General features: G+C 74.7%; 106 protein-coding genes and 5 pseudogenes (1 of these 111 cut by a window edge). 52 read left to right on the forward strand and 59 right to left on the reverse strand.

Annotation, left to right across the window (positions count from 1 at the left end; all coding sequences use genetic code 11):
* Nucleotides 1-450: 450 nt before the first annotated feature.
* Nucleotides 451-714 (reverse strand): CDGSH iron-sulfur domain-containing protein, encoded by a 264-nt coding sequence (locus tag QC029_RS03105; RefSeq protein WP_279553761.1) that lies wholly within the window; start codon nt 712-714, stop codon nt 451-453.
* Nucleotides 698-1,363, reverse strand: a complete 666-nt coding sequence (locus QC029_RS03110) for a HemK2/MTQ2 family protein methyltransferase (protein ID WP_279553762.1) — start codon at nt 1,361-1,363, stop codon at nt 698-700. The genes QC029_RS03105 and QC029_RS03110 overlap by 17 nt, the downstream gene beginning before the upstream one ends.
* 115 nt (nt 1,364-1,478) lie before the next feature.
* On the opposite strand from QC029_RS03110, the gene QC029_RS03115 reads away from it, so the two are divergent.
* On the forward strand, nt 1,479-2,660 hold the full coding sequence (locus tag QC029_RS03115) for a zinc-dependent alcohol dehydrogenase (RefSeq protein WP_279553763.1): 1,182 nt from the start codon (nt 1,479-1,481) through the stop codon (nt 2,658-2,660).
* A 51-nt stretch (nt 2,661-2,711) separates the two neighbouring features.
* On the opposite strand, the gene QC029_RS03120 is transcribed toward QC029_RS03115, so the two are convergent.
* Entirely contained in the window at nt 2,712-3,008 is a 297-nt protein-coding gene (locus QC029_RS03120; protein ID WP_279553765.1) for a DUF6343 family protein, read from the reverse strand.
* 308 nt (nt 3,009-3,316) lie between these two features.
* Here QC029_RS03120 and ggt point away from each other — a divergent pair, with 308 nt between their 5' ends.
* Nucleotides 3,317-5,110, forward strand: coding sequence for a gamma-glutamyltransferase (gene ggt, locus QC029_RS03125; protein WP_279553956.1), 1,794 nt, complete (start codon nt 3,317-3,319; stop codon nt 5,108-5,110).
* A gap of 115 nt (nt 5,111-5,225) precedes the next feature.
* Here the strand turns inward: ggt and mnhG are convergent, their stop codons facing one another.
* From mnhG to QC029_RS03165, 8 genes are read right to left on the reverse strand one after another with little or no spacing between them, the layout of a single operon-like run.
* On the reverse strand, nt 5,226-5,687 hold the full coding sequence (mnhG, locus tag QC029_RS03130; protein WP_279553766.1) for a monovalent cation/H(+) antiporter subunit G: 462 nt from the start codon (nt 5,685-5,687) through the stop codon (nt 5,226-5,228).
* Nucleotides 5,684-5,950, reverse strand: coding sequence for a monovalent cation/H+ antiporter complex subunit F (locus QC029_RS03135; protein ID WP_279553768.1), 267 nt, complete (start codon nt 5,948-5,950; stop codon nt 5,684-5,686). Before QC029_RS03135 ends, mnhG begins: the two co-directional genes overlap by 4 nt.
* Nucleotides 5,947-6,543, reverse strand: a complete 597-nt coding sequence (locus tag QC029_RS03140) for a Na+/H+ antiporter subunit E (RefSeq protein WP_279553769.1) — start codon at nt 6,541-6,543, stop codon at nt 5,947-5,949. Before QC029_RS03140 ends, QC029_RS03135 begins: the two co-directional genes overlap by 4 nt.
* Nucleotides 6,540-8,144, reverse strand: a complete 1,605-nt coding sequence (locus QC029_RS03145; protein ID WP_279553770.1) for a Na+/H+ antiporter subunit D — start codon at nt 8,142-8,144, stop codon at nt 6,540-6,542. Before QC029_RS03145 ends, QC029_RS03140 begins: the two co-directional genes overlap by 4 nt.
* Nucleotides 8,141-8,587, reverse strand: a complete 447-nt coding sequence (locus QC029_RS03150) for a Na(+)/H(+) antiporter subunit C (RefSeq protein ID WP_279553771.1) — start codon at nt 8,585-8,587, stop codon at nt 8,141-8,143. The genes QC029_RS03145 and QC029_RS03150 overlap by 4 nt, the downstream gene beginning before the upstream one ends.
* A complete protein-coding gene (locus QC029_RS03155; protein ID WP_279553772.1) occupies nt 8,584-11,505 on the reverse strand; it encodes a Na+/H+ antiporter subunit A in 2,922 nt (973 codons plus the stop codon). The genes QC029_RS03150 and QC029_RS03155 overlap by 4 nt, the downstream gene beginning before the upstream one ends.
* A 28-nt stretch (nt 11,506-11,533) precedes the next feature.
* Nucleotides 11,534-11,914, reverse strand: coding sequence for a DUF2180 family protein (locus QC029_RS03160; protein ID WP_279553774.1), 381 nt, complete (start codon nt 11,912-11,914; stop codon nt 11,534-11,536).
* The gene (locus QC029_RS03165) at nt 11,911-12,303 is read right to left on the reverse strand and encodes a hypothetical protein (RefSeq protein WP_279553776.1); all 393 of its coding nucleotides are present in this window, start codon (nt 12,301-12,303) and stop codon (nt 11,911-11,913) included. Before QC029_RS03165 ends, QC029_RS03160 begins: the two co-directional genes overlap by 4 nt.
* A gap of 197 nt (nt 12,304-12,500) precedes the next feature.
* On the opposite strand from QC029_RS03165, the gene QC029_RS03170 reads away from it, so the two are divergent.
* Nucleotides 12,501-13,085: a hemerythrin domain-containing protein gene (locus QC029_RS03170; protein ID WP_279553778.1), complete on the forward strand. Its 585-nt coding sequence runs from the start codon at nt 12,501-12,503 to the stop codon at nt 13,083-13,085.
* Nucleotides 13,082-14,242 (forward strand): NAD-dependent epimerase/dehydratase family protein, encoded by a 1,161-nt coding sequence (locus QC029_RS03175; RefSeq protein WP_279553779.1) that lies wholly within the window; start codon nt 13,082-13,084, stop codon nt 14,240-14,242. Before QC029_RS03170 ends, QC029_RS03175 begins: the two co-directional genes overlap by 4 nt.
* Nucleotides 14,243-14,306: 64 nt before the next feature.
* On the opposite strand, the gene QC029_RS03180 is transcribed toward QC029_RS03175, so the two are convergent.
* Together QC029_RS03180 and QC029_RS03185 are read right to left on the reverse strand one after the other, a co-directional pair.
* Nucleotides 14,307-15,248: a polysaccharide pyruvyl transferase family protein gene (locus QC029_RS03180; RefSeq protein WP_279553780.1), complete on the reverse strand. Its 942-nt coding sequence runs from the start codon at nt 15,246-15,248 to the stop codon at nt 14,307-14,309.
* A gap of 14 nt (nt 15,249-15,262) precedes the next feature.
* Nucleotides 15,263-15,490, reverse strand: coding sequence for a DUF6480 family protein (locus QC029_RS03185; RefSeq protein WP_279553782.1), 228 nt, complete (start codon nt 15,488-15,490; stop codon nt 15,263-15,265).
* Between the two features lie 70 nt (nt 15,491-15,560).
* On the opposite strand from QC029_RS03185, the gene QC029_RS03190 reads away from it, so the two are divergent.
* The 12 genes from QC029_RS03190 (at nt 15,561) to QC029_RS03245 (ending at nt 28,499) form a co-directional block, all read left to right on the forward strand.
* Entirely contained in the window at nt 15,561-16,529 is a 969-nt protein-coding gene (locus tag QC029_RS03190) for an NAD-dependent epimerase/dehydratase family protein (RefSeq protein ID WP_279553784.1), read from the forward strand.
* Nucleotides 16,530-16,814: 285 nt separating this feature from the next.
* Entirely contained in the window at nt 16,815-18,452 is a 1,638-nt protein-coding gene (locus QC029_RS03195; protein WP_279553785.1) for a carbamoyltransferase C-terminal domain-containing protein, read from the forward strand.
* Nucleotides 18,449-19,495, forward strand: a complete 1,047-nt coding sequence (locus tag QC029_RS03200; RefSeq protein ID WP_279553786.1) for a glycosyltransferase family 2 protein — start codon at nt 18,449-18,451, stop codon at nt 19,493-19,495. Before QC029_RS03195 ends, QC029_RS03200 begins: the two co-directional genes overlap by 4 nt.
* Nucleotides 19,492-20,139: an HAD family hydrolase gene (locus QC029_RS03205; RefSeq protein ID WP_279553787.1), complete on the forward strand. Its 648-nt coding sequence runs from the start codon at nt 19,492-19,494 to the stop codon at nt 20,137-20,139. Before QC029_RS03200 ends, QC029_RS03205 begins: the two co-directional genes overlap by 4 nt.
* Nucleotides 20,136-21,185 (forward strand): glycosyltransferase family 9 protein, encoded by a 1,050-nt coding sequence (locus QC029_RS03210; RefSeq protein WP_279553788.1) that lies wholly within the window; start codon nt 20,136-20,138, stop codon nt 21,183-21,185. Before QC029_RS03205 ends, QC029_RS03210 begins: the two co-directional genes overlap by 4 nt.
* Nucleotides 21,182-22,147, forward strand: coding sequence for a glycosyltransferase (locus QC029_RS03215; RefSeq protein WP_279553789.1), 966 nt, complete (start codon nt 21,182-21,184; stop codon nt 22,145-22,147). The genes QC029_RS03210 and QC029_RS03215 overlap by 4 nt, the downstream gene beginning before the upstream one ends.
* Nucleotides 22,144-23,361, forward strand: coding sequence for a glycosyltransferase (locus QC029_RS03220; RefSeq protein WP_279553790.1), 1,218 nt, complete (start codon nt 22,144-22,146; stop codon nt 23,359-23,361). The genes QC029_RS03215 and QC029_RS03220 overlap by 4 nt, the downstream gene beginning before the upstream one ends.
* Nucleotides 23,358-24,107, forward strand: coding sequence for an SIS domain-containing protein (locus tag QC029_RS03225; RefSeq protein ID WP_279553791.1), 750 nt, complete (start codon nt 23,358-23,360; stop codon nt 24,105-24,107). The genes QC029_RS03220 and QC029_RS03225 overlap by 4 nt, the downstream gene beginning before the upstream one ends.
* Entirely contained in the window at nt 24,100-25,686 is a 1,587-nt protein-coding gene (gene rfaE2, locus QC029_RS03230; protein ID WP_279553793.1) for a D-glycero-beta-D-manno-heptose 1-phosphate adenylyltransferase, read from the forward strand. Before QC029_RS03225 ends, rfaE2 begins: the two co-directional genes overlap by 8 nt.
* A 20-nt stretch (nt 25,687-25,706) precedes the next feature.
* Nucleotides 25,707-26,690, forward strand: coding sequence for a glycosyltransferase family 9 protein (locus QC029_RS03235; protein ID WP_279553794.1), 984 nt, complete (start codon nt 25,707-25,709; stop codon nt 26,688-26,690).
* The gene (locus QC029_RS03240) at nt 26,687-27,559 is read left to right on the forward strand and encodes a glycosyltransferase family 2 protein (protein WP_279553795.1); all 873 of its coding nucleotides are present in this window, start codon (nt 26,687-26,689) and stop codon (nt 27,557-27,559) included. The genes QC029_RS03235 and QC029_RS03240 overlap by 4 nt, the downstream gene beginning before the upstream one ends.
* Nucleotides 27,549-28,499 carry a glycosyltransferase family 2 protein gene (locus tag QC029_RS03245; protein WP_279553796.1) on the forward strand — a complete coding sequence of 317 codons (951 nt, stop codon included), beginning with the start codon at nt 27,549-27,551 and terminating at the stop codon, nt 28,497-28,499. The genes QC029_RS03240 and QC029_RS03245 overlap by 11 nt, the downstream gene beginning before the upstream one ends.
* 84 nt (nt 28,500-28,583) lie before the next feature.
* On the opposite strand, the gene QC029_RS03250 is transcribed toward QC029_RS03245, so the two are convergent.
* Nucleotides 28,584-28,985 carry a ChaB family protein gene (locus QC029_RS03250; RefSeq protein WP_279553797.1) on the reverse strand — a complete coding sequence of 134 codons (402 nt, stop codon included), beginning with the start codon at nt 28,983-28,985 and terminating at the stop codon, nt 28,584-28,586.
* Between the two features lie 242 nt (nt 28,986-29,227).
* Here QC029_RS03250 and QC029_RS03255 point away from each other — a divergent pair, with 242 nt between their 5' ends.
* Complete coding sequence (locus tag QC029_RS03255) at nt 29,228-29,662, forward strand: DUF2267 domain-containing protein (protein WP_279553798.1); 435 nt, start codon at nt 29,228-29,230, stop codon at nt 29,660-29,662.
* Between the two features lie 110 nt (nt 29,663-29,772).
* Here the strand turns inward: QC029_RS03255 and QC029_RS03260 are convergent, their stop codons facing one another.
* Nucleotides 29,773-30,123, reverse strand: a complete 351-nt coding sequence (locus tag QC029_RS03260) for a hypothetical protein (protein WP_279553799.1) — start codon at nt 30,121-30,123, stop codon at nt 29,773-29,775.
* 193 nt (nt 30,124-30,316) lie between these two features.
* On the opposite strand from QC029_RS03260, the gene QC029_RS03265 reads away from it, so the two are divergent.
* Together QC029_RS03265 and QC029_RS03270 are read left to right on the forward strand one after the other, a co-directional pair.
* Nucleotides 30,317-31,132, forward strand: coding sequence for an SAM-dependent methyltransferase (locus tag QC029_RS03265; protein ID WP_279553800.1), 816 nt, complete (start codon nt 30,317-30,319; stop codon nt 31,130-31,132).
* A gap of 89 nt (nt 31,133-31,221) precedes the next feature.
* Nucleotides 31,222-33,321, forward strand: a complete 2,100-nt coding sequence (locus QC029_RS03270) for a bifunctional diguanylate cyclase/phosphodiesterase (RefSeq protein WP_279553957.1) — start codon at nt 31,222-31,224, stop codon at nt 33,319-33,321.
* A 56-nt stretch (nt 33,322-33,377) separates the two neighbouring features.
* On the opposite strand, the gene QC029_RS03275 is transcribed toward QC029_RS03270, so the two are convergent.
* A complete protein-coding gene (locus QC029_RS03275) occupies nt 33,378-33,722 on the reverse strand; it encodes a DUF3140 domain-containing protein (RefSeq protein WP_279553801.1) in 345 nt (114 codons plus the stop codon).
* 74 nt (nt 33,723-33,796) lie between these two features.
* A complete protein-coding gene (soxR, locus tag QC029_RS03280) occupies nt 33,797-34,321 on the reverse strand; it encodes a redox-sensitive transcriptional activator SoxR (RefSeq protein WP_279553802.1) in 525 nt (174 codons plus the stop codon).
* Between the two features lie 55 nt (nt 34,322-34,376).
* Here soxR and QC029_RS03285 point away from each other — a divergent pair, with 55 nt between their 5' ends.
* The 3 genes from QC029_RS03285 (at nt 34,377) to QC029_RS03295 (ending at nt 37,872) form a co-directional block, all read left to right on the forward strand.
* Nucleotides 34,377-35,105 carry a transketolase gene (locus QC029_RS03285; protein WP_279553804.1) on the forward strand — a complete coding sequence of 243 codons (729 nt, stop codon included), beginning with the start codon at nt 34,377-34,379 and terminating at the stop codon, nt 35,103-35,105.
* 68 nt (nt 35,106-35,173) lie between these two features.
* The gene (locus tag QC029_RS03290) at nt 35,174-36,136 is read left to right on the forward strand and encodes a transketolase family protein (RefSeq protein ID WP_279553805.1); all 963 of its coding nucleotides are present in this window, start codon (nt 35,174-35,176) and stop codon (nt 36,134-36,136) included.
* 446 nt (nt 36,137-36,582) lie between these two features.
* Nucleotides 36,583-37,872 carry an acyl-CoA dehydrogenase family protein gene (locus tag QC029_RS03295; protein ID WP_279553806.1) on the forward strand — a complete coding sequence of 430 codons (1,290 nt, stop codon included), beginning with the start codon at nt 36,583-36,585 and terminating at the stop codon, nt 37,870-37,872.
* Between the two features lie 80 nt (nt 37,873-37,952).
* Here QC029_RS03295 and QC029_RS03300 read toward each other — a convergent pair whose 3' ends face one another.
* Genes QC029_RS03300 through QC029_RS03320 form a run of 5 tightly spaced genes read right to left on the reverse strand, consistent with a single transcriptional unit; the run spans nt 37,953 to nt 41,732 of the window.
* Nucleotides 37,953-38,525, reverse strand: a complete 573-nt coding sequence (locus tag QC029_RS03300; protein WP_279553807.1) for a GAF domain-containing protein — start codon at nt 38,523-38,525, stop codon at nt 37,953-37,955.
* Nucleotides 38,506-39,096: an ATP/GTP-binding protein gene (locus QC029_RS03305; RefSeq protein WP_279553808.1), complete on the reverse strand. Its 591-nt coding sequence runs from the start codon at nt 39,094-39,096 to the stop codon at nt 38,506-38,508. The genes QC029_RS03300 and QC029_RS03305 overlap by 20 nt, the downstream gene beginning before the upstream one ends.
* Nucleotides 39,074-39,448, reverse strand: coding sequence for a DUF742 domain-containing protein (locus QC029_RS03310; protein ID WP_279553809.1), 375 nt, complete (start codon nt 39,446-39,448; stop codon nt 39,074-39,076). The genes QC029_RS03305 and QC029_RS03310 overlap by 23 nt, the downstream gene beginning before the upstream one ends.
* 3 nt (nt 39,449-39,451) lie before the next feature.
* On the reverse strand, nt 39,452-39,868 hold the full coding sequence (locus QC029_RS03315; protein WP_279553810.1) for a roadblock/LC7 domain-containing protein: 417 nt from the start codon (nt 39,866-39,868) through the stop codon (nt 39,452-39,454).
* 43 nt (nt 39,869-39,911) lie between these two features.
* Complete coding sequence (locus tag QC029_RS03320; RefSeq protein WP_279553811.1) at nt 39,912-41,732, reverse strand: sensor histidine kinase KdpD; 1,821 nt, start codon at nt 41,730-41,732, stop codon at nt 39,912-39,914.
* Nucleotides 41,733-42,832: 1,100 nt separating this feature from the next.
* On the opposite strand from QC029_RS03320, the gene QC029_RS03325 reads away from it, so the two are divergent.
* Complete coding sequence (locus tag QC029_RS03325; RefSeq protein ID WP_279553812.1) at nt 42,833-43,627, forward strand: tyrosine-protein phosphatase; 795 nt, start codon at nt 42,833-42,835, stop codon at nt 43,625-43,627.
* 23 nt (nt 43,628-43,650) lie between these two features.
* Here the strand turns inward: QC029_RS03325 and QC029_RS03330 are convergent, their stop codons facing one another.
* From QC029_RS03330 to QC029_RS03350, 5 genes are all read right to left on the reverse strand, one after another.
* Nucleotides 43,651-44,706 (reverse strand): polyprenyl synthetase family protein, encoded by a 1,056-nt coding sequence (locus QC029_RS03330; protein WP_279553958.1) that lies wholly within the window; start codon nt 44,704-44,706, stop codon nt 43,651-43,653.
* Nucleotides 44,707-44,761: 55 nt separating this feature from the next.
* A complete protein-coding gene (gene hpnE / locus QC029_RS03335) occupies nt 44,762-46,264 on the reverse strand; it encodes a hydroxysqualene dehydroxylase HpnE (RefSeq protein ID WP_279553813.1) in 1,503 nt (500 codons plus the stop codon).
* On the reverse strand, nt 46,261-47,226 hold the full coding sequence (hpnD, locus tag QC029_RS03340; RefSeq protein ID WP_279553959.1) for a presqualene diphosphate synthase HpnD: 966 nt from the start codon (nt 47,224-47,226) through the stop codon (nt 46,261-46,263). The genes hpnE and hpnD overlap by 4 nt, the downstream gene beginning before the upstream one ends.
* Before the next feature lie 8 nt (nt 47,227-47,234).
* The gene (hpnC, locus tag QC029_RS03345) at nt 47,235-48,158 is read right to left on the reverse strand and encodes a squalene synthase HpnC (RefSeq protein ID WP_279553814.1); all 924 of its coding nucleotides are present in this window, start codon (nt 48,156-48,158) and stop codon (nt 47,235-47,237) included.
* A gap of 374 nt (nt 48,159-48,532) precedes the next feature.
* Complete coding sequence (locus tag QC029_RS03350; RefSeq protein ID WP_279553815.1) at nt 48,533-49,198, reverse strand: TetR/AcrR family transcriptional regulator; 666 nt, start codon at nt 49,196-49,198, stop codon at nt 48,533-48,535.
* Nucleotides 49,199-49,298: 100 nt separating this feature from the next.
* Between QC029_RS03350 and QC029_RS03355 the strand changes: the two genes are divergently transcribed.
* Complete coding sequence (locus QC029_RS03355) at nt 49,299-51,557, forward strand: MMPL family transporter (protein ID WP_279553816.1); 2,259 nt, start codon at nt 49,299-49,301, stop codon at nt 51,555-51,557.
* Here QC029_RS03355 and QC029_RS03360 read toward each other — a convergent pair.
* The 7 genes from QC029_RS03360 to QC029_RS03390 form a co-directional block, all read right to left on the reverse strand.
* Nucleotides 51,544-52,380, reverse strand: a complete 837-nt coding sequence (locus tag QC029_RS03360) for an ABC transporter ATP-binding protein (protein ID WP_279553817.1) — start codon at nt 52,378-52,380, stop codon at nt 51,544-51,546. The genes QC029_RS03355 and QC029_RS03360 overlap by 14 nt on opposite strands.
* The gene (locus QC029_RS03365) at nt 52,367-53,314 is read right to left on the reverse strand and encodes an ABC transporter permease (RefSeq protein WP_279553818.1); all 948 of its coding nucleotides are present in this window, start codon (nt 53,312-53,314) and stop codon (nt 52,367-52,369) included. The genes QC029_RS03360 and QC029_RS03365 overlap by 14 nt, the downstream gene beginning before the upstream one ends.
* A 99-nt stretch (nt 53,315-53,413) precedes the next feature.
* Nucleotides 53,414-54,259 carry a glycosyltransferase family 2 protein gene (locus QC029_RS03370; protein ID WP_279553960.1) on the reverse strand — a complete coding sequence of 282 codons (846 nt, stop codon included), beginning with the start codon at nt 54,257-54,259 and terminating at the stop codon, nt 53,414-53,416.
* 93 nt (nt 54,260-54,352) lie between these two features.
* Nucleotides 54,353-55,138, reverse strand: a complete 786-nt coding sequence (locus QC029_RS03375; protein WP_279553819.1) for a CDP-alcohol phosphatidyltransferase family protein — start codon at nt 55,136-55,138, stop codon at nt 54,353-54,355.
* Entirely contained in the window at nt 55,116-56,177 is a 1,062-nt protein-coding gene (locus tag QC029_RS03380; RefSeq protein WP_279553820.1) for an iron-containing alcohol dehydrogenase family protein, read from the reverse strand. Before QC029_RS03380 ends, QC029_RS03375 begins: the two co-directional genes overlap by 23 nt.
* On the reverse strand, nt 56,165-56,914 hold the full coding sequence (locus QC029_RS03385) for a phosphocholine cytidylyltransferase family protein (protein ID WP_279553821.1): 750 nt from the start codon (nt 56,912-56,914) through the stop codon (nt 56,165-56,167). Before QC029_RS03385 ends, QC029_RS03380 begins: the two co-directional genes overlap by 13 nt.
* Nucleotides 56,911-58,827, reverse strand: coding sequence for a DUF5941 domain-containing protein (locus QC029_RS03390; protein ID WP_279553822.1), 1,917 nt, complete (start codon nt 58,825-58,827; stop codon nt 56,911-56,913). Before QC029_RS03390 ends, QC029_RS03385 begins: the two co-directional genes overlap by 4 nt.
* A gap of 659 nt (nt 58,828-59,486) precedes the next feature.
* Here QC029_RS03390 and QC029_RS03395 point away from each other — a divergent pair.
* Complete coding sequence (locus QC029_RS03395) at nt 59,487-60,425, forward strand: cation diffusion facilitator family transporter (protein ID WP_279553823.1); 939 nt, start codon at nt 59,487-59,489, stop codon at nt 60,423-60,425.
* 142 nt (nt 60,426-60,567) lie between these two features.
* The gene (gene idi, locus QC029_RS03400; protein WP_279553824.1) at nt 60,568-61,128 is read left to right on the forward strand and encodes an isopentenyl-diphosphate Delta-isomerase; all 561 of its coding nucleotides are present in this window, start codon (nt 60,568-60,570) and stop codon (nt 61,126-61,128) included.
* A 26-nt stretch (nt 61,129-61,154) separates the two neighbouring features.
* Here idi and QC029_RS03405 read toward each other — a convergent pair.
* Nucleotides 61,155-61,664: pseudogene (locus QC029_RS03405) on the reverse strand (ATP-binding protein); the annotation flags it as partial.
* Between the two features lie 371 nt (nt 61,665-62,035).
* On the opposite strand from QC029_RS03405, the gene QC029_RS03410 reads away from it, so the two are divergent.
* The 4 genes from QC029_RS03410 to QC029_RS03425 all read left to right on the forward strand — a co-directional run bounded on the left by QC029_RS03410 (nt 62,036) and on the right by QC029_RS03425 (nt 66,455).
* Entirely contained in the window at nt 62,036-62,827 is a 792-nt protein-coding gene (locus QC029_RS03410) for an enoyl-CoA hydratase/isomerase family protein (protein ID WP_279553825.1), read from the forward strand.
* Between the two features lie 9 nt (nt 62,828-62,836).
* Nucleotides 62,837-63,700 (forward strand): hypothetical protein, encoded by an 864-nt coding sequence (locus QC029_RS03415; RefSeq protein WP_279553826.1) that lies wholly within the window; start codon nt 62,837-62,839, stop codon nt 63,698-63,700.
* 91 nt (nt 63,701-63,791) lie between these two features.
* A complete protein-coding gene (locus tag QC029_RS03420) occupies nt 63,792-63,917 on the forward strand; it encodes an LPFR motif small protein (protein ID WP_269846161.1) in 126 nt (41 codons plus the stop codon).
* 90 nt (nt 63,918-64,007) lie between these two features.
* Entirely contained in the window at nt 64,008-66,455 is a 2,448-nt protein-coding gene (locus QC029_RS03425; protein WP_279553961.1) for a Tex family protein, read from the forward strand.
* Between the two features lie 46 nt (nt 66,456-66,501).
* Here the strand turns inward: QC029_RS03425 and QC029_RS03430 are convergent, their stop codons facing one another.
* The gene (locus QC029_RS03430; protein WP_279553827.1) at nt 66,502-66,972 is read right to left on the reverse strand and encodes a hypothetical protein; all 471 of its coding nucleotides are present in this window, start codon (nt 66,970-66,972) and stop codon (nt 66,502-66,504) included.
* A 194-nt stretch (nt 66,973-67,166) separates the two neighbouring features.
* On the opposite strand from QC029_RS03430, the gene QC029_RS03435 reads away from it, so the two are divergent.
* Together QC029_RS03435 and QC029_RS03440 are read left to right on the forward strand one after the other, a co-directional pair.
* On the forward strand, nt 67,167-68,147 hold the full coding sequence (locus QC029_RS03435) for an acyl-ACP desaturase (protein ID WP_279553828.1): 981 nt from the start codon (nt 67,167-67,169) through the stop codon (nt 68,145-68,147).
* A gap of 369 nt (nt 68,148-68,516) precedes the next feature.
* A complete protein-coding gene (locus QC029_RS03440) occupies nt 68,517-69,374 on the forward strand; it encodes a glycoside hydrolase family 16 protein (RefSeq protein ID WP_279553829.1) in 858 nt (285 codons plus the stop codon).
* Between the two features lie 80 nt (nt 69,375-69,454).
* Here the strand turns inward: QC029_RS03440 and QC029_RS03445 are convergent, their stop codons facing one another.
* The 3 genes from QC029_RS03445 to QC029_RS03455 form a co-directional block, all read right to left on the reverse strand.
* Nucleotides 69,455-70,150 (reverse strand): ester cyclase, encoded by a 696-nt coding sequence (locus QC029_RS03445; RefSeq protein ID WP_279553830.1) that lies wholly within the window; start codon nt 70,148-70,150, stop codon nt 69,455-69,457.
* A gap of 89 nt (nt 70,151-70,239) precedes the next feature.
* Complete coding sequence (locus tag QC029_RS03450; RefSeq protein WP_279553831.1) at nt 70,240-70,731, reverse strand: ATP-binding protein; 492 nt, start codon at nt 70,729-70,731, stop codon at nt 70,240-70,242.
* 100 nt (nt 70,732-70,831) lie between these two features.
* The gene (locus tag QC029_RS03455) at nt 70,832-71,302 is read right to left on the reverse strand and encodes a DUF2199 domain-containing protein (RefSeq protein WP_279553962.1); all 471 of its coding nucleotides are present in this window, start codon (nt 71,300-71,302) and stop codon (nt 70,832-70,834) included.
* A gap of 225 nt (nt 71,303-71,527) precedes the next feature.
* On the opposite strand from QC029_RS03455, the gene QC029_RS31045 reads away from it, so the two are divergent.
* The 3 genes and pseudogenes from QC029_RS31045 to QC029_RS03465 all read left to right on the forward strand — a co-directional run bounded on the left by QC029_RS31045 (nt 71,528) and on the right by QC029_RS03465 (nt 72,565).
* Nucleotides 71,528-71,656, forward strand: a complete 129-nt coding sequence (locus QC029_RS31045) for a hypothetical protein (protein WP_336621555.1) — start codon at nt 71,528-71,530, stop codon at nt 71,654-71,656.
* A 233-nt stretch (nt 71,657-71,889) separates the two neighbouring features.
* A pseudogene (locus QC029_RS31050) lies at nt 71,890-72,386 on the forward strand (DUF5753 domain-containing protein).
* Nucleotides 72,383-72,565, forward strand: a complete 183-nt coding sequence (locus QC029_RS03465; RefSeq protein WP_279553832.1) for a DUF397 domain-containing protein — start codon at nt 72,383-72,385, stop codon at nt 72,563-72,565. The pseudogene QC029_RS31050 and the gene QC029_RS03465 overlap by 4 nt, the downstream one beginning before the upstream one ends.
* 46 nt (nt 72,566-72,611) lie before the next feature.
* On the opposite strand, the gene QC029_RS03470 is transcribed toward QC029_RS03465, so the two are convergent.
* From QC029_RS03470 to QC029_RS03480, 3 genes are all read right to left on the reverse strand, one after another.
* Nucleotides 72,612-73,385: an ABC-2 family transporter protein gene (locus QC029_RS03470; protein WP_279553964.1), complete on the reverse strand. Its 774-nt coding sequence runs from the start codon at nt 73,383-73,385 to the stop codon at nt 72,612-72,614.
* Between the two features lie 92 nt (nt 73,386-73,477).
* Nucleotides 73,478-74,299 carry an ABC-2 family transporter protein gene (locus QC029_RS03475; protein ID WP_279553833.1) on the reverse strand — a complete coding sequence of 274 codons (822 nt, stop codon included), beginning with the start codon at nt 74,297-74,299 and terminating at the stop codon, nt 73,478-73,480.
* Nucleotides 74,299-75,432 carry an ATP-binding cassette domain-containing protein gene (locus tag QC029_RS03480; RefSeq protein ID WP_279553834.1) on the reverse strand — a complete coding sequence of 378 codons (1,134 nt, stop codon included), beginning with the start codon at nt 75,430-75,432 and terminating at the stop codon, nt 74,299-74,301. Before QC029_RS03480 ends, QC029_RS03475 begins: the two co-directional genes overlap by 1 nt.
* Nucleotides 75,433-75,607: 175 nt before the next feature.
* Here QC029_RS03480 and QC029_RS03485 point away from each other — a divergent pair, with 175 nt between their 5' ends.
* The 4 genes from QC029_RS03485 to QC029_RS03500 all read left to right on the forward strand — a co-directional run bounded on the left by QC029_RS03485 (nt 75,608) and on the right by QC029_RS03500 (nt 80,543).
* Nucleotides 75,608-76,987 carry an alpha/beta hydrolase domain-containing protein gene (locus QC029_RS03485; protein WP_279553835.1) on the forward strand — a complete coding sequence of 460 codons (1,380 nt, stop codon included), beginning with the start codon at nt 75,608-75,610 and terminating at the stop codon, nt 76,985-76,987.
* 166 nt (nt 76,988-77,153) lie between these two features.
* Nucleotides 77,154-77,915, forward strand: a complete 762-nt coding sequence (locus QC029_RS03490; RefSeq protein WP_279553836.1) for a DUF1206 domain-containing protein — start codon at nt 77,154-77,156, stop codon at nt 77,913-77,915.
* 455 nt (nt 77,916-78,370) lie between these two features.
* Nucleotides 78,371-79,189 carry a poly-gamma-glutamate hydrolase family protein gene (locus QC029_RS03495; protein WP_279553837.1) on the forward strand — a complete coding sequence of 273 codons (819 nt, stop codon included), beginning with the start codon at nt 78,371-78,373 and terminating at the stop codon, nt 79,187-79,189.
* A gap of 229 nt (nt 79,190-79,418) precedes the next feature.
* Nucleotides 79,419-80,543 carry a glycoside hydrolase family 43 protein gene (locus QC029_RS03500; RefSeq protein WP_279553838.1) on the forward strand — a complete coding sequence of 375 codons (1,125 nt, stop codon included), beginning with the start codon at nt 79,419-79,421 and terminating at the stop codon, nt 80,541-80,543.
* 41 nt (nt 80,544-80,584) lie between these two features.
* On the opposite strand, the gene QC029_RS03505 is transcribed toward QC029_RS03500, so the two are convergent.
* Nucleotides 80,585-81,235, reverse strand: a complete 651-nt coding sequence (locus QC029_RS03505) for a uridine kinase (RefSeq protein ID WP_279553839.1) — start codon at nt 81,233-81,235, stop codon at nt 80,585-80,587.
* On the reverse strand, nt 81,232-81,918 hold the full coding sequence (locus QC029_RS03510; RefSeq protein ID WP_279553840.1) for a nitroreductase family protein: 687 nt from the start codon (nt 81,916-81,918) through the stop codon (nt 81,232-81,234). Before QC029_RS03510 ends, QC029_RS03505 begins: the two co-directional genes overlap by 4 nt.
* A gap of 375 nt (nt 81,919-82,293) precedes the next feature.
* Between QC029_RS03510 and QC029_RS03515 the strand changes: the two genes are divergently transcribed.
* Together QC029_RS03515 and QC029_RS03520 are read left to right on the forward strand one after the other, a co-directional pair.
* Nucleotides 82,294-83,931, forward strand: coding sequence for an ABC-F family ATP-binding cassette domain-containing protein (locus tag QC029_RS03515; RefSeq protein WP_279553841.1), 1,638 nt, complete (start codon nt 82,294-82,296; stop codon nt 83,929-83,931).
* Nucleotides 83,932-84,144: 213 nt separating this feature from the next.
* Nucleotides 84,145-85,017, forward strand: a complete 873-nt coding sequence (locus QC029_RS03520) for a hypothetical protein (protein ID WP_279553842.1) — start codon at nt 84,145-84,147, stop codon at nt 85,015-85,017.
* Here the strand turns inward: QC029_RS03520 and QC029_RS03525 are convergent.
* On the reverse strand, nt 84,980-85,636 hold the full coding sequence (locus QC029_RS03525) for a TetR/AcrR family transcriptional regulator (protein WP_279553843.1): 657 nt from the start codon (nt 85,634-85,636) through the stop codon (nt 84,980-84,982). The genes QC029_RS03520 and QC029_RS03525 overlap by 38 nt on opposite strands.
* A gap of 123 nt (nt 85,637-85,759) precedes the next feature.
* On the opposite strand from QC029_RS03525, the gene QC029_RS03530 reads away from it, so the two are divergent.
* Both QC029_RS03530 and QC029_RS03535 read left to right on the forward strand, forming a co-directional pair.
* The gene (locus QC029_RS03530) at nt 85,760-86,401 is read left to right on the forward strand and encodes a class I SAM-dependent methyltransferase (RefSeq protein ID WP_279553844.1); all 642 of its coding nucleotides are present in this window, start codon (nt 85,760-85,762) and stop codon (nt 86,399-86,401) included.
* Nucleotides 86,402-86,420: 19 nt separating this feature from the next.
* Nucleotides 86,421-87,143, forward strand: a complete 723-nt coding sequence (locus QC029_RS03535) for a MerR family transcriptional regulator (RefSeq protein WP_279553845.1) — start codon at nt 86,421-86,423, stop codon at nt 87,141-87,143.
* Nucleotides 87,144-87,239: 96 nt separating this feature from the next.
* Here QC029_RS03535 and QC029_RS03540 read toward each other — a convergent pair whose 3' ends face one another.
* The 4 genes from QC029_RS03540 to QC029_RS03555 form a co-directional block, all read right to left on the reverse strand.
* Nucleotides 87,240-89,417, reverse strand: a complete 2,178-nt coding sequence (locus tag QC029_RS03540) for a 3-hydroxyacyl-CoA dehydrogenase NAD-binding domain-containing protein (protein ID WP_279553846.1) — start codon at nt 89,415-89,417, stop codon at nt 87,240-87,242.
* An 80-nt stretch (nt 89,418-89,497) separates the two neighbouring features.
* Nucleotides 89,498-90,712 (reverse strand): acetyl-CoA C-acetyltransferase, encoded by a 1,215-nt coding sequence (locus tag QC029_RS03545; protein WP_279553847.1) that lies wholly within the window; start codon nt 90,710-90,712, stop codon nt 89,498-89,500.
* 55 nt (nt 90,713-90,767) lie between these two features.
* Complete coding sequence (locus tag QC029_RS03550; RefSeq protein WP_279553848.1) at nt 90,768-91,910, reverse strand: acyl-CoA dehydrogenase family protein; 1,143 nt, start codon at nt 91,908-91,910, stop codon at nt 90,768-90,770.
* Nucleotides 91,907-93,058, reverse strand: coding sequence for a CaiB/BaiF CoA-transferase family protein (locus QC029_RS03555; protein ID WP_279553849.1), 1,152 nt, complete (start codon nt 93,056-93,058; stop codon nt 91,907-91,909). The genes QC029_RS03550 and QC029_RS03555 overlap by 4 nt, the downstream gene beginning before the upstream one ends.
* Before the next feature lie 504 nt (nt 93,059-93,562).
* On the opposite strand from QC029_RS03555, the gene QC029_RS03560 reads away from it, so the two are divergent.
* Together QC029_RS03560 and QC029_RS03565 are read left to right on the forward strand one after the other, a co-directional pair.
* A complete protein-coding gene (locus QC029_RS03560; protein WP_279553850.1) occupies nt 93,563-98,266 on the forward strand; it encodes a glycosyl hydrolase family 18 protein in 4,704 nt (1,567 codons plus the stop codon).
* Nucleotides 98,267-98,413: 147 nt separating this feature from the next.
* Nucleotides 98,414-98,644 (forward strand): annotated as a pseudogene (locus QC029_RS03565) (IS1380 family transposase); the annotation flags it as partial.
* A 332-nt stretch (nt 98,645-98,976) separates the two neighbouring features.
* On the opposite strand, the pseudogene QC029_RS03570 reads toward QC029_RS03565, so the two are convergent.
* Nucleotides 98,977-99,186: pseudogene (locus QC029_RS03570) on the reverse strand (RHS repeat-associated core domain-containing protein); the annotation flags it as partial.
* A 77-nt stretch (nt 99,187-99,263) separates the two neighbouring features.
* Between QC029_RS03570 and QC029_RS03575 the strand changes: the two are divergent.
* Nucleotides 99,264-99,599: pseudogene (locus QC029_RS03575) on the forward strand (Scr1 family TA system antitoxin-like transcriptional regulator); the annotation flags it as partial.
* Nucleotides 99,596-99,781 carry a DUF397 domain-containing protein gene (locus QC029_RS03580; RefSeq protein WP_279553851.1) on the forward strand — a complete coding sequence of 62 codons (186 nt, stop codon included), beginning with the start codon at nt 99,596-99,598 and terminating at the stop codon, nt 99,779-99,781. The pseudogene QC029_RS03575 and the gene QC029_RS03580, both read left to right, overlap by 4 nt.
* A gap of 82 nt (nt 99,782-99,863) precedes the next feature.
* Here QC029_RS03580 and QC029_RS03585 read toward each other — a convergent pair whose 3' ends face one another.
* Nucleotides 99,864-100,265 (reverse strand): MmcQ/YjbR family DNA-binding protein, encoded by a 402-nt coding sequence (locus QC029_RS03585; RefSeq protein ID WP_279553852.1) that lies wholly within the window; start codon nt 100,263-100,265, stop codon nt 99,864-99,866.
* A 71-nt stretch (nt 100,266-100,336) separates the two neighbouring features.
* Between QC029_RS03585 and QC029_RS03590 the strand changes: the two genes are divergently transcribed.
* Entirely contained in the window at nt 100,337-101,545 is a 1,209-nt protein-coding gene (locus QC029_RS03590; RefSeq protein WP_279553853.1) for a saccharopine dehydrogenase NADP-binding domain-containing protein, read from the forward strand.
* 30 nt (nt 101,546-101,575) lie between these two features.
* Here the strand turns inward: QC029_RS03590 and mmpA are convergent, their stop codons facing one another.
* A complete protein-coding gene (gene mmpA, locus QC029_RS03595; RefSeq protein ID WP_279553854.1) occupies nt 101,576-101,731 on the reverse strand; it encodes a morphogenic membrane protein MmpA in 156 nt (51 codons plus the stop codon).
* Nucleotides 101,732-101,878: 147 nt separating this feature from the next.
* Here mmpA and QC029_RS03600 point away from each other — a divergent pair, with 147 nt between their 5' ends.
* On the forward strand, nt 101,879-103,267 hold the full coding sequence (locus QC029_RS03600; protein WP_279553855.1) for a CoA transferase: 1,389 nt from the start codon (nt 101,879-101,881) through the stop codon (nt 103,265-103,267).
* A gap of 12 nt (nt 103,268-103,279) precedes the next feature.
* Here QC029_RS03600 and QC029_RS03605 read toward each other — a convergent pair whose 3' ends face one another.
* The 5 genes from QC029_RS03605 to QC029_RS03625 form a co-directional block, all read right to left on the reverse strand.
* The gene (locus QC029_RS03605) at nt 103,280-103,945 is read right to left on the reverse strand and encodes a DUF1707 domain-containing protein (RefSeq protein WP_279553856.1); all 666 of its coding nucleotides are present in this window, start codon (nt 103,943-103,945) and stop codon (nt 103,280-103,282) included.
* 267 nt (nt 103,946-104,212) lie between these two features.
* Entirely contained in the window at nt 104,213-104,746 is a 534-nt protein-coding gene (locus QC029_RS03610; RefSeq protein ID WP_279553857.1) for a hypothetical protein, read from the reverse strand.
* 33 nt (nt 104,747-104,779) lie between these two features.
* Nucleotides 104,780-104,905: a hypothetical protein gene (locus tag QC029_RS03615; protein ID WP_279553858.1), complete on the reverse strand. Its 126-nt coding sequence runs from the start codon at nt 104,903-104,905 to the stop codon at nt 104,780-104,782.
* Nucleotides 104,892-105,326, reverse strand: coding sequence for a transposase (locus tag QC029_RS03620; protein WP_279553859.1), 435 nt, complete (start codon nt 105,324-105,326; stop codon nt 104,892-104,894). Before QC029_RS03620 ends, QC029_RS03615 begins: the two co-directional genes overlap by 14 nt.
* 322 nt (nt 105,327-105,648) lie before the next feature.
* Entirely contained in the window at nt 105,649-107,163 is a 1,515-nt protein-coding gene (locus QC029_RS03625; RefSeq protein WP_279553860.1) for a glycine hydroxymethyltransferase, read from the reverse strand.
* 222 nt (nt 107,164-107,385) lie between these two features.
* On the opposite strand from QC029_RS03625, the gene QC029_RS03630 reads away from it, so the two are divergent.
* A complete protein-coding gene (locus tag QC029_RS03630) occupies nt 107,386-107,601 on the forward strand; it encodes a dodecin (RefSeq protein WP_279553861.1) in 216 nt (71 codons plus the stop codon).
* Nucleotides 107,602-107,763: 162 nt separating this feature from the next.
* On the forward strand, nt 107,764-108,147 hold the full coding sequence (locus QC029_RS03635; RefSeq protein WP_279553862.1) for a GNAT family N-acetyltransferase: 384 nt from the start codon (nt 107,764-107,766) through the stop codon (nt 108,145-108,147).
* An 82-nt stretch (nt 108,148-108,229) separates the two neighbouring features.
* Here the strand turns inward: QC029_RS03635 and QC029_RS03640 are convergent, their stop codons facing one another.
* Together QC029_RS03640 and QC029_RS03645 are read right to left on the reverse strand one after the other, a co-directional pair.
* The gene (locus QC029_RS03640) at nt 108,230-108,490 is read right to left on the reverse strand and encodes a hypothetical protein (protein WP_279553863.1); all 261 of its coding nucleotides are present in this window, start codon (nt 108,488-108,490) and stop codon (nt 108,230-108,232) included.
* Between the two features lie 173 nt (nt 108,491-108,663).
* The gene (locus QC029_RS03645) at nt 108,664-109,992 is read right to left on the reverse strand and encodes a glycoside hydrolase family 16 protein (RefSeq protein ID WP_279553864.1); all 1,329 of its coding nucleotides are present in this window, start codon (nt 109,990-109,992) and stop codon (nt 108,664-108,666) included.
* Nucleotides 109,993-110,531: 539 nt separating this feature from the next.
* On the opposite strand from QC029_RS03645, the gene QC029_RS03650 reads away from it, so the two are divergent.
* A protein-coding gene (locus tag QC029_RS03650) for a LacI family DNA-binding transcriptional regulator (RefSeq protein ID WP_279553865.1) crosses the window boundary here: on the forward strand, nt 110,532-111,079 show its 5' portion. It continues 460 nt past the right edge of the window; the window shows 548 of its 1,008 coding nt (coding positions 1-548); its start codon is at nt 110,532-110,534; its stop codon lies off the right edge, out of view.

A 111,079-nucleotide genomic window follows, 5' to 3' on the forward strand; every position in this document is an offset into this window, starting at 1 on the left:
CCCCTGCGGCGGTGCCGCAGGGGCCTCCAGGCGTCCGCGGCCCCTTGGGTACGGGCGCGGCTCGGGCACGGACGCGGCGGTCTGCGTACGGCGGTCTGCGTACGGCGGGCGGGAGGCGCCGGGCTGACCGGCGCCGACGGCCGGTGCGCGCCCGTGAGCCCGTGACCGGCCGCTGCCGCGCGAGGCGTCCCGCCGGGATCGCCGGATGGCCCTCCACCCCGGCGCGGGTACGGCCGCCCGGGCCGCCGCGCGACCGCCGGGCCCGAGGAGGCCCTCAGAGAGCCCTGAGGAAGCTCTGAGGAGGCCCTGAGGAGGCCCTGAGAAAGTCCCGGAAGACGGAGGGCCCGCGGGACCGGTCCCCGGCGGAGCGGCGTCCCCGCGCGTTCCCGCCCCTCCGGGCCGTCCGCCGGTTCCGCCCCGCCGCCGGGCGGGCGGCGTCCGGGCGCTCCGTCAGTCCCGCTCCGTCCCGCCGTCCGCGTCCGCCTCCGTCCCGGGCCGGGGACGGCGCTCCTTGCGGCGGTGGCTGGTGTCGCACCACGGGAAGCGGTGGCTGCGGCGGCAGGTGCACAGGGCCACCGTGAAGCGGTCCGAGCGGGCGGTACGGCCGTCGGGGAGGTCGACCTCCACCGGGCCCTCCACCAGCACCGGCCCCTCGGGGTCGATCACCACCCGCCGGGCGCTCCGCCCCTCGGCGGGTTCAGGGCCGGTCGGCACGGATCACCACCAGTTCCTCGGTGCGCTGCCCCGGGGCGATCAGGCCGCGCTCCTCCAGCCAGGCGGCGCGCTCGCGCAGCACCGGGCCGAACGGGATGATGGTGCGGGCCACCACGGAGGACTTCAGCCCCTCCTCGCGCAGCAGGCCCAGCGTCGTCTCGGTGCCGCACAGCGCGGAGTGGACCATCAGCAGGGTGCCGCCCGGCGCCAGCAGCGAGGGCGCGCAGGCGCACAGCCGGTCCAGCACCGCGCGGCCGTCCGGCCCGCCGTCCCAGCACATCGCCGCGCCCTTCCGGGGCAGTTCGCGCCGTGGGGAGGGCACGTACGGCGGATTGGTGAGGACCACGTCGAAGGGGCGGCCGTGCTCCGCCTCGGCCGCCGCGTCGGCGAGGTCGCCGCGCCGCACCGTCAGCGGCAGCCGGTGCAGCCACGCGTTGCAGCGGGCGGCGAGCACGGCCCGTGGCGAGGCGTCCAGCGCCACCGCCTCGGCCGCTCCCATCCGCAGGGCGGTCATGGCGAGCACTCCGGTGCCCGTGCAGAGGTCCAGGACGCGGGCGCCGGGGGCGAGCGCGGTGTCGTGCAGCGCCTGCCTCAGCAGCCAGGTGTCGTCCTGCGGCGCGTACACCCCGGGGGGCCTGAGCAGCAACATGAACACCGAATACCTCGTTTGCCGCTCCCCTAACGTCCTTCCCGCCGCCGCGGGGCGCCGACTAGCCGGCCCGTCCGGGGGTACCCGGGCGGTTCCCTACAGGAGGTGGACATCCATGAAGGCAGTGGTCTGGCACGGTCGGCGCGACGTACGGGTGGACGAGGTCCCCGACCCGGTGGTGCGCGAGCCGACGGACGCGGTGGTGCGGATCACGTCGTCCGGACTGTGCGGCTCGGACCTGCACCTGTACGACGTGCTCACCCCGTTCATGACGGAGGGCGACATCCTCGGGCACGAGCCGATGGGCATCGTGGAGGAGGTCGGTCCCGAGGTGCCGAACCTCTCCCCCGGCGACCGGGTGGTGATGCCGTTCCAGATCGCCTGCGGCACCTGCTTCATGTGCTCGCAGGACCTCCAGACCCAGTGCGAGACCACCCAGAACCGCCACTCCGGCACCGGCGGCTCGCTCTTCGGCTACACCAAGCTCTACGGCCGGGTGCCCGGCGGCCAGGCCCAGTACCTGCGGGTGCCGCAGGCGCACTACGGGCCGATCAAGGTGCCCGAGGGGCTGCCGGACGACCGCTTCCTCTACCTGTCGGACGTGCTGCCGACGGCCTGGCAGGCCGTGGCGTACGCGGACGCCCCCAAGGGCGGCACGCTGGCCGTGCTGGGGCTGGGCCCCATCGGCGACATGTGCTGCCGGGTCGCCCTGCACCTGGGCGTGGGGAAGGTCATCGGGGTCGACCTGGTGCCCGAGCGGCTGGAGCGGGCCCGGGCGCGCGGCGTGGACGTGCTGGACCTCACCGAGCACGACGACGTCGCCGACGTCATCCGCGACCGCACCGGCGGGCGCGGCGCCGACGCGGTGATCGACGCGGTGGGCATGGAGGCCCACGGCAGCGCGGTCGCCGGGATCGCGCAGAAGTCGACCGGGCTGCTGCCGAAGAAGATCGCCGAGAAGCTGATGACCACGGCGGGCGTGGACCGGCTGGCCGCCCTCCAGCTCGCCATCGACGCGGTGCGGCGCGGCGGCACCGTCTCGATCATCGGCGTCTACGGCGGGATGACCGACCCGCTGCCGATGATGACCCTGTTCGACAAGCAGATCCAGCTCCGCATGGGCCAGGCCAACGTCCGGCGCTGGATCCCGGAGATCATGCCGCTGCTGACGGACGAGGACGTGCTGGGCGTGGACGACTTCGCCACCCACCACGTGCCGCTGGAGAAGGCCCCGGAGGCGTACGAGATGTTCCAGAAGAAGGCCGACGGAGCGGTGAAGGTCGTCCTGCGGCCGTAGGGGCCCCGGCCCCTCCCCCGACGGGGCGGCGCGGGCCGGAAGACCGGACCCTCACGGCCCGCGCCGCCCTCCCCCGGCCCCCTCGCGCTCGCGCCTGCGGCGCATCAGGACGACGAACAGGTCGATCAGCCCCACCGCGGTCAGCACGGCGCAGATCCAGGCGACGGTGCGCAGCGAGTCCGCGCTGGGGCTGTCGCCCGGTCCCGAGTCCGCCGCCCAGAGGGCGAAGAACACCGTCCCGGCCAGGAAGACCGGGGTGTAGAGGACGGACAACAGCAACCGCAGGCCGAGCGGGCTGCGGGCCGTCACGGGTTCGGTACCGGTGCGCGACCGGCCGGGGATCCGCATGCGGGTGCACCTCCTTGTCGGGGATCGGGGTCGGAGTCGGGAATGAGATCGGGGATCGGAGTCGGGTCGGGCCCGGGTACCCTCCGGTGCTCGCCGCCATGCCGCCGCCGCACCTCAGCCGCACCCGGTCGGCGCGCCCCTGTTGCCGTGGACTCCCGCCTGCTGACAGGGTTTCCGGGGTCTGAGCGTCCCCGGGAGACCACGGAGGCTCCATGCCCGTCCGACACCCCCGTCCCACCCGCTCCCCCCGCCGCCGCACCGGCGCCCCCGCCGCGGCGCTGCTCCCGTCGCTGGTGCTGGCGCTGCTGATGCCCCTGCTGTCGCCGCCCGCCGCCGCGGCGCCCGCCGCCGACACCGGCCGCGAGCCGCCCGCGAAGCGGCCCGTGGCGACCGGTCACGGGGGCGCGGTGGCGAGCGTCGACCCGTACGCGTCCCGCGCCGGTCTGGAGGTGCTGCGCGCGGGGGGCAACGCGGTGGACGCCGCCGTGGCCACCGCGGCGGCGCTCGGTGTCGTCGAGCCCTACTCCGCGGGCGTCGGCGGCGGCGGCTACCTCGTCCACTACGACGCGCGCACCGGCCGCGTCCACACCGTCGACGGCCGGGAGACCGCGCCGGCCGCCATGCGGCCGGACTCCTTCCTCGACCCGGCCACCGGCGAGCCGATCCCCTTCGACGAGGCGGTCAACTCCGGCCTGTCGGTGGGCGTTCCCGGCACACCCGCGACCTGGGAGGAGGCCCTGGACCGCTGGGGCACCGTCTCCCTGGCGAAGGCGCTGCGGCCCGCCGTCCGCCTCGCCGAGCGCGGCTTCACCGTCGACGAGGAGTTCCGCGCGCAGACGGCGCAGAACGAGGACCGCTTCCGCGACTTCACCTCCACCGCCGAGCTGTTCCTGCCCGGCGGCGAGCTGCCGGAGATGGGCTCGCGGTTCCGCAACCCCGGACTCGCCGCCACCTACCGGCTGCTGGCCCGCGAGGGCACGGACGCCCTCTACGGGGGGCGGCTCGGGCGCGAGATCGCCGACACCGTCCGCAGGCCGCCCGTGGCGCCGGACGCCGACCGCAGGGTGCGGCCGGGCCTGATGACCCCCGGCGACCTCGCGCGGTACCGCGTGCTGCACCAGCGGCCGACGAAGGTGGACTACCGGGGCGTGGAGGTGTACTCCATGGCCCCGTCCTCCTCCGGGGGCACCACCGCCGGTGAGGCGCTGAACATCCTGGAGGGCTTCGACCTGGCCGGGATGGACCGCGCCCAGGCGCTCCACCACTACCTGGAGGCGAGCCGCATCGCCTACGCCGACCGCAACCGCTGGGTGGGCGACCCGGCGTTCTCCGACGTGCCCACCGAGGAGCTGCTGTCGGAGCGCTTCGCCAAGGAACGCGCCTGCCTGATCGACCCGGGCAGGGCCCTGACCAGCCCGCTGGCGCCCGCCGATCCGCGTGACCCGGACTCGTGGGACTGCGCCGCGGGCCGGGGCGGCGACGAGGGGCACGAGGGCCCGTCCACCACGCACCTGGTCACCGCGGACCGCTGGGGCAACGTGGTGTCGTACACGCTCACCATCGAGCAGACCGGCGGCTCGGCGATCACCGTGCCCGGCCGGGGCTTCCTGCTCAACAACGAGCTGACGGACTTCGACTTCACCCCCCTGTCGGAGGAGGTGGCCGGTCCCAACCTGCCCGGTCCGGGCAAGCGGCCGCGCAGCAGCATGTCGCCGACGATCGTGCTGGAGGACGGCCGTCCGCTGCTCGCGCTGGGCTCGCCGGGCGGCTCCACCATCATCACCACCGTGCTCCAGACCCTGGTGAACCGGCTCGACCTGGGCATGACGCTGCCCGAGGCGGTCGCCGCGCCGCGGCTGTCGCAGCGCAACACCGCGGCGACGCTGGCGGAGCCGGCGTTCCTGGAGTCCGCTCCGGAGCGGGCGCCGCTGGAGCGGCTGGGCCACCGGTTCACGCCTCCGCCGCCGGCGTTCACCCCGTCGCCGGAGATCGGCGCGGTCGCCGCGCTGGAGGTCCTCGGCGACGGGCGGGTACGGGCCGTCGCCGAGCCGGAGCGGCGCGGCGGGGGCTCGGCGATGGTGCTGCGCCCCTCCCGCCGGTAGGGAGGGGCGCGGGGGCCGGGGCCGGGGCCGGGGCCGTGTCGGACAGGTGTCAGACCCCTGTCAGACGGGTGTCAGATCCCTGCCAGACCCGCGTCAGACGCGTGTCGGACCCGCGTCAGGGCTCGCGGCCCCGGCCGTCCCCGGCCCCGCCCTCCGGCCCCTCCGCGCCCCCGCCCCGGACGTCCTCCGTCCTCCCGATGTCGTTCGGCTCCGCGGCGACCTCCGGGTCCGGGGGCGCGATCCGTCCGGCCAGCTCGTCCACCACCAGGGTGTTCCGGTCCACCGCGCCGGTGCGGTAGGCGACCCGGCCGACGACCTGCCCGGTGACGGGCGCGGTGAACAGCTGGAAGAGGGCGATGAGCAGCAGCAGCCCGGCATAGGGCAGCGGCACCCGCAGGGCCGCGCCCAGCAGGGACAGCAGCACGCCCAGGGTCTGGGCCTTGGAGGAGGCGTGGAGCCGGGTGGCGGTGTCCGGGAAGCGCAGCAGCCCCAGCGCCCCCAGCAGGCAGAAGAGGGCGCCGGTCAGCAGCAGCACGGCCGAGGCGCCGGACAGCGCCGCCTCCGGTACCCCGCTCACCGCAGTTCCTCCCGCTCCTCGATGAGCCGCGCCGCCGTCATCGCGCCGATGAAGCCCAGCAGCGCCAGCACGATCAGCACGGGCACGAACGTGGTGTACTCCCACACGGCGATGGCCACGCACACCCCGGCGACCAGCAGCGTCACCAGGACCTCCACCGCCACGATCCGGTCCAGGGAGCGCGGACCGCGCACCAGCCTGACCACCACCATCACCGCCGCGGCCGAGAGCAGGGCCAGCGCGACGACCGCGACCGCGTTCACCGCCGTCCCCCCTCCGCCCGCCCGTCCCTCCGCGACAGGCGCTCGCGCGCCTCGGCGGTGCCCAGGGCCCGCACCACGCGGCGTTCGTCCCCGGCGGTCTCCGCGCGCCGCGCCAGGACCTGCGACGGGTCGTGCACGGGCAGCGCGTGGACGTACAGCCTGCGCCGCTCCCGGTCGATCTCGAGCACCATCGTGCCCGGCGTCAGCGTGACCAGGTGGGAGGTGGCGGTGATCAGCAGGTCGGTGTCCGCCTCCAGTTGCACCTCCAGCACCGCCGCCCTCGCCCGCGGCCCGCGCAGCACCGCCTCCCGGGCCACCACGACGGCCGAGCGGACCAGGTCCACCAGGACGTGCGCGGCCATGGCGGCCAGTGCCGCGGGGTGGATCGACGCCCGGTGGCTGATCGGCGGCAGCGGGAAGAGGAGGACCACCAGCACCGCCACGGCCGCGCCGCAGACCAGCACGACGGGGCTCACCGAGCCCCACAGCCCGATCCACAGCAGCCACAGCCAGGCCGCCACCGGCCAGCGTCCCCGCCACCGGTTCCCGGGCGGGGCCGGGGCACCGGTGGCGGTGTCGTCCGTCGGGGTCATCGGTGCTCCCGTTCCTCGGTGTCCTGGGGGTCCCGGGTGTCCTCGGTGTCCCGGGTGTCCCGGGCGTCCTCCGCCTCGTGGACACCCCCGGGGAGTTCGGCGTGCCGTCCGAGCACGGCCTCCAGATACGCGTCGCGCTCCAGCAGGTCCGCCGCGGCGCGTTCGCTGACCCGGGCCACCGGCCCGGCGCCCAGCGCCACCGCCACGCCGATCAGCACGGTGCCGACGGTGGCGCCGAGCATCAGCCGCGCCCCGCCGCCGCGGAGCCGCGCCGGGGACGGGCTCCCGGAGCCGGTGGCGAACGCCGCGCGCCACACCTTGGCCATCACGTACAGGGTCAGCAGGCTGGTGAGCAGCGCCGCGGCCAGCAGGGCGAGGACGGCCGCGCCGCCCCGTTCCACCCCGGCCTGGAGCAGGACGAGCTTGCCGACGAAGCCGGACAGCGGCGGGATCCCGGCCAGGCTCAGTCCCGACACCAGGAACAGCGCCGCCAGGACGCCCGGCGGCGGGGTCGCGCGGGCCAGTCTGTTCAGGGACGCGGTGCCGCTCCAGCCGGCCACCAGGCCGGCGATCAGGAACAGCGCGGCCTGGACGGCGATGTGGTGCATGGCGTACAGAACGGTTCCGGTCAGTCCCGTGACGGAGTACAGGGACAGGCCGAAGAGCATGTAGCCGATGTGGCTGACCAGCACGAAGGACAGCAGCCGGTTGAGGTCCTGCTGGGCGATGGCGCCCAGGGCGCCCACCAGCAGGGTGACCCCCGCCGCGACCAGCAGCGGCGTCCACGGCTCGGTGCGCGGGAAGAGCAGGGTCTGGGTGCGGACCATCGCGTACAGGCCGACCTTGGTCAGCAGCGCGGCCAGTACGGCGGTGATGGGGGCCGGGGCGGTGGGATAGCTGTCCGGCAGCCAGAAGTGCAGCGGCACCACGGCCGCCTTGATGCCGAACACGATCAGCAGCAGCAGGCTGAAGACGGTCCGCAGCCCCTCGGGGAGGCCGGGGATCCTCTCGCCGAGGTCGGCCAGGTTGACCGTGCCGGTGGCCGCGTAGACCACTCCGATGGCGGTGAGGAAGAGCAGCGACGACAGCAGGCTGGTGATGGTGTACGTCATCCCGGCCCGGATGCGGCCCTCGTCGGCGTTCAGGTTGATCAGCACGTAGGAGGCGGCGAGCATCAGCTCGAAGGCGACGAACAGGTTGAACAGGTCTCCGGCCAGGAAGGCCAGGGAGACCCCGGCCGCCAGCAGGAGGTAGGCGGGGTGGAAGGGCGCGTGGACCGGGTCGCCGCCCTCGGCCGTGCCCTGCCCGATGGCGAAGACCAGCACCGCCAGCGCCACCGCCAGCGCGACCGTCAGCAGCAGTGCCGAGAGCCGGTCGGCCACCAGGGCGACGCCCGCCGGGGCCGGCCAGCCCCCGACGTCGAGCACCAGCGGACCGCGCCGGTCGCTGAGCACCAGCAGGACCACGGCGTCCACCAGTGCCACCAGCAGCCCGCCGGTGCCCAGCAGCCGCTGCGCGCCGGGGCTGCGCCACACGGCCAGGGAGAGACCCGCCACCAGTACGGGCAGCAGGACGGGCGCGATCAGCAGCCAGTCGGTCACCGTTCCTCCCCCTTCTCCGGTCCGGGTCCCGGCGTGTCCACCGCGCTCCCGGCCGCCTCCGCGTCACCGGGGCGCCTGGGGTGCTCGCTCTCGCCCAGCCTGCGGTCCTCCACGTCGTCGCGGACCTCGTCGTGGCCGAGCAGCAGCCAGCTCCGGTAGACCAGGGCGAGCAGCAGGACGCTGATGCCGAAGGTGATGACGATCGCGGTCAGGGCCATGGCCTGCGGCAGGGGGTCGGCGAACGAGGCGGTGTCCCGTCCGTGCCCGGTGACCGGTGGTTCGCCCGGCGGCCCCGCGGCCAGCAGGATCAGCAGGTTGGTGCTGTGCCCGAGCACGAGGAAGCCGAACAGCAGGCGCATCAGGGAGCGTTGCAGCAGCAGGTGGAAGCCGACGGCGAACAGCCCGCCCACCACCACGGCCGACGTCAGGTCGAGTGTCGTCATCGGTCGCGGCTCCCGGGGGCGTCGGACGGTGCGGGCCGTTCGGGCTGCCCGGGTTCGTTGTCGGGCTGCCACGGGGCCTCCTCGACGGGCACCTGGGCGGGCCCCACGGCCGCCAGCAGCTTCAGGCACACCCCGACGACCAGCAGGTAGACCCCCGTGTCGAAGAACACGCTGGTGGTCAGCTCCACGTGGCCGAACACCGGCAGCGTCCCGCTCGGCAGCGCGGTGGCCAGCGGCTCGCCGCCGAAGGCGACGGGCGCCAGCCCCGCGGTCGCCGCCAGGGCCAGCCCCGCGCCCGCGACGACGCGGGGGTCCACCCGTCCGGCGAACGCGATGTCGATCCGGCCGCCCACCAGGTAGCGCAGTGTGAAGGCCTGCCCGGCCACCAGTCCCCCGGCGAAGCCGCCGCCGGGCCGCAGGTGGCCGGAGTAGAGCAGGTAGACCGAGAGCACCAGGATCGACGGGAACAGCAGCCGGGTGACGACCTCCAGCAGGATCGAGCGGTCGTGGGCGGGCATCGCCGACGCCTCCGGCAGCCACCGGTCCTGCGGTACGCCCCAGCGGGCGGTGACCGGGTGCCGGTCCGCGGACGGGGGCCGGGACCGGATGGTGCCCGCGGCCCCGCGCCGGCCCGCCGGGAGCAGGATCAGGGCGCCCACGCCGACGGCCGTCACCAGCAGCACGGCGATCTCGCCGAGGGTGTCCATGGCGCGGAAGTCCACGATGATCGCGTTGACGACGTTGTGGGAGCCGGCCTCCTCGACGTGGTCGGTGTAGTAGGCGGACACCGCCGGGTCCCGGCGGGCCGCGGAGGCGGCCATGGCCAGCAGCCCGACGAGCACGCCGCCGGCCGCGGACAGCGCCAGGCGCAGCCGGCGCGTGCGGGGCCGCGCGCGCTGGGGGCCGAAGTGGGCCGGGAGCCCGCGCAGCACCAGCACGATGATGACCAGCGTCAGCGTCTCGACCAGGATCTGGGCCAGCGCCAGGTCCGGCGCCCCCTGCACCAGGAAGAACCCCGCGACCCCGTAGCCGACCGCCCCGGCCAGCAGGGCCGCCGACAGCCGGCGCCGTACGCGCGCCAGGACGGCCGCCGCGGTCAGCACCACCACGCCCAGCGGCACCTGGAGGGCCGAGGCCCACAGCGGCGGGGCCGGCAGCGGGGCGTCCCGCAGCAGCAGGGCCGTGCCGGGCACCACCAGCACGGTGGCCAGCAGCACGGTGAGGTAGACCGGGAGGGAGCCGACCTGGGTGTGCCGGGTGAACCCCAGCGCGGCCCGGTCCAGGCCCCGGTTGAGCCGCCGGTAGCCCTCCTGCGCGTCGGGGGCGCGGGGCGACCGGTCGCGGACGGCGGCCAGGACGGGGCGCAGGCGGTGCAGCAGGAGACCGACGGCCAGCGCGGCGGCGGAGAGCGCGAGGGCCGGGGTGAGCCCGTGCCAGAGCGCGAGGTGGTACGGCTCCTCCCCCCGCGGCGGCAACAGGTCGGCGTAGGGCTCGGTGAGGGCCTCGGTGCCCGGGTACCCCACGCCCAGCGCCAGGGTGGCGGCCACCAGGACGGTGACGGGCCCCGCCATGCCGAGCGCCTGGTCGCCGGGGTCCTTCTGCGCGGTCGGCTCGGCGCCGGGCCTGTCGCCGAAGGCGCCCCACACGAACCGGGCGGAGTAGGTGACCGTCAGCGCCGAGCCGGCCACGAGGGCGGTCAGGATCCACTCCTCGCCCGTTCCCGTGCCGTGCCGGGCCGCGGCCCAGAAGGCGTCGAGGTACGCCTCGTGGCCCAGGTAGCCCGCCAGCGGGGGCAGCCCGGCCATGGAGGCGGCGGCGAGCACGGCCAGCACCAGCAGGACCTTTCTGCGGCGGCCCAGACCGGACAGCCGGCCGATGTCGCGGGTGCCGGTGTGGTGCTCCACCAGGCCGGTGATCAGGAACAGCGACGCCTTGAAGGTGGCGTGGGCCAGCAGCATCGCCTCGCCGGCGAGCGCGGCGTTGCGGGTGCCGTAGCCGAACAGCGCGATGAGCAGGCCCAGTTCGCTGATGGTGCCGTACGCCAGGACCCGCTTGAGGTCGCTCTCCCACAGCGCCCGCCAGGCGCCGACGACCAGCGAGACCAGGCCGACGGTCAGGACGAGGGGCCGCCAGGGGGCGGCGTCCGCGAAGCCGGGGGCCAGCCGGGCCGTGAGGTAGACGCCGGCCTTGACCATGGCGGCGGCGTGCAGGTAGGCGCTCACCGTGGTCGGGGCGATCATCGCGGCGGGCAGCCAGCCGTGCAGGGGCACCTGCGCCGACTTGGTGAAGACGCCGACCAGGACGAGCACCAGCGCGGCGGGTGCGTACCCCCCGCTCGGCGGGTCGGCGACCAGCTCCGAGACCCGGTAGGTGCCGGCCGCCTCGCCCAGCATCACGAAGCCGAGCAGCATCGCCAGGCCGCCGCCGGTGGTGACGACCAGCGCCTGCTGGGCCGCCTCGCGGTGCTCCCGGCTCTTCCCGCGGCCCGCGATGAGCAGGAACGACACGACGGTGGTCAGTTCCCAGAAGACGTACAGGACCAGCAGGTTGTCGGCGGTGACCAGGCCGAGCATGACCCCGGCGAAGACGAGCAGCAGCGCGGACTCGCGGCCGTGCCCCTCGGAGGTGTAGCGGGCGCCGTAGACGAGGACGGCCGCTCCGACGCCGCTGACGACGCACACCATCAGCAGCGAGAGCGCGTCCAGCCGCAGGACGACCTCCAGGCCCAGCGAGGGGGCCCATGCGAAGCGCTCGACGGGCGTGTCGCCGTCCAGGACGGCGGGGGCGAGCGCCGCGGCCCAGGCCAGTACGGCCAGCGGCACCAGCGCGGCGATCCACCACACGGCCCGGCCGGCGCGCGGCGCGAGGGCGGGGAGGACGGCGGCCACGGCGGCGTGGGCGGCGATCAGAACCAGCACGGGCACTCCTGGATGGACCACGCATAAGCTAACAGAGCGTAGGTAAATGAACGCATATCAGGCGTTCGTACGCCCGGCTGCGGCGCGGTCGCGCCGGAGGCCGCGGTGATCGCGGCGGCTGTGGTGGCTGCGGTGGTCGTGGTGGCTGTAGCGGCCGTGGCGGTCCCGGCGGCCGTCGGAGGGCGGCCGGTTCCTCCCGGGGCGCCGGGACGCCCGCGGCCCGCGCGCACACCTCGCACAGCCCGCGGCGGGCCTCCGGCCCCTGGGTGACCTGGCCCATCCCCCGCGGCTCGGTGACCAGCCGCGACTCGATCCGCAGGTGTTCGGGGCACAGGCCCACGTGGCAGCGCGAGCACACCGCGACGGCGGTGGTGGCGCGGTCCCGGGACAGGCACTCGTAGCAGTTCATGGCCTCGGTCCGTTCTCGTCCAGTGCACGGCCGCGCAGCCCCAGCGAATCCTCCAGCTCACGGATGCGCGCGTCGAGCCGCTCGGCACGGGCGGCGCGTTCGCACGGGGCGAGCGGGGGCCTCTCCATGATCACCAGGGCGGCGCAGCGGTAGAAGAAGTACGCCGGCACGACGACCGGCCAGGCCATGCCGTACAGGAACGCCGTCAGCGCGGTGGCCGACCGGCCCTGCTGCCGGAAGCGTTCGACCGGGTCCTCGTCGGCGTGCCAGTCGTGCTCCAGTTCGATGACGCGGGTCCGCTCGATGCCGTACGCCACGCGGGCGGTCACCAGAGCGGCCGTCGGATAGCCCAGCAGACAGAGTGATAACGCCAGGAGGCTGACCAGCATGCCGAATTCCTCCCTCCTTCCGCACGTCGCGCAGTACCCGCCGGATGCCGGTGGAAACACCCCTTGTGCGGTGGTTTCGGGCTTCCGGGACGTGCGGAGAACCGTTTCCCCACCGGCCGCGCGGGTACCCCGCGCTGCGCCCGCCCACCGCGCGGGACCGGGGGGCGCGACGCCGCAGCACGTGTGAGGAGAGCGAGATGGGTGAACGGGACGCATCGCCCGGCGCCGTGGCCGAGGAGGACGTGGTGGCCCTCCTGATGCGGCAGCACGACGAGATCCGGGACCTGCTCGACGCCGTGGAGACCACCGCGGGCGACGACCGCCGCGAGGCGTTCCGGCGGCTGGTACGGCTGCTGGCCGTGCACGAGACCGCCGAGGAGGAGGTCGTCCACCCCTACGCGCGCGGAGCCGTCGAGGACGGCGAGGAGATCGTCGGCCTGCGCCTGGAGGAGGAGCGGCGGGCCAAGGAGGCGCTGCTGCGGCTGGAGCGGATGGACTGCGCGGGCCCCGGCCAGGCGGACTTCCTGCGGGAGTTCGCGGCGCTGCGCGAGGAGGTCGAGCAGCACGCCCGCGCCGAGGAGCGGCACGAGTTCCCGCGGCTGGAGGCCGAGAGCGACCCCGAGCGGCGCAGGGCGATGGCCCGGGCCGTCCGGGCCGCGGAGGCGGTGGCGCCCACGCGGCCGCACCCGGGGGTGGAGTCGGGGGCGGAGAACACGGCGGTGGGCCCGTTCGCCGCCGTGGTGGACCGCGCCCGGGACGCCATCCGCCGGGAGGGGCGGTGAGCGGCGCGCCCGCCGGGGGCACGGGGGGTGGACTGCGCGTGGTCGTCCTGGGCGCGACCGGCAACGTGGGCACCTCGGTGGTACGGGCGCTGGGCGGCGACCCGCACGTCGCCTCGGTGCTCGGCATGGCCCGCCGCGTCCCGCCGTGGACACCGCCGAAGACCGAGTGGGCGAGCGTGGACGTCGGGGCCGGCGGCACGGGCGGTCCGGCCGGCTCGGACGGGGAGGGGAGCGGCGGCGAGGACCCGGCCGGGCGGGCCGCCGAGGAGCGGCTGACCGACCTGTTCCGGGGCGTCGACGCCGTGGTCCACCTCGCCTGGCTGATGCAGCCCACGCACGCCCCGCTGGTCACCTGGCGCACCAATGTGCTGGGCACCGCCCGGGTGCTGCGCGCGGTGGCGGCGGCCGAGGTTCCGGCGCTGGTGTACGCGTCCTCGGTGGGCGCCTACTCCCCCGGTCCCGCGCACCGCGCGGTGGACGAGTCGTGGCCGACCCACGGCGGCCGGCCGGACGCCGCGTACTGCCGGGAGAAGGCGTACGTGGAGCGGCTGCTGGACGGCTTCGAGCACGACCACCCCGAGGTGAGGGTGGTGCGGATGCGGCCCGGCTTCCTCTTCAAGCGGGAGTCCGCGAGCGAGCAGCGGAGGCTGTTCGCGGGCCCGTTCCTGCCGCAGCGGCTGGTCCGGCCCGGTGTGGTGCCCGTCGTACCGGACCTGCCGGGGCTGCGGTTCCAGGCGCTGCACACCGACGACGCCGCCGAGGCGTACCGGCTCGCGGTCGTCGAACCGGTGCACGGCGCCTTCAACCTGACCGCCGATCCGGTGGTGGACGCCTCCGTGCTGGCCGATCTGCTCGGCGCCCGCGTGGTGCGGCTGCCGCTGGGACCGGTGCGGGCGGCGGTGGGCGCCGCGTGGCGGCTGCGGCTGGTGCCCTCCCCGCCGGAACTGCTGGACGCGTTCCTGCGGCTGCCGGTGATGGACCGCGGCCGGGCCGAGCGGGAGCTGGGCTGGGAGCCGCGGCGGTCGTCGCGGGAGGCGCTGCGGGAGCTGATGCGCGGGATGCGCGAGGTCGCGGGCGCGCCCACCGCGCCCCTGTCGCCCGTCTCGGACGGCGGGCGCCTGCACGAGATCGCCACCGGGGTGGGCGGGCGGCCCTGACCGGGCCGGCCCGTCCGCCTCGGGCGCCCTCGGTCGCGCGCCGCACGGGACCCACCGCACGGGCTCAGGATGGCCCTACGCCCCGCCGCGCGGGCTCCGGGGCCGGCCGCAGGATCTCCACCAGGTCCTCCGCCGGCGCGCCGCCGGAACCGGACCGGAAGGCGCGCTGCCGGCGCCGGGCCGCCGCCCGGCCCGCGAGCAGGCACCAGCGCCACCAGCGGTCCAGCTCCCCCTCCGTGAGCCGCTCGGCCGGCACCAGGGCGGGCCACCGGTGCACGCGCGCCTGGGCGGTGACCTTCGCGCCGCCCTCCACCGGGTCGACGGCCAGGGCCGGGACCCCGGCGCGCAGGGCGAGCACCAGGCCGTGCAGCCGGTCGGTGACCACGACGTCGAGCCGGGCGAGGACGGACTGGAGCTGGGCCGGGGTCCGGCACAGCCGCCAGTCGCCCGGGGCCAGCCGGGTGTCCAGCTCCACCCGCGCGCAGTCGGTCCGCGCCAGCCACCCGGTCACCCGTTCGGCGACCTCCTCGTGGCGGCGGCGCCCTCCGTACTCCCCCTGCCCGTGGGTGAGGACCACGCCGGCCACCGGGGTGACGGGCCGGCCGGGCGCGGCGGCGGCCAGGTCGGCGGTGGGCCGCACCCCGTCGGCGTCGCGCGGCAGCACGTGGTGGAAGCCGCGCACGGCGGGGTCGCCCGGGTCGATGACCGACACGCCCACGGCGACGCGCACGCAGTCCGCGTAGCGCTCGTGGAGCCGCGCGACCTGGGGCCCGTGCAGCGGTCCGCAGACGAAGACCACATGGGTGTACCGGGCCGGGTCCGCGTCCTCCAGGCGCAGTGCGTCCGGCCGGAAGCCGGGACTCCAGGCGGTGTCGTGGGGGATGCCCGAGCGGCCCAGGACCTCCCGGACGCGTTCCAGCGCCAGGACGTCGCCGGCCGTGACCTCGCCGTGCAGGAAGGTGAACCAGCCCGTGAGCAGCGTTCTGGGTGTTTTCCGCGCTGCCATCCGGGGACTCGGCGTCACAGCGCCACTGCGTAGGCGATGAAGAACCCGGCGACCAGGACCGCCAGGACCAGCAGCAGGGTCAGCGGCACCGGTCCCCAGCCGCTCGGGGTGTTGGCGTTCTGGTCCGGGGCGCCCGCGGGGGTGCTGCTCTCGCCGGGCGGCGTCTCTCCCGGCGGCACCTCACCGCCGGGCTCGAGGCCGGGTGACCGCCTGGGGTCCGGATCCGGATGCGTTTCGCTCATGGTCTCCGAGTGCGCAGCCGACCGCCCCCTTACACCAGCATCAGCGAACAAAAGAGAGAAGAGGTTGTCGATGACGGGTGAACGTGACCGGCGGCGGGCCGTGGTGACCGGCGGCGCCGGGTTCGTGGGCTCGCACCTGTGCGAGCGGCTGCTGGACGACGGCCTCGCGGTGACGGCCGTGGACAACCTGCTCTCGGGCGCCGAGGGCAACCTCGCCCATCTGCTCGACCGGGACGGCTTCGCCTTCGTCCGGCGCGACGCGTGCGCCCCGGACGCCCTGGCGGACCTGCCCGGCGGCCCCTTCGACCTGGTGTTCCACCTGGCCTGCCCCGCCTCGCCCGCGGACTACCTGCGGCTGCCGCTGGAGACCCTGGAGACGGGCAGCAGCGGCACCCGCAACGCCCTGGAACTGGCCGCGCGCGACGGCGCGCGGATGGTGCTGGCCTCCACCTCCGAGGTCTACGGCGACCCGAAGGAGCACCCGCAGCGCGAGGACTACTGGGGGCACGTCAACCCCGTCGGCCCGCGCAGCGTCTACGACGAGGCCAAGCGGTACGCCGAGGCGCTGGTCACCGCCCACCGGCAGGCGCGCGGCACGGACACCGCGATCGTGCGGATCTTCAACTCCTACGGGCCCCGGATGCGCGCCGGGGACGGCCGCGCGGTGCCGACCTTCATCCGGCAGGCCCTGGCGGGCGAGCCGCTGACGGTGGCCGGGGACGGCAGCCAGACCCGTTCGCTGTGCTACGTCGACGACACCGTGGCGGGCATCGTGGCACTCGCGGGGAGCGACCTGCCGGGGCCGGTCAACATCGGCGGCGAGGAGGAGACCACCGTCCTCGACATCGCCCGGCGGATCGTCAAGCTCACCGGCTCGGCCTCGCCGATCACCTTCGTCGAGCGCCCCGGCGACGACCCCGCCCGGCGCTGCCCGGACACCGCCCTGGCCAGGGAGAGGCTGGGCTGGGCGCCGCGCGTGGAGTGGCAGGAGGGGCTGGAGCGGACCATCGAGTGGTTCGCCCGCGGGAACGCCGCCTGATCACCGCCTGATCACCGCCCGGCTCCCTGCCCGACCTCTACCCGGCCCCTGCCCGGCCCCTGTCCGGCCTCCGCCCCCGAGCACCGCCCGGCCCCTGCCCGGCCCCGCCGCGTACGCCCGGGGGCCGGGCGCCGCGGCCCCCGTTCCGTCACCCGATGGAGTCACTTCCCCCGTACAGAGTCGACCTCGGGCGTTTGACTCCACTGCCGACGGTAACCACGGACGCCACGGCATCACCAGGGGCACCTGGATGCCACCGGGACCCACACCACGGAGGCACCCTTCATGCGCATCCTCGGCATCAACGCCGTCTTCCACGACCCGGCGGCGGCACTCGTGATCGACGGCCGCACGGTCGCGGCGGCGGAGGAGGAGCGGTTCAGCCGCCGCAAGCACGGCAAGCGGCCGGTGCCCTTCTCCGCGTGGGAGATGCCCGAGCGTTCCGCGGCCTGGTGCCTGGAGCAGGCCGGCCTCACCCCCGCCGACCTGGACGCGGTCGCCTACTCCTTCGACCCCGCCCTGGCGGCCCCCGCCGAGTCGCTGGGCCTGAACGACCCCTGGGACCACCTGCGCCAGGAGTACGCCCGCCGCGCCCCGTCCTTCCTGGCCGAGGCACTGCCGGGCCTGGACCCGTCCATCGTCCGCTTCGTGCCCCACCACATGGCGCACGCCGCGTCCGCCGGGATCGCCGGGCCGCACCGCGACACCGCGGTGCTGGTCCTCGACGGGCGCGGCGAGTCCGCCTCCCACCTGTCCGGCCGCTACCACGGCGACCGGCTGGAGGTGCTGGCCGCGCAGCAGCTGCCCCACTCCCTCGGCCTGGTCTACGAGGAGCTGACCGAGCACCTGGGCTTCCTGCGCTCCAGCGACGAGTACAAGGTCATGGCGCTGGCCTCGTACGGCAAGCCGCGCTTCCTGCCCCAGCTGCGGCAGTGGGTGCACAGCGACGGCAGGGGCGGCTTCGCCGCCCACGGCGTGGAGTGGGCCGCGCTCGCCCCACCGCGCGCACCGGGCGCCGAGTGGAACCAGGACCACGCCGACCTGGCCGCCAGCGCCCAGGCCGTGCTGGAGGAGACGCTGCTGGACCTGGCGAGCTGGCTGCACGCCGAGGGCGGCGGCCGGGAGCTGACCCTGGCCGGCGGCGTCGCCCTCAACTGCGTGGCCAACTCCCGCCTCGCCGCCCAGGGCCCCTTCGAGCGGGTGTGGGTGCAGCCCGCGGCCGGCGACGCGGGCACCGCGCTGGGCGCGGCCCTGCACCTGGCCGCCGCGCACGACGAGTCCCCGCTGCCGATGCCCGGCGCGGACCTCGGCCGCGGCTGGTCGGACGGGGAGATCGAGGACTTCCTGAAGGAGGCGGCCGTCCCCTACGAGCGGCCCGCCGACATCGCCGAGGAGGTCGCCGAGGCCCTCGCCGCCGACGGCATCGTGGCCTGGTTCCAGGGCCGCAGCGAGTACGGCCCGCGCGCCCTGGGCCACCGCTCGCTGCTGGCCCACCCGGGCCGGGCGGAGAACCTGGACCGGCTCAACCGGGTCAAGGGGCGCGAGGAGTTCCGCCCGGTGGCGCCCATGGTCGCCGAGCGGCGCGCCGCGGAGATCTTCGACGGGCCCGTGCCCAGCCCGTACATGCTGTTCGTGCACGACGTGGCCCGCGAGTGGCGCAGCCGCATCCCCGCGGTAGTGCACGTCGACGGCACCGCCCGCATCCAGACGGTGAACCCCGAGGGCGAGCCGCTGGTGGCGCGGATGCTGGACGCCTTCGAGCGCCGCACCGGGCTGCCGGTGGTGGTCAACACCAGCCTCAACACCGCCGGGCGGCCGATGGTGGACTCCCCGCGCGACGCGCTGGAGTGCTTCGGCTCCTCCCCGGTGGACCTGCTGGCCATCGGCCCGTTCGCGGTGCGCCGCGGAAGGTTCTTCGCATGAGCGCCCCCCACCGGGCGGCCGCCGACTACTCCGTGGTGATACCCACGGTCGGGCGCCCCTGCCTGGCCGACTGCCTGGCGGCGCTGGGCGAGTCGGTGGGCCCCGAGCCGCGCGAGATCGTGGTCGTGGACGACCGGCCGCAGCCCGAACCGCTCCGCGAGGACCTCCCGCTGGACGCGCTGGGTCCGCTGCGCGAACGCGCCACCGTGGTGCAGACCGGCGGCCGGGGCCCGGCCGGCGCCCGCAACATCGGCTGGCAGATGGTCACCGCCCCCTGGGTGGCCTTCCTCGACGACGACGTACGGGTCGGCGCCCGCTGGCGCGAGGCCCTGGCCCGCGACCTGGCCGGGGCCGACCCCACCGTCGCCGGGGTGCAGGGCGTCCTGGACGTGCCGCTGCCCACCGGGCGGCGGGCGACCGACTGGGAGCGCAACACCGCCGGGCTGGCCCGCGCCCAGTGGGCGACCGCCGACATGGCCTACCGCACCGAGGCGCTCAAGGCCGTCGGCGGCTTCGACGAGCGGTTCCCGCGCGCCTTCCGCGAGGACGCCGATCTGGCGCTGCGGGTGCTGGACGACGGCTGGCGCATCCGGCGCGGCGGCCGTCTGACGTCCCACCCGGTGCGCCCGGCGGACCGCTGGGTGTCGGTGCGCGCGCAGCGCGGCAACGCCGACGACGCGCTGATGCTGCGGCTGCACGGCCCCGCCTGGTGGCGGCGGGCCGCCGCCCCCCGGGGCCGCATCCGCCGCCACGCGGCGGTCACCGCCGCGGGCCTGGGGGCGCTCGTCCTGGCCGCGGCCGGCCGCCGGCGGGCCGCCGCCGTGGCCGGGGCGGGATGGCTGCTGGGCACGGCCGAGTTCGCCTGGGCCCGGATCGCGCCGGGGCCCCGCACCCGCGAGGAGGTCACGACCATGCTGGCGACCAGCGCGCTCATACCGCCGCTGGCGGTGTACCACCGGCTGGCCGGGACGCTGCGCCACCGCGCCGCCACCCCCTGGGACACGGGGCTCGCCCCCCACTCCGGCCGGGGCGGTGACGCATGACGGCGGTGCGCGCGGTACTCCTCGACCGGGACGGGACCCTCGTGGAGGACGTCCCCTACAACGGCGACCCGGCGCTGGTGCGCCCGGTGCCGGGCGCCGCCGAGGCGATGGCGCTGCTGCGCTCCCGCGGCGTGCCGGCGGCGGTGGTGACCAACCAGTCCGGCATCGCGCGCGGGCTGATCGGCTGGGACGACATGGGCCGGGTGCACGCCCGGATCGACGAGCTCCTGGGCCCCTTCCACGCCTGGGCCGTCTGCCCGCACGGCCCCGGCGACGGCTGCGCCTGCCGCAAGCCCGCCCCCGGACTGGTGCTGGACGCCGCCCGGCGGCTGGGCGCGGCCCCCGCCGAGTGCGTGGTGATCGGGGACATCGGCTCCGACATGGGCGCGGCGCGCGCCGCCGGAGCCCGCGGCATCCTCGTCCCCACCCCCGTGACCCTGCCGGAGGAGGTCCGGAGCGCGCCCGCGGTCGCCCCCGACCTGCTCACGGCGGTGCGCGTCGCGCTGGACGGGCCGTGGCCCCCCGCCCCCGCGGCGGAGGACCGCGGCCCCGCGCCGGTGTCCGTGCCGGGCGCCGGCCCGGCGACCGCGCGCGCCGCCGTCCGTACCGCCGCCCGTACCACCACCGCCCGGAGGCCGTCATGAGAGCGCTCGTCGCACGTCTGGACAGCTTCGGGGACGTACTGCTGGCGGGACCGGCGGTACGGGCCGTGGCCGCGCGCGCCGACCGCGTGACGCTGCTGTGCGGCCCGCGCGGCGCGCCCGCCGGGCGGATGCTGCCCGGTGTGGACGAGGTCCTGGTCTGGGACGCCCCCTGGGTGGGCTTCGACCCGCCCCCCACCGGGCGGGACGACGTCGAGAGGGCCGTCGCCCTGATCGCCGGGCGGCGCTGCGACACCGCCCTGGTGCTGGCCTCGGCCCACCAGAGCCCGCTGCCGACCGCGCTGGTGCTGCGGATGGCGGGCGTCTCCCGGATCGCCGCCGACAGCGTGCACTACCCCGGCTCGCTGCTGGACGTGCGCCACCGGCGCGACGAGCACGCGCACGAGGCGGAGGCCGCCCTGGCGCTGGCGGAGGCGGCCGGCTTCCCCCTGCCCGCCGGCGACGACGGGCGGCTGCGGGTGCTGCCGCCGCCCGCCGTGGGGGAGCTGACCGGCCCGCCGGGCTACGTCGTCCTGCACCCCGGGGCGAGCGTGCCCGCGCGGCGCTGGAGCCCGGAGCTGTCGGCCGAGGCCGTCACCGCCCTGGCCGGGGCCGGGCACCGGGTGGTGGTCACCGGCGTGCCCGAGGAGCGCGAGCTGACCGCGTACGTGGCCGGCCGCGACGGGCTCGACCTGGGCGGGCGCACCTCGCCCGCGGAGCTGGCCGGGGTGCTGGCGGGCGCGGCGGCCGTGGTCACCGGGAACACCGGTCCGGCCCACCTGGCCGCCGCCGTGGGCACCCCGGTGGTCTCGCTCTTCTCGCCGGTGGTGCCCGCCGAGCGCTGGGCGCCCTTCCGCGTGCCGCTGGTGCTGCTGGGCGACCAGCAGGCCCCGTGCGCGGGGACCAGGGCCCGCGTCTGCCCGGTCCCCGGGCACCCCTGTCTGGACCGCGTGACCCCGGAGGACGTGGTCACGGCCGTGGAGAAGGCCGCCGCCGAGGGCGGCGGGCGAGGAACAGCCGCCGAGGGCGGCCGGGAGGGAGCCGCATGAGGATCCTGCTGTGGCACGTGCACGGCTCCTGGACCACCGCGTTCGTCCAGGGCCCGCACACCTATCTGGTGCCCGTCACCCCCGGCCGGGGACCCGACGGGCTCGGCCGCGCCGCCACCTTCGACTGGCCGGACAGCGTGGTGGAGCTGACGCCGGAGGAGCTGCGGGACGCGGACGTCGACCTGGTGGTGCTCCAGCGCCCCCACGAGCCGGAGCTGGCCGAGGAGTGGCTGGGCGGCAGGCGGCCGGGCCGCGACGTGCCCGCCGTCTACCTGGAGCACAACGCGCCGGACGGGAACGTGCCCGACACCCGGCACCCGATGGCCGGACGGCCGGGCCTGACGATCGTCCACGTCACCCACTTCAACCGGCTGTTCTGGGACTGCGGGCCCTCCCCCACCGCCGTCATCGAGCACGGCATCGTCGATCCCGGACCGCTGTACGCCGGCGATCTGGAGCGGGCGGCCGTGGTGGTCAACGAGCCGCTGCGCCGCGGCCGCACCACCGGCACCGACCTGCTGCCGCGCTTCGCCGGGGCCGCGCCGCTGGACGTCTTCGGCATGAGGACGGAGGGGCTGGCCAGGCGGCTCGGCCTGCCGGAGGACCGCTGCCGTTCCCACGACCTGCCCCAGCGCGAGCTGCACCGGGCCATGGCCCGGCGGCGGGTGTACGTGCACCCGGTCCGCTGGACCTCGCTCGGCCTGTCCCTGCTGGAGGCCATGCACCTGGGCATGCCCGTGGTCGCCCTCGACACCACCGAGGCGTCCGCGGCCGTGCCCGAGGGGGCCGGAGTGCTCTCCAACCGGCTCGACGTCCTGACCGACGCCGTCCGCGGCTTCCTCGCCGACCCGGCGTACGCGCGCCACGTCGGCGAGCAGGCGCGTACGGCCGCACTGGCCCGCTACGGGCTGCCGCGCTTCCTGGACGACTGGGAGCGGCTGATCAAGGAGGTGGCCCGATGAGGATCGCCATGGTGTCCGAGCACGCGAGTCCGCTCGCCGCGCTCGGCGGCCCCGACGCCGGGGGCCAGAACGTGTACGTGGCGCAACTGTCGAGGGAGCTGGCGCGGCGCGGTCACCACGTCACCGTCTACACCCGCCGGGACGCGCCCGAGCCGCCCGACCGGGTGCCGTTCGGGCCGGGCGTCACCGTCGAGCACGTGCCCGCCGGGCCGCCGCGCGCGGTGCCCAAGGACGAGCTGCCGCCGCACATGCCCGCCTTCGGCGCCCATCTGGCGCGCCGCTGGTCGGGGCGGCGGCCGGACGTGGTGCACGCGCACTTCTGGATGTCGGGCACGGCCGCGCTGATCGGCGCGCGGGAGGGAGGCGTCCCGGTCGTGCAGACCTTCCACGCGCTGGGCACCGTCAAGCGGCGCCACCAGGGCGCGGACGACACCAGCCCGCCGGAGCGGATCGACGTGGAGCGGCGGATCGGCCGCGAGTGCGACCGCGTCCTGGCGACCTGCGCGGACGAGGTGTTCGAACTGGCCGCCATGGGCGTGCCGCCCGAGCGGACGTCAGTGGTGCCGTGCGGCGTGGACACCGAGGAGTTCAGCCCCGCCGCCTCCGCCGGGCGCGCGGACCGCCGCGGCCCGCACCGGCTGCTGGCGATCGGCCGTCTGGTGCCGCGCAAGGGCTTCGACCAGGCGATCGCGGCGCTCGCGGAGATCCCCGGCGCCGAACTGGTCGTCGCCGGCGGCCCGGAGCCCGCGCTGCTGGCGGACGACCCGGAGGCCGCGCGGCTGCGCCGGCTGGCCGGGGAGCACGGGGTGGCGGACCGGGTGCGGCTGCTGGGCGCCGTGCCGCACGAGCGGATGCCCGAGCTGATCCGCGGCGCCGACCTGGTGCTGTCCACGCCGCGCTACGAGCCGTTCGGCATCGTCCCGCTGGAGGCCATGGCCTGCGGGGTGCCGGTCGTCGCCACCGGCGTCGGCGGCCATCTGGACTCGGTGGCCGACCGGGTCACCGGGCGGCTGGTGCCGCCCGGCGACCCCGGCGCGCTCGCGCGCGCCGTCAACGAGCTGACCGGCTCCCCGGAGCTGCTGCGCCGCTACGGCGAGGCCGGTCGTGAGCGCGTCCTGGCCCGCTTCTCCTGGGAGCGGGTCGCCGACGGCGCCGAGCAGGTGTACGCCCAGGTGGTCGCGCGCCACCGCGTTCCCACGGGGGCCATCCGATGACGACGCCCAAGACCGCCAAGAGCACCCTCAAGAGCACCGCCGAGAGCACCGCCAGGAGCACGACCGGGACCGCCGGGAACGGCACGCGGGTGCGCCGGACCCGGCCGGCCCCGGAGCCGGGGCCGGTCGCCGGCCACTGCGACGAACTGCTGCACGCGCTGGTGGCCTTCCGCGACCAGGCGGGCACCGCCCAGCGCTGGGGCGAGCGCCTGGCGGGGGTGCTGGCCGGCGGCGGACGGCTGCTGGTGGCCGGGAACGGCGGCAGCGCCGCCCAGGCCCAGCACCTGACCGCCGAGCTGGTGGGCCGCTACCGCGACGACCGCCCGCCCTTCTCCGCCATCGCCCTGCACGCCGACACCTCCTCCACCACCGCGATCGCCAACGACTACGGCGTGGACGAGGTGTTCGCCCGGCAGGTGCGGGCGCACGGGCGCGAGGGCGACGTGCTGATGCTGCTGTCGACCAGCGGCGCCAGCGCCAACCTGCTGTCGGCCGCCGAGGCCGGACGCGGGGCGGGCATGGCGGTGTGGGCGCTGACCGGTCCCGCGCCCAACCCGCTGGCCGCCGGCAGCGACGAGTCGCTGTGCGTGCGCGCCGGTTCCACCGCGACCGTCCAGGAACTCCACCTGGTGGCGGTGCACATGGTCTGCGCCGCCTTCGACGCCGCGCTGGAGGACGTGCTGGAGGACGTGTTGGAGGACCGCCTGCCGGGAGGGGGGAGCGCGAACGATGACTCCGATGCCTGACGCGATGCCGGATCCGATGCCCGACATGACGCCCGATCCGCCGTACGGCCCGGCCCGCGGTCCGGCCTCCGGGCCGGCGCCCGCCGCCACCGCGCTGGTGGTGGTCGGCGACGCCCTGCTCGACCGGGACCTGGTCGGCCGCGCGGACCGCCTGGCCCCGGACGCCCCGGTGCCGGTGCTGGAGGACTGCGAGGAGCGGCTGCGCCCGGGCGGCGCCGCCCTGGCCGCCTATGTGGCGGCGCTCGGCGGCCGCGCGGTCACCCTGGTGACCGCGCTGGGCGACGACCCGGCCAGCGAGCGGCTGCGCGAACTGCTCTCCCCCTGGGTCTCCGTGGCCGCGCTGCCGCTGGACGGAGCCCTGTCGGAGAAGACGAGGGTGCTGGCCGGGGGCCGCCCGGTGGTCCGGATGGACCGCGGCGACGGCCGCGCCCCGTCCGGCTCCCGCGGGGCCGTGCCCGAGGAGGTCCGCGAGGCGATCGCCTCGGCCCCGGCCCTGCTGGTCTCCGACTACGGCCGGGGCACCGCGGACGCCGTACGCGGGCTGCTGGCGGAGCGGGCCGCCCGGGTGCCCCTGGTGTGGGACCCGCATCCGCGCGGCCGCGAACCGGTGCCGGGCACCCGTCTGGTGACCCCGACGGCGGCGGAGGCCCGGCTGTTCGCCGGACGGCTGGACGACGGCGGCTCCGGAAAGCCGGACGGCCGGACGGCGGGGGGCGCGAGGCCGGCGAGGCCCGCGAAGTCCGCGAGGCCGGCGAAGCCGTCCGGCGAGCCGGACAGCCTGCACACGGCCGCCCGCCACGCCCGGGCGCTGGCGGACGCCTGGGGCGCGGCCTCGGTGGCCATCACCCTCGGCGACCGCGGAGCGCTGCTGTCCTACGGCGACCACCCGCTGCTGGTGCCCGCTCCCGCGCGGCACAGCGGCGACTCCTGCGGGGCGGGCGACCAGTTCGCGGCCAGCGCGGCCGGCCTGCTGGCCGACGGCGCGCTGCCGGAGACCGCCGTGCGGGGCGCGGTGGCCGCCGCCACCGGCTACGTGGCGGCCGGGGGCGCGGGCGCGCTGGCCTTCCCCGACCGGGCCGCGCCCCGGCCCTCCTCGGCCGCCTCCGACGAGGACGCCGAGCGGCTCGTGGCCCGGGTGCGGGCGGCGGGTGGCACGGTGGTGGCCACCGGCGGCTGCTTCGACCTGCTGCACGCGGGCCACGTCGGGCTGCTCCAGGCGGCTCGCCGCACCGGCGACTGCCTGGTGGTCTGCCTGAACTCCGACGCCTCGGTGCGCCGCCGCAAGGGTCCGGGCCGTCCCATCAACCCGCTCTCCGACCGCGTCCGGGTGCTGCGCGCCCTGGAGTGCGTGGACGCGGTGGCGGTCTTCGACGAGGACACCCCCGAGGAGCTGCTGAAGCGGCTCCGCCCGGACGTGTGGGTCAAGGGAGGCGACTACGCGCTCGCCGACCTGCCCGAGGCGGAGCTGGTGGAGGGCTGGGGCGGGCAGGCGGTGCTGCTGCCGTACCTCGACGGCCGCTCCAGCAGCCGCATCGCCGAGCGCGCCGCGGTGTCCGTGGCCCGGAACGGGGCGCGGTGAACAGCCCGGAACGGGGCACGGTGAACAGCCGGTCGACCACCCCCGTGAACGGCTCCGCGGGCGCCCCGCACCTGCCCCGGCTGCTGGTGCTGCGCGCGCTGGGCCTGGGCGACCTGCTGGCCGGGGTGCCCGCCCTGCGGGCGCTGCGCCGGGCGTTCCCGGGCCACGAGACCGTGCTCGCCGCTCCCCCGGAGCTGGCCGTGCCCGCCGAGCTGAGCGGCGCGGTGGACACCCTGCTGCCCGCCTCGGCGCCCGGCCGCGCCGTCCCCGGGATCACCGGCTGGCAGGGACCTCCACCGGAGATCGCCATCGACCTGCACGGCAAGGGGCCGGAGAGCATGCGGGCCCTCGCGGCCCTGAACCCGCGCCGCCTGCTGGCGTTCGCCGCCGAGGACGGCCCCGAGTGGTACGCCGAGGAGCACGAGCGGGACCGCTGGTGCCGCTTCCTGGCCTGGTACGGCATCCCCGCCGACCCCGCCGACCTGCGCCTGCCGCCGCCCGCCGTGGCCTCCCCCGCCCCGGGTGCGGTGCTGCTCCACCCCGGCGCGGGCTCGCCGGCGCGGTGCTGGCCCGTCGAGCGGTACGCGGCCGTGGCCGGGGAGCTGCGGCGCGCCGGGTGCCGTGTGGTGGTCACGGGCGGGGCCCGGGAGTACGACCTGCTGGCGCGGCTGGCCAAGCTGGCCGGACTGCCCGACGCCGACGTCCACGGCGCGCCGCCGCTGGAGCGGCTGGCCGCCCTGGTCGCCGGCGCCTCGGCCGTGGTGAGCGGCGACACCGGCGTGGCCCATCTGGCGGTGGCCTACGGCACCCCGTCGGTCACCCTCTTCGGGCCGGTGTCGCCCGCGCTGTGGGGCCCGCCGCCGCTGGAGCGCCACCGGGTGCTGTGGCACCCGGGCCCGCCCGGCGACCCCCACGGCCGCCGCCCCGACCCCCTGCTGCTGCGCATCCGGCCGGAGGAGGTACTGGCCGCGCTGTCCCGGCTGCCGGAGGTGCGTGCCGCGTGAACGACTCGCCGATCGGCGTGGTCATCGCCACCCGCGACCGCGCCGACAGCCTCGCGCGCACGCTGCGCGTGCTGACCGAACTGCCCGAGCGACCGCCGGTGCTGGTGGTCGACAACGCCTCGACCGACCACACCCGCACCATGGTCTCGGTGCTCTTCCCGCAGGTGGCGCTGATGCCGCTGCCCGAGAACCGCGGCGCGATCGCCCGCAACCTGGGGCTGGCGGCGATGGAGACGCCGTACGTGGCCTTCAGCGACGACGACTCCTGGTGGGAGCCGGGCTCGCTGCGGAGGGCCGCCGACCTGCTGGAGGCCCACCCGCGTCTCGGGCTGATCGCCGCCCGCACCCTGGTGGGGCCCGAGGAGGAGCCCGACCCGCTCAACGTCCTGCTGGAGGAGTCCCCGCTGGGTCCCGCCCGGGACCTGCCCGGCCCGCAGGTGCTGGGCTTCCTGGGGTGCGCCTCGGTGGTGCGGCGGTCGGCGTTCCTGGACGCCGGGGGATTCCACCCGCTGCTGTTCTTCGGCGCCGAGGAGACCCTGCTGGCCTACGACCTGGCCGCCCGGGGCTGGGGGGTCGCCCACTGCCCCGAGGTCGTCGCCCGCCACCATCCGGATCCCTCGCCGCGGTCCGGGCGCGGCGCCCGGGTGCTCCGCAACGAACTGCTCACCGCCTGGCTGCGCCGCCCGCTGTCGCTGGCGCTGGGCCGCACCGGGGTGCTGGCCGCGCGGGCCCGCCGCGACCCGGACGCCCGCCGCGCCCTGCTCGGCGCGCTGGCCCGGCTGCCGTCGGCGGTGCGCGCCCGCAGGCCCCTGCCGCCGTACGTCGAGGAAGCCGCACGCCGTGTGGAAGGACAGCACCGTGGCCCCTGAGCCCGCCGAGACCGCCGAGCACGTCCGCACCGAAGGGACCCGGGACGCCGACACCCGGGTCTCGGTCGTGGTGATCACCCACAACCGCCGGGAGGAGTTGCTGCGCACCCTGGGCCGGCTGGCCGAACTGCCCGAGCGGCCCCCGGTCCTCGTCGTCGACAACGCCTCGGCGGACGGCACCGCCGAGACCGTCGCGCGCGTCCATCCGTGGGTGCGGCTGCTGCGGGCGGAGCGGAACCTGGGCGCGGTGGGGCGCAATGTGGCGGTGGAGCGCGTGACCACGCCGTACGTGGCCTTCTGCGACGACGACTCCTGGTGGGAGCCGGGCTCGCTGGGGAGGGCCGCCGACCTGCTCGACGCGCACCCGCGGCTGGCGGCGGTCACCGCGCGCATCGTGGTGGAGCCCGGCGGCGCCGAGGACCCGATCGTCGCCGAGCTGCGCGACTCGCCCGTCCCCGGCCCCGAATGGCTGCCCGGCCCGGCCCTGGGCTCGTTCCTGGCCGCGGCGACGGTGCTGCGCGCCGGCGCCTTCCGGGAGGCGGGCGGCTTCTCGCCCCGGCTGTGGCTGGGCGGCGAGGAGGAGCTGCTGGCCACCGATCTGATGGTGCGCGGCTGGTGGCTGGCCTACGCCGAGGAGCTGACGGTCCACCACGCGCCCTCGGCCGTGCGGGACGCCACCGCGCGCCGGGAGGACGGGCTGCGCAACACGCTGTGGTTCGGCTGGCTCCGCCGTCCGCTGCCCGCGGCGCTGCGCCGCACCTGGCGCCTGGCGCGCACCGTACCGCGCGACGCGGCGTCGGCGCGGGCGTTCGGGCGGGCGCTGGCGGGGCTGCCGTGGGTGCTGCGCGAGCGCCGGGTGGTGCCGGGGGAGGTCGAGGAGCGGCTGCGGCTGCTGGAGGAGGAACAGCGCCGCTCCGCCGCCCGCCGGTACGTCGACTGAGGCTGCGGAGCGGCGGGCGGGGTACCGGCGGGGTACCGGCGGACGCCGCAGGAGCCGGTACCCCGCCGGGGCGCGGGGCGCGTTCTAGGAGCGCGCCTCGCGGGTCGCGGAGCGGTTGGCCTTGCGGATGGCCCGCAGCAGCTCGTCCTTGCTCATCCGGGAGCGTCCGTTGATGTCCAGCCGCCGGGCGATGGAGTACAGGTGCTCCTTGCTGGCGTTCTCGTCGACGCCCTCACCGCTGCGCCCGCCCTTGCCGCGCGGGCGGGCCGCCCGCTCGTCGGAGGGTCCCTTGCGGCCGCCCTCCTTGCGCTCCCAGTGGTCGCCCACCTTCTCGAACGTGTGCTTGAGGGCGCCGTAGGCCGTCATGTGGGCGCGCCGGCCCTCTCCGTACTCCTCCACTGCGGAGTCGTGGGCCTTGATCCAGGTGCGCTGCGCCTCCTCGGGGGAGCGCTCCAGGGTCGACGGAAGCTCCTTCCGTGCTGGCACGTTTCTCACCTCCGATTGATCCGGTTTGTAACGGGTTCCCCTCCGTCCGTCACGGAAACGGCAGGTGTCGATGCGCACCGGAGGGTCACCCGCCCCGTGGGGACCGCGGCCCCGCCGGCCCGTGCGGAAGGGCGCGGGAGGACCCGGGAGGCCCCGGCGGTCGCCGGCTGCCACCGACGGTCACCGGGAAGCCCCCGACAGAACCTGACAGACCCCGACAGACACCGAGAGGGGTGCCGAGCATGCGGTACGAGGAGCTCACCGGCCAGGTCCAGGCGCACGCGGACCTGCCCGACCGGCAGGCGGCGGAACGGGCCCTGCGGGCCACGCTGGAGACGCTGGCGGAGCGGATCCCGGACGGTGTGGCCGACCATCTGGCCGCCCAACTGCCCGGGGAGGCGGCCGAGTCGCTGCGCCGGGTGGTGGCCGGGCACGAGACCTCGCCGCAGCGCCGGGCCGACGCCCGCACCCACGGCGAGCCGTTCGACCTGACCACCTTCGCCGGGCGGGTGGCCTGGCGGTCCCGCGCGTCGGAGGACACCGCCGTGCGGGAGGCGACGGCGGTGCTGGAGGTGCTGGACGCGGCGGTCTCCCCCGAGCTGATGCTCAAGGTCGGCCACGTCCTGCCGCCGGACATCCGCGAGCTGCTGCCCTCCAGCCGCGCCCGGGAGTCCTGAGCCCCGGCCGGGTCCGGGACGGGCCCGGGCAGGGACGGGACAGGATCCGGACAGGCCGGAACCCCCGGGGGCGGGGACAGGCCCCCGGGGGCGCGCCCGCGGGGCGGCCGCTACCGGAAGCGGTCGCCCACCGGCTTGGCGGGCTGGTCGGGGGTGCCGTGCGGGGGCGGGTTGTACGGCTCCGGCGAGGTCGCCGGGCTGACCGGGGATCCGCCGGGCCGGCCCTCCGGTCCGGTGGGCGGCACGGAGCTGCCGGGGGACCGCGGACTGCCCTCCTCCAGCTGGTGCAGGCGGGACGTCAGCAGCGCGATCACATGGGTGCGGTGGGCGTGTTCGCGCTCGTAACGGAGCAGCTGCTCCAGGTCCTCGTGCGACAGGGACCGGATCCGGTGCCCCAGCTCGCCCGCGGAGAGGTGGTCGTAGTCGGGGAACGGGAGTTCGTCGTGGTCGGTGGTACTCATCCGCCCCGGGTGTCCGGTGGGCGGACCGCGAAAACCCGGCGGCTCCCACGATTATCCCGACGGAGGAACCGGGGCAAGCTATACGTAGCGGGTTGCTGCCGGAACGTCGGCGTCTCGTATCCGTGTACCTGTTCGCCTGGGATCAGTAGCCTCAGGAGTCCCTGTCATATTCACCGACCGGTTGGAGACTTTGATGGAGCGTCCCGCCTGGGCTCCACAGGACATAGATCTGTCCGTTCCGAGCGTTTCCCGTATCTACGACTACTACCTGGGCGGGTCGCACAACTTCGAGGCCGACCGGGAGGCCGCCCGGCGGGCCATCGAGGTTTTCCCGGGGCTGCCGAAGATCATGCAGGCCAACCGCGCGTTCATGCGCCGGGCCGTCCGCTTCGCCGCGGACCGGGGCATCACCCAGTTCCTCGACATCGGCTCCGGCATCCCCACCTTCGGCAACGTCCACGAGGTCGCGCAGGCCGCCGCCCCCGGGGCCAGGGTGGTCTACGTCGACAACGACCCCGTCGCCGTCGCCCACAGCAGGGCGGTCCTGAAGGGCCAGGAGGAGCGCACCGGCGTCGTCGCCGCCGACTTCCGCAGGCCCGGGGACATCATCGGGAGCGAGGAGGTCGGCCGCCTGCTCGACCTGGACCGGCCGGTGGCCCTGCTGCTGGTGGCGCTGCTGCACTTCCTGGAGGACGCCGACGACCCGTGGGCGAGGGTGGCCGAGCTGCGCGACGCGCTCGCCCCCGGCAGCCTGCTGGTCCTCACCCACGCCTCGGTCGAGGGCGGCCCGCGCAGACCCGAGCAGGGGGACGAGGTCGAGGGCGTCTACCGCAACATCGGCTCGCCGCTGATCATGCGCTCGCGCCGTGAGGTGGAACGGTTCTTCGACGGCTTCGAGATGGTCGAGCCCGGCCTGGTCTCCATGCCGAACTGGCGCCCGGAGGGGCCGGTGGACCAGGAGGACCCCGTGGTCTTCACCGGCTTCGGCGGAGTGGGACGCAAGGCGTGAGTCAGACGTCCCAGGGGCCCGCCTCCGGCCGCCCCCTCGCACCGGAGGCCCCCGGCGACCCGCACGACGGGCACCGCCGCTTCGCCAGGATCTGGAGCCGCGCGGTCTACCCCGCCACGGCCACCTCGATGACCCGCGCCGAGTTCGAGGACTACCTCCTCCCCCTGGCGCGCGTGCTCGGCGAGGCGCTGCACGCCCGCCCCTTCGACCCCTCGCCGGGACGCGGCGTGGGGGCGGCCCTCGTCGAGGCGCACTGCACGGCCCCCGAGGCGCTGCCGCAGGTGCTCGGCGTGGTGGACGCCTACCTGCTGCTGTACTGCAGCGATCCGGCGGTGCTGCCCACCGAGGAGGGACGGGCCCGCTGCGCCCGGCTCCAGCACGCCGTCTCGGCCGGATTCGCCCGCGCCCTGCAGGAGCGCACCCGCTCCGAGCAGGAGGCGCTGGCCCGGTCCGCGCTCGCGGCGCGCGAGACCGCCGAGAAGGCCCTCCACGAGAGCGAGACCCGTTTCCGGGCGGTCTTCGAGGGGGCCACGGTCGGCATCGGGATCGCCGACATGGACGGGAACATCCTCGACGTCAACAGCGCGCTCGCCCGGATGTTCGGCGGTTCGGAGCACCACGTGCGCAGCCGCAGGGTCTCGGACTGGGTCCACCCCGACGACGCACCGGGCGTCTGGCGGGTCCACGAGGAGCTGGTGCGCGGCGAGCGCGACCACTACCGGGTGGAGAAGCCGTACACGCGCAGCGACGGCACCGTGCTGTGGACCAACCTGACCGTCTCGCTGCTGCGCGACCCCGCGGGCGAGCCGCGCTACATGCTGGCGCTGATGGAGGACATCACCGAGCGCCGCCTGCTGCACCTGCGGCTGCGCTACGAGGCCACCCACGACGCGCTGACCGACCTGCCCAACCGCACCCTGTTCTTCGAGCGGCTGGAGCACGCCCTCTCCCCCGACTCCGGCACCGCCCGGATCGGGCTGTGCTACCTGGACCTGGACGGCTTCAAGACAGTCAACGACAGCCTGGGCCACGCCGTCGGCGACCAGTTGCTGGTGAACGTGGCCGAGCGGCTGGAGAGCTGCGTGGCCTCGCAGCGCCACATGGTGGCGCGGATCGGCGGCGACGAGTTCGTGGCGCTGGTCAGCGACCCCGTGTCGCGCTCGGAGGTGACCGACCTGGCCCAGCGGGCGCTGGACGCGCTCTCCTGCCCGATCCAGCTGGCCGGCCGGGAGCTGCCGGTGCGCGCCAGCATCGGCGTCGTCGAGGGCCCGGTCGGGGAGCTGACCCCGGCGGAGGTGCTGCGCAGCGCGGACATCACCATGTACCGGGCCAAGGCCAGGGGCGGCAACCGCTACGAGCTGGCCGACCCCGACTCCGACGCCCGCACCATCAGCCGCCACATGCTGACCACCCATCTGCCCGCCGCGCTGGAGGGCGAGGAGTTCTTCATCGAGTACCAGCCGCTGGTGCGGATGGAGGACGGCAGCGTGGAGGGCGCCGAGGCCCTGGTGCGCTGGGCCCATCCGCGCCACGGCGTGCTGGGGCCGGACCGCTTCATCCCGCTGGCCGAGCACACCGGGCTGATCGTGCCGCTCGGCCGCTGGGTGCTGGAGCAGGCGGTGCGGCAGGCCTGCGAGTGGCAGGTGCGCGGCATCGGCGGCGCCCGGCCGCTGCGGGTGAACGTCAACCTCTCGCCGCGGCAGCTGCACCACCCGGAGCTGGTCGCCGAGACCGTGGCCGTGCTGGAGAGCGCCGGGCTCGACCCGTCCTCGCTCTGCCTGGAGGTCACCGAGAGCGCCCTGATCCGCGCCGACGACGCGGAGCTGAAGCCCTTACGCCGGCTCGCCGACCTGGGGGTGCGGATCGCCCTGGACGACTTCGGCACCGGCTACTCGAACCTGGCGAGCCTGCGCAGGCTGCCCGCGACCACCCTGAAACTGGACCGCTCCTTCACCCGGGGTCTCCAGCAGGAGCCGGCCGACCCGGTCGACCTCAAGGTCGTCGAGGGCATCGTCTCGCTGGCGCACGCCCTGGACCTGGCCGTGACGGTCGAGGGCGTGGAGACGGCGGCCCAGGCCGACCAGTTGCGGAAGCTGGGCTGCGACTCCGCGCAGGGCTGGTACTACGCCCGGCCCGGGCCGCCGGAGCGCCTGTCGTCGCAGGCGCTGCCGGTCGCGGCGGGGCAGTGACGGCGCCCGCGCCGGCCGGGGCGGAGGGCGCGGGGGGCGCGGGGGGCGCGGGGGCGTCAGGACGCCCTGACGGGGTCGTGCCCCATCGACATCATCCGGTGGCGCCACTCGGGGTCCTGCACCGCCTCCGCGACGCGTACGCGCTCGCGTTCGGCGTCGACGGTGTCGACGACCTCGCGCATCACCGCGATGTCGTCGTCGGTGAGGTCCATGCGGCGCTTCTGCAGGATCGCCAGCACGTGCCGCCCCTGCTCGGCCCCGGCCTGCTCCGGCAGCGCCTCGGTCCGCTCGCCGGCGTCGCTCGTCCTGAGCCAGGCCGCCAGTTCGTTCGACGTCATGTTCACCGCGGTGTGGAACTCGTCCCACAGGGCGTCCAGCTCCAGTTCGGAGATGTCGGCCATCTCTCAACCTCCCGGGGTCTCTCGCGCTGCGCGAGTGCCCGCGCGCGGCCGGGGGAAACCCCGGCCGCGCCGCGTCAGGGGCGGCGCTGCCGTCCCGGCTCCCGTCCGCCTTCCCGTGCGGCCTCCCCGGAGACCTCCGCCGGATCCGGCGGGACCTCCTCCATCAGATAGCGGGCGCCCGGACCGTACGAGCCCGCGGTGTCGCCCGGGTTGTACAGGCCGCACTTGCGCAGGCTGAGGCAGCCGCAGCCGATGCACCCGGTCAGCCGTTCCCTCAGCCGCTCCAGCCCGGCGATCCGCTCGTCGATCCGCCGCTGCCAGGTGCGGGCCACGGCGTTCCACTCGGTGGCGCTGGGCGCCCGCTCCACGGGCAGCCGGTCCAGCGCGGCCCGGGCCTCCTCCAGGGACAGGCCCACCCGCTGGGCGGCCCGCACGAAGGCGACCCGGCGCAGTGCGGTGCGCGGGTAGCGGCGCTGGTTGCCCGCGGTCCGCTCGGAGTGGATCAGGCCCAGCTCCTCGTAGTAGCGCAGGGCGGAGGGGGCGAGCCCGGAGCGGGCGGCCAACTCCCCGATGGCGAGGCGTCCGTCTCGGTCGGTCATGGCGCCGAGCATAGCCGCTTGACCTCAAGTCGGCTTGAGATTGCAGCCTCTTCCCATGACGACCGCGACACCGCCGCACACCCCCGCTCCCGCGCCGCGCGAGGGCCGCGCGTACGCCGATCTGCCCGGGCTGATGTCCCTGATGACCGGCGACGAGAAGCACGACGCCGCCGCCACCTCCACCCTGGACGCCCTCTGGGTGCTCTACGACCGGGTGCTGCGGATCTCCCCCGCCCGCCCGGAGGACCCCGGACGGGACCGCTTCCTGCTCTCCAAGGGGCACGGCCCCATGGCCTACTACGCCGTGCTCGCCGCCCGCGGCTTCTTCCCCGTCGCGTGGCTGCCCGGCTTCGGCTCCTACGGCTCCCCGCTGGGCCACCACCCGGACCGGACACTGGTCCCCGGGGTGGAGATCGGCAGCGGCTCGCTCGGGCACGGGCTGCCGCTGGCCGTGGGGACCGCGCTCGGACTGCGCGCCCGGGGGGCGATCGATCCGCGGGTGTGGGTGCTGGTGGGGGACGCCGAACTGGACGAGGGCAGCAACCACGAGGCGATCGCCTTCGCGGGCGCCACCGGGCTCGACCGGCTGCACACCCTGGTGATCGACAACTCCTCCGCCTCCCACGCCCTGCCCGGCGGCATCGCCGCCCGCTTCACGGCCGCGGGCTGGTCGACGGCGACCGCGGACGGCCGCGACCACGAGGCGCTGTACGCCGCGTACACCCGGCCGCACCCCGGACGCCCGCACGCCGTGATCGCGCGGGTCGAGCCCAAGCGGGCCTGACCGGGTCCCGGCCGCCCACCGAAGAGAACCGAGAAGAACCGAAGAGAACCGAAGAGAAGAGACCTCACATGGACGAGACGCCGGACGAGACGCCGGACACGGCACCGGACACGATGCGCGAGCGCTTCGCCTCCGTCACCTCCCGCCTGCTGGACGAGGACCCGCGGCTCGCGGTCGTCCTCGCCGAGATCGGCGCGGACGGCTTCCGCCGGGCCGCCGAGCGCCACCCGGACCGGGTGGTCAACGTCGGCATCCGCGAGCAACTGCTGGTCGGCGTGGGCGGCGGGCTGGCCCTCACCGGGATGCGCCCGGTGCTGCACACCTTCGCCTCCTTCCTGGTCGAGCGCCCCTTCGAGCAGCTGAAGCTGGACTTCGGCCACCAGGGGGTGGGCGGGGTGCTGGTGAGCGCCGGGGGCTCCTACGACTGGCCCGCCGGCGGCTTCACCCACATGGCGCCGGGCGACGTGGCGCTGCTGGACACCCTGGACGGCTGGACCGTCCACGTCCCCGGCCACCCCGACGAGGCCGAGACCCTGCTGCGCCACGCGTACGCGGGAGGCCCCGGCGGGGACGACAGGGTGTACGTCCGGCTGTCGGCGCAGACCAACGCCCGCCCCCGGCCGGTCACCGGCGAGGGCTTCCTGACGGTGCGGCGCGGCGGGCCCGGGGCGCCCGCGGTGGTCGCGGTCGGCCCGATGCTGGACGACGTCCTCGCCGCCGTCGAGGGGCTGGACGCGACGGTCCTGTACGCCGCCACCATCCGCCCCTTCGACGGAGCCGCGCTGCGGGCGGCCGTCGCGGACTCGCCCGCGCCCGAGGTCGTCCTGGTCGAGCCGTACCTGGCGGGCACCTCCGCGGCGGCCGCCGCGGCGGCCCTCTCCGACGTCCCGCACCGGGTGCTCGGCCTGGGCACCGCGCGGGCCGAGCTGCGCCGCTACGGCACGCTCCCCGAACACCTGGCGGCCCACGGCCTGGACCCGCGCTCGCTGCGGGACCGGATCACCGGCTTCACCGCCCGCGCCGCGGCCTGACGGCGCCCGCGCCGCCGGTACGGACGCCCCCGCGGGCCCGGCGTGCGAACCGGCGGCGGCGCGGGGCCCGTTCGGCCCCGCCGGGCGGAGCCGCCGCAGGGGCGGCGTCCATAACATGACGGGACGCCGGCTCGCACGCGGACGGTGAAACCAGCGGTGTGATGTCGGCGACACGGAACCGGCGTGTGGTTGGGCTATGCCTCTGGGTAGTGCTCCCGGGTAATTCGTTCATCCTTCATCATGTTCAACTCAACCTGCCACCCCCCGCGAAGGGCACCCTGCATGGTTCATTGGCATATTTTCGGCCAATGTCCCGGGGTGATCTTGAAATGACCTACACGCCGGAGACGATGTTGGTGGTGTCGGCCGAACGGGGCGGGACCACTGCAGATGCTCCATCCCCGCCTGGCAGGCAAGCGGGGGCGTACAGCAGAAGAGGGCTCGTCATGGATGGTTACTTCGCCGACCAGCGGCACAGGGACCTGCGTCTGCAGGTGAGGGAGTTCGCGGAACGGGAGGTCGAACCGCGGATACCCGAGATGGAGGAGTCGCGTTCGGTCTCCCACGAGCTGTCCCGGCTGATCGCCCGCCAGGGGTGGATCGGCGTGACCGTCCCCGAGACGTACGGCGGCATGGGCGCCGGCCACCTCGCCAAGACCATCGTCATCGAGGAACTCGCCCGGGTGAGCGGTGCGATGGGCGCCATGGTCCAGGCGTCGCAGCTCGGCGTCGCCAAGATCATCCACTTCGGCAACGAGGAGCAGAAGGAGCAGTGGCTGCCCGCCGTCGCCTCCGGTGACTGCCTGCCGACCATCGCCGTCACCGAGCCGGAGTCCGGCGGCCACGTCCTCGGCATGACCAGCACCGCCGTCCGCGACGGCGACGACTACGTCCTCAACGGCCGCAAGGTCTTCGTCGGCAACAGCCACGTCGGCGACCTGCACGGCGTCGTGGTGCGCACCGGGCCGGGCTCCAAGGGGCTGTCCGCCTTCCTGGTGGAGTCCGACCGGCCCGGCTTCTCGCTGGGTCCGCAGAAGCCCGCGATGGGACTGCACGGTTTCAGCTTCGGGGAGCTGATCTTCGACGACTGCCGCGTCCCGGCGGCCAACCGGCTGGGCGAGGAGGGCGACGGGCTGTCCGTGGCGTACTCCTCCAGCGTCCTGTACGGGCGCGCCAACCTCACCGCCGTCTCCCTCGGCATCCACCAGGCCATCCTGGAGAAGACGACGGAGTTCTGCGCCGAGCGGCAGCGCTACGGCGCGCCCCTGGCCGAACTGGGCTCCATCAAGCTGAAGCTGGGGCAGATGCAGTCGCGGCTGATGACCGCGCGGCTGGCCGCCTACCACGCGGTGCACCTGCTGGACCGCGGCATGGCGTGCGACGCGGAGCTGATGAACGCCAAGCTGGTGAACGTGGAGTACGCCCTGGACTCCGCGCGCGACGCCATGGAGATCCACGCCGCCGCGGGCCTGTTCACCGACCGGCCCGTCGAGCGCTACCTGCGCGACGCCCACCACATCTTCGCCCCCGCCGGCACCTCCGACGTCCAGCGCCTGCGGCTGGGCGAGGTGGCGCTGGGCACGGCGAAGGGGCAGTGGTCCGAGCGACTGTCGGACGTGGTGCGGACGGAGCCCGCGCCGCTCCCCGAGCCGGTGCCCGGGCTGTACCCCGAGACCGTCCCCGAGGAGCCCGCCCGCCGCACGAGGCTGCTGGAGACGCTGCTCAACAGACGCTGAGCGGAGGGGCGCCGGGCGGCGACGCGCATCGGACGCGTCCGTTCCGTGGGTGCCGGCGGCACTCACGGAACAGACTCCGCTCAGGCGCCCTGCTCGCGCCGGTGGATCTGGTCCACCATCTCGGCGGCCATCGACTTGATGGTCTCCAGCCCCTGCCGGCCCCACGGACGCGGCTCCTGGGCCACCACGCAGACCGTGCCCAGCGTCACCCCGGTGCGGTCGATGAGGGGCGCGCCCAGGTAGGAGCGGATGCCTATCTCGTCCACGACCGGGTTCCCGGCGAAGCGCGGGTAGTCGCAGACGTCCTCCAGCACCAGGGCCTTGCGCCGCACGATGACGTGCGGGCAGTAGCCGTGGTCGCGGTCCATCACCCGGCCGACCTGCGGGGAGGACTGCGCGGGGCCCAGCTCCACGGTCTGGTCGGAGCCCGGGGCGTAGAGGCCCGCGAAGTACTGGCGGTGCTCGTCGATGAAGTTGACCATCGCGTAGGGGGCGCCCGTCATCTGCGCCAGTCTGCGCGCGAAGTCGTCGAACTCCGGGATCGGCGCGTCCCCCAGGTTCAGTTCGCGCAGCCGCGCCACCCGCGCCGGGGCGTCGTTGTCCTCGGGGGTGAGGAGCAGGTGGCTGGTGGGGTCATACGACGTGGGGGACATGGCCGCTCCTTGAGTCGATCAGATGCTGGACAAGGGATACGAGGACCTGCGTGCCGGAGCTGGCGTGCCGGGCGTCGCACATCACCACCGGCACCTCGGGCTTGAGGTCGAGAGCCGCCCGGACCTCGTCGGGGTGGTAGCGGTAGGCCCCGTCGAACTCGTTGACCGCGACGATGAACCCCATGCCGCGCCGCTCGAAGTAGTCCACGGCGGCGAAGCACTGGTCCAGGCGCCGGGTGTCGGCGAGCACCACGGCGCCGAGCGCGCCGTTGGACAGCTCGTCCCACATGAACCAGAAGCGCTCCTGGCCCGGGGTGCCGAACAGGTAGAGCACGTGCCGGGCGCTGAGGGTGATCCGCCCGAAGTCCATGGCGACGGTGGTGGTCCGCTTGTCCTCCACCCCCTCCAGGCTGTCCGTGGCGGCGCTGACCTGGGTGAGCAGCTCCTCCGTGCTCAGCGGCTCGATCTCACTGACGGCGCCCACGAAGGTCGTCTTGCCGACCCCGAACCCGCCCGCGACCAGGATCTTCAGGGCGGTCGGAAACGGATCAGAGTCGTTTACGGAGTCCATGCAGCACCGCCTCCAGCAGTTCTCGGTCGGTCGGGTCCGCCCCCATCTGCATGGGGGCCCGTGTGGTCACCGCGCCGCAGTCCACCAGGTCGGAGAGCAGCACTTTGGTGACCACGGCGGGCAGCCGCACATGGGCGGCGATCTCGGCGACGGTCATCGGTCCGTCGCACAGGCTCAGTACCTGGGCGTGGTCGGGCCCCAGATAGCTCTGCGGCTTGGCCCCGGTGGACCTCACCATCGTCAGCAGGTTGAAGTCGGCCGTCGGGCGCGTGCGTCCGTTGCTGACGGTGTACGGCCGGACCAGTCGTCCGGCCGCGTCGTCCAGCCACAACCCCTCCTCGGGATCCGACATCCGTCAGTGCCCCGCGGCCTGCCGTGCCGGTGTGGCCAGATACGGTCGGACGCTCTTGACGAGCATCGCCATCTCGTAGCCGAGGACTGCGGCGTCCGCCTCGCTCTCGGCGAGGACGGCCAGGCACGCGCCGGACCCCGCCGTCGAGACGAACAGCAGCGCGGTGTCGAGCTCGACCACCACCTGCCGCACCTCGCCGCCGCTGCCGAAGCGGATGCCGGCGCTGCGGGCCAGCGAGTACAGACCCGAGGCCAGCGCCGCCAGGTGGTCGGCGGTATCGGTGTCCAGGCCGTGGGCGGCCTTCACCAGACCGTCGGAGGACAGCAGCAGGGCGCTGCGGGTGTGCGGCACGCGCTGGACGAGACCGGTCAGCAGCCAGGACAGGTCGGTCGTCTGGCCGATGGGGGCATCGCTCACCATGATCGCGTTCTTCTCCTTGGGGTGAGAGCCGGGCGCGGGGGGACTAGCGGGGGGTGTTGTCGTCGGTTTCCTCGGCGAGGCTGGCCCCCCTGCGGAAGGCGGCCATCAGGCCCGGGTTGTGCTCGGCCTCGGGACCGTCCGACGCCCCCGGGGCCCGCGTGGACTGGCGCAGTTCGGGAACGAGGTGTTCCTGGCGGCGGCGGCGCGGGAGCTGCGGCCGGTCGCCGGCCGTCGGGGCGCCTTCCGGTTCGCCGAAGCCGCCCGGGTGCGGCAGCGCGGCGGCGTGCGGCATCCCCGCCGTGCCGGCCGGCGGCACGGCCCCGGGGACGTACGCCGACTGCGGAGCGGGCGCGGTGGGCTGCGGGGTCCGGGCCTGGGCCCGGGCCGGGTGGGGCATCGCGGGGGCGGCCGGGGGCGCGGGCCGCACCGCCTCGTGGTGGTAGGCGTCCTGACGGGGCGTCTCGTGCCGGACGGCCTCGGGCGGCAGCGGCAGGTGTCCGCCGGCGCCCGCCTCCGCGGCGGCGGGCACCTGCCGCTGCCGGGACTCCTCGCGCTCCTCGCCCAGGACCGCGTCGGGCACGACGAGCACCGCCTGGGTGCCGCCGTAGATGTTGGTCTGGAGCTGGACGGTGATGCCGTGCCGCCGCGCGAGCGCGGCGACCACGAAGAGTCCGATGCGGCCGTCCTGCAGCAGCTCGGCGACGTCGACGCCGTCGGGGTCCGCCAGCAGCCCGTTCATGCGGTGCTGCTCGGCGGCCGTCATGCCGAGGCCGCGGTCCTCGACCTCGACGGCGAGACCGGCGGTGACGCGCTGGGCGCGCAGCAGGACCTGGGTCTGGGGGGCGGAGAACACCGTGGCGTTCTCGACCAGTTCGGCGAGCAGGTGGATGACGTCCGCGACGGCGTGGCCGCGCAGGGTGCCCTCGATGGGCGGCACCAGCTTGACCCTGGAGTACTGCTCGACCTCGGCGATGGCCGAGCGGAGCACCTCGGTCATGGTGACCGGGCGGCTCCACTGGCGGCGGGAGACCGCGCCGCCGAGGACGGCGAGGTTCTCGGCGTGCCGCCGGATGCGGGTGGCCAGGTGGTCGACGTGGAAGAGGCCCTTGAGCAGGTCCGGGTCCTCGACCTCGTTCTCCAGTTCGTCCAGCAGCTCGATCTCGCGGTGCACCAGGGACTGGAGCCTGCGGGCGAGGTTGACGAAGACCTCGACCTTCTCCTCGCTGCCGCTGGCGTTGCTGCGCACCAGCGCGACCGCCTGGACCAGCGCCAGTTCGGCGGCGCGCTGGGCCTGGGTGACGTCGTGGACGACGAGGCCGAGCGAGTCGTCCTCCGGCTCGGGCAGCGGGCCGTGGACGGGCGGCCGGAGCCACTCGCCCTGTTCGAGCCGGTGCAGCATGGTCTGGAGTTCGGCCTGGTTGTGGGCCGCTGCGTGCCGCAGCCGGGAGTAGCGCTCGGCGGTGGAGCGGGCCTCGGAGGAGGCGAAGAGCGCGGCGCCGACGACCACGGCGCAGCCGAGCAGCAGCGCGCCGCCGAGCACGCCCCAGACGGTGGCGCTGTCGGGTCCGGTGGCGGTCCCGGCCGGGACTCCGCCCAGGGCCCGCAGCACGTAGGCGACGACCGCCGCGGCGGCGACCGCGACCAGGGCGGCGGGCAGGACCGCGAGGCGGATCATGCGGTGCCGCAGCGCGGTGTCGAGAGCGTTCTCATGGGCGGGGCGCCTGCGCCGTCCTCCGTCGTGCGCGGTGCCACCGCCCCGCTTCCTCCTGCGCTTTCCCTGTCCGGGCGGGACGCCGGGGGCGCCGTCGTACGCGGGGGGACCGGAGCGGCCGGGCGATCCGACCGGAGGGGGGGCGACGGACATGGGAGCGGAACTTCCCCTTCCTTGTTGCACCGCGTAGCTCGGGGGCTCAGGCATCGCAGTCCTCGGGAACGTTGAGGTCGTCTCGGCGGGCCGGTGCGCTCACCGGCTCTCGTGGCACCGCCGCAACGTTAGTGGTCACCCGGCGGAGGCGCAGGCCGGGTTGGCATATTCGCCACCCTTCGCCAGCCCCCAACGAGTGAAAGCATCGTGACCCCCTGTGGACGGGCGGCACGATCATAACCCTGGTTTGCCAGGGGCAAGTTACCGTGCCCGGACCGTGACGTTAAGTCGTGCGCGCAACCCGCCAGCCCCGGCGGCGCCGTGCCCGGGAGGACGCGCGGGGCGCCGTGGCGGGCCGGTCCCGGGGAACCCCCGAACACGGAGGCGTCGCCGCTGCGCGGTTCGACGTCGGTCCGGGGCCGGCCGCGGCCCTCGGGATCGCCGAGCCGGAAGACGCGGGTGTCGCCGGCGCCGGACGGGACCACGGGAGCGCGGGATGGCTCGTCCCCGTCGCGGCGCACCCCCGTGCGGACCTTCCCCCGGTGGAGGTTGCCGCGCGCGGTCCCGTACCGGACGGTGCACGACCCGTCCCCGTACGCCTCCTCCACCGCACGCCGCGCCCACTCCCCCGACCGGGCGGGGAACGGCTCGACCGGGCGGGGAACGGCTCGACCGGCGCGTCGTCGCCGTCCAGCGCGGTGCGGGCGTGGCCCTACGGACACCGGCGCAGGTCCGGGCAGACCTGCGCACCGGCATCCGGCCGCCCCGGGGCACGCGCGCGGCGCGAACCGCCGGACGGCCGGGCGGGTGCGCCGCGCCCGGCGCCACCTCGGTCGCCGACCGCCTGGGACCGGACACCGGAACAGTCCGTCGTCCACGTCCACCACCCCACCCCCGGGAGCGGCGCCGGTACCGCTCCCGGCACCACCGTTCCACCGGATCTCCACATCTCCGCCCGCCCGCCGCACGCACCGGCCGGCCCCCGTCCGCATGCCGTAGGGTCGCACTGGCCGGCGCGGGGCGGCCGGCCGCGGCGGGCGGCCCGCCGCCCCGCGCGGAGCCCCGGAAGCACCGGAGAGAACCCAGGACAAGGAGTACCCGTGACGTCCGAGACCGTGGAGCCCGTACTGGCAGGAGTGCGCAACTTCCGCGACGTCGGCGGCCTGCCGACCGTCGACGGACGGCGGGTGCGGCAGGGCGTGCTCTACCGCAGCGGGCACCTGGCGCACGCGACCGAGGAGGACGCCGCCTTCCTCTCCCGGCTCGGCCTGCACACGGTCTTCGACTTCCGCAACTCCGCCGACCAGGCCCTGGAGGGCCCGGACGTGGAACTGCCGGGCGTGCGGAACGTGAACATCCCGCTGTCGGACCCGGCGGAGGGCGCCGAGTTCTGGACGATGGTGCGCGAGGGCGACCTGGCGCAGCTCCGGGCGGCGCTCGGCGACGGCCGGGCCGAGGCCCGGATGGTCGCCTCGTACCGGGTGCTCGTCAGGGGCAGAACCGCCGAGCACGGCCGGCTGCTGCGCGCGCTGGCCGAGGACAGCGTCCCCGCCCTGATGCACTGCGCGGCGGGCAAGGACCGGGCCGGGCTGTCGATCGCGGTGACGCTGCTGGCCCTGGGCGTGGAGCGGGACGCGATCGAGGCGGACTACCTGGAGTCCAACGCCCCGCACCACCGCTACCGCGTGTACCGCTCCCCGAAGTCGGCCGACGGGATGTCGCCGGAGGTGATGGAGCTGATCGCGCCCCTGTTCGAGGTCCGTCCCGCCTACCTGCACGCGGCGTTCGACACCATCGACCGCACCTGGGGCGGGGTGGACGCCTACCTCTCCGAAGGGCTCGGTCTCACCCCGGCCCTGCGCGAGCGGCTGCGCGGCCGCCTGCTGGAGTCCTGACCCCGGCGGGCCGGCCGCGCCCGTCAGCCCTCGCGGACGACGACGAAGTCCGCGAGGGCCGCGAACTGCTCGCGCACCCGGCCCGGCATGTCGACGCCGTCCAGGGCGGCGAGGGCGGTGGCGTGCTGGCGGCGGGCCTCCTGGGAGGTCCACTCGCGGCCGCCGGCCTCCTCGATCAGCTCGGCGCGGGCCGCGAACTCCTCCTCGCTGAAGTCCTCGAACTCCCGCTGGCTCTTGGCGGCGTCCGCGGCCAGCAGCCCGCCGAGCCGCAGCGCGGCCGGACCGCCCGCGGCCAGGGCGGCGACCACCGGCAGGGACTTCTTGCGCTGCCGCAGGTCGCTCCAGGTCAGCTTGCCGGTCGCCCCCGGGTCGCCCCAGATGCCCAGCAGGTCGTCGACGGCCTGGAAGGCCAGGCCCAGGTGGTAGCCGTACGCCTCCAGGGCGTCGGCGGTGGCGTCGTCCGCGCCGCCGAGGACGGCGCCGATGGAGGTGGCGCAGGCCAGCAGCGCGCCGGTCTTGTTGCCCTCCATCTCCAGGCACTCGGCGACGGTGACCTTCTCCCGGTGCTCGTAGGAGATGTCCTGCGCCTGCCCGTCGATGAGCTTGCGGGTGGCCAGGGTCAGACGGCGGGTGGCCCGCGCGGCCTCGGCGGTGCCCAGCTCCAGCAGCACCTCGCCCGCCAGCGCGAACAGCGCGTCGCCGACCAGGATGGCCTGCGCCGGGCCGTGCACCTTCCACACGGTGTCGCGGTGGCGGCGCTGCTCGTCGCCGTCCATCAGGTCGTCGTGGAGCAGGGAGAAGTTGTGGACCAGTTCCACGGCCACCGCGCCGGGGATCCCGGTCTCGGGCTCGGCGCCCGCCGCCTCGGCCGACAGCAAGGCCAGCGCCGGGCGCACCGCCTTGCCGCCGTCGCCGTGCGCCGGGTTGCCCTGGGCGTCGGTCCAGCCGAAGTGGTAGGCGGCGACGGCGTCCATGGGCGGGGCGAGCCGTGCCACGGCGGCGCGCAGCATCGGCGTGGCGAGGGTGCGGCCGCGCTCCAGCAGCGAGACGACACTCGCGGTGTCGACGGCTGTGTCCATCAGGGTCCTCGGGATCGCCGGGGTCACGGGGTCTCCTCTGCGTTCGGTGTCGTGCTCACGCCGCCTCCTGGAAGACGTCGTCGTGCGGGCGGCCGAGGGCGGCCAGCGCTTCCCGGGCGGCGGTCAGCCCGCTGCGCACGGCGCCCTCCATCGTCGCGGGCCAGCCGGTGGCGGTCCACGCCCCGGCCAGCCACAGACCGGGCGCACCGGTGCGGGCGACGGGGCGGAGGCGTCCGACACCGGGTGCGGGGGCGAAGGTGGCGGTGCGCTCCCGCGTGACGAAGAAGTCGCGCACTTTCGCGCCGCGGGCGGCGGGCATCAAGCGGGCCAGTTCGGGAAGGTAGCGGTCGCGCAGGACGGCGACCGGCAGGTCGATCTCGTCCTGCGCGGCGGACTGGGACACCGCGAGGTACTGGCTCCCGCCGCCCTCCGGCGCGTCGCGCAGCCCGGAGGCCGCCGTGCGGTCGAAGACCCACTGCACGGGGGTGCCGAGCGCGGCGAGGAAGGGGCGGTGGAGCACCTTGCGGTCGTAGACCACGTGGACGTTGAGGATCGGCGCGTCGCCGATGCGCAGCAGCCGCTCCGGTTCGTCCAGCGCGCCCTCGGGGAGCAGCCGGTGGGCCTCGCGCTGGTGGACGGCGAGGACGACCGTGCCGGCCTCCAGCGTCGTCCGGCCCCTCGGGTCCGTCGGGTCCGCCGGGTCCGTCGAGTCACTGCCCGCCGGCCGGCGCGCCCCGGTGTCCACGGCGACCCGCCAGGTGCCGTCCGGCTCCCGGGTCAGCTCCCGGACGCGGCTCTGCCGCAGCACGCGTACGCCGGCCTTCTCCAGCGCGGCTCCGGCGAGCGTGTCGTGCAGGTGTCCCAGCGGGACGCGGGACCAGCCGATGTCGGCCGCGCCGGCGTCGCTGAGCAGGCCGGTGGTGAGGACCATCGCGGCCAGCCCGAGCGAGACGTCCGGGGCGCGGGCGTTGAGGGTGGCGACGCCGACGAGGTCCCACAGGGCCCGTACCGCGCGGGGGGACTGGCCGTGGCGGCGCAGCCAGCTCGCGAAGTCCTGGGCGTCCAGGGCGGGATCGGAGGGGTCGACCGTGCCCAGGCGCCTGAGCGCCAGCGCGGCCCGCCCCACGCGCAGCCGCTCGGCCGGGGAGAGGTGCGGGTAGCGGGCGAGGGAGGCCCCCAGGTGGAGGGGGGCGGGCAGGGCCGCGCGGCGGAGCCTGCCCAGCCTGCCGCGCCCGGCGTCGTGGACGGGGATGTCCAGGCGGGGCTGGAGGGGCGCGAGCGCGCTCGCGCCGACGCGCTCCAGGAACCAGCGGTAGGCGGTGCAGCAGCGCAGGTGGACGTGGTGGCCGTTGTCGACGGTCAGCTCCCCCGCGGCGCCGGCGCGGCGGAAGGAGAAGGCGAGCCCGCCGAGCCTGGGCGTGGCCTCCACCAGGGTGGTGGCGACCCCGGCCTCGGCCAGGCGCAGCGCGGCGGTGGTGCCCGCCAGTCCCCCGCCGACGACGACGGCGCGCTGGTCCGCCCCGTGCCGCGGGGCCCGTGGGTCGTGCGCGCCGGTCACCGGGCGCTCTCCCGGGGGGTCAGGCGGGCGGCCCGGCGGGCGTCGAGTCCGGACAGGCCGCGCAGGGCGACGTACGCCTTCTCGCGCGCCGGCAGGGAGACCCGGCCGCGCAGTACGGCGTGGGGGTCGCGGGCGATGCGGGTCAGCAGGCGGTGGTAGATCCCGGCCATGGCGGAGACGCAGGCGGCCGAGCGGCGGTCGAGCAGCGGCAGCAGCCTCAGCCCCTCGGCGAACAGCGCGCGGGCGCGGCGCACCTCGAAGCGGACCAGCCCGGCGAAGTCGCCGTCCGCGGGCGGCGCGTGGCGGTTCAGGCCGGTGGCGCAGCCGAACGCCGCGAGCTCCTCGCGGGGCAGGTAGGTGCGGCCCTCGGCGGCGTCCTCGCGCACGTCGCGCAGGATGTTGGTCAGCTGGAGGGCGAGGCCGAGGGTGTCGGCGTAGTGGGGGGCGCGCTCGGCGCCGGGGGCGCCGGGCACGGTGCCGAAGACCCCGAGCGAGAGCCGTCCGATGGCCCCGGCGACGCAGCGGCAGTACTCCCTGAGCTCGTCCCAGGTCTCGTACGCGCGGCCGCGGACGTCCATCAGGACGCCGTCGATCAGCTCGTCGAGACCGCCCAGCGGGATCGGGAAGCGGGCGGCGGCGTCGGCCAGGGCGACGGCGACCGGGTCGGTGGCGTCGTCGGGGACCTTTCCGGTGCGCACGAGGTCGAGCAGGGCGCGGGTCTCCTCCAGCCGGGCGTGCTTGACCGCCGGGTCCAGCGGGCCGTCGCCGATGTCGTCGACGCGCCGGGAGAAGGCGTACAGGGCCGACATCGCCTGGCGCCGGCCGGCGGGCAGCAGCCGGATGCCGTAGGCGAAGTTGCGGGCCTGGCCGGCGGTGACGGCCTCGCAGTAGCGGTAGGCGGCGAGGACCTGCGGGGAGGGGGGAGGCGTCCGCTCCGCGCCGCGGCCGGCGGTCCGCTTCACCGCGCGGTTCACCGCGCCCGTCCCAGGACGGCCGCGGTCTCGCGCAGCACCCCGGTCCGGCCGGGGCGCGGGGCGCCGGCCAGGACGTCGTACCGGGCGGACCGGATGGCGCGCAGGGCGGCCCGTCCGCCGCCGACGAATCCGGCGATGAGGATCTTCGGTATGCCGGGCACGCTGGCCACCAGCGGGACTCCTTCGTTCAGCAGTTCACGGGCGCGCTGCGCCTCCCAGGCGATCAGGGCGCGCACCGACGCGTTCGCGGTGGGGGCCGCGAGGTCGGCCTCGGTGACCCGGAAGCGCTCCAGGTCCTCGGCGGGCAGGTAGATCCGGTCGCGCAGCGCGAGGTCCTCGGCGACGTCCTGGAGGTGTTCGGCGATCTGCAGCGCGGTGCAGACGGCGTCGGAGCGGCGGACGCGGTCGGGGGTGGTGGTGCCGGTGACGGCCAGGACGAGCCGGCCGACGGGGTCGGCGGACAGCTCGCAGTAGCCCAGCAGCTCCTCCCAGGTGCCGTACCGGCGGACCTTCTGGTCCAGCCGGTTGGCCTCGACCAGCGCGAGGAACGGCTCGGGGGTCAGCGCGTGGCGGCGCACGGTCGGCACCAGGGCGTACAGCAGGGGGTGGCGGGGCCCGTCCCGGCCCTCCGAGCCGGGGTCGCGGGCGGTGCGGAAGACCCGACGCAGCTCGGCCTCGAAGGCGTCGAGCAGGGCCTGGCGGTCGCCTGCGCGGTCGGGGTCCAGGCCCAGCAGGGCGGCGTCGGCGCCGCCGGGCGGAAGGTCGCCGTCCCCGATGTCGTCCAGGAGGCGGACGCAGCCGTACACGGCCATCAGGTCGTCCCGCCAGGCCCGGGGGAGGAAGCGGGGGGCCACGGGGAAGTTCTCGCGCGCGGCCTTGTCGAGGACGGCGCGCGCCCGCGCGTCCGGCACGGGGGTCACCGGGGACCGCCCACAGCCATCGCCGTCACCTCTGTGTCTCTCCAACCGACAGTCCCGTCCCTTTCGAACGGCGGCGTTCCACGACACCCGCGTCCCTCATGCCTCATGCCACCGATGGCGTCCGCGACACCACGGAACCCGGGGAGGCCTGCGGCGTCGGGGGTGTCGGCGGCGTCGGCGACGCCTCTCCCGCGGGCGCCGCCCGCGGTGTCCGCGTACGGAACATCCTATTTCGGGCACGCCCCGCGCATGATCCGCTGCTCGTCCGACCGGGGGCCGGACCGTCCGGCACACCGTTCACCGGCACCGGCTCAGCTTACGTCGTACGCGGGGGCGGCCCGCCGCGCGGGTGGGCGGGCGGCGGGCCGGGACCGTCACTCCGGAGCCGTGAGTCCCCCGATGACCGTGGAGAGGGCTCCCTCGACGAGGGCCTCGCGCTGCTCCGGGGCGACCCGGGAGAGCGGCCCGTCCAGCAGGAGCACCGCCAGCCCGTGCACCGCGCTCCAGGCGGTGATCTCCGCGCCGGGACGCCGTTCGGCGGGCATCCGTCCGGTGTCGACGAGGGCGTCCAGGGCGCCGACGAGGAGCCGGAAGGAGCGGAAGGCCCAGCCGTCCGGGTCCCCCGCGGCCGGTGCGGCCCCGGAGGGGGCGCCGGCCGCGGCGGGGTCGTGGCGGAACGCCGTGCGGAACAGGCCGGGCTCGGCGAGGGCGAAGGCGACGTAGCCGCGCCCGAGGGCCTTGACGCGCTCCTCGGCGGCCCGCCCGGCGTCCTCTCCTCCCCCGGTCTCCCCGGCCGTCCGCTCCATCGTCTCCGCCAGCCACCGCTGGCCGCGCTCCTTGACCGCGTTCAGCAGATCGGCCTGCCCGGCGAAGTGGCGGTAGGCGGCGGTGGGCGAGACGCCGACCCGGCGGGCGGCGGCGCGCAGCACGACGGCCTCGGGCCCGCCGTCGCGGGCGAGGTCGGTGGCGGCCTCGACGAGCGCGTTGCGCAGATCGCCGTGGTGGTAGCCGCTCCTGCCGCCGTTCTCGGTCCGCGTCATGGGGCACCACCTGATGTTGACAGCATTAACATTCCTCTGCGACAGTCGATGTTGACGCCGTAAACATCCTACGGCGCGCATCCGGACAAGGGGGAAGACCATGTTGTCGTGTCTGTCGTGGCTCTCCGAACTCGTACTGCGCCGCACCCGCGCGGTACTGCTGGCCTCGCTCGTCGCCGTCCTCGTCATGGGCGCCGCCGGCTTCGGGGCGTTCGGCGCGCTCCAGAGCGGGGGCTTCGAGGACCCCGACGCGCCCTCCACCCGCGCCGCCGCCCTCATCGACGAGAAGTTCGGCGGCGAGGCCAACCTCGTGCTGCTGGTGCGGGCGGACGACGGCGAGCGCCTGGACTCCCCCGCCGTCGAGCGCGCCGGCCGGGAGCTGGCGGCGGGGCTGGCGGACGAGCCGGGCGTGACGAACGTCGTCTCCCGCTGGGACGCCGGCGGCTCCGCCCTCACCTCGCGCGACGGCACCCAGGCGCTGATCCTCGCCCACGTCGGCGGCGACAGCACCGAGCGCACCGACCGCGCCGAGGAGATCACCGCGAAGTGGACCGGCGACCGGGGCCCGGTCACCGTCCTCGCGGGCGGCCGGGCGGCCGTCGGCAACGACATCACCCAGCAGGTCTCGAAGGACCTCGCGGTCGCCGAGGCGATCGCCGTGCCCGTCACCCTCGTCCTGCTGGTGATCGCCTTCGGCAGCGTCACCGCCGCGCTGCTGCCGCTGGCCATCGGACTGCTCGCGGTCCTGGGCACCTTCGCCGAGCTCTTCGTGCTCGGCAACCTCACCGACGTCTCCGTCTTCTCCGTCAACCTCACCACCGCGCTCGGCCTGGGCCTGGGCATCGACTACGGCCTGCTGCTGGTCGGCCGGTTCCGCGAGCGGCTGGCCCAGGGCGACGCGGTCCCCGACGCACTGCGCACCACCGTGGCCACCGCGGGCCGCACCATCGCCTTCTCCGCCGCCACCGTCATCGCGGCCCTCGCCGCCCTCCTCCTCTTCCCGCCCTTCTTCCTGCGCTCCTTCGCCTACGCCGGGATCGGCGTGGTGGCGATCGCCGCGGTCGGCGCGCTGGTGGTCGTCCCCGCCCTGCTGGCCCTCCTGGGCCACCGGGTCAACAGCGGCCGGCTGCCGTGGGCCGAAGCCGTGCGCCGCCCCGACGCCCCGGTGTGGGGCCGCCTCGCCACCACCGTGATGCGCCGCCCCGCGCTCACCGCGCTGCCGGTGCTCGCGGTGCTGCTGCTCGCCGCGAGCCCGCTGCTGGGCGCGACCTTCGGCAACCCCGACGAGCGGGTGCTGCCGGGGACCGCGCAGAGCCGCCAGGTGGCCGAGGCCGTCGAGGAGGACTTCGCCGGCGACGCCTCCTCCGCGGTCCAGATCGTCACCACCGGCCCGGTGGGCCCCGGCGACCTCGGCGCGTACGCCACCGCCCTCTCCCGGCTGGACGGCGTCGTCCGCGTCCAGGCCTCCTCCGGCGTCTACAGCGGGGGCGAGGCCGCACCGCCCGGCCCGGCGGAGGCCGCGCTCGGCCGCGAGGACGCCCAGCGCCTGACCGTCACCACCGAACCGGCGCCCGCCTCCGGCGCGGCCCAGGACCTGGTGCGCCAGATCCGCGAGGTGCCCGCCCCGGACGGCGTGACCGCCCTGGTGGGCGGGGAGGACGCGCAGCTGGTGGACACCAAGGCCGCCATCGGCGACCGGCTGCCCGCCGCGATCGCCTGGGTGGCCGTGACCACCTTCGTCCTGCTGTTCCTGTTCACCGGCAGCGTCGTCCAGCCGCTGCGCGCGCTGGTGCTCAACACCATCAGCCTGACGGCGGCGATCGGCGCGATGGTCTGGATCTTCCAGGACGGCCACCTGTCCTCGGTGCTCGGCTTCACCCCGATGCCCATGGACACCTCGATGACCGTGCTGCTGTTCTGCATCGTCTTCGGCCTGTCGATGGACTACGAGGTCTTCGTCACCAGCCGGATCAAGGAGCTGCACGACGCGGGCGAGGGGACGGAGGCGGCCGTCTCCCGCGGGCTGTCGCGGACCGGGCGGATCGTCACCATGGCGGCCGGCCTGCTGGCGGTGAGCCTGTTCGCCTTCGGCACCAGCGAGATCTCCTTCATCCAGATGTTCGGCCTCGGCAGCGGCCTGGCCATCCTGATCGACGCGGTCGCGGTGCGCGGCGTGCTCGTCCCGGCCGCGATGCGGCTGCTGGGGTCCGCCGCCTGGTACGCGCCCGAGGTGCTGCGCCGGGTGCACCGCAGGGTGGGCCTGGACGAGGGCGGCGCTCCCCCGCCGCCCCAGGCCCCGGCCCCGCGCGAGACCGCCGGGGCCGGGGCGGCGCGCGGTCCCGCGGCTACTTGCGGGTGAACTCCTCGTACGCCTTCATCACGTCCTCGGTCGGGCCGTCCATGCGCAGCACGCCGCTCTCCAGCCACAGCACCCGGTCGCAGGTGTCCCGGATGGACTTGTTGTTGTGGCTGACCAGGAAGACCGTCCCGGCCTCCTTGCGCAGCTCGCGGATGCGGGCCTCCGAGCGCTTCTGGAACCTCTTGTCGCCCGTCGCCAGGGCCTCGTCGATCATCAGCACGTCGTGGTCCTTGGCCGCGGCGATGGAGAACCGCAGCCGGGCCGCCATGCCGGACGAGTACGTCCGCATCGGCAGGCTGATGAAGTCGCCCTTCTCGTTGATGCCGGAGAAGTCGACGATGTCCTGGTAGCGCTCCTGGACCTGGGCCTTGGTCATGCCCATCGCCAGCCCGCCCAGTATGACGTTGCGCTCGCCGGTCAGGTCGTTCATCAGCGCGGCGTTGACGCCCAGCAGCGAGGGCTGGCCGTCGGTGTAGACCTTGCCGCGCTCGGCGGGCAGCAGGCCCGCGATGGCCTTCAGGAGGGTGGACTTGCCCGAGCCGTTGGAGCCGATCAGCCCGATGGCCTCGCCGCGGTAGGCGACGAAGCTGACGCCCTTGACCGCGTGCACCTCGCGCATCCCCGCCGGAGCCTTGCGCCGCAGGATGCGGTTGAGGGCCGCCGTGGCGCTGCCCCTGCCGCCGCCACCGCCGTTGACGCGGTAGACGACGTGCAGGTCCTCGGCGATGACGGTCGGCGTCCGGGGCTCGCGCACCGGCTCCGCGGAGCCGGCCTGCCCGGTCTGCCCGGCCTTCTGGGTGCTGTCGGCCTCAGCCACGGCCATAACGCTCCTCCGCCTTCCAGAAGTACACGAATCCGCCGGCGCCGACCAGCAGGGCCCAGCCCGCGGCCAGCGCCCAGGCGTACGGCGGGAGGTCGGCGACGGTGTAGCCGTCGATGAGCGCGAAGCGCGTCAGGTCCATGTAGACGGCCGCGGGGTTGGCCTGGGCGGCGACCACCAGCCACTCCGGGGCGCTGGTGCGCTCCCTGAGCATGTACTCCAGGGAGAACATCACGCCGGACGCGTACATCCACGTGCGCATCACGAAGGGCATCAGCTGGGCCAGGTCCGGGGTCCTGCTCCCCAGCCGGGCCATGACCATCGCCAGACCGGTGTTGAAGACCAGCTGCAGCGCCAGGACCGGCAGCACCAGCAGCCACGACCAGTCCGGGAACTGCCGGAAGCCGAGGAGGATGACCACCAGGACGATCATCGAGTACAGCAGCTGCTGCAGTTGCTGCAGCGAGAAGGAGATGGGCAGCGCGGCGCGCGGGAAGTGCAGGGCCCGGACCAGGCCGAGGTTGCCGGAGATGGCCCGGACGCCGGAGAGGACCGAGGTCTGCGTGAAGGTGAAGACGAAGACGCCCGTGACCAGGAACGGAATGTAGTTCTGCTTGCCGCCCGGGACTCCCTCGCGGCCGCCCAGCAGGATGCCGAAGACGAAGAAGTAGACCGCCGCGTTCAGCAGCGGCGTGGCCACCTGCCACAGCTGGCCGAGCTTGGCCTGGCTGTACTGCGCCACGAGTTTCGCCTGGGAGAAGGCGAGGATGAAGTGCCGTCGCGCCCACAGCTGCCGGACGTACTCCATCAGGGAGGGCCGCGCCCCGCTCACCGTCAGCCCGTACTTGGCGGCGAGTTCGGCCGGGGACAGGCCGTCGTCTGGTGAACGCGGGGGCTCGCCCGTCGCGATCGCACCACCGTGCGTTGTCTCGCTCACGTTGAAACTTTCGTCCTCACAGTGCGCAGCCGGGATGGGAATGAGTGCAGCGGGACCCCGGACTCCGTCACCGGACCCGATGCTCTCAGACAGAGCTTGTCAGATGACGGGAGGGCGGCCCAGCCGGGTCAGACGCCACACCGTACGCCACTTCATGGGACGGCGGGGACCGCACGGGGTGGTCCAGCCCTCCCTGAACCCGCCCAGCCAGGCGCGCAGCGCGGGCCGGGAGGGGCGGCGGGCGAGGGTCAGCAGCAGCCAGACGCCCAGGTAGAGCGGGATCAGCGGCAGCGGCAGGTTGCGCCGGGCCAGCCACACCCGGTTGCGGGCGACCATCCTGTGGTAGACCGCGTGGCGGCTGGGGAGGGTGGTGGGGTGGTGGAGCACCATGTCGGCGCGGTAGTCGATCATCCACCCCGCGTCCAGCGCCCGCCAGGCCAGGTCGGTCTCCTCGTGGGCGTAGAAGAACTCGTCCGGCAGCCCGCCGACCTGCCGGAAGACCGCGGTGCGCACGGCGTTGGCGCCGCCGAGGAAGGTCGTCACGCGCGAGGAGCGCATCGGGTCCGACGCGCGCAGCCGCGGTACGTGGCGGCGCTGGGTGACGCCGGTCTCGGGGTCGGCGATGCGGAAGCTGACGATGCCCAGCCGCGGGTCGGCGGCGAACGCCTGCCGGACCAGTTCGGCGGTGTCGGTGTTGGGCAGCAGCCCGTCGTCGTCGAGGAAGAGCAGGACGTCCACCTCGCCGCCGCCCGGCCCGAACGCCTCGATGCCGACGTTGCGGCCGCCGGGGATGCCGAGGTTCTCCGGCAGCTCCACCGTCCGCACCCCGTCCGGCAGCTCCGGCAGCGGTGCGCCGTTGCCGACCACCACGACCCGGATCGGGTCGCCGTCCTGCTTGGCGACCGAGTCCAGCAGGGCGCGCAGCTCCTCGGGGCGGTTGCCCATGGTGAGGATGACCGCGCCCAGGGTCAGGCCCCCGGAGGCGTCCTCCGGACCGTCCGGGCCTCTCGTGCCGTCCGTCACGTCACTCACCGCCCCTCACCGCAGCCGGCTCGACGCCAGGATGGACACCAGGTGCAGCAGCGTCTGGAGGACCGCGACGGCCGCCAGGACGGCGACGCCCAGCCGGGTGAAGAAGAGGTCGCCGCGCAGCGTGTCCGCCACCGCGACCAGCAGGATCAGCAGGGACGCCTCGACGCCGCCGACCAGCCGGTGGAACTTCAGCGCCGCCGCCGCCCGGCGGGCCAGCGCCAGTCCCGAGGAGCGGGGCACGGCCGCCTCGTCCCGGACGGCGGGCAGGCCGCCGCGGGAGCGGGCCACGTCCACCAGGTCGGTCTCGGCCTTGATCAGGATCGCGCCCAGCGCGGCCACGGTGCCCAGGAAGGCCCACAGCCAGTTCGCGGAGGCCCCCTCGGTGCGGAAGACGTCCGCGGCCCGTACGCCGAAGCCGACCAGCAGCGCCGCCTCGGCCAGGTAGTGGCCCACCCGGTCGAGGTAGACGCCGGTGATGGAGGTCTGCTTCCGCCAGCGGGCGACCTCGCCGTCCACGCAGTCCAGCAGCAGGTAGAACTGGATGAGGAGGGCGGCGATGACGGCCCCGGCCAGGCCCGGCACCAGCAGTACGGCGCCGGCGGCCACGCCCGCGACGACCATCAGGTAGGTGAGCTGGTTGGGCGTTATCCGGGTGTTCACCAGATGCCGGGTCCAGCGCAGCGAGATCTCCCGCATGTACAGGCGCCCGGCCCAGTGCTCGCCGCTGCGCCGGTCCTTCACCCCCGCGGGGTGGACGACCGGGCGGAGTTCAGCTACTGATGGCTTTGACATAGTCGGCGTACGCGTCCCTGATCTGGTCGGTGGACAGGTCCAGGTGCTCGAGGATCGTGTAGCGCCCGGGCCGGGTCTGCGGCGCGTACTCCACCGCCCTCACGAACTCGTCCTCGTTGAAGCCGATCTCGCCGGGCAGCACGGGCAGGCCGTGGCGGCGCAGCACGTCGACGATCAGCAGCGTCTGCTCCTCCGCCCCGCGCAGGTGCATCGCGAAGGCGGCACCGAGCCCGCACTGCTCGCCGTGCGCGGCGGCGCGGCGGGGGTAGAGCAGGTCGAAGGCGTGGTTGATCTCGTGGCAGGCGCCGGAGGCGGGGCGGCTGTCGCCGGCCACCGACATGGAGATGCCGGTGAGCACCAGCCCCTCGGCCAGCACGGTGAGGAACTCGTCGTCGCCGCAGCCGCCCGGGTGGCGCAGCACCGCCTCGCCCGCCTGGCGGGCCATGGCGGCGGCCAGGCCGTCGATCGCCTCGCCGGTCACCTTGTGGGAGAGCTCCCAGTCGGCGACGGCGGAGATGTTGGAGATCACGTCGCCGACGCCCGAGCGCACGAAGCGGATCGGGGCCTCGCGGATGACGTCGAGGTCGATGACGATCGCGATCGGGTTCGGCACGCCGTACGAGCCGCGCCCGGCGTCGTTGTCGAGCGTGGCGACCGGCGAGCACAGGCCGTCGTGGCTGAGGTTGGTGGCGACGGCGACCAGCGGCAGGCCGATGCGCGCGGCGGCGAACTTGGCGCAGTCGATGATCTTCCCGCCGCCCATGCCGACGACCGCGTCGTAGTGGCCGGACTTCATCGCGTCGGCCAGCTTGATCGCGTCGTCCAGCGTCCCGCCGCCGACCTCGTACCAGTCGGCGCCCGGCAGCGCGGGGGCGAACCGCTCGCGCAGGGCCGCGCCCGAGCCGCCGCTGATGGCGATGGCGAGCTTGCCGGAGGCCGAGATCCGCTGGTCGACCAGGAGACCCGCCAGGTCGTCCAGCGCACCGGGCCTGATGTCGACGACGACCGGCGACGGGATGAGCCGGGTCAGTACTGGCACGCGATCCCCCGCGCCTTGTCCAGGTCGTCGTGGTTGTCGATCTCGACCCACGCGACCTCGCCGATCGGGGCGACGTCGACGGTGAAGCCGCGGTTCACCAGCTCCTGGTAGCCGTCCTCGTAGTACAGCTGCGGGTCGCGCTCGTAGGTGGCCTTCAGGGCGTCGGCCAGGTCGGCGGCGGCCTCGCCCTCGATGAGGGTCACGCCGATGTACTCGCCGGTGGCGTCGGCCGGGTCCATCAGCTTGGTGATGCGGCGCATGCCCCTGCCGGGCTCGACGACGACCTTCATCTCCTCGTCGGCCAGCTTCTTGACCGTGTCGAGGGCGAGGATGATCCGCTGCCCCTCGCCGCGGGCCTCCAGCAGGGTCTGCTCGACGGAGACGGGGTGGACGGTGTCGCCGTTGGCCAGGATCACGCCCTCCTTGATGACGTCGCGGGCGCACCACAGGGAGTAGGCGTTGTTCCACTCCTCGGCCTTGTCGTTGTCCACCAGGTGGAGCGTGACGCCGTACTTCTTCTCCAGGGCCGCCCTGCGCTCGTAGACGGCCTCCTTGCGGTAGCCCACGACCACGGCGACGTCGGTCAGGCCGACCTCGCGGAAGTTGCCGAGGGTGAGGTCCAGCACGGTCGTGGTCCCCTCGCCCGCCGGGTCCACCGGCACCAGGGCCTTGGGAAGGGTGTCGGTGTAGGGACGCAGACGCCGTCCGGCGCCGGCGGCCAGCACGAGGCCGATCATGCGGGTTCTCCTGTTTCGTCGTGTACGGCGGGCGCCTGCGAGGACACCCAGAAACGGACGCTCTCGGTGGTCACCGTGAGCGCCAGGGCCACGGCCAGGACCGTGAGCGCGATCGTGAAGCCCTGACCCGCGGCCCACAGGACGGCGGCGGCCGTGACCACCACGACGCGTCCCTCGTGCCCGCCGATCGCCCGCACCAGTCGTCGCGGGGGGGCGCCGGTGCCGCCGCGAATGCGGTACACCGTGTCGTAGTGATGGTAGGCGACCGCCGCGACCAGCCCGAACGCGGCGGGCAGGGCGCCGTCCGCCTCGGACCGGGCGGCCAGTACCAGGATCGTGGTGTACTCCGCCGCGCGGAAGAGGGGCGGCACCAGCCAGTCGAGCGCGCCCTTGAGCGGGCGGGCGACGGCGAGGCCGGCCAGTACGGCGTAGCCGAGCGCGGCGGCCGGGAGCGTGATTCCCACGGGGGCCCACAGCGCGGCGGACACCAGCCCGGCCGAGCCCAGCAGGGCGAGGGCGGGGGCGGTGAACGCGGGGAGCCGCGCCCCCCGGAGCGCGGCCGAGCCCAGCGCGACGCCCTCCGCCAGCGGTCCGGAGTCGGCCAGGTCGGCCAGGGCCCGGGCGGCGCGGTCGGTGCGCGCGGCCCTGCGCGTGAGCGAGCGCAGCACCCGCCCGGCGGTGGTGTAGCAGGCGGCGAACGCGCAGCCGGCCAGCAGCACGGTGAAGGTGGTGCGGGGGGTGGTGAGGGCGGTGAGGACGGCGATCAGCGTCCAGCGCTCCCCGATCGGCAGCACGATCATGCGGCGGGCCCACACCGTCCAGCCGACGCTGTCAAGCCTCCCGGACAGGGCGGCGGTGGGGCTGGTGTTGCCGGCGGCCCCTCCCTCCTCGCCTCCCTTCCCGTCCTCCCTCTCGTACCGATCGGCCTCGTTGAAGGAGAAGTCCACCACGTGGCGGCACGTCTGGAGCACCATCGCGCCCAGCGCCAGCGCCCACACGTCGTCACCGCCGCGGGCCGCGCCGAGCGCCAGGCCCGCGTAGTAGGCGTACTCCTTGGCGCGGTCGAAGGTGGCGTCCAGCCAGGCGCCGAGCGTGGAGTACTTCAGCGCGTAGCGGGCGAGCTGGCCGTCGGCGCAGTCCAGTACGAACGAGGCGATCAGCAGCACCCCGGCCGCGACGAAGCCGCCGCGGGTGCCGGTGGCGGCGCAGGCCGCCGCGACCAGCGCGGTGAGCAGCGAGGCGGTGGTCACCTGGTTGGGGGTGAGTCCGCGCCGCGCGCACCAGCGGGCGATGTACCGGGAGTAGGGGCTGACGAGGAAGGTGGTGAAGAAGCCGTCGCGGGACTTCACCGCCGAGCGCAGCCGCACCGCCTCCTCGTCGACGGCCGCCACGGCCCGCTCCGCCTCGGCGCGCTCCGCCTCGCCGGCGGGCACGGCGGCGACGAGCACCCCCAGCTCGGGCCGGTGGACGGCCGGGGCGTCCCCGTCCTCCTCCAGCGCGGCCGCCACCCGGTCGGGCAGGCCGGCGGGCTCCGGGGCGGCGGCCTCCGCGGCGTTCCCCCCGGCGGCGACCGGCGCGGTCCGCGCGGACGGGGCCGGGGCGGAGGCAGGGGCGGACGCGGCGGCCGCCACGGCCCGCGCCAGGGCGGCGCGCGCCCCGGGCCGGACGGTCAGGGCGCCGGGTACCGCGGCCGCGGGGAAGCGCGGGTCGGTCAGGGCCAGCCGCAGGCTGTGCGTGTGGCCGACGAAGCGGGGGTCGACGAGGGCGACGCGCTCACCGGCGGGCACGGCGGCCAGCGCCACCTCCACCCCGGCGGCGTCGTCCGCCACCCGCACGTCGAACCCCAGCGACCGCAGATCGCCCTCCAGGGGCGCCCCCGCGACCGGCGGACCGGTGAGAATGGCGGTCGACAAGAACGAACTCACTCCTTGGAAGCCGTGTTGTCCGCGGCGCGGTCCGTACGGGCGGCATCCGGGCAGCGGTCACCGTGCGCCATCACCCGTTCGGGGCAGGCGGCACGTGGCCAGAGGTTATCGGATCGGTGGAAGCGGCCGTTCACCCCTCATTCACCGGGGAGAGACCACCCCACCGGCACGAAACATGACAGAACACCACGGACCGCGGCCCAGCATCCTCGATCACGGCGGTCCGCACAAGAACCGCGCCCGTGGCGGCCCTCGGCCGGTGACCATGACGCGGCCACGGCGCAGTCGTGACGCAGTCATGGCACAGCCATGACGCAGCCATGGCACAGCCGTGACGCAGCCATGACGCGGCCGTGACCGCGTCACGAAGGACCCGCGGCGCGGCCGTGACGCGGCAGAACACCCCGGCGCGGGGTGCTCCGGACGGCGGTCCCGGTCCCGGAGAGCGAGTCCCCACGGCGCCCCCCCTACCGGAACCAACTCCTCCGGATGGCGGGCGCGACAAGAAGACGCAGGTGGAAAGCGCAGGTCAAAGGGGATGACAACGGTGTTCAGTGCCGCGTTGCCCCATACCCCCCGCCCGTAGTTCACTGAGATCGTCCGCAGGGTCGTCCGCGACACTGACCGCGATACGGGAGGCATCACCCATGGGCGCAGGGCACAACCACGGCGGGTCGCGGCCCGGCGGACCGGGCACGGCGGGCGCCGCGTACCGGGGGCGGCTGCGCGCCGCCCTGGCCATCGCGGTCGTCCTGCTGATCGCCGAGCTCGTGGGCGCCGCGCTGACCGGCTCCCTGGCGCTGCTGGCGGACGCCGGCCATGTGGCGACCGACGCGATCGGCATCGGGATGGCGCTGCTGGCGATCCACGTCGCCAACCGGCCCGGCGGCAGCGAGCGGCGCACCTTCGGCTTCGCCCGGGCCGAGATCCTGGCCGCGTTGCTGAACTGCCTGCTGCTGCTCGGGGTCGGCGGCTACATCCTGGTGGAGGCCGTCGACCGGCTGCGCCACCCGGCGGAGGTGCCCGGCGGGCTGACGGTCCTCTTCGGCGTCGTCGGCCTGGCCCTCAACGGCCTGTCCCTGGCCCTGCTGATGCGCGGGCAGCGGGAGAGCCTGAACGTGCGCGGTGCCTTCCTGGAGGTGGCGGCGGACGCCCTGGGCTCGCTGGCGGTGATCGTCGCCGCGCTGGTGATCGTGCTCACCGGCTGGCGGCAGGCCGACCCGATCGCCTCGCTGCTGATCGCGGTGCTGATCGTGCCGCGCACGGTGAAGCTGGCGCGCGAGGCGATCGACGTCCTGCTGGAGGCCGCGCCCCGGCACGTGGACATGGCCGAGGTGCGGGCGCACATCCTGGGGGTGCGCGGGGTGGAGGACCTGCACGACCTGCACGTGTGGACCATCACCTCCGGCATGCCGGTGCTCTCCGCGCACGTGGTGGTCGGCCGGGAGGCGCTGGAGGCCGAGGGCCACGACAGGATCCTGCGGGACCTCCAGAACTGCCTGGGGCGGCACTTCGCCGTCGAGCACTGCACGTTCCAGCTGGAGCCGCACGGGCACGCGGCGCGCGAGGGGCGGCTGTGCCACTGACGCCGCGCCGGGCGCCCCGTGGTGCGCGCCCGGCGTCCCGCGGCAGGCCGGCGAGCGGCGCCCGGCGGTGTGCGGCACACTGGACCGGACAGTCGGAACATCGGAGAACCGCCGTTCCGGCGCGTTCTGGTGAAAGGCGGACATGACGAACGGCACGGCGGACCCGATCATGCTCGAGTTGGTCGACGAGGACGGTACGACGATCGGGACCGCGGAGAAGCTGTCCGCCCACCAGGCCCCCGGCCGGCTGCACCGGGCCTTCTCCGTCTTCCTCTTCGACGACATGGGCCGGCTGCTGCTCCAGCGCAGGGCGCTGGGCAAGTACCACTCCCCCGGCGTGTGGTCCAACACCTGCTGCGGCCACCCCTACCCCGGCGAGCCGCCCTTCGTCGCCGCCGCGCGCCGGGTCGGCGAGGAGCTGGGCGTGGCGCCCTGGCTGATGCGGGAGGCGGGCACGGTGCGCTACAACCACCCGGACCCGGCCTCCGGCCTGGTCGAGCAGGAGTACAACCACCTCTTCGCGGGGCTGGTGCGCGACGTCCCGCGGCCGGACCCGGAGGAGATCGCCGAGACGGCGTTCGTGACCCCCGAGGAACTGCTCAAGCGCCACGAGGCGGACCCGTTCTCGGCCTGGTTCATGACGGTGCTGGACGCGGCGCGCGGCGGCATCCGCGAGGTGGCCGGGCGCTCGGCGGGCTGGTGACGCCCGCGGCGGGCCGCCCGGCGGGGTCAGCGGGCCGGTGACGGCGGCGTCGACGGGGGTGCCCACGGCGGTGTCGACGGCGGCAGGGGCGTCAGGGGTGTCAGGGGTGTCAGGGGCAGCGTGACCCGCACCACCTTGCCGCCGGAGGCGGTCTGCTCGACCTCGCAGCTCCCGCCCGCCTCGGCGACGGTGGCCTTGACCAGGAGCAGTCCCCGTCCCCCGGTGTGCTCGTGCGCCGGTTCGGCGGCCAGCGCCGCGGGACGGTAGGGATGGCCGTCCTCCACCCCCAGACGCACCCAGCCGGCGCCGAGGGAGACCTCGACGCCGATCTCCGCGGAGAGCAGGGCGGCGTGCCGTACGGCGTTGGTGACCAGCTCGGAGACGATCAGCGACAGGCTGTGCACCAGTTCGTCGGGGACGGGCGCCCGTCTGCGGCGGACGAGGTCCCGCACGGCGTGGCGCGCCCGGGGCACGGAGGACTCCCGCACCGGGGCGGTGAACCGCCAGGTGCCCTCGTACGGCTCGGGCCGGGGCGGAGGCTGGAGCCGTGCCTGCGGCCGGGGCCGCGGTGGCGGTGGTGGTGGCGGCGGCGGTACAACCTGCCGGTCCGGCGCCGCGACCGGCGTCCGTCCGCCCTGGTCAGGGAAGGAATCCCCGCGGATCTCCATCTGCCGTACCCCGCTCTCGGCTCTCGCCGGCCGTTCCCGCCCGGCCCGGTTCCGGACCGGTTCTCCCGTCGAGTGTTGGCCCGCGGTGCGGGCGGTCCGGCCGGGTGACTGCAAGTCGGCACTTATCGATGGCAATTGACAGAAGACTTACGCGCCGTTCGCGACCGTGACCGGCCTTGCGCGACCGGTTCCGCGGCCCCCGCGACGGTCCCGGACACCCGGCCGTTACGATCCGGCCCATGCCCCCGCACACCCCGCCGGACGGCAGCCCGGCCCTGCTGGTCTCCGCCGAGGACGGCGTCGCCACCCTCACCATCCGCAACCCGGCCAAGCGCAACGCGATGACGCCGGAGATGTGGCGCCGGGTGCCCGCCGAGCTGGAGCGGCTGGCGGCCGACCCCGCCGTGCGGGCGCTGGTCCTCACCGGCGAGGGCGGCACCTTCTGCGCGGGCGCCGACATCACCGCCCTGCGCGAGGGCGACGAGGAGTCCCGCGGCCTGGCGGTGGCCGCCGAGGAGGCCCTGGCGGCTTTCCCGCGGCCCACGCTCGCCGCCGTACGCGGCCACTGCGTGGGCGGCGGCTGCCAGCTCGCCGTCGCCTGCGACCTGCGCTTCGCCGCCGAGGACGCCCTGTTCGGCATCACCCCGGCCCGGCTCGGCATCGTCTACGGCGCCTCCTCCACCCGGCGCCTGGTCTCCCTGGTCGGCCCGGCCACCGCCAAGTACCTGCTGTTCTCCGGCGAGCTGATCGGCGCCGGGCGGGCCCTGCGCACCGGACTGGTCGACGAGGTGCACCCGGCGGACGAGCTGGACGGGCGGGTCGCGGCGTTCGCGCGCCTGCTCGTCTCGCGCTCGCAGCTCACCCAGGCCGCCGCCAAGGAGTTCGCCGGCGCCGCGGACGGGCCCGTGCGGCCGGAGCGGATCGCGTACTGGGAGGAGCGCGCCCGGGAGAGCGGCGAGCGGGCCGAGGGGGTCGCCGCCTTCCTGGAGCGGCGCGCCCCGGTTTTCACCTGGCCTCTTACCGGCGGGTAACGTTCGGGCATGACGTCCCTCCCCGCGAAGGCCGGACGGCGCTGCCACGCCGTCGTCAACCCGCTGCACTCGGCCCTCTACTTCGCCCCCGACCTGGCCGGAGAGCTGGCCCCCTACGGCATCGAGGACCCCTCCGCGGTCTACTTCGCCGGGCGCGCCGCCGCGCTGGGCCGGGTCGGCCCCGGGGCCGTCACCGCGGTCTTCTACAACTTCCACCACGACCTCGTCGCCCGCCACGTGCCGGGCGTGTGGGAGCTGGCCGCCCCCGAGACCGTGCTCGCCGCGCGGCTGCGCGCCGCCGACTCCCTGCTGCGGCGGCTCCTGGGCGAGGAGGCGGTGGCCTCCGAGGAGATGGCCGAGGCCGCCGCGCTGGCGCTGCGCGCCGCCGAGGCGTGCACCCGCGCGGGCCGCCCGCTGTACGCCGCGCTCGCCGACCTCCCCGTGCCCGAGGCCCCGCACCTGGCGCTGTGGCACGGCGCCTCGCTGCTGCGCGAGCACCGCGGCGACGCGCACGTCGCCGTCCTCCTGCGCGCCGGGCTGGACCCGCTGGAGGCGCTGGTCAGCCACACCGCCGGCGGCCGCGGCATGCGCCCCAAGTGGGTGCTGGCCACCCGCGGTTACGGCCGCCGGGACTGGGAGGAGGCCCAGGAGCGGCTGCGCGGGCGCGGACTGCTGGACGGCGACGGCGAGTTGACCGGGGCCGGAACGGAACTGCGCAGGGCGCTGGAGGAGGAGACCGACCGGCTCGACCGCGCGCCGTACGAGCACCTGGGCGCGGCGGGCACCGAGCGGCTGACCGAGCTGTGCGGCGCCTTCACCGGCGCGGCCCTCGGCGCGGGCGCCTTCCCCGCGGACCTGGTCGGCAAGGGCTGAACGGATTCCGGGGGACGCTCCAGGAGGGGCGAAAACCGGCCAAGTCGGGCAGAAGGCGTTTGTCCGGAACGTGAGCGGTCACGCGTTTCCCATGTTCCGAGCCATAGCAGACGCACTCCGTACCGTGGGCGGCGCCATCGCGACCGTGGTGACGCTCCCCTTCCGACTCCTCGCCCGCCTCTTCGGCGGAGCTTCGCACGCCGGACGCCGCGTCTGACCGTCCGCCTGTCGGTGCGGCCTGTAACAATGCGGGCTACCGGGGGGAGCACCCAGCACCGAGAAGGCGGAACGGATCGTGACACAGTCCATCGGAGAGACGCCCGTCGAGGGCGCGGCACCGGCCGGCACGTCCGGCGCGGCGTCCGTCGAGGGCAGGATCGCCGAGGAACTCGGCGTACGGGAACGGCAGGTCAGGGCCGCCGTCGAACTGCTCGACGGCGGCTCGACCGTGCCGTTCGTCGCGCGCTACCGCAAGGAGGCCACCGGCGGCCTGGACGACGCGCAGCTGCGCACCCTGGAGGAGCGGCTGCGCTACCTGCGGGAGCTGGAGGAGCGGCGGACGGCGATCCTGGAGTCCGTGCGCTCCCAGGGCAAGCTCGACGCCGAGCTGGAGGCCCGCATCCGGGCGGCCGACTCCAAGGCGCGCCTGGAGGACATCTACCTGCCCTACAAGCCCAAGCGGCGCACCAAGGCGCAGATCGCCCGCGAGGCGGGCCTGGAGCCGCTGGCCGACGGCCTGCTGGGCGACCCGTCCGTGGAGCCGGCCACCGCCGCGGCGGCGTTCGTCGACCCGGACAGGGGCGTCGCGGACGCCTCCGCCGCGCTGGAGGGCGCGCGGGCGATCCTCACCGAGCGCTTCGGCGAGGACGCCGACCTGATCGGCGAGCTGCGCGAGACGATGTGGCGGCGCGGCCGGCTCGTGGCGAGGGTGCGCGAGGGCAAGGAGGAGCAGGGCGCCAAGTTCGCCGACTACTTCGACTTCTCCGAGCCCTTCACCGAACTGCCCTCGCACCGGGTGCTGGCGATGCTCCGCGGCGAGAAGGAGGAGGTCCTCGACCTCACCCTCGACCCGGAGCCGGAGCCCGCCGCCGGGGAGTCCGGGGAGGGCGGAGCCCTGCGCGAGACCACCGGCCCCGGCGAGTACGAGCGCGCCGTCGCCCGCCGGTTCGGCATCGAGGACCGCGGCCGTCCCGCCGACCGCTGGCTGGCCGACACCGTGCGCTGGGCCTGGCGCACCCGCATCCTGGTGCACCTGGGCATCGACCTGCGGCTGCGGCTGCGCACCGCCGCGGAGGACGAGGCGGTCGCGGTGTTCGCGGCCAACCTGCGCGACCTGCTGCTGGCCGCCCCGGCCGGCACCCGCGCCACCATGGGCCTGGACCCGGGCTTCCGCACGGGCGTGAAGGTCGCCGTCGTCGACGCCACCGGCAAGGTGGCCGCCACCGACACGATCTACCCGCACGTCCCGCAGAACCGCTGGAAGGAGTCGCTGGCGACCCTGGCGCGGCTGGCGCGCGAGCACCGCGTCGAGCTGATCGCCATCGGCAACGGCACCGCCTCCCGCGAGACGGACAGGCTCGCGGCCGAACTGTGCGCGGCGCACCCGGAGCTGAAGCTGACCAAGGTGATGGTCTCCGAGGCGGGCGCCTCGGTGTACTCCGCCTCGGCCTTCGCCTCCAGGGAGCTGCCCGACCTGGACGTCTCGCTGCGCGGCGCGGTCTCCATCGCCCGGCGCCTGCAGGACCCGCTGGCCGAACTCGTCAAGATCGACCCCAAGTCGATCGGCGTGGGCCAGTACCAGCACGACGTCTCCGAGGTGAAGCTGTCGCGCTCGCTGGACGCGGTCGTGGAGGACTGCGTGAACGGCGTCGGCGTGGACGTCAACACCGCCTCGGCCCCGCTGCTGTCGCGGGTGTCGGGCATCGGCGCGGGCCTGGCGGAGAACATCGTCGCCCACCGCGACGCCAACGGCCCCTTCCGCAGCCGCAGGAGCCTCAAGGACGTCTCCCGCCTCGGCCCCAAGGCGTACGAGCAGTGCGCGGGCTTCCTGCGGATCCGCGGCGGCGACGACCCGCTGGACGCGTCCGCCGTCCACCCCGAGGCGTACCCGGTGGTGCGCCGGATGGTGAAGGCCACCGGCAGCGACGTCGCGGCGCTCATCGGCAACACGCAGGTGCTGCGCAGCCTGCGGCCGCAGGAGTTCGTGGACGACACCTTCGGCCTGCCGACGGTCAACGACATCCTCAGGGAGCTGGAGAAGCCCGGCCGCGACCCGCGTCCGGCCTTCCAGACGGCGACCTTCAGGGAGGGCGTGGAGAAGATCGGCGACCTGGAGCCGGGCATGGTCCTGGAGGGCGTGGTCACCAACGTCGCCGCGTTCGGCGCCTTCGTGGACGTCGGCGTCCACCAGGACGGGCTGGTCCACGTCTCGGCGATGTCGAAGACGTTCGTGAAGGACCCGCGCGACGTGGTGAAGTCCGGCGACATCGTGAAGGTCAAGGTGCTGGACGTGGACGTGCCGCGCAAGCGGATCTCGCTGACCCTGCGGCTCGACGACGAGACCGGCCCCGGCGCGGGCGGCGGCGACCGTCCGGCGCGCGGTCAGCGCGGCGGCGGGCAGCGCGGCGGGCAGCGTGCCGCCGCCCCGCGCCAGCGCCAGGGCGACCGGCGGGGCGGCGGTGGCGGCCAGCGCCGCGAGGCCGCCCCGGCCAACAGCGAGATGGCCGAGGCCCTGCGGCGCGCGGGCCTGCTCTGACGCCCCGGTGACGCGGTGGGGCGCCGCCCCACCGCGTCACCCGGCTTCACCGCGGTTCCCGGTCGCCCTGTCCCCCGGCCACCACCACGGTGAAGCTCACCGCTCCGTCCGGTTCCCGCTTCAGGGATTCCGCGTCGCCGCCGGTGTGCTCCATCAGATACCGGGCCATCTCCCGGGTCGGACTTCCGGCCTGCGGCCCCGTCCCGTCGGTCCCGGCCGAGTCGGGGTCGTGACGCGGCAGGTCCACCACGGTCGGCTGCCCGAAGGCGAACGGCTTCGCGACGGCCGCCACCACCACCCGCACCCGCGGTGCCGCGCCCCTCCCCCGCCTCTCCTCGAACAGCGTGAGCCGCACGTTCCCCATGCCGTCGTCCATGCTCCACGGCAGCGTCCACTCCAGCACCCCGGGGATCTCCCCGGTGCGGCCGCTCACCGGGTCCTCGGCCAGTGGTCCGAGTGCCGCGAGAACGGCCTCCAGATGCCTCAGGACGTACTTCTGCCAGACCTCCAGCGTCATGGCCTCCCCCCTTCCCTCCACGCCGGCAACGCGCCCGCGGGGCCCGGAGGTTCCCGTGTCCCCCGGGCCGCCGGGCACACATCGTTCACGCCCCCTCACAGAACCGATCTTGCCTTTCCCTGTCCGCTAACCTACGGTTTCGTAACCTACGGACCCGTAGGTCATCCCCCGTTCCCGACCCCCGTGGAGACTCCATGACCCTCACCACCCCGCACACCCCCGGTTCGGAGCAGTGGACGGACGCACGTCTGCTCTACGCCCTGGAAGAGGTGGTGGAGAGGGAACTCAACCGTCATCTGGCGGTCGCCAAGGACTGGATGCCGCACGAGTACGTGCCCTGGAGCGACGGCCGCAACTTCGACGGCCCGCTCGGCGGCGACCCCTGGGAGCCGGAGCAGTCCAGGGTCACCGACATCGGCCGCATCGCCCTGGTGGTCAACCTGCTGACCGAGGACAACCTCCCCAGCTACCACCACGAGATCGCCACCCTCTTCGGCCGCGACGGCGCCTGGGGCACCTGGGTGCACCGCTGGACCGCCGAGGAGGGGCGGCACGGCATCGTGATGCGCGACTACCTGCTGACCTCCCGCGCCGTGGACCCGGTGAAGCTGGAGGAGTTCCGGATGGCGCACATGTCGGAGGGGTTCGAGTCCGACAACCGGCACTCGATGCTCCACTCCGTCGCCTACGTCGCCTTCCAGGAGCTGGCCACCCGCATCTCCCACCGCAACACCGGCCACCAGTCCGGCGATCCGGTCTGCGACCGGATGCTGGCCCGCATCGCCACCGACGAGAACCTGCACATGGTCTTCTACCGCAACCTGCTGCGGGCGGCCTTCGAACTGGCCCCGGACCAGACCATGCAGGCCGTGCGCGACGTGGTGGTGAACTTCCGGATGCCCGGCCACGGCATGCCCGGCTTCGAGCGGGCCGCCGCGCAGATGGCGATCGGCGGCATTTACAACCTGCGCATCCACCACGACGACGTGCTCCAGCCGGTGCTGCGCCACCTGAAGGTCCTGGAGATCGGCGGCCTCGGCCCGGAGGGCCTCAAGGCCCAGGAGGAGCTGGGCCTGTACCTGGGCGGCCTGGACGACGAGGCCCGCAAGCTCGACGAGCGCCTGGCCGCCCGCCGCGCCCGCATCGAGGCCCGCAAGGCGGCCTCCGGGGCCTGAGGCCCCTCGCGGCACCCCGGACCCCCGGCGGGCCGCGCCTCACCACGCCGCCGTGCCCGCCTCACACCCACCCCCGTGCCCGCCCCGTGAACCGCCACGGGGCGGGCACGGCGGCGCCGGCCCGGAACGGGGCAGCAGGTCCGGACCATTGACACGGATGTCGTCGCGGCCGATCCTGAGAGCGCTCTCATAACGTCCACCGCCGTTCCGCCCCCGGACGACGTCCGGCAACCGCCCGGCGGACCGGGCCGGACGTCCCCCGGATGAGCCCCTCACGATGGAGAGACCATGCCCCACACATCGTCTCCGCCCCGAACCCGCCGCGGAGCCCGGCGCCTGCGATGGCTCACGGCCGTCGCGGCGGCCGCCATGTCCGGTGTCCTCTTCGCCAACTCGGCCGCGGCGGCCCCCGTCACGGAGCACTGGACCGGCGACTCCCCCTACTTCTCCCGGACATCGGCTCCCGGCGGCACCGTCGGCGTCGTGTCGATGGACGGCACCACCGACGGCCGCGCGCTCCGGCTCAGGCTCGGCGCCCGCCCCGGCGTCGGCCCGGGCAACGGCGTGGAGATCAGCAGCAACCAGAGCACCTACCGCTACGGCACCTACGGCACCCGCATCAGGACGGCCGACTGCACCGGGCAGGGCCGCCTCGGCGTCGTCACCGGGACCTTCACCTACTCCACCGACCACTCCGACGCCAACGGCAACGGCCTGCCGGACAACGACGAGATCGACATCGAGGTCCTCTGCGCCCAGCCCCACGTCGTCTGGCTGACCATCTGGACCGACTACGACGGGTCGGTGGCGCCGGGGCAGCCGATCCCCGTCCGCAAGATCTCCCGCGCGATCGACATGCGCACCGGGAAGGTCCTGCACAACTGCTACATGGTGCGGCTCGGCGGGGACTGCCAGACCGAGCTGCCGGGCGAGAACAGCCCCGCGAGCGTCACGCCCGTGCCCGGCTTCAACTCCTCCACCCAGTTCCACACCTTCATGTTCGACTGGCAGCCGGACTCGGTGACCTTCTGGACCCACGACGCCGACGGGCGCAGGAACGTGCTCTGGGACTACCGCGGCCCGGCCTCCCGCATCCCGGACAAGCCGTCGGCCTTCATGCAGAACGTCTGGCACACCAACCAGTGGGACCCGCTGGACGGCCCGGCCCGGGAGCAGCCCCAGGTCGCGATCTCCGCCCACGTCGACTCCACCACGCTCCCCCGCTGATCCCGGCGGCCCTGCGGAACGCGGGAGGGCCGGGCCCGGTCCGGTCCAGCCCTCCCCGGTCCGGTCCGGCTCGGCCCGGATCAGATCTCGACGGCGCCGACCTGCCGCAGCAGCCCGAGGTCGTCCCAGTTCCACCAGCTCTCCGCGATCTTCCCGTCCACGAAGCGGAAGGTGGCGTGGCCGGTCCCGCTGACCTCCTTGCCGGTGGGCTCCAGCCCCTGGTACGTCCCCGAGTGGCGGCCGGTGTAGGACAGCCGCGCGCACACCTTGTCGCCCTCGGCGAACAGGTCCTCGATGACCATCACCGGCTGGAACGCCTCCAGGATCTCCTGGTTCTCCTCCTTGGCCTGCGCGAGCCTGACCTCGTAGGAGGAGAGCGAGGGGTCGTGCTCGCAGTAGTCGTCGGTGCACAGCCCGTCGGCCGCGTCGAGGTTCCGCCCGTTGATCACCTCCTCGATGAAGGTGCGGGCCACGCCGGTGTTGAACTGCTCGTCCCGGAAGACCTCCAGGTCCGTGAAGGTCGGCTCCTCGTCGCAGGCCTCCACCAGCCGCTGGAAGATCCGGTCGGTCTCGGGCAGGCGGGAGTTCCGCATCGCCTCCTCGTAGGAGGGGAACTCCACGATCTCCACCACGTGGTCGGGGTCGGAGCGGTCCCGCGCGACGACCGAGTGGGTGGCCGTCCGCTTGCCCTGGGTCGCCTGGACCCAGTCGCCCATCAGCCGGTCCAGCTCGTCGGCCTGGTGGGTCTTGCAGTCGATGACCTGGATGAACGTCATGGTGTCGCCTCCCACCGTCGGAGAAGTCGAGGCAGTTCCAGGCTATCGCCGCCATGCGACGTATGTCCGCACTGATTCTCTTCATCCCGCTATGGTCCGCCTCCGTCCCCGCCGCCGGTCTCCCCGAGGGCGAACTCGGCCCAGACGGTCTTCCCGCAGTACAGCCGGTCGGCCACGCCCCAGCGGGCGGCCAGGGCCTCCACCAGCACCAGTCCCCGCCCGGACTCCGCGTCCGGAGCCGGCACGGGGACGGGCGCCGTGGGATCCGGCCGCCTGCCGCCGTGTGCGTCGGCGACCTCGACACGGAGCGTGTCGGGCCGCAGCAGCCCCGGCCCGACGAGCAGCCGGAGCTGGAAGTGCCGCCCGGCCACACGGCCGTGCGTGACGGCGTTGGCGGCCGGCTCGGCCACGACGGCGGAAACGGCCTCCGCCACCTCGTGGTCCCGCGGCCACCCCCAGGCGGCGAGCTGCCGCGCCGCCGTCAGCCGCGCGTGCCGCGCCCCGTGCGGCGTCGAGGGCAGGAGCCGGGTGAACGTGTGCGTGGGAGCGGGGAGTTCGACTGGAACGATCTGCGAGTTCACGTCACCGAGCGTGTCCGATCACCGGCGCTCCGGCCGGCACCGGGGCCCGTGCCCCCCGCAGCCGTCCGGGACCCCGCCCCGCCCGTACGGCCACGGCGCCTCAGGCGTCCCGGACGTCGAGGCCACCGGGGTGCAGGACGGCCTCGGCTATCTCCCTCACCCGGTCCGGCGTCATGCCGGTGCGCTGCTCGACGGCGAGGGGGTGACCGGTGGGCTCCAGTTCGACGAAGGGGCGCACGCCGACCGCGCGGGTGTGGACGTTCGTCCTCAGGTTGACGGTGCTGGGCGAGTAGAGGGCCAGCTCGGTGCTCAGCCAGCCGAAGTACGGGGCCTCGCGCTCCCTGCCGGGCGTGTCCCACAGCTCCGCGGTGCGGGCGAAGCACTCCCGGCTCAGGGAGACCCACACGCCCCAGGAGAAGGGCTCCTCGCTGCCGGCGACGGGTATCTCGACCAGCCCCTTGACGAAGAAGTGCTCGCCCTTGATCACGCACTGGTCGGAGGAGAGCAGGCTGTCGGGGTCGTCGGCGAGGCTCCCGTCCCAGAAGTCGGGAGCCGCCGCGGAGTAGCCCATCGGGAGCTCCGGATGGTGTTCGCCGCAGCGCGAGCAGGTGAAACCGGGTTCGTTCGTCACGGCGCGAGCCTAACGTCCGCCTCCGACAACGCCGTTCGGCCGCGGTGTCGCCCGGCGTCGTACAGGGTGCGCCGGTCCGGGACGCCGGGGACGCCGTACGGCACGCCCGGGGTGACGGCGGCCGGGTCCGGCCGTTGGTCACGGCGAGTACGGGAGGGAGCGGGCATGACCGGGGCGGAGCAGTGGCAGGCGTCGGCCGACGGCGAGGGGACGGACCGGGAGGCGGAGCGGGTCGACCCCGTACTGCGGGTCGTCGGCAAGCAGATCAAGGTGCTGCGGGAGCGGCGGGGCTGACCCAGCCGGAGTCCGGCCGCCGCATCGGCTACGGCATCGACATGGTCTCGTCGGTGGAGCGCGGCAAGCGCCCGCCCCGGGAGCAGTTCGTCGACGGCGCCGAACGGGAACTGGACGGCCGCGGGATCTTCCACGCCGTCAGGGAGGACGTGGAGGAGACACGGTATCCCGCGCGTTTCCGGGAGTTCGCGAAGCTGGAACGCCAGGCGGTCGAGATCCAGATGTACGACCAGATGGTCGTGCCCGGTCTGCTCCAGACCGAGGAGTACGCCCGCGCCATCTATCCGATGCGCCGTCCGGGCCTGGACGAGGAGGCCATCGAGGGCCACGTCGCCGCGCGGATGGCGCGGCGCGCGGTCTTCGAGCGGCGTCCGGCGCCGGTGATGAGCTTCGTCGTGGAGGAGACCGTGCTGCGCCGTCCGCTGGGCGGCCGGCCGGTGCTGCGCGGGCAGTTGCGGCACCTGCTCGACATCGGGCGGCTGCACCACGTGGAACTCCAGATCATGCCGCTGGAGGCGGAGGAGCACGCCGGGCTCGTCGGCTCGCTCGCCCTGCTGGAGATCCCGACCGTCCCAAAGTCGCCTATACCGAATCCCAGGGCCGTAGTGCATGGTTCACGGAGCGGAAGGACGTGCGCGCGTTCGAGGTCCGCTACGGCACGATCCGCGCACAGGCTCTCACCCCGCGTGAGTCCCCGAAACTCGTCGAGAGGCTTCTGGGAGAGTTGTGAACACCGACCTGACCTGGATGAAGAGCAGCCACAGCGACAACGAGGGCGGCAACTGCGTGGAGATAGCCGCCGTCCCGGACGGCGTCCGCGTCCGGGACTCCAAGGACGCCCAGGGCCCCCGACTCGCCTTCACCCACCGCGAGTGGGCCGGCTTCCTGGCGCCGGCCGCCAGGGGCTGACCGGCCGGCGGGCGCCCGCGCGGGACCGGTACGGCGCGGGCGCCCGTCAGCCGTTGACCCCCGTGTAGAACCGCAGGCTCCGGTTCCACAGCAGCCGCGCCGCGACGAAGGCCGCCAGGCCCGCCGCCGGGGACGCCGCGGCCAGCCAGAGCGGGACGCCCAGCGCCGTGCCGTGACCGGTCAGCACGCCGGCCGGGAGGTAGGCGATGAACGCCAGCGGCAGCACGAAGGTGAACACCCCGCTCACCGCCCGCGGCAGGATCGACAGCGGATAGCTGCCGAAGGTCGCCATCAGCTCGTCCACCCAGGTGCTCCAGTAGAAGGTGGACGGGAAGCGCAGCGCGGCGCAGGAGATGGCGGTGAAGACGGCCGACTCCACCAGCATGCCGCCCACCACCCCGGCCGCGAGGAACGCCACCCTCCCGGCCGTCCACGGCTCCGCCGCCTGCTGGACGGCGAAGGCGAACATGGTGGCGCCCACGGCCAGATCGCCCAGGCCGTGGGCGGGGAAGGCCGAGAGCTGGATCTGCCGGTACACGGGCATCGGCCGCAGCAGGCAGGCGTCGAGGACACCCTCCTGCACCAGGAACGACAGGCTGTGGATCCGTCCGAAGACCAGCACGTACAGGGCGTGGCTCAGCATCCGCATGCCGACGATCAGCAGCACGTCCCCGCTGCTCCAGCCGCCCATGCCGGGGAACCGCTGGAGCAGCACGGCGGCGAAGACGATGACGGACGACTGCCAGGCGATGCCGAAGCCGATCGTCATCAGGAACTCGCCGCGGTACTCCAGCTGCGCGCGGAGGTTGAGCCGGGTGATCCGCCAGGCGACGTACCAGGCGCGGGCCCACCGCCGCGGCCGCCTCGCGGAGGGGGGTTCGACGGCGGATCCGGTGGCGAGGGGCACGGCGGTCACCCTCCCTGGGAGACGACGCGGAGTGCGGCGCGGTGCCACAACCACCGGCTGAGCACGGCGAGTCCGGCCACCCACGCCGCCTGCACCAGCAGCGCGTGCGGGGCCTCGGAGAGCGGGATGCGGCCGATGTAGAGGGACAGCGGCGTGTTGAGCGTCGCCTGGAACGGCAGGAAGGCGCTCATCGTGCGGAACCACTCGGGGAAGAACCACAGCGGCGCGAAGGCGCCGGAGAGCAGGTTCTGCGCGAACTGCACGATCCGCAGGGCCGCCCCGTCGCGCAGCGTCCAGAAGCAGAGCAGGTCGGTGAGCAGCATGACGCGGTACAGGACCAGTTGTCCCAGCACCACCCCGGCCAGGAAGGCGGCCCCGGCCCCGGCGGAGGCGGGCGGGGGCAGCACCCCGGCCGCCCGGCAGACCAGGTAGCCGGCCGCCACCCAGGCGAAGCCGTAGAGCTGCTCGCCCAGCGCGCGCAGCGCGTGGTAGCGGCGCGGCGGGATCGGGCGCAGGAACCAGTAGACGATGGTGCCGTGGTGCAGGTGCTGCTGGACGGTGTCCCGCCCGCCGTGCCGGTCCAACTCCCTGATCCGGATGGCGAGTACGGCCAGTACGGCGTAGCCGACGGCCTGCTCCCGGTCGAGTCCGGCGACGGCGCCGTCGGTCTGCGCGTACAGCCCCCGCCACAGGCAGACCACCAGGAACACCTGCACGGTCAGGCGCACGGCGGTGGCGGTGAGCCGGGGCGGGGAGAGCAGCTCGCCCAGCGGGGTGATCCAGACCGTCCGCCAGGGCCGGTGCGGAACCTCGGCGGGTGCCGCCATCAGGCGCTCCGCCCGGCGGTCGCCGCCGCGCCGCCCCCCGTGCCGTCCTCCGCACCACCCGCCGCGCCGTCCTCCGCGCCGTCCTCCGCCGGACGCTCCTCCTGCCGCAGGTAGGCGGCGCGCATCACGTCCTCCAGGTCGTTCTCCTCCAGCGCCAGATCGGTCACCCGGTAGCGCTCGACGATCGCCCGCAGCGCCTGGTGGACGGTGGGCGGGGCGGCACCGCCGGGGCCTCCGGGGCCGTCGGGCCCGAACACCGTGCGCGGCCCCTCCCGGCGCACCACCCGGATCCCGGGCGGCGGCGCGCCCTCCGGCTCGGCCGGGTCGAGCGTCGCGTGCACCTGCCAGGTGCCGCCGAACCGTTCCCGGATCTCGTCCAGCGAGCCGTCCAGCACGATCCGGCCGTGGTTGATCAGCACCACCCGTTCCGCCAGCCGGGCCACCTCGGTCATGTCGTGGGTGGTCAGCAGCACGGTACGGCCGCGCCGTTCCACCTGGTGCCGCAGGAAGGCGCGGACCTGCTCCTTGACCACCACGTCCATGCCGATGGTCGGCTCGTCCAGGAAGACGACCGGTGGGTCGTGGAGCAGCGCGGCGGCCAGATCGCACCGCACCCGCTGGCCGAGCGAGAGGTGGCGCACGCGGGTGTCCCAGAACTCCGACAGCTCCAGCAGGGAGTCGAACTCGGCGAGCCGGGCGCGGTGTTCGGCCTCCGGCACCCCGTAGACGTCGCGGAGGACGGCGAACGACTCGCGGGCCGGCAGGTCCCACCACAGCTGGGTGCGCTGGCCGAAGACGGCCCCGATGTTGCGGGCGTTGCGCTCCCGCTCCCGGTAGGGGATCACTCCGGCGACCCGCGCCTCGCCGGAGGTGGGGGTCAGGATGCCGGTGAGCATCTTGATGGTGGTGGACTTGCCCGCGCCGTTCGGCCCGAGCAGGGCGAGCAGCCGGCCGCGCCCCACGCTGAAGGAGACGTCCCGCACGGCGGTCTTCTCCACCCGCAGCGGATCCACCAGCGACCTCAGCGCGCCGCCGAGGCCGGGCCGCCGCGCCGCGGTCCGGAAGGTCCTGGTCAGGTTCCGGGCGACGATCCCCTCCGCCGCCGTGTCCGAGCCGCCTGCCAACGTCGCCACGCCCCGTCTCCGTCCCTCGCGGTCCCCACGAGGCTGCCGGACCCCGCGGACGGCGGCAAACGATTTCCCGGCGCCGGGACCGGTGATTCGGCCGATGATGCCCCGGCCCCCACCGGCCATCCTCTTCGGGGACGGACGGGCACGCAGCCCGTCCGAGGAGAGGAGCCGGACGCACATGAGCGCATGGCGTGGAACGTCGCGGATCCTGCTGGCCGCTCTGGTCACCGCCACCCTGACCACGGGAGCGGCCGAGGCCGCCCCCCGGCCCGCCCCGGCGGCGACCGGCGTGCCGGTCGTCCAGGGGCCCGTCGCCGGCACGGCCCCCGGCGACCCCTCGGCCCCGGATGTGGAGGACACCCACCCGTGGATGTCCACCGTCACGGACCTGGCCGCCGCCGGGTACGTGGAGGAGGAGTTCTACCTGTCCGGCGAGGCCGACGGCTACGGCACCACCGGCGAACTCGTCGCCTCCGACGTGCCGTACACCACCCGCATCGTCGTCCGCCGCCCCACCGACCCGGGACGCTTCAACGGCACCGTCCTCACCGAGTGGCAGAACGTCACGGCCGGGTACGACCTGGACGCGCTGTGGTCGCCCGAGCAGATCATCCGCGGGGGATACGCCTGGGTCGGCGTCTCCGCCCAGCGGGTCGGCGTGGACCACCTCCGCGGCTGGAGCCCCGCCCGCTACGGGGACCTCGACGTCACCGGCCGGGGCCGCTTCACCGCCGACGAGCTCTCCTACGACGTGTTCGCGCAGGCCGCCAAGGCCCTGCGGACCCGCGAGGGCGCGGCCCCCCTCGGCCCGCTCCGGGCCAGGACGGTGCTGGGCGTCGGGGCGTCGCAGTCCGCCGCGCGGATGACGGTCTACTACGACCGCGTCCTGCCCCGGACGGAACCCGTCTTCGACGCCTACGCCCACGTCGTCGGCACCGCGCCGTCGCGCAGGGGCGCGGAACCGGTGTTCCACGTGCTGTCGGAGACCGACGTGCGCACCCCGGTCCGGCGGGCCGACGACGACCGGTACCGGCGCTGGGAGGTGGCCGGCACCGCGCACTCCGGCTGGCACGGCCAGGAGTACCGCCGTCCGGTCCTCACCCGCGACCTCGGCGCCGCGCCCACCTACGCGTGCGACCGGCCGCCGTTCAGCAGGGCCCCGCTGCACCACGTGATCGCCGCCGCCTACGGCCACCTGGTGCGGTGGGCCGACCACGGCGTCCAGCCGCCGTCCGCGCCTCCGCTGGAGTTCGCCCCCGACGGCACCAAGGCCCGCGACGGGCTCGGCCTGGCGCGCGGCGGCATCAGGCTCTCCCAGGTCGAGGTGCCGACCGCGCTCAACACCGGTGACAACTCCGGGGAGACCTTCTGCTTCCTGTTCGGCACCCACGTCCCGTTCGACAGGGCGCGGCTCGACCGGCTCTACCCCTCGTCCGGCGGCTACGTCTCCGCCGCCCGCCGCGCCGACACGCACAACGTCCTGGCCGGCTACCTGCTGCCCGGCGACGCCCTCCGGAACCTCCGGGAGGCGGTCGCCTCCGGCGTCGGGAGGCGCTGACCGCCGGCGGCGGGCGGGGCGGGGCCGGGCGCTCCCCGTCCCGCCCGCCGGAGGCGTCGCCGCGCCCGCAGGGGGCAGACGGCGCGGTATGAGGACATCGACGAGGACATCGGCTTCGAGGGCGTCGGTACGCGGAAGGGCCAGACGGGCCGCGGGCAGTTCCGCCATGGCGGCCGCCGCCCGCTGGGGGCTGGTCGCGTACGGCGTGATCTACCTGCTGATCGGCCTGCTGGCCCTGCGAACGGCCTTCGGCGACCCGGAGCGGCAGGCCGACAGCGGCGGCGCGCTGCGGGAGCTGGCGCAGCAGCCGTTCGGGCGGGTCCTGGTGTGGGCGGTCGGCATCGGGCTCGCCGGGCTGGCCCTGTGGCGGCTGTCGGAGGCCCTGCTGGGCGCGGCGCGCCCGGACGGGCACACGCCGAAGGAGCGGCTGCGCTCGGCCGCGCGGTGCGCGGTGCTCGCCGTGCTGTCGGCCTCCGCGATCGCCTTCGCCGCGGGGAGCGCGGACGGCGGGTCGAGCGACCGGCAGTCCCAGGACCTCACCTCCCGGGTGTTCGAACTGCCGGTGGGCCGCTGGCTGGCCGGTGCGCTGGGCCTGGCGGTCGTCGGGGTCGGCGTGTGGAGCGTGGTGCGGGCGCTGCGGCACGAGTTCCGCCGGGAGCTGGGCCCGGTGCCCGCGCGCCTGCGCCGCGCCGTGGACGTGCTGGGTGTGGCGGGCGGCATCTCGCGCGGGCTGGTGTTCGCGGTGGCGGGCGGCTTCGTCGTCCTAGCGGCCGTGCGGTACGACCCGGACGAGGCGAAGGGCCTGGACGACTCCCTGCGCGCCCTCGCCGCCACCCCGGCCGGCCCGTGGCTGCTGGCGGCGGTCGCCGTGGGGCTGATGCTGTACGGGCTGTTCCTCTTCGCGCTGGCCCGCTGGCACAAGGGCTGACGGCCGGGGCGCGACCACCGGTCCCGTTCCGAACGGCCGTCCCCGGTATGCCCGTTCGGCGCCCGCCTCCGCCCGCCTCCGCCCGCCTCCGCCCCGCGCCGCGTCCGGGCGCGGGGCGGGGCGGGGCGGAGGCGGGCGGAGGCGGGCGCTCCTCTCCCGGTCACGGCCCGGCCACCGGACCGGAACCGGAGGAGCCCCGTGGCGACAGGGGGCGGCGTACGCGTCCCACGCGTTCCGGCCGGTTCGCAGCCGCACCGCTCGTCGCGGACGCGCCGGCCGCACGGCTCGCCGCCGCGCCGTCCGGCGGGCCCGCGCCCGGCGGGGGCTCAGGCGTCCCCCGACACGCCCGCGGCGGGGCCGGTGGCCGGCGTCCGTCCCCTTCCACGAGAATGCCCCCCGTCCGGCGGACCGGCCCGCGGCGGGGCGGCGTCTCGAGCGATCACCAGGAGCATGCGATGGCGGAACTGGGCAGACGGACCGTACTGGGAGCGGCGGCGGCACTGGCCGCGGGGGCGGCGGTGCTCGCCGAGGGAGGGGTGCGCCGCGCCCACGCGGCCGATGACCTCTACCCCTCCAACAGCGCGCTGTACGCCGATCCGGCGGTGGTCGAGGGCGTGGACTACGGGCTGCGGTTCCGGCGGCACGCCGTGGCCGGCGACAGCGTGGCCGGGGCGTACGCGTTCCCCGCGACGTGCGTGCTGGCGCCGCACGGGGGCGGCATCGAGCCGGGGACCTCCGAGCTGTGCCTGGCCGTCGCCGGATACCACCCGAACGACTTCGCCGTGAGCGGGCCGGTGTACGACTACTGGATGTTCGAGGGCCTGCGCTCCTCGGGCAACGGGGAACTGCACGTCACCTCCACCCACTGCGACGACCCGGTGGCCCGTTCGCTGGCCGGGGGCAGCCGGAACGCGCTGACCCTGCACGGGTGCACGGCCTCCCAGGCCGGGGCGCCGGCCGGGAGCCCGGAGGCCGTGGTGGTCGGCGGCCGGAACCAGGCGTTCAAGGGCCATCTGACGGACCGGCTGGGCGCGGCGGGCTTCCGGACCGTCGACGGCGACGACGTCCCCGCGCTGGCGGGGGTGCACCCGGACAACATCGCCAACCGCACCCTGCTCGGCGCCGGCGCGCAGCTGGAGCTGACCACGGAACTGCGGAAGTCGATGTTCGGGGTCAACACCCGCGCCGAGCGCCGCAGGACCCTCCTGGCCCCCTTCTGGGCCTTCGTCGGGGCGGTGCGGGAGAGCATCGTCCTGCTGGAACAGGGCCGGTAGCGCGCCGGCACCCGGTGGGACGGTGTGGGGAGGCCGCGCGGGCGCGGCCTCCCCACACCTCGAAGCGCCGTCTCGAACCCACACCTCGAAGCGCCGTCTCGAAACGCTGTCTCGAAAGCCCGCCGCCCCGGGGGCCACCGGCGCGCGGAACCTTGACGGAAGTGTGCGGCGGCCCTACGTTCGCCCGGAGTTACGAATGGCGTTCGATATATCGAACCTGGAGCCGCTCATGCCCCCCACACCCCCCACGCCCCCTCGCCCGCGCGCACCGCGCGCACCGCGCGCCCGGATGCTGCCGCTCATCGCCGCGGCCCTCCTCGCGCTCCTGGCCCCGCTGCTGCCGGGCACCCCCGCGGCCCGCGCCGAGGCCGCCTCCCCGACCCCGGCCGCGGCGGCGGCCGGGACCTTCACCAACCCGGTGGTCGACCGCAACGGGGCCGACCCGACGATCGTCCGCTACGCCGGCTACTACTACCACCTGGGCACCACCTGGGCTTCCCACTGGGAGATGCGCCGCTCCCCCACCCTCGGCGGACTGCGGACGGCGACCCCCACCACCGTCTACCGCGAGACCGTCGCCTCCCGCTGCTGCAACTTCTGGGCCCCCGAACTCCACCGCCTCAACGGGCCGAACGGCCTGCGCTGGTACCTGACCTACAGCGCGGGCGTCTCCGGGAACATCGACCACCAGCACGTCCACGTCCTGGAGAGCGCGGGCAACGACCCCCTCGGCCCGTACACCTACAAGGGCCAGGTCGACCCGTACGGCGACAACCGGTGGATGATCGACAGCAGTTACCTCACCCTGCCCGACGGCCGCCTCTACCTGCTCCACTCCTTCTGGGAGGGCGGCACCCAGAACCTGTACGCGGTGCGGATGAGCAACCCCTGGACGCCGACCGGCCGCGCCGTGCGCATCGCCTCGCCCACGTACTCCTGGGAGAGGCAGGGCGCGGGCGTCAACGAGGGGCCGGTGGTCCTCCAGCGCGGCGGCCGGACCTTCCTCACCTACTCCGCCTCGCACTGCGACACCCCGGACTACAAGCTGGGGCTGATGGAGCTGACCGGCGGCGATCCGCTGGCCGCGGGCGCCTGGCGGAAGTACGCGAACCCGGTCTTCCAGCGGAACGACGCGGCCGGCGTCTACGGGCCGGGCCACTACTTCTTCTTCCCCTCGCCCGACGGCAAGGAGGTCTGGATGGCCTACCACGCCAACTCCCGTCCCGGCGACGGCTGTGGCGGGACCCGCACCACCCGCGTCCAGAAGGTGAACTGGAACGCCGACGGCACCCCGAACTTCGGCGTCCCCGTCTCCACCTCCACGGCGCTCCAGGAGCCCTCGGGCACTCCGTGACCCGCCCGCGGCGGCCCGCCGCCCGGCCCGGTACGGAGCGGTCAGCCGTTCCAGGCCGGGTGGCGGGGGTCGTCCGCGCGCACCACGACGTCGGCCGTCTCCCCCGGCCGCACCTCCTCCTCGTAGCGGGCGAAGGCCGGCAGCGTCCAGCGGTCCGCGGGCGGGGTGCGGCGGGCGAGGGCGGCCGGGGTGAGCAGCAGGTGGACCGTCAGGTCGAAGGGGAAGCCGCGGCCCAGCAGCAGCGGGCCGTCGGCCACCAGCACGCCGCCGGGCGGGAGTTCGGTGTACGGGCTGCGGGTGGCGCGGTCGGCGGCCGGGTCCCACAGGTCGGGCAGCACCCGGCCGGTGCCGCCGGGTCCCAGCGGGCCGAGGACCTCGCGCCACAGGGCTCCGGTGTCCAGCCACAGGTCGTAGTACGCGTCCGGGTCCCGGTGGCCGTACTCCAGGCGCAGGGAGGCGGGCCGCAGGAAGCCGCCCGCGCTCACCCGGTGCACCGGACGGCCGCGCAGCCGCAGCGCCTCGGCCAGGTCGTCCGCCCACTCACCCGGCCGGGCGGCCGGGGCGCCGTCGACCGCCGCCCGCAGCCAGGGCGAGCCGTCGGCGGCCTCGGACGCCGCGAGGCGGTCGGCGAGCGCGCCGGTCAGCCGGGCGCGGGTGACCGGCGCGAACGCGCCGCGGGCCGGAGGCGTCACAGCCGCACCATGACCTGCTCCGGGTCCTTGCGGCGGATGTCGGGGACCCGCGCGTCCCCGGCCGGGTAGCCGACCGGGATGACGTACGCGGCGCGCTCCTCGGGCGGGCGGTCGCAGACCTCGTTGAGGAAGCGCATCGGGCTGGGGGTGTGGGTGAGGGTGGCCAGACCCGCCTGGTGGAGCGTGGCCAGCAGCAGGCCGACGGCGATGCCGACCGACTCCTTGGTGTAGTAGGGGCGCGGGGAGCCGGGCCCCTTGTGGACCTCGAAGACCACGATCACCGCGGGCGCGGTCTCCAGGAACGGCTTGCGCCAGTCGGTGCCCAGCGGCGCCAGGGCCCGGAGCCACTCGGCGGAGGCGCGGCGGCCGTAGAACTCCCGCTCCTCCGCCTCGGCCGCCTCGCGCAGCCGTGCCCTGCGCTCGGGGTCGGTGAGGACGACGAAGCGCCACGGCTGGACGTTCGCCCCGCTGGGCGCGGTGGCGGCGGTGCGGATCGCCCACTCCACGACCCCGTCGGGCAGCGGGCGCTCGGAGAAGTCGCGTACGGTCCGGCGGCGGGCCATCACGTCGTGGAAGGCGCGGGCGCGGGCCTCGGCCTCCCCGGCCGGAACGGCGGGCGGCCGGTACGGGACGGTGGGGTACGCGGCGGGCGGCTCGTCGGCGAGCCCATTGGTACGGTCCATGTGTCGCAGCACAGCACACCCGCGGGCGGCGGTAAACACCGCGGCCCGTCCTGCGACCCGTCCGGCGGCGCACCGCCGGAAAACCGTTTGCGCCCTCCCGGCGCGCGTCCTACGGTCGTCACCGGCCCTGTCGTCGTCGATCGGAGAGGCCGTTGCTCGTCTGAGGTCATGAGGCACCGGAACCGCGGGGCGCTCGCGCACCCGCGCGGCATCCGCACGTGCGACGACCTCGGGCTGTGAGCCGCCCTCCGGACGAACGCGTCCGGTATCCGGTACTCCGCTCCGCGCCTCCCCGCGCTCCCCCTCGTCGTACGGCGTCCGCCCGGTGCCTCCGCGTGTCGCCCCCTTCCCCGCCGAGAGCAGCCAGAGGCCCGTATGACGCTTTCCTCTTCCCCCTCTTCCTCCCCCGCACCGTCCACCCCGTCCGTCGTCTGCGCCGGACTGCACTTCGCCTGGCCCGACGGCACCCCCGTGCTGGAGGACTTCCAGTTCACCGCCGGCCCCGGACGCACCGGCCTGGTGGGCCTCAACGGCGCCGGGAAGTCCACGCTGCTGAAACTGGTCGCGGGCGAACTGACCCCGGTCAGGGGGTCGGTGCGCACCACGGGCGAGGTCGGCCACCTCCCCCAGACCGTCCACCTGGACACCGCGCTGCGCGTGGACCGGGCCCTGGGCATCGCCGAGAAGCGGGCCGCGCTGCACGCCATCGAGAGGGGGGACGCGAGCGAGGAGAACTTCACGGCCGTCGGCGACGACTGGGACGTGGAGGAGCGCGCCCGCGCCGCCCTGGACCAGCTCGGCCTGGGCCACATCGGTCTGGACCGCACCATCGGCGAGGTCTCGGGCGGCGAGGCGGTCCTGCTGCGGCTGGCCGCGCTGCTGCTGGCCCGGCCGGAGATCCTGCTGCTGGACGAGCCGACGAACAACCTCGACATCGCCGCGCGCGGGCGGCTGTACGAGGCCGTCCGCTCCTGGAACGGGGTGCTGCTCGTGGTCAGCCACGACCGCGAGCTGCTGCGGCACGTCGACCGGATCGCCGATCTGCGCGACGGCGAGGTCCACTGGTACGGCGGGAACATCGACGCGTACGAGAGGGCCCTGGCCGTGGAGCAGGAGGCGGCCGAGCGGACGGTCCGCGCGGCGAGGGCGGACGTCCGGCGGCAGAAGCGCGATCTGGTGGAGGCGCACGACAAGCTGGCCGGGCGGCTGCGCCAGGGCCGGAAGGCGGCCGACGCCGGAGGCATGCCGAAGATCGTGGTGGGGGCGCGCAAACGCGCGGCGCAGGTGTCGGCCGGCAAGCACCGCATCCTGCACGAGGAGAGGCTGGAGCAGGCGAGGGAGCGGCTGGACGAGGCCGCCGAGGCGGTCCGGGACGACGACGAGATCCGCGTCGACCTGCCGTACACCGCCGTGCCGCGCGGTCGCACCGTGCTGACCCTGCGCGGTCTGGAACTGCGCTGCGGCGCCCGCGCCGAGCTGGAGCTGCGCGGGCCGGAGCGCGTCGCCCTGGTCGGGCGGAACGGCGCGGGCAAGACCACGCTGCTGCGCACGATCGCCGGGGAGATCGCCCCGGCGGCGGGCGAGGCGGTGGCGCACGTGCCGGTACGGTACCTGCCGCAGCGCCTGGACGTCCTGGACGACGGGCTGACCGTCGCGGCGAACGTGGCGCGGTTCGCGCCGCTGGCGACCGACAACCGGATCCGGGCGCGGCTGGCCCGCTTCCTGTTCCGGGGCGCGCGGGCGGACCGCCCGGCCGGGACGCTCTCGGGCGGCGAGCGCTTCCGGGCGGCGCTGGCGGCGCTGATGCTGGCCGAGCCGGCGCCGCAGCTGCTGATGCTGGACGAGCCGACGAACAACCTCGACATGGCGAGCGTGCGGCAGCTCACCACCGCGCTGGAGGGCTACGAGGGCGCGCTGGTCGTGGCCAGCCACGACGTGGCGTTCCTGCGGGAGATCGGGATCACCCGCTGGCTGGTGCTGGACGGCGAACTGTCCGACGCCGACCCGCTGTGACCGTCCGCTTCCGGGCGGACGGGCGCTTCCGGAACGGACCGGCGGCCGGGCGGCCGGGCGGGTGAACGGGTGGACGAGCGGCCGGGCGGGTGGGCGGCCGGGCGGCGTAGCCTGGAGGAGGATCCCGGGAACGGGACCGGGACCGGGGCGGGCGCACCTCGCCGCCTCCGCCGGCTCGTCCCGCCGGCCGTGCGCGGTCCCGCCCGGCAGCGTGTGAGCGAGGCCGACGTGGGCGAGTGGTTCCGGCAGACCGTCGTGGACGGCGATCGGCTCCCCCTGTTCTGCTTCTTCACCGGCATGATCGTCGGGTTCGCGTCCATCCGGTTCTCGACCCGGATGATCAGGGCGGGGGTCCGCTGGTGGCCGGGGAACGTCGAGACCGGCGGCCTGCACATCCACCACGTGGTGTTCGGCGTGGTGATGATGCTGCTCGGCGGGATCGTCGGCTTCTCCGTACCGGCCGGCCTCACCGGCTGGCGGGCCGCCGCGGCGGCGCTGTTCGGCGTCGGATCGGCCCTCGTCCTCGACGAGTTCGCACTGATCCTGCGGCTGCGCGACGTCTACTGGACGCAGGAGGGGCGCCTGTCGGTCGAGGCGGTGTTCGTGGCGCTCGCGGCGCTCGGGCTGCTGCTGATCGGGGAGCGCCCGGTCTTCGTGAGCGACATCGGCGACGCCGTCGGCGAGGGGGGCGCGGAGTGGGCCGTCGGCTCCGGCCTGGCGGTGTTCAACTTCGGGCTGGCCGCGGTCACCCTGTTCAAGGGCAAGTTCTGGACGGGCTTCCTCGGCCTGTTCTTCCCCGTCCTGCTCCTGGTGAGCGCGGTGCGGCTCTCCCGGCCGAGCGCCCCCTGGGCGCGGTGGCGCTACCACGGGCCGGGCGCCCGGCGGGCCCGCAAGCTGGAGCGGGCCGTCCGGCGCGAGCGGCGGCTGCGCGCACCGGTGATGCGGATGTGGGACCGGCTGTCGGACCTGGTCGCCGGACGCCCCGACGCCCCGGCTCCGCCCCGCGCGGCGGAGAGCGGGCCGCGGCGGCCCGGGGACGTGCCCTCGCTCAGCTCCCGGACGCCCCGGAGCCCGCGTCGCCGGTGAGCAGGCGGCGGGTCAGCTCCGCGAGCCGGTCCTCCAGCTCCGTCCGGGACTCCCCGGGCAGGGCGGTGTGGCGGAAGCGGTGCGAGGCCACGAACGACAGCAGCCACCACGCGCCCGCGGCCGGGTCCAGGTCCGCCGGGATCTCGCCCGCCCGCCGCCCCCGGTCCAGGAGCGCCGTCAGCTCCTCGGCGATGCGGCGGGTGCAGCGGCCGTACGCCTCGGCGATCGGGGGCTCCTCGGTGAGCGCGGCCGCGTCGGCCAGCAGGGCTCCCAGGGCGCCGCGCCCGTGCATCCGGTCGACGTGGCCGGGGGCGAGGACGTGTTCGAGCAGGGTGGCCACCGAGCCGCCGCAGCAGCCCTCCAGCTCCTCGCGCAGATCCGCGCGGACCCGCTCGGCGGCCAGGTCGAGCACGGCGGCGTACAGCGCGGCCTTGGAGCCGAAGTTCTGGAAGACCACCGGTTCGCTGACCCCGACCCGGGCGGCGATCTCCGCCGTACGGCCGCGCCGGTAGCCGGCCTCGGCGAAGACGAGGATGGCGGCGTCGAGGATCGACGCCCTGCGGTCGGCCGCGCTCAGCCGGGTGCGGCAGGGGGCGGTGATCGGTTTCCGGTGGGGCACGGCTCCATCGTATCCAGCCGGTATATCCAGCCCTTGTCCACGCCGTACCCGCCCTTGCCGGACAACTTAGTCGTGACTAAGGTGAAGTTTCTTAGTCGCCACTAAGTTCTCCTGGGAGGCATCGTGCCCCACACCGTGTCCGACGCTGTGTCCGACACCGCGGCCGACAGCCCCGGCCTCGTCATCACCCGTCCCCGCGGCTACGAGCTGTTCAGCTCGCTCGCCCTTCCCCTGGTGCGCCGCCGGATGTTCGCGAAGCTCGCCGAGCGGGCCGGGCTCGGCCCGGGCGACCGCGTCCTGGACGTCGGCTGCGGCACGGGCGCGCTGACCCGCGCGGTCGCCCCGGCCGTCGCCCCCGGCGGCCGGGTGCTGGGGATCGACCCGTCGCCGCAGATGATCGGGTACGCCCGCCGCCGCGCGGAGCGGCGGGGCGACGGCGGTGCGTTCGCCCTGGGCGCGGCCCAGGAACTCGACGCCGGGGACGGCTCGTTCGACGCCGTCGTCACCAGCTTCGCCGTCCACCACGTCCGCGCGGACCGGCGCGAGCGCGCCTTCGCCGAGATGTTCCGCGTGCTGCGGCCGGGGGGCCGGCTGATGGTGGCGGACTTCCGCGGGCACGCCGAGCGGCACCGGGAGATGATCGCCGCGGCGGGCTTCACCGGCCTCGCCCGCGGCCGGGTGTTCCCCGTGGCCCACTGGATCACGGCCGTCCGCCCCCGGGGCGGGCCCTCCGGGGCGCCGGAAGAGGTTTCACAACTCCGGTGAGACAGCAATACTGTCCGACATGGATCCGGCTGCCTCCCTGACCGTCGACGAGCTGGCCGCGCGCGCCGGCGTCACCGTCCGCACGATCCGCTTCTACTCGACCCGGGGACTGCTGCCGCCGCCGGAGATCGGACCCCGGCGCGTGGGCCGGTACGGGCCCGGCCACCTGTCCCGGCTCGCGCTGATCGAGGAGTTGCAGCACCAGGGGATGACCCTGGCGGCCATCGAGCGCTACCTGCGCCGGCTCCCGCCCGACCTCAGCCCCGAGGACCTCGCCCTCCACCGGGCCCTGGTGGCCTCCTGGGCGCCGGACTCCGAGGAGGAGACCACCCGCGAGCAGCTGGAGCGGCGGGCCGGGCGGAGGCTGACGGAGGAGGACGTCGACCGGCTGGCGGCGATGAACGTCCTGGCTCGGACCGACGACCCCGGCGTCTTCCGCGTCGACCCGGTCATCCTGCACCTGGGGGTGCGGCTGCTGGAGGTGCCCGTCTCGCTGAAGACGCTGCTGGCGGCGCGCGAGGTCGTCCTGGAGCACAGCCGCGGGGCGGCCCGCGAGCTGAGCAGGATGTTCAAGGAGGAGGTCTGGGACCCCTACCGGCGGCGGGAGTCCGACCCCGAGCAGGTGGAGACCATGCGGACGCTGTCGGCCCACATGCAGCCGATGATCGTGCAGGCGCTGGTGACCGCCTTCCAGCGCTCCATGCGCGAGGAGCTGCGGGCCTCCTTCCCCGACGAGGGCTGAGACGAGGACTGATACGGGGGCTGAGTCGGGGGTGGAACGAGGGGGGAGGACGGGGAAGGGGCCCGCGGCCCCGGCGTTTCCGCCGGGGCGCCCCGGTCAGGGGGTGTCGGTGAAGGTCTCGCCCCTCTCCGCCTTCTCCACCAGCAGCGCGGGCGGCGCGAACCGGTCGCCGTAGAGCGCCTGGAGTTCGCGGGCGCGCTGGACGAAGCCGGGCAGGCCGCCCTCGTAGCCGTTGACGTACTGCAGGACGCCGCCGGTCCAGCCGGGGAAGCCGATGCCCAGGATGGAGCCGATGTTGGCGTCGGCGACCGAGGTCAGCACGCCCTCCTCCAGGCAGCGGACGCTGTCGAGCGCCTCGGAGAAGAGCATCCGCTCCTTCATGTCCTCGAAGGGCACGGCCGCGTCGGAGCGGGTGAAGTGCTCGCGCAGGCCCGGCCACAGGCCCGTGCGCCGGCCGTCCGCGTCGTACTCGTAGAAGCCGGCGCCGCCGCTGCGGCCGGTGCGGCCGAACTCCTCGACCATCCGGTCGATGACCGTGTCGGCCGGGTGCGGCTCCCAGGTGCCGCCCGCGGCCTCCACCGCGCGCCGCGCCTCGTTCCGGATCTTCCGCGGCAGGGTCAGGGTCAGCTCGTCCATCAGGGAGAGCACCTTGGCGGGGTAGCCGGCCTGGGCGGCGGCCTGCTCCACGGAGGCCGGGTCCACGCCCTCGGCGACCAGCGCCACGCCCTCGTTGATGAACCGGCCGATCACGCGCGAGGTGAAGAAGCCGCGCGAGTCGCCGACCACGATCGGGGTCTTGCCGATCTGCCGCACCAGGTCGAAGGCGCGGGCGGTGGCCTCGTCGCCGGTCCGCCCGCCGCGGATGATCTCCACCAGCGGCATCTTGTCGACGGGCGAGAAGAAGTGCAGGCCGATGAAGTCCTGCTGCCGGGTGACGCCCTCGGCCAGCGAGGTGATCGGGATGGTGGAGGTGTTGGAGCACAGCAGCGCGTCGGGGGCGACGACGTCCTGGACCTCCTGGAACACCTTGTGCTTGAGGGCGGTGTCCTCGAAGACCGCCTCGATCACCGCGTCGCACCCGGCGAGCGCGGCCGGGTCGGCGGTGGGGGTGATGCGGGCCAGCAGCGCGTCGCGCTTGCCGGGGGTGGTGCGGCCCTTGGCCAGCGCCTTGTCCAGCAGGCCGGCGGAGTACGCCTTGCCCTTCTCGGCCGCCTCCGGCGTCACGTCCTTCAGGACGACCTCGATCCCGGCCCTGGCGCAGGCGTAGGCGATGCCCGCGCCCATCATCCCGGCGCCGAGCACGCCGACCTTCCGCACCGCCTGGGGCTCCACGCCCCCGGGGCGGCTGCGGCCGGAGTTGACGGCCTGGAGGTCGAAGAAGAACGCCTGGATCATGTTCTTGGCGATCTGTCCGGTCGCCAGCTCGGTGAAGTAGCGCGACTCGATCGTCTGGGCGGTCTCGAAGTCGACCTGGGCGCCCTCGACGGCCGCGGCCAGGATGTTGCGCTGGGCCGGGTAGGGCGCGCCGCCGAGCTGCTTGGCGAGGTTGGCGGGGAACGCCGGGAGGTTGGCGGCGAACTTCGGGTGGGCGGGGGTGCCGCCGGGGATCCTGTAGCCCTTCACGTCCCAGGGCTGGACGGACTCGGGGTGGGCGTCGATGAACGCCCGCGCCCTCGCCAGCATCTCCTCGGGGGTGTCCACGACCTCGTGGACCAGGCCCTTCTCCATGGCCTGGCGGGGGCGGTACTGCCGGCCCTGGAGCAGGACGTTCAGCAGGGCGTCGGTGATGCCCAGCAGCCGCACGGTGCGGACCACTCCCCCGCCGCCGGGCAGCAGGCCGAGGGTGGCCTCGGGCAGGCCGATCTTCGACCCCGCGGCGTCCAGCGCCACGCGGTGGTGGCAGGCGAGCGCGATCTCCAGACCGCCGCCGAGGGCCGCGCCGTTGATCGCGGCGACCACGGGTTTGCCGAGGGTCTCGACGCGGCGCAGGTCGCGCTTCATGGCCATGCCGCGCTCGAAGAGCTCCCGGGCCTGCTCGGGCCCGACGGCCAGCAGGTCGCGGAGGTCGCCGCCGGCGAAGAAGGTCTTCTTGGCCGAGGTGACGATGACGCCGCGGACGCTCTCGCGCTCGGCCTCCAGGCGGTCGGCGACGGCGGCGAGCGAGTCGGCGAACGCGGCGTTCATGGTGTTGGCGGACTGGTTCGGGTCGTCCAGGGTGAGGGTGACGACACCGGTGTCGTCCTGCTCCCAGCGGATGGTGGAGGGGGCTGCCATGGTGGGTTCTCGGTCTCCGTCGGTGGTCGCTGCGTCGGGAAGTTCGGGGTGGGCGCCGCCGGGGGCGGGCGCGGTGCCGGTCAGAGCCGCTCGACGACGGTGGCGATGCCCATGCCTCCGCCGACGCAGAGGGTGGCCAGGCCGTACCGCAGGTCGCGGCGCTCCAGCTCGTCGACGAGGGTGCCCAGGATCATCGCGCCGGTGGCGCCCAGCGGGTGTCCCATGGCGATGGCGCCGCCGTTGACGTTGACCTTGTCCAGGGACAGGCCCATGTCGCGCACGAAGCGCAGGACGACGGCCGCGAACGCCTCGTTGATCTCCACCAGGTCCAGGTCGTCGACGGTCAGCCCCGCCTTGGCGAGCGCCTTGCGGGAGGCCGGGGCCGGGCCGGTGAGCATGATGGTCGGGTCGGAGCCGGAGACGGCGGCCGAGACGATCCGGGCACGCGGGGTGAGCCCGTGGCGCCGCCCGGCCTCGCGGCTGCCGACGGCCACCAGCGCGGAGCCGTCCACGATGCCGGAGGAGTTGCCCGCGTGGTGGACGTGGTCGATCCGCTCCACCCAGTGGTACTTCTGCAGCGCCACCGCGTCGAAGCCGCCCGCCTCGCCGATGGTCGCGAAGGACGGCTTGAGGGAGGCGAGGGAGTCGGCCGTGGTGCCCGGGCGCATGTGCTCGTCGCGGTCGAGGACGACCAGGCCGTTGCGGTCGGTGACGGGGACGACCGAGCGGTCGAAGCGCCCCTCCTTCCAGGCCCGGGCGGCGCGCTCCTGCGACATCGCGGCGTACTCGTCCACGTCGCGGCGGCTGAAGCCCTCGATGGTGGCGATCAGGTCGGCGCCGATGCCCTGCGGTACGAAGCCGGTCTCGAAGCTGGTCATCGGGTCCATGGCCCAGGCGCCGCCGTCGGAGCCCATCGGCACCCGGGACATCGACTCGACGCCGCCGGCCAGGACCAGGTCCTCCCAGCCGGAGCGCACCTTGGCGGCGGCCAGGTTGACGGCCTCCAGACCCGAGGCGCAGAAGCGGTTCTCCTGGACGCCGGCCACCGTGTCCGGCAGCCCGGCGGCGATGGCGGCGGTCCTGGCGATGTCGGAGCCCTGGTCGCCGATGGGGGTGACGACGCCGAGCACGATGTCGTCGATGGCGGCCGGGTCCAGGCCGGGGAAGCGGCGGCGCAGCTCGTGGATCAGGCCGACGACCAGGTCGATCGGCTTGGTGCCGTGCAGGGCGCCGTTCGCCTTGCCGCGCCCGCGCGGGGTGCGGACGGCGTCGTAGATGTACGCGTCGGTGGTCACGGTCGGGAGCCTTTCGAAGCTTCGGGAGGCGGGTCCGGGGACGGGTCGGGGCGGGTCAGGGAAGCAGCGAGCGGCCGATGATCTCCTTCATGATCTCGGTCGTGCCGCCGTAGATGGTCTGGATGCGCCCGTCGGTGAACGCCCTGGCGACGGGGTACTCGGTCATGTAGCCGTATCCGCCGTGGAGTTGGAGGCAGCGGTCGGCGACGCGCTTGTGCAGCTCGGTGGACCACCACTTGGCCATCGAGGCGTGGACGGCGTCCAGCTCGCCGCGGACGTGGTCCTCGACGCAGCGGTCGACGAAGGCCCGGGTGACGGCGCACTCGGTGGCCATCTCCGCCACCTCGAAGCGTACGTGCTGGAGCCGGGCGAGGGGGCGGCCGAACGCCTCGCGCCCGCCGACGTACTCGCGGGTGATCTCCAGCAGGTGCTCGGCCCCCGCGGCGGCGGCCACCGCGATGGCCAGCCGCTCCTGGGCGAGCTGCGTCATCAGGTGGGCGAACGCCCCGTTCAGCTCGCCCAGCAGGTTCTCCTTCGGGACGCGCACGTCGTGGAAGAACAGCTCGGCGGTGTCCTGGGACTTCTGGCCGATCTTGTCGAGGTTGCGGCCGCGCTCGAAGCCCTCCGCGCCGCGCTCGACGACCAGCAGGCTCAGCCCCCTGGCACCGCCCTCGGGGTCCGTCCTCGCGACGACGATCACCAGGTCGGCCAGGATGCCGTTGGAGATGAAGGTCTTGGAGCCGTTGAGCACCCAGTGGTCGCCGCGGTCCTCGGCCGTCGTGCGGATGGCCTGGAGGTCGGAGCCCGCGCCGGGCTCGGTCATGGCGATGGCTGTGACGATCTCGCCGGAGCAGAAGCCGGGCAGCCAGCGCCTCTTCTGCTCCTCGGTGGCCAGCGAGGTCAGGTACGGGCCGATGACGTCGTTGTGCAGGCCGATCGCCAGGCCGGGCGCGCCCGCCCTGGCGAACTCCTCGGCCAGCACGGTGCCGTAGCGGAAGTCGTCCGCCCCGCCGCCCCCGTACTCCTCGGGCACGGCCACCCCCAGCAGGCCCTGCCGCCCGGCGGCGCGCCACACGTCGCGGTCGACGACGCCCTCGCGCTCCCAGCGCTCGTAGTGCGGCAGCACCTCCCGCTCCAGGAAGGCGCGGACCGTCCGCCGGAAGGCCTCGTGGTCCTCGGTGAAGATCCTTCGCTTCATCGTGAGCCCTCCTGTCGTGGGCCGGGCGCGGGGGCGGGCAGGTCCCAGTCGCGGGCCACCTCGGCGGCGTCCGCGCCGGGGGTGGCGGGCGGGCGGCGCAGCGCGCCGGGGGTGGCGGAGAAGCGGGGGGCGGGGGCGGGCTGGACGACGCCCCCGTACTCGGTGTAGGTGCCCCGGGCGGCCAGCTGGGGGTGGGCCGGGGCCTCGCGCAGGGAGAGCACGGGGGCGACGCAGGCGTCGGTGCCCTCGAAGACCGCCGTCCACTCGTCGCGCGTACGGGTGCGGAAGCGGGCGGCGACGGCCTCGCGCAGCCCGTCCCAGCGGGCGGGGTCGTCACGGCCGGAGGCGGTCTCGCCGTCCAGGCCGAGCAGCCGGGCGAACGCGTCGTAGAACGGCTTCTCCAGCGCTCCGACCGCCATCCAGCCGCCGTCGGAGGTCTCGTAGACGCCGTAGAAGGGGCAGCCGCCGTCCAGCAGGTTGGCGCCCCTGCGGTCCTGCCAGGCGCCGGCGGCCAGCATGCCGTGGATCATCGCGGTGAGGTGGCTGGTGCCGTCCACGACGGCCGCGTCCACGACCTGTCCGCCGCCCCCGGCGCGGGCGTGGTGGAGGGCGGCGAGGATCCCGACGACGAGGTACAGGGAGCCCCCGGCGTAGTCGCCGAGGAGGTTGGCGGGGATCGCGGGCGGGCCGCCGGCCGGACCGATCATGCCCAGCGCGCCGGTGACGGCGGTGTAGCCGACGTCGTGCCCGGCGCTCGCCGCCAGGGGGCCGTCCTGGCCCCAGCCGGTCATCCGCCCGTAGACCAGCTTCGGGTTGCGGGCCAGGCACTCCCGCGGGCCGACGCCGAGGCGTTCGGCGACGCCGGGCCGGTAGCCCTCGATCAGTACGTCGGCGCGCTCGGCGAGGTCCAGGACGGCGGCGGGCCCGTTCCCGGCCTTGAGGTCGACCACCACCGAGCGCTTGTTGCGGCCGGTGACGTCCAGGGCGGGGTCGATGCCCAGCGCCTGCCCGCCGGGCCGGTCGACGCGTACGACGTCGGCGCCGAGGTCGCCCAGGAGCATCGCGGCGAACGGGCCGGGGCCGATGCCCGCCAGCTCCACCACCCGCACCCCGGCGAGCGGGCCGGGGCCTGCGCCTGCCGCTGCCATCCGGCCTCCAACCGTCCGGGCCGCCCCGTCGCGACCGTATGACACCAATGATGTAACACCGGCGATGCTAAGAACACGTTCCACTTTCCACAACCCCTCGCGGGACGCGGGTGTGCCGCCCCGGCGGCCGGGCCACCGGCACCGCGGGGCCCCCGTGCACGGGCAGGGGCCGGGGCACCGCACCGTCGCGCGAGCAGCAGTGCGGCAGGTCGGGGAAAGCCGCAGACGGAACCGGGGTGGACACGGGAGCGGCGGCGAAACGCCCGATCTCGATGGGTGCGGTCGGCGCGGCGGCGACGGCCGTGGCCGTCTTCGCCGTCCTCCCGCCGGCCGCCCGGTCGAGCTGGGGGTCTCCGTCCACAGCGCCTGCCGGGCCACGGTCACCGGACCGTGCCGGGGAAAGCTCGCCGAGACCACGCCGCAAACGCTTACAGTTGGGAAGCTATCTGGCTTCCAACGATTCGGTTGTTCCGGGTCTGTTGGACGTGAGACCCTGGAGGGTTCTTGTTCCGCCGATTAATCGCCGCAGCGGTGGTGATGGCCGGGCTGGCAGTGTCGCTTGTCGTTCCGGCCGCCGCCGCCGATTTCCCCGCGGCCACCACGCCCCTGGTCACCTGGAACATGCAGGGGGCCAACAACGAGGCACAGAACGGCAGCAAGTGGACCAACACGGTCCAGCGGCTGGCGTTGCAGGTGCCGATCCTGATGCTTCAGGAGGTCGGCCCGCACCCGCCCCTGAACAGCGTCGAACAGCCCAGCCAGACCTTCACCACGACCGACAGCCAGGGCGCCACGCATCAGTTCACCGTGCTGCACTACACCTGGACCGTCGGCAGCGGTTACCGCAATGCCATCCCGACCCGTGAGGTCTACTTCCTGCAGTCCACCGACGACGCGACCAACCCGCGCCGGATCGGCGGCCGGGTCAACATCGCGCTCGTCCTGCCCGAGGCGCCCGATGAGCTGATCGTCGTCGGCAACCCGAACGACGCCGGCCGGAACGCACTCGGTGCGCGGTTCGGCAACGAGTGGTACTTCACCATGCACGGCCTGTCCGGCGGCGGCGGTGACTCCGGGCCGATGCTGAACGCCATCGACGACCGGATCGAGGCCCTCGGGAACCAGCGCGGCGTCACCTACCACGCGACGGTCGGCGGCGACTTCAACGTCGACCCGCAGGACCTCGAGGACCGGCCGAGCTTCCCGCCGACCATGCGGATCCACAACTCGGGTCAGGCGACCCACCAGGGCGGTGGTGAGCTGGACTACTTCGTCACCACCCACTTCGACCACACACCGGCGGTCACGGTCCGGTCCGGGGGCGGCTCCGACCACTGGCCGGTCCAGTCCGGCCAGTTCAACGCGGCCGGCCCCAGCCCGTCGGTCGACGAGCTCCGGGTGATGCCGACCGGTGACGGGATCACGGCCGGAGTGCACAGCACCGACGACGGTGGCTTCCGGGACTACCTGAACAGCATTCTGAAGGGCTTGACCACCGTTGCGGTGGTCGGTGGCACGGTGGTCGGTACCATCTTCAGTCGCACGGATTTCGTCGGTGAGTTGAAGAACGGCGAGCGCGGCGACCCCGACCACATGGGGTTCGACGGCAAGGGCATCGACGACATCAGGGCCGAGTCGATTCCCGCGCTGCGGACGCACCGGCCGAACATGATGACCATGATCGCGGGCACCGCCGACCTGGCCGGCGGCGCCGACGGTACGGCGACGGCCGGGAAGATGCAGAACTTCCTGGACGCGATCCACCGGGCCTCCCCGACGACCACGGTCCTGCTCGGGACCCTGCCGCCGTCGACGAACCCGACGTACCAGGCCCGGATCGACGCCTACAACAGCGCGCTCCGCACGATGGCCCACGCCAAGATCAAGGGCGGCGCACGGCTGGTGCTGGTCGAGCTGGGCGCGGTCACCCCGCAGGACATCGTCCACGAGATCTACCCGAACGACGTCGGCCACCGGAAGATCGCCCACGCCTTCGCCGAAGGCGCTCAGATCGCGGTCCTGCAGCGCATGATCAGCGTCCGCTCGTACGTCTGGGAGCCGATCGGCAAGATCAGAGATGCTGTCGCGGCCGGCTCGAAGGCCGATTTCGCCGACCTGAACGGCGACGGCAGGGCCGACTACGTGGTGGTCGGTACGGACGGCAAGGTCACCGGCTGGCGCAACGACGACCCGCGCGAGCCGGGGGTCTCGCTGGGCGACATCAGCCCGGCCGACCGGGGGAACAACCCGGAGCTGGTCCACTTCGCCGACCTGGACGGTGACGGCAAGGACGACTACATCCGGATCCTGCCGGCGGCCGACTCGCCGACCGGCATCCCCGCGATGCGGATGTCGCGGAACACCAGCAGCGGGGGCGAAGTCAGCTGGGGCAGCGCGACGATCGTCGCGAATAACCTCAGCTACGGGCCGGAGCTGTACTTCACCGACCTCGACGGTGACGGCCGCGACGACCTGATCACACTGGACCGGATGAGCTTCCCGACCGCCTGGCGGAACAAGGGCAGGGGAATGCCGACTCCGGGCGGCTGGGACAAGATCGAGGGTTTCGCCACTCCGGGCGAGGCGCGCGGCGCGCAGGTCGCCTTCGCCGACATCACCGGTGACGGCAGGGCCGACACGGTCCGGGTCGAGCACGCCACCGGTGAGGTGCGGGCCTGGGAGAACACCGGCGCTCCGTGGGGCGTCACCGCGGGCTGGGAGTCGCTGGGCGTGGTCCGCTCCGACGATCCGTTCCAGGGCACCTCCGGGACCTTCGCCGACCTGAACGGCGACGGGATCGAGGACTTCGCCATGACCCGCTCCGCGTGGACGGGAAGCTCGTCGGCGAAGAACGCCGCCAGGACGGCCGCGGCGACCGACGCTGTTGACGGCGACGTCGAGGGCTGGCTGGTCCCGAGCTACGGCGACGGCAGCCGCACCCCCGGCGGCGCCGGTGATCTCGGTGTCAACGGTGGTGTCGGCGACCCGATGGAATCCCACCCCGGTGGCGACGACGGCGGTCCGCGGCCGAACGCCTCCGGCGACTGCCGCCCGGAGGGTCTGGCGGCCACGCCGGGCGTGGCGACGCCGTACTGCAAGGTCTACCAGAGCGACGGCCGGGAATGGCTCGGCCAGGGCCGGGAGCGCCGGGTCGTGGGCTACTTCAACGGTGGCCGCACGGGCGCCGACGGCACACCGCACTACCTGGTGAAGAACATCCCGTGGTCGAAGGTGACCCACCTCAACTACGCGTTCGCGACGGTGGAGAACAACCGGATCACGGTCGACTCGAACGCCACCCAGAAGGAGTGGCCCGGCGAGGTCGGCGCCGAGATGGACCCCTCGCTGCCCTACAAGGGGCACTTCAACCTGCTGACGAAGTACAAACGCCTGCACCCGCGGGTGAAGACGCTGATCTCGGTCGGTGGCTGGGCCGGTTCCACCGGCTTCTACGCGATGACCACCAACGCCGACGGCTCGGTCAACCAGAGCGGGATCGACACGTTCTCGAGCTCGGTCGTGGACTTCCTGCGGACCTACGGGTTCGACGGTGTCGACATCGACTTCGAGTACCCCACGGTCCTCGAGGACACCGGCAATCCGGCCGACTGGGCGGTGGCGAACCCGCGTCGCAAGGGTCTGCCCACGACGTACGCCGCGTTGATGAGGACGCTGCGGGACTCGCTGAACCGGGCTTCGGTCGCGGACGACAAGTACTACCTGCTCACCTCGGCGTCGTCGGCCTCCGGCTACCTGGCCCGCGGGATGGCGAACCAGACCGCCCTGGATTACCAGGACTTCACCAACCTGATGGCCTACGACTACCACGGCACCTGGAACGACGTCGTGGGTCCGAACGCGGCGCTGTTCGACGACGGCAAGGACCCGGAACTGGCCGATCAGTACGCCACTCCGGAGTACGGGAAGATCGGGTACTTCAACACCAGTTGGGCGATGACGTACATGCGTGGCGCGATGCAGGCCGGGCGCGTCAACATCGGTGTGCCCTACTACACGCGCGGCTGGCAGAACGTCACCGGCGGTACGAACGGCCTGTGGGGCACATCGCAGAAGCCGAGCGGCTGCGAGCCGGGCACGGGCATCAGGCGGCCGTGTGGTGACGGTGCCTTCGGCATCGACAACATCTGGCACGACGAGACCAACAACGGCAGCGAGCTCGGCTCCGGGACGAACCCGCTGTGGCACGCCAAGAACCTGGAGAGGAACATCACGCCGGTCTACGCACGCAGCGTCGGGCTGACGCCGGAGACCGACATCACCGACCGGCGCACGGGCCAGTACACCCGGCACTGGGACGACGTCACGAAGACGTCGTGGCTGTGGAACGCCGAGAAGAAGGTGTTCCTGTCGACCGAGGACGAGCAGGGCATCGACGCGGTCGTCGATCTGGTCAAGTCGACCGGTGCGGGCGGCGTGATGATGTGGGAGCTCGGCGGCGACTACTCCTGCCCGGCGGACGTCCAGCCGGACACCCCGTGCGGGATGGGGTACACGCTGACCACCCGGCTGAACGAGAAGCTGGGCAACATCGGCGCCTATGACAACGACCCGCGCACCGGCAGCGTTGGTGTCGCGCCGACGGTGACCGCCGACCTGAGCGTCGAGATGGTCGACTACCCGACCGCCGCGGCGAACCTGTGGCCGTTGCAGCCGACCGTCCGGATCACCAACAACACCGGGCGCACGCTCGGCGGCGGCAAGGACACGAAGCTGTCGTTCGACATTCCGGCCTCGACGTCACCGCTGGTCAAGGACGCCAACTGGCAGACCGGTGACCAAGGCGGCCAGTGGAAGCTGACGCCCGGTACGACGTTCCACCGGGTCAGCACGACTCTGGACTACTGCCAGATCATCCCGGCCGGGAAGTCGCTCGACTTGCCGATCATCTACTTCCTCCCGATCACCGGTCCGGTGAACACGAGTCTGTCGATCGGCGGTACGGCGTACGCGCCGGTGACCGACAACCTCAAGGGACTCGGTACGGCGACCCCGCCGGCCGGCGGCTGCACCGCCGCGGACTGGGACGCGACCAAGATCTACTCCCCGGCCAGCCAGCCGATCGAGCAGACCACGGTCAAGTACAACGGCAAGGTCTGGAAGGCCAAGTGGGAGACGAGGGGCAGTGCCCCGGGCACCGGGGTCGACGCCGACCACGAGCCCTGGAAGCTGATCGGCAGCGCCGGCTGACCGTTCCCGGCCACCCGGCCTGACGCTCCACGTTCCGATCAAACAAACGGAGAGTGCTTCTGACCTGCAACGACGGGACTCGCCCAGGGTCCTGTCGGCTGCGTGGGAAGAAGCACTCTCCGGGTGAGGCGGCACTGGCGCCGTGGCGCCGTGGCGCCGTGGCGCAAGCCGCGGACGGTGCACGACCCGGGCAAGGTCCTGCTGGACATCGCGCTCGCGACGGCTCCGGGCGGGGACTGCCCGGCCGATGTCGCCATGCTGCGGGCCGAGCCCCCTGTGTTCGGCCGGGTGGCGTCCGGCCCGACGGTCTCCCCCCTCGTCGACGTCCTTGCCGCAGCAGGGCCGGAGGCGATCACCGCGATTCGCACGGCACGATCCGAATGCGCCGGCGGGTCCGGGAGTGGGCCGGTGCGGACGGTCCGGCCGCCGAGAGCAGCTCCGAGGACGGCGTTCTCGGCATCCTTCTCATCACCGCCGGCGATCACAGCGCCGAGAACCGCACCGGCGCCTCCCCATAAAGCTCCCGTCACAGCTCCTTCAGCCACACATCCAATGCCTGCTGTACCAGCGCAGGCAGCCCCGACAACAGCGGCAGTGCCAAGGCCGGCCACAGCACCTCCTATCGCACTTCCCCCATCTGGCCGGCTGAACAGCCCGGTGCGATCGGTGCAGTTGACGGGGTCACCGCTGGCGTGGAGGTAGGGGTTGGCCTCCTGGCCCGAGGGGTCGGGCCGGGTGAAGCGGGCCAGGTGGGGGTCGTAGTAGCGCGCCCCCATCTCGTACGGCCCCGTCGGGTCGAGGTAGGCGCCGGCGAAGCGGTAGGGCTGGGGCACCGCCTCGGTCGGGGTGAAGCGGGGCAGGCCGGTGGGCCCGTAGTCGTCGGTGTGGGTGCGCTGGCCGCTCGCGTCGACCAGCCCCATCACCGAGCCGAGCGCGTCGGTGAGGTAGTGGTGGCTCTTCCCCCGGTGGTCATGGAGTTGAGGGTGCCCGCCGGTTCCTGGAGGAGCACCTGCTCCTGCGTCAAACGGGCGGCCCGGAGGTGACGCGCGAGCTGATCGGCCACGTGCTGGAGGTCGCGGAGCTGCGGAACGTGGAGGTGCAGGTCATGCCGCTGGTGCGGGAGGACCATGCGGACCTGCACGGTCCCGTGCGACTTCTGGGAACCCCGGACAACAGGCGGTTCGGCCACTGCGAGGGCCAGGAGAGCGGCCAGTTCGTCTCCGACCCGAAGACCGTCAGCATTCTCCGGACGCGGTATGCCGGGATGCGTTCGCAGGCTCTCTCACTCGACGACTCCCTGGGCCTGTCGCAGCGGATGCGAGGAGCAGCATGAGCAGCACGGAACTGTCCTGGTTCAAGAGCAGCCACAGCAGCGGCTCCGGTGATGACTGCGTCGAGGTCGCCTCCTGCCCCGGCACCGTCCATGTGCGCGACTCCAAGGACAAGGACGGCCCGCGGCTCGCCGTCGCCCCGGAGGCGTGGAGCGACTTCCTCGCCCACGCCGCCCGGAGCTGACCGCTCACGCGGCCGAACGCCCCGCACCGGAACGCCTCCGGTGCGGGGCGTTTCGCCTGGGACGGGAGACGGCGGCGGGCCGTCAGTCGGCGTCGAGTTGGGCCACCAGCCGCTTGGGCGCGATGGTGCGGTAGCTCTCCTCGACCCAGTCGCACAGCAGCTCCGCGTCCGGCGCGCCCGGCTCGCCCAGCGGAATGGTCACCCAGCCCGCCCGGCCGAGCCCGTAGCCGGTGGGTACGGCGCCGGGGGCGGACATCGCGTGGGCGTGGGCCGCGGGGTCGGTGAGCTTGACGGTGACGGTGGGCGGGGAGTCCTCCTGCCCGGCGACGAGGTGGCCGAGGAACAGGAAGACGAAGATCTTCCGGTTGACCTTGACCACGGACTCCCCCCACGGAAAGTCCTCGTACGCGCCGGGCAGCTCCAGGGCGAACTCCCGCACCCGCTCCCGCCGCGCGTCGCCGCGTCTCTTCGCACGCTCGTCCATGCCCCCACCGTAGGGTCGGGCACCGACAGAGGATTCCGTCCGCTTCCCCCTCTCACCCCAAGGAGGCAGGAGTGTCCCCGAACGAGCGCGAGCACGGCCGCGAGCGCGAGCACGACCTGGTGCTGTTCGGCGCGACCGGTTTCACCGGCGGGCTGACGGCCGAGTACCTGGCGGCCCACGCCCCCGACGGGTGCCGCTGGGCGCTGGCCGGGCGCAACCGCGACAAGCTGCTGCGGCTGCGCGAGCGGCTGGCGGAGACCAACGCGGCCTGCGCCGACCTGCCGCTGCTGCACGCCGACGTCACCGACCCCGGCTCGCTGCGCGCGGTGGCCGGGAGCACCCGGGTGGTCGCCACCACCGTCGGCCCGTACGTCGAGCACGGCGAGCCGCTGGTGGCGGCGTGCGCCGAGGCCGGGACGGACTACGCGGACCTGACCGGCGAGCCGGAGTTCGTCGACATGACCTACCTGCGCCACCACGACCGGGCCCGCCGCACCGGGGCGCGGCTGGTGCACGCCTGCGGCTTCGACTCGGTGCCGCACGACCTGGGCGTGCTGTACACCGTCGAGCGGCTGCCCGAGGGGGTGCCGCTGCGGATCGACGGGTACGTCCGCGCGCGGGGCGCCTTCTCCGGGGGGACGTTCGCCTCCGCGCTGACCGCCTTCTCCCGCGGCCGGCAGACGCAGGCCGCGGCGCGGGAGCGGCGGCGCGTCGAACCCCGTCCGGCCGGGCGCCGGATCAGCGCCCCGCTGGACCGGCCGCGCCGCAGCGGCAAGGCGGGGGCGTGGGCGGTGCCGCTGCCCACGATCGATCCGCGGATCGTGGCCCGGTCGGCCGCCGCGCTGGAGCGCTACGGCCCCGACTTCCGCTACCGCCACTACGCCGCCGTGCGCCGGCTGCCCGTGGCCGTGGGCGGCATCGCGGGGGTGGGGGCGCTCTTCGCCGCCGCCCAGCTTCCGGCGGCGCGCCGGGCGCTGTCGGCGCGGCTGGCGCCGGGTGACGGGCCGAGCCCGCGGAAGCGCGCGAAGAGCTGGTTCACGGTCCGCTTCTTCGGGGAGGGCGGCGGGCGCCGGGTGGTGACGGAGGTGTCCGGGGGCGACCCGGGATACGACGAGACGGCGAAGATGCTGGCGGAGTCGGCGCTCTGCCTGGCACTGGACGACCTTCCCAGGACGTCGGGCCAGGTCACCACGGCGGTGGCGATGGGGGACGCGCTGATCGGCCGCCTGGTGCGGGCCGGGATGGGCTTCCGGGTCGTCTCCTCCTCGGAACGCCGCTGAGCGTTCCGGGCGGGGGCGGTTGGCGGCCGGTCAGCCGCCCGTCACCCAGGAGGCTATGACGCAGAGCATGGCTATGACCCAGCCCAGGGCGAGCGCGCCCGCCAGGGCGAAGGCCACGGCGGGACCGCGTCCGAGGTCGGAGGCCAGGGTGGGGGCCAGTTCGCCGGTTCCGTGCGTGTTCTCCATGATCCGCTCCATGCCCTCAGGGTGCCGTTCTCGGCGGCGTCCAAACATCCGTACGCGTACTCAGACGCGTTGGCGATCAAGCTAGTAGGGGGTACTGACAACGGGATTCCCGGGCGGACGGCCGGGACGGCAGGGCACCATGCGTGCATGGAGCAACGGTCTTCGGCCCGGCTGTGGGCCGCACTGGGCGGCGATCCCGGTCTGCCCGGGCACGTACGGTTCGTTCCCCGCGTCCCCTCCGGCGGGGCGGGCGGTGTGCTGCCCGCGCGGCTGCCGGTGCGGGAGCTGGCGCGCTCCACGGTGGCGGTGTGCGCGCTGGCGGCGGCCGAGTTCGCGGCCCGCCGCGCGGGGACGGCCGTGCCGGAGGTGCGGGTGGACGACGGGGCGGTGGCCACGGCCTTCGTCAGCGAGCGCCACCTGCGGGTCGACGGGCGCGCGCCGACCACGTTCGCGCCGCTGTCCCGGTTCTGGCGCACCGACGGCGGATGGCTGCGCACCCACGCCAACTACCCCCACCACCGCGCCCGGCTGCTGTCCGCCCTGGGCCTCCCCGACGGCGGAGCGACGGTGGAGGCGGTCGCCGCCGAACTCGCCCGCCGCCGCGCCGAGGACGTCGAGGAGCTGGTGTACGCGGCGGGCGGCCTGGCCGTCGCCGTCCGCTCCCCGCGGCAGTGGTCGGCCCACCCCCAGGGCGTGGCCGTGGCCCGGCTTCCGCTGGTGGGGATGGAGCCGCTGGACGGCGCACCCGCCCCGCCGATGCCGTCCTCGGGCCCGCGCGTGCTGGACCTCACCCGCGTCATCGCCGGTCCCGTGGCCACCCGCACGCTCGCCCTGCTGGGCGCCGACGTGCTGCGGATCGACTCGCCGCACCTGCCCGAGAGCGCGGACGCCCACGCCGACACCGGGTTCGGCAAGCGGTCGGCACTGCTGGACCTCGCCTCCCGCTCCGGCCGCGCCTCCTTCGAGGAACTGCTGGCGAAGGCCCATGTGGTGGTCACCGGCTACCGCCCCGGCGCGCTGGCCCGCTTCGGACTGTCGGCCGGGGAACTGGCCGAGCGGCGGCCGGGCCTGGTGGTGGCGGAGCTGAGCGCCTGGGGCGGTCCCGGGGCCGGGCCGTGGGGCGGCAGGCGGGGGTTCGACAGCCTGGTGCAGGCGGCGAGCGGCATCGCCGTGACCGAGGGCGGGGCGGACGGCCGGCCGGGAGTGCTGCCCGCCCAGGCCCTGGACCACGGCACGGGCTACCTGCTGGCCGCCGCGGTGCTGCGCTCGCTCACCGACCAGCGGGGCGGCGGGGGGTCGCGGCACGTACGCCTGGCGCTGGCGCGGACCGCGCACTGGCTGCTGCACGAGCTGGAGGAGTCCGGGGAACCGGAGGAGACGCGGAAGCCCTACGACCCGGCCGACTGGCTCGCCGAGACCGACGGCCCGCTGGGGCGCCTGCGCCACGCCGTCTCCCCGGTGGCGTACGGCGGCGGCCCGCAGGGGTGGGCCCGGCCGCCGGGGCGGCCGGGAGCGGACGGGCCCGGCTGGGTGTGAGGGCGGGGCGGGTCAGTCGTCCTCGCCGCCCGGCCGCCCGCCGTGGCCGTGACCGTGACCGCGCTCGCGTTCCAGCCGCTTGCGCTCCGTGCGCTGCCGCTTGCGTTCCACCCCGACGCCGCCCCAGAAGGCGAAGCCGCTGACCACCACCCGGGGCGCGCCGGGCTCGCCCCGGCCCGCGGCCCGGTGGTCGAAGCCGCCCATGACGCCGATGCCGCGCACGTCGACCTCGGCCTCGTCCGGAACGACCACGTGGATGCCGCCCATGATCGCGAAGCAGCGGATCTCCACCTCGCGGTCCTCGAAGTACGCCTCGCGCAGGTCGATCTCCCCGCCGCCCCAGAAGGCGAAGCCGGTGAAGCGGCGGGGAGCGGTCCACGTCCCCTTGCGCACGAAGCCGCCCATGACCGCCACTCCGCTGCGGGAGGTGGCGCTGCCGCCGAAGCGGCCGGCCCAGCCGCGGCGGCCCTCCGCGGGCTCGGCCGCCGCGGCGGCCTGGGGCAGGTCCCTGACCAGCGGCGCCAACTCGCCCTGGGTGCGGGCGGCGTAGGCGGAGTCCAGCCGCTCCTGGAACTCCTCCATGTCGAGGCGCCCCTCGGCCATCGCCTCGCGCAGCACCTCGGCCACGCGCTCCCGGTCGGCGTCGGAGGCCCTCATCTCGGGCAGATCTTCGGTCATGGCGGCAGGCTACCGGCCGGGCCCGCTCCGGGTCCGACCGGAGCGGGCCGGACCGGTCGGGCCGATCGGCCGGCCAGGCGGCCCGATCCCCGAGCCCCGGCGGGTACCGGGCCCCGGAGGGTGCGCCGGCCGCGGCGGCGGCCGTCCACCGGCGCCGGCCCGGGAAGGAACGCCGAAGGCGCCACCGGCGTTCGGTGGCGCCTTCCGCGTCGTCGGGCAGGGGCCGGGTCTACCTCTTCCCGACCCGGGCGAGGACCGCCGTGACGATCACACCTGCTGCCAGCCCCGAGAGGATCCAGGGAAGGCTCGGGCGCCGGTCGTTGAGGTGGTACCGATGTAGGCGAGGACCACCACGTGGAGAAGGACGACGATCCCCCAGTACTGCCTTTTCAGCATCAGCCTTCCCTTCGGCCACCTGAACTTCGGTTTGCGGCGCGCGTTCGTGCAGCGCGCCTTCCACAGCGGCGTGTACCGCTTGTATCCCGGTCCGTGGACCGCACCGTAGAAGCTGACGGTCATCGCGAACCGCTCCTCGTAACCGCAGGTGAGGATCTTGAAGGCACAGACCTGCGCCATACCCGACGCGCCCCACTGGTGGTACGTCCTGGAACGGGCGTTGCGAGCGGCATCCGTGGGCGTTGCAGCTCCCACCGGGCACGGGTCGGCGCTGAGGAACCGTCCCGTGGCGGGCGAGTGGGGACGGACCGCGCAGGTCCGCACGACCGTGCGGGGCCAGACGCTCTCCACCGCGTCGGGCGGGCCCTCCGGGCCGTCGCGGACGAACAGGAGGACATCGTCCACGCCTCGGTTCCTGGTCTCGATGAGGAGATGCGGTCAGTGTCCGGCGCCTTCGCCGCCGTCGCCGGCCCGCAGCCCGAGGATCTCCCACCGGGCCTCGATCGTGACCGCCGGGGCCACGCGGATCGGCCGGTTGGCCACCGCGCCGTCACGGATCTCCACATGGACGGCGTCGGTGGAGACCACCGGGCAGGCCGGATCGGAGAGGCCGGTTCCGCCGCTCGGCCGTGCCGTCCGTGGCCTTGCCGGTGATCGTGGGGATCGTCTGGCGGGAGACATCGGCCCCGCAGACCTCGGCGAGGTGGGCCCGGACCTCGCCGGTCGCCAGGCCCTTCGCGGACGGGGGGGGGACCACTGCCTCGTCCACACCGGACGGGCGCTTCCGCCGCTTGCGCACGACCTTCGCTTCGAAGATGCCCTCCCGGTCGCGGGGCACGACCGTCTCCACCGGACCGGCCCCGGTCGGCACGGTCGTCTCGCCGCGCTTCCCGTTGCGGGAATCGCCGCCGTTCCTCCCGGCCGCGTCGTGCTTGTCACAGCCGAGGCGGTCGGTGATCTCGCCCTTCAGCGGGGACTCCGGCAACCGCCTGGCCCGCTGCTGGGGGTCTCCCCCGTGGGGACGGTCCGCCCTCGCCCGTCGGTTGTCGAGGCCTTCAGGGGTTCACGACCGTGCTCGCCCTGCGGGCGGCCGGGCGCACCGGACCGGGTCGGTGTTCGCACCGCGGGTGCGCCACCCGTTCTTCCGTGGTGGCCGGGACTCGCCGTGGTGAGCGGCGCGGGCGGCTGGAGGCGCCATGCGTGGCCGGCCGTCTTCCGCCTTCCACGACGCGCCGGGCCGCGCCGGGCGAGGCCACCGGCCGGGCCCGCTCCGGGTCCGACCGGAGCGGGCCGGAGCGGCCGGGCGGTCAGGCCAGCTCGATGCCCGGGTACAGCGGGTGCCCGGCCAGCAGGTCGGCGGCGCGCCCGGCGACGGCCTCGGCGACCTTGGGCTCTAGGAGGTACTGGGCCCTGGAGGGGGCTCCGGCCGCGGTGGTGCCCGGCTCGGCGGCGGTGAGGACGGTGTGGATCAGGTCGGCGACCTCGTCCATCTCCGCCTCCCCCAGCCCGCGCGTGGTGAGGGCCGGGGTGCCGATGCGGATGCCGGAGGTGTACCAGGCGCCGTTGGGGTCGCGCGGCACGGCGTTGCGGTTGGTGACGATCCCCGAGTCCAGCAGCGCGTCCTCGGCCTGGCGTCCGGTGAGGCCGTAGCCGGAGACGTCCACCAGGGCCAGGTGGTTGTCGGTGCCGCCGGTGACGAGGGTGGCGCCGCGGCGCATCAGGCCCTCGGCGAGCGCGGCGGCGTTGTCCACCACCTGCCGCGCGTAGTCGCGGAAGGCGGGCTGCCGGGCCTCGGCCAGCGCCACGGCCTTGGCGGCCATGACGTGGGGCAGCGGACCGCCGAGCACCATGGGGCAGCCGCGGTCCACGTGCTCGGCCAGCGCCTCGTCGCACAGCACCATGCCGCCGCGCGGGCCGCGCAGGGACTTGTGGGTGGTGGTGGTGACGATGTTGGCGTGCGGCACCGGGTCGAAGTCGCCGGTGAACACCTTGCCCGCGACCAGTCCGGCGAAGTGGGCCATGTCGACCATCAGGGTGGCGCCGACCTCGTCGGCGATCTCCCGCATGATCCGGAAGTTCACCTTCCGGGGATAGGCGGAGTAGCCGGCGATCAGGATGAGCGGACGGAACTCGCGGGCGGCCGCCCGCACCGCGTCGTAGTCCAGCAGGCCCGTCTCCGGGTCGGTGCCGTAACTGCGCTGCTCGAACATCTTGCCGGAGATGTTCGGCCGGAAGCCGTGGGTGAGGTGGCCGCCGGCGTCCAGGGACATGCCCAGCATCCGCTGGTCGCCCAGCTCGCGCCGGAGGGCCGCCCAGTCCTCCTCCGACAGGTCGTTGACGTGCCTGGCACCGGCGCGCTCCAGCGCGGGGCTCTCCACGCGCTGGGCGAGGACGGACCAGAAGGCGACGAGGTTGGCGTCGATGCCCGAGTGCGGCTGCACGTAGGCGTGGTCGGCGCCGAACAGCTCGCGGGCGTGCTCGGCGGCCAGCGCCTCGACGGTGTCGACGTTGCGGCAGCCGGCGTAGAAACGGCGGCCGACGGTGCCCTCGGCGTACTTGTCGCTGAGCCAGTTGCCCATGGCCAGCAGCACGGCCGGGGAGGCGTAGTTCTCGCTGGCGATCAGCTTGAGGGAGGCGCGCTGGTCGGTGACCTCGGCGCCGATGGCGTCGGCGACGCGCGGCTCGACGGCGCGGATCACGTCCAGGGCGCTGTTGAAGGCGGTGGACGCGGCGGGCGCGGTGTCTTCTGTGTTCTCGGGGTTCCCGGTGTTCCTGGCGTTCTCGGTGTTTCCGGTGTTGCGCGGGGTGGGTGTGGTGGCCATGGGCCCCTCCTTGACGTCCTCGACGACGGTGCGGGTGGCCCAGGCGCGCGGCTCTTCGGCGTACCGGAAGCGGTCACCCGGTGCGCGGGCCGCTCCCCGATGGTCGATCCCATCCCTACGCGCCAGTCACGGCCCGGTCGCGAGCCTAGCACTCGCGGGCCGCCCGGCCCTGGGGCACCGTGGAGACGAGAACCGATGGCCCCACCCTTCGCAGGAGGCACCATGAGCAGCCACACCTACCGGGTGACCGAGATCGTCGGCACCTCGCACGAGGGCGTCGACCAGGCGATCCGCAACGCGCTCGCCCGGGCCTCGGAGACCCTGCGGCACCTGGACTGGTTCGAGGTGACGCAGGTCCGCGGCAACATCTCGGACGGCGAGGTCGAGCACTACCAGGTCGGGCTGAAGATCGGGTTCCGCCTGGAGGGCGGGGAGTAGGGCCTCCCGGCGCGCGTCCGCCGGAGCGCCCCTCCTGACCGGTTCACCCGTCCCGCCGGGGGGCGGGAGGGATAGGAACGCCGCCGTGTGGCACTCGGACGCCCGGAAGAATGCCCTGTATCCCCTTTTCGGGCGATTCGGTCACTCCGGGAGGAACGCAGCATGCCCACGGCAGCCACCAACAGCCAGGTCACGATCACCGACGCCCCGGCCCACAGCCGGTTCGAGGCCCGGATCGGCGCGACCCTCACCGGTTTCGCCGACTACGTCCGCGACGACGGTCTGATGACCTATCCGCGGGTGGTGGTGTCCCGGCCCTTCCTCGGCCGGGGCATCGGCGACCGGCTGGTGCGGTCCGCGCTGGACGACGCGCGGGGGCGCGGCCTGCGGGTCCGGCCGGCCTGCGCCTTCGTCGAGCAGTGGCTCGCCATGCACCCCGAGTACCGGGATCTCGTGGCGGAGGAGGCCGGGGACGGCGGCCCCGGGTCCGGCTCCGACTCCGGTCCCGGCTCCGACTCCGGCGGTGCGGGGCCGGCGGGCGGATAACGCGCCGAGCCTCCGGGACGGCCGGCCGGGCCGGGGGCACGGCTCTGCGGCGCCGGGGCGCGTCACCGCCGCGTACGCGCCGCTACCTTCCGCGAGCTCTCCTCCTCTGCAGCGCCAGCCGCCGCTTGCGCAGCTCGGCCTGGCGCCGCCGGCTCGCGGCGCGGGTCCTGGCCCGCTCCCGCGCCTCGGGGTCCTCGGGCCTGGTGTGGCGCGTCTTCAGCAGCCCCCAGGCCAGGATCACGACGACGAGCAGCCCGAACACGCCGAGGGCGCCGGCAGCCGCCGGGGAGAGGTCCTGGAAGTCGATGTCCCCGTACCTGACGTAGTCCCGGCTGTGGTACATCGTCCCCTCCGCACGCCTCTGCCCGTACAGGAAGCCCACACCCTACGCGCCCGCCCCGCCCCCGTCCGGATCGGTGCCCCGGGGCGGGCGACCGGAGGTGGGGGCGGGGCGGCGGGGAGGTGGCCGGGGCCCTGAGGTCAGGGGCCCGGATCAGCGCCCGGACGAGGGCCGGCTCACGGCGTGTTCCACTTCTGGTTGGCGGTGCCCGAGCAGGTCCAGATCTGCGTCCTGGCGCCGTTGGCGGAGCTGTTGTCCTTCACGTCCAGGCACTTGTCGGCGTTGGGGTTGACGATGTCCCGGGCCCCGGTGACGACCCACTGCTGGGCCGCCGTGCCGTTGCAGTCCCAGATCTGGACGGGCGTGCCGTCCGCCCTTCCCGCGCCGGACACGTCCAGGCACTTGCCGAGCGCCCGTATGGTGCCGTCGGCGCCGACGGTCCACTGCTGGGCGGCGTTGCCGTTGCAGTCGTGGAGCTGCACCGGGGTGCCGTTGGCGCTGTTCGCCCAGGCCACGTCGAGGCACTTGCCCGCCAGGCCGGTGATCGTGCCGGTGCGTCCGCCGCCACCGCTGTCGCCGCTGGTGACGCGTACGTAGTCGACGACGAGCCGCTGCGGGAAGACGGTGCTCGCGTCCGGCAGGCCCGGCCAGTCGCCGCCCACCGCGAGGTTGAGGATCAGGAAGAACGGCTTGTCGAACACCCACCGGTCGCCGCCCAGGTCGGCCGGGGTGCGGCGCTGGTAGACCTGGCCGTCCACCGACCAGGTGATGGAGTTCGGGGACCAGTCGACGGCGAAGGTGTGGAAGTCGTCGGCGAACGCCCGGCCGCCGGGGAGGGTGTAGCCGGCGCCGATGCCCTCGCCGCCGGAGTAGCCGGGGCCGTGCAGGGTGCCGTGCACCGTGCCGGGCTCGTAGCCGACGTTCTCCATGATGTCGATCTCGCCGCTGTTCGGCCATCCGACGCTGCCGATGTCGTGGCCGAGCATCCAGAACGCCGGCCACATGCCCTGGCCGCGCGGGAGCTTCATGCGGGCCTCGACGTGGCCGTAGGTGGTGGTGAACCTCCCGGCGGTGTTCATCCGGGCGGAGGTGTACTCGCAGCGCCCGTACCAGCACTGGTAGTTGCCCGGGTTCTCCTTGCGGGCGGTGATCACCAGATTGCCGTTGCCGTCGAGCGCGGCGTTGGCGTTGCCCGGCGTGTAGTACTGCCGCTCGTGGTTGTTGCCGCTGTTGTCGCCGGTCTCCAGCTGCCATCTGCCGCTGTTGACCGCCGATCCGGCCGGGCCGTCGAAGTTCTCCTCGAACAGCACCGCCGCCGGTGCGGCCGCCTCGGTGGCCCCGGCGGCCCCGGTGGCGCCCGTGGGGCCGGCCGCGGCCGTGCCGGTGACCGCGAGGGTCACGGCCAGCGTCAGCAGCGTCGCCGCCGACGCCCAGCGGCGGGTCCGGCGGCGCTTCGGGCGCTCCGCGCGGGGAGGCTCGTGGGGGGTGTGTGGGGTGGGGGGCATGTCCATCACATCCGTCTGTCGTCCGGAGGCTCGGCTCCGGCGGTGGGGTGCCGCTCCCCCGCGTACGGACGGTGGTGCGCACGGCCGGCGACGGCCGGGTCCCGGGTGGGGCGGGAGCGGCCGTGCGGGTGCCGCCGTGGAGGCGTGGGACCGCCTCGCGCGCGGTGGGGGCGCCACGTGGACGAAAGCGGGCGGGCAGCGCTCGGCACACTGACCGCCCGTGTTCCGGGCTTGGTTCAGGCGGTGAGTCAACTCCTGGGGAAACGAGGCCGTCAAGGGCTTGGACAAGACCAATCGACTTCAAGAAGTGAACAAGAGAGCGCTCTTGAGAGCGTTCTCAAACAGTGACTTCCAATTCTGTCGTGAAGTCTTGACGCCGTTGTCCGCTGCCGCTTGACTCCCTGCCCATGCCCGGCACCGGTCCCGGGACCGGTTCCGCCGACCCGTCGGCCGCCACCCGGTCACCGCCCGGCCCGCCGTCCGTCCACCACCGCCCCACCGCTGCCCCCCAGCCGCGCCGAGCCGTCGAAGGAGTGCCCATGCGCGTCACCATCGCCGATGTCGCCCGTGCGGCCGGGGTCAGCAAGTCGACCGTCTCCCGGGTGCTCAACGCCAAGGGCGAGGTGGACGTCCGGACCGCCGAGCGGGTGCGCGAGGTGATCGGCCGGCTGGGCTACGTGCCCAGCTCGCGCGCCGTCGGACTGGCCCGGGGGCGCAGCCGCACCGTCGGCATGCTCGCCCCCTCCCTCACCTGGCCCTGGGTGGCCGAACTCATCCAGGGCGCGGTGGACGCCGTCGAGGCCGCCGGGTACGGGCTGCTGCTGTTCACCTGCAGCCGCGGCACGGAGTCGATGGCGCAGTTCACCGAGCAGGTCTCGGCGAACGCGTTCGACGGGTTGCTGGTGGTGGAGCCGGAGAGCGAGATCGGCGCCGTCGCCGCGATGCACCGCGCGGGCCTGCCGGTCGTGCTGATCGACGACCGCGCCCGCCACCCGGACTTCCCCTCCGTCGCCACCACCAACGCCCTCGGCGGGGAGCAGGCGGCACGCCAGCTGCTCGCCCTGGGGCGCCGGGAGCCGCTGGTGGT

Source organism: Streptomyces sp. DH37 (assembly GCF_029813835.1).
GTDB lineage: Bacteria > Actinomycetota > Actinomycetes > Streptomycetales > Streptomycetaceae > Streptomyces.

What these genes read in the sequence shown, in the direction of transcription:
- QC029_RS03110 (WP_279553762.1), bottom strand. Translation starts at nt 1,363, where the DNA reads ATGTTGCTGCTCAGGCCCCCCGGGGTGTACGCGCCGCAGGACGACACC.
- QC029_RS03115 (WP_279553763.1), top strand. Translation starts at nt 1,479, where the DNA reads ATGAAGGCAGTGGTCTGGCACGGTCGGCGCGACGTACGGGTGGACGAG.
- QC029_RS03120 (WP_279553765.1), bottom strand. Translation starts at nt 3,008, where the DNA reads ATGCGGATCCCCGGCCGGTCGCGCACCGGTACCGAACCCGTGACGGCC.
- ggt (WP_279553956.1), top strand. Translation starts at nt 3,317, where the DNA reads ATGCCCCTGCTGTCGCCGCCCGCCGCCGCGGCGCCCGCCGCCGACACC.
- QC029_RS03140 (WP_279553769.1), bottom strand. Translation starts at nt 6,543, where the DNA reads ATGACCCCGACGGACGACACCGCCACCGGTGCCCCGGCCCCGCCCGGG.
- QC029_RS03150 (WP_279553771.1), bottom strand. Translation starts at nt 8,587, where the DNA reads ATGACGACACTCGACCTGACGTCGGCCGTGGTGGTGGGCGGGCTGTTC.
- QC029_RS03160 (WP_279553774.1), bottom strand. Translation starts at nt 11,914, where the DNA reads ATGAACTGCTACGAGTGCCTGTCCCGGGACCGCGCCACCACCGCCGTC.
- QC029_RS03165 (WP_279553776.1), bottom strand. Translation starts at nt 12,303, where the DNA reads ATGCTGGTCAGCCTCCTGGCGTTATCACTCTGTCTGCTGGGCTATCCG.
- QC029_RS03170 (WP_279553778.1), top strand. Translation starts at nt 12,501, where the DNA reads ATGGGTGAACGGGACGCATCGCCCGGCGCCGTGGCCGAGGAGGACGTG.
- QC029_RS03180 (WP_279553780.1), bottom strand. Translation starts at nt 15,248, where the DNA reads ATGGCAGCGCGGAAAACACCCAGAACGCTGCTCACGGGCTGGTTCACC.
- QC029_RS03185 (WP_279553782.1), bottom strand. Translation starts at nt 15,490, where the DNA reads ATGAGCGAAACGCATCCGGATCCGGACCCCAGGCGGTCACCCGGCCTC.
- QC029_RS03190 (WP_279553784.1), top strand. Translation starts at nt 15,561, where the DNA reads ATGACGGGTGAACGTGACCGGCGGCGGGCCGTGGTGACCGGCGGCGCC.
- QC029_RS03195 (WP_279553785.1), top strand. Translation starts at nt 16,815, where the DNA reads ATGCGCATCCTCGGCATCAACGCCGTCTTCCACGACCCGGCGGCGGCA.
- QC029_RS03200 (WP_279553786.1), top strand. Translation starts at nt 18,449, where the DNA reads ATGAGCGCCCCCCACCGGGCGGCCGCCGACTACTCCGTGGTGATACCC.
- QC029_RS03205 (WP_279553787.1), top strand. Translation starts at nt 19,492, where the DNA reads ATGACGGCGGTGCGCGCGGTACTCCTCGACCGGGACGGGACCCTCGTG.
- QC029_RS03210 (WP_279553788.1), top strand. Translation starts at nt 20,136, where the DNA reads ATGAGAGCGCTCGTCGCACGTCTGGACAGCTTCGGGGACGTACTGCTG.
- QC029_RS03215 (WP_279553789.1), top strand. Translation starts at nt 21,182, where the DNA reads ATGAGGATCCTGCTGTGGCACGTGCACGGCTCCTGGACCACCGCGTTC.
- QC029_RS03220 (WP_279553790.1), top strand. Translation starts at nt 22,144, where the DNA reads ATGAGGATCGCCATGGTGTCCGAGCACGCGAGTCCGCTCGCCGCGCTC.
- QC029_RS03225 (WP_279553791.1), top strand. Translation starts at nt 23,358, where the DNA reads ATGACGACGCCCAAGACCGCCAAGAGCACCCTCAAGAGCACCGCCGAG.
- rfaE2 (WP_279553793.1), top strand. Translation starts at nt 24,100, where the DNA reads ATGCCTGACGCGATGCCGGATCCGATGCCCGACATGACGCCCGATCCG.
- QC029_RS03255 (WP_279553798.1), top strand. Translation starts at nt 29,228, where the DNA reads ATGCGGTACGAGGAGCTCACCGGCCAGGTCCAGGCGCACGCGGACCTG.
- QC029_RS03260 (WP_279553799.1), bottom strand. Translation starts at nt 30,123, where the DNA reads ATGAGTACCACCGACCACGACGAACTCCCGTTCCCCGACTACGACCAC.
- QC029_RS03265 (WP_279553800.1), top strand. Translation starts at nt 30,317, where the DNA reads ATGGAGCGTCCCGCCTGGGCTCCACAGGACATAGATCTGTCCGTTCCG.
- QC029_RS03275 (WP_279553801.1), bottom strand. Translation starts at nt 33,722, where the DNA reads ATGGCCGACATCTCCGAACTGGAGCTGGACGCCCTGTGGGACGAGTTC.
- soxR (WP_279553802.1), bottom strand. Translation starts at nt 34,321, where the DNA reads ATGACCGACCGAGACGGACGCCTCGCCATCGGGGAGTTGGCCGCCCGC.
- QC029_RS03285 (WP_279553804.1), top strand. Translation starts at nt 34,377, where the DNA reads ATGACGACCGCGACACCGCCGCACACCCCCGCTCCCGCGCCGCGCGAG.
- QC029_RS03290 (WP_279553805.1), top strand. Translation starts at nt 35,174, where the DNA reads ATGGACGAGACGCCGGACGAGACGCCGGACACGGCACCGGACACGATG.
- QC029_RS03295 (WP_279553806.1), top strand. Translation starts at nt 36,583, where the DNA reads ATGGATGGTTACTTCGCCGACCAGCGGCACAGGGACCTGCGTCTGCAG.
- QC029_RS03300 (WP_279553807.1), bottom strand. Translation starts at nt 38,525, where the DNA reads ATGTCCCCCACGTCGTATGACCCCACCAGCCACCTGCTCCTCACCCCC.
- QC029_RS03305 (WP_279553808.1), bottom strand. Translation starts at nt 39,096, where the DNA reads ATGGACTCCGTAAACGACTCTGATCCGTTTCCGACCGCCCTGAAGATC.
- QC029_RS03310 (WP_279553809.1), bottom strand. Translation starts at nt 39,448, where the DNA reads ATGTCGGATCCCGAGGAGGGGTTGTGGCTGGACGACGCGGCCGGACGA.
- QC029_RS03315 (WP_279553810.1), bottom strand. Translation starts at nt 39,868, where the DNA reads ATGGTGAGCGATGCCCCCATCGGCCAGACGACCGACCTGTCCTGGCTG.
- QC029_RS03320 (WP_279553811.1), bottom strand. Translation starts at nt 41,732, where the DNA reads ATGTCCGTCGCCCCCCCTCCGGTCGGATCGCCCGGCCGCTCCGGTCCC.
- QC029_RS03330 (WP_279553958.1), bottom strand. Translation starts at nt 44,706, where the DNA reads ATGGACACAGCCGTCGACACCGCGAGTGTCGTCTCGCTGCTGGAGCGC.
- QC029_RS03350 (WP_279553815.1), bottom strand. Translation starts at nt 49,198, where the DNA reads ATGACGCGGACCGAGAACGGCGGCAGGAGCGGCTACCACCACGGCGAT.
- QC029_RS03355 (WP_279553816.1), top strand. Translation starts at nt 49,299, where the DNA reads ATGTTGTCGTGTCTGTCGTGGCTCTCCGAACTCGTACTGCGCCGCACC.
- QC029_RS03360 (WP_279553817.1), bottom strand. Translation starts at nt 52,380, where the DNA reads ATGGCCGTGGCTGAGGCCGACAGCACCCAGAAGGCCGGGCAGACCGGG.
- QC029_RS03370 (WP_279553960.1), bottom strand. Translation starts at nt 54,259, where the DNA reads ATGGGCAACCGCCCCGAGGAGCTGCGCGCCCTGCTGGACTCGGTCGCC.
- QC029_RS03375 (WP_279553819.1), bottom strand. Translation starts at nt 55,138, where the DNA reads ATGTCAAAGCCATCAGTAGCTGAACTCCGCCCGGTCGTCCACCCCGCG.
- QC029_RS03385 (WP_279553821.1), bottom strand. Translation starts at nt 56,914, where the DNA reads ATGATCGGCCTCGTGCTGGCCGCCGGCGCCGGACGGCGTCTGCGTCCC.
- QC029_RS03395 (WP_279553823.1), top strand. Translation starts at nt 59,487, where the DNA reads ATGGGCGCAGGGCACAACCACGGCGGGTCGCGGCCCGGCGGACCGGGC.
- idi (WP_279553824.1), top strand. Translation starts at nt 60,568, where the DNA reads ATGACGAACGGCACGGCGGACCCGATCATGCTCGAGTTGGTCGACGAG.
- QC029_RS03410 (WP_279553825.1), top strand. Translation starts at nt 62,036, where the DNA reads ATGCCCCCGCACACCCCGCCGGACGGCAGCCCGGCCCTGCTGGTCTCC.
- QC029_RS03415 (WP_279553826.1), top strand. Translation starts at nt 62,837, where the DNA reads ATGACGTCCCTCCCCGCGAAGGCCGGACGGCGCTGCCACGCCGTCGTC.
- QC029_RS03420 (WP_269846161.1), top strand. Translation starts at nt 63,792, where the DNA reads ATGTTCCGAGCCATAGCAGACGCACTCCGTACCGTGGGCGGCGCCATC.
- QC029_RS03430 (WP_279553827.1), bottom strand. Translation starts at nt 66,972, where the DNA reads ATGACGCTGGAGGTCTGGCAGAAGTACGTCCTGAGGCATCTGGAGGCC.
- QC029_RS03435 (WP_279553828.1), top strand. Translation starts at nt 67,167, where the DNA reads ATGACCCTCACCACCCCGCACACCCCCGGTTCGGAGCAGTGGACGGAC.
- QC029_RS03440 (WP_279553829.1), top strand. Translation starts at nt 68,517, where the DNA reads ATGTCCGGTGTCCTCTTCGCCAACTCGGCCGCGGCGGCCCCCGTCACG.
- QC029_RS03445 (WP_279553830.1), bottom strand. Translation starts at nt 70,150, where the DNA reads ATGACGTTCATCCAGGTCATCGACTGCAAGACCCACCAGGCCGACGAG.
- QC029_RS03455 (WP_279553962.1), bottom strand. Translation starts at nt 71,302, where the DNA reads ATGGGCTACTCCGCGGCGGCTCCCGACTTCTGGGACGGGAGCCTCGCC.
- QC029_RS31045 (WP_336621555.1), top strand. Translation starts at nt 71,528, where the DNA reads ATGACCGGGGCGGAGCAGTGGCAGGCGTCGGCCGACGGCGAGGGGACG.
- QC029_RS03475 (WP_279553833.1), bottom strand. Translation starts at nt 74,299, where the DNA reads ATGGCGGCACCCGCCGAGGTTCCGCACCGGCCCTGGCGGACGGTCTGG.
- QC029_RS03485 (WP_279553835.1), top strand. Translation starts at nt 75,608, where the DNA reads ATGAGCGCATGGCGTGGAACGTCGCGGATCCTGCTGGCCGCTCTGGTC.
- QC029_RS03490 (WP_279553836.1), top strand. Translation starts at nt 77,154, where the DNA reads ATGGCGGCCGCCGCCCGCTGGGGGCTGGTCGCGTACGGCGTGATCTAC.
- QC029_RS03495 (WP_279553837.1), top strand. Translation starts at nt 78,371, where the DNA reads ATGGCGGAACTGGGCAGACGGACCGTACTGGGAGCGGCGGCGGCACTG.
- QC029_RS03500 (WP_279553838.1), top strand. Translation starts at nt 79,419, where the DNA reads ATGCCCCCCACACCCCCCACGCCCCCTCGCCCGCGCGCACCGCGCGCA.
- QC029_RS03510 (WP_279553840.1), bottom strand. Translation starts at nt 81,918, where the DNA reads ATGGACCGTACCAATGGGCTCGCCGACGAGCCGCCCGCCGCGTACCCC.
- QC029_RS03515 (WP_279553841.1), top strand. Translation starts at nt 82,294, where the DNA reads ATGACGCTTTCCTCTTCCCCCTCTTCCTCCCCCGCACCGTCCACCCCG.
- QC029_RS03535 (WP_279553845.1), top strand. Translation starts at nt 86,421, where the DNA reads ATGGATCCGGCTGCCTCCCTGACCGTCGACGAGCTGGCCGCGCGCGCC.
- QC029_RS03540 (WP_279553846.1), bottom strand. Translation starts at nt 89,417, where the DNA reads ATGGCAGCCCCCTCCACCATCCGCTGGGAGCAGGACGACACCGGTGTC.
- QC029_RS03550 (WP_279553848.1), bottom strand. Translation starts at nt 91,910, where the DNA reads ATGAAGCGAAGGATCTTCACCGAGGACCACGAGGCCTTCCGGCGGACG.
- QC029_RS03555 (WP_279553849.1), bottom strand. Translation starts at nt 93,058, where the DNA reads ATGGCAGCGGCAGGCGCAGGCCCCGGCCCGCTCGCCGGGGTGCGGGTG.
- QC029_RS03580 (WP_279553851.1), top strand. Translation starts at nt 99,596, where the DNA reads ATGAGCAGCACGGAACTGTCCTGGTTCAAGAGCAGCCACAGCAGCGGC.
- QC029_RS03585 (WP_279553852.1), bottom strand. Translation starts at nt 100,265, where the DNA reads ATGGACGAGCGTGCGAAGAGACGCGGCGACGCGCGGCGGGAGCGGGTG.
- mmpA (WP_279553854.1), bottom strand. Translation starts at nt 101,731, where the DNA reads ATGGAGAACACGCACGGAACCGGCGAACTGGCCCCCACCCTGGCCTCC.
- QC029_RS03600 (WP_279553855.1), top strand. Translation starts at nt 101,879, where the DNA reads ATGGAGCAACGGTCTTCGGCCCGGCTGTGGGCCGCACTGGGCGGCGAT.
- QC029_RS03605 (WP_279553856.1), bottom strand. Translation starts at nt 103,945, where the DNA reads ATGACCGAAGATCTGCCCGAGATGAGGGCCTCCGACGCCGACCGGGAG.
- QC029_RS03625 (WP_279553860.1), bottom strand. Translation starts at nt 107,163, where the DNA reads ATGGCCACCACACCCACCCCGCGCAACACCGGAAACACCGAGAACGCC.
- QC029_RS03630 (WP_279553861.1), top strand. Translation starts at nt 107,386, where the DNA reads ATGAGCAGCCACACCTACCGGGTGACCGAGATCGTCGGCACCTCGCAC.
- QC029_RS03635 (WP_279553862.1), top strand. Translation starts at nt 107,764, where the DNA reads ATGCCCACGGCAGCCACCAACAGCCAGGTCACGATCACCGACGCCCCG.
- QC029_RS03640 (WP_279553863.1), bottom strand. Translation starts at nt 108,490, where the DNA reads ATGTACCACAGCCGGGACTACGTCAGGTACGGGGACATCGACTTCCAG.
- QC029_RS03645 (WP_279553864.1), bottom strand. Translation starts at nt 109,992, where the DNA reads ATGCCCCCCACCCCACACACCCCCCACGAGCCTCCCCGCGCGGAGCGC.